Genomic DNA, 109,064 nt, shown 5'->3' on the forward strand with positions numbered 1-109,064 from the left:
ACATCGACACGGCGGCGGACTTCCACAGCGTGGTATCCGCGCTGAAAGGAGAGACAGCATGAGCATGGAGGGAAACGTGGCCCTGGTCACCGGCGGCAGCCGGGGGATCGGCCGGGCCATCTGCCTGGAGCTGGCCCGGCAGGGGGCGGCGGTGGCCGTCAACTACGCGGGCAGCAGGGAGGCGGCGGCGGAGACCGCAGAGCTGTGCCGGCAGCTGGGAGCGGAGGCGGAGGTCTTTCAGGCCGACGTAGCCAGCCCCGACGCCTGCGAGGCCCTGGCGGCGGCGGTGAAGGAGCGCTTCGGCCGGCTGGACATTCTGGTGAACAACGCCGGCATCAGCCGGGACGGCCTGCTCATGACCGCCAAAACGGAGGATTTTGAAAAGACCCTGGATACCAACCTGAAGGGGGCCTATTTCTGCACCAAGGCGGCGGCGAAGATGATGCTGCGGCAGAAGTACGGGCGGATCGTCTGCCTGTCCAGCGTGGTGGGCCTGCGGGGCAACCCGGGCCAGACCGCCTACGCCGCCAGCAAGGCGGGCCTTCTGGGCCTGGTCAAGGCCGCCGCCAAGGAGCTGGCCGGACGGGACATCACCGTCAACGCGGTGGCCCCCGGCTATATTGAGACCGACATGACCGCTGCGCTCCCCGGCAAGGCCAGGGAGGCCATGCTGGGGACCATCCCCAAGGGCCGCCCTGGAGCGCCCGAGGAGGTCGCCCGGGCGGTGGCGTTTTTTGCGGCCAAGGAGTCCGCCTACATCACCGGACAGGTGCTGTGCGTGGACGGCGGCATGGCAGTTTGACGAGGTGAGAGAGATGGAAAAGCGCAGAGTAGTCATCACCGGTATGGGCACCGTCAACCCCCTGGGGAACACGGTGTCTGACAGCTGGGCCGCCGTACAGGCCGGGACCTGCGGGATCGGCCCCATCACCCGGTACGACACATCGAGCATGAAGGTGAAGCTGGCCGGCGAGGTGAAGGACCTGGACATCGACGCCCTGCTGGGCCGTCGGGAGGCCAGGAAGATGGACCGCTTTACCCAGCTGGCCCTGATTGCGGCGGACGAGGCGATGAACGCCTCCGGCCTGGCGCGGGAGCTGGAGCGTCCCGACCGGTGCGGCGTGATCTTTTCCAGCGGCATCGGCGGCTTTGAGACGGTGGGTGATGCCCATCAGCGGGGGTGCAGCCGGGGCTGGGACTCGGTGTCCCCCTTTATGATCCCTATGATCATCTCCAACATGGCGGCGGGCCATATGGCCATCCGGTACGGCCTCCGGGGGATGTGTTCCTGTGTGGTCACCGCCTGCGCCGGGGGGACCAATGCCATCGGAGACGCCTTCCGCCACATCCGGGACGGCTACGCCGAGGTGATGCTGTGCGGCGGCGCGGAGGCGGCCGTCGTTCCCCTGGCCATGGGCGGCTTTACCGCTATGAAGGCCCTGTGCGAGAGCACCGATCCCCTGCGGGCCTCCATCCCCTTTGACGCGGAGCGTTCCGGCTTTGTCATGGGGGAGGGGGCGGGCGCCCTGGTGCTGGAGGAGTATGAGCACGCCAGAGCCCGAGGGGCGCGCATCTGCGCCGAGGTCGTGGGCTACGGCGCCAACTGCGACGCCCACCACATCACCGCTCCTGTCCCCGGCGGAGCGGGAGGGGCCGCCTGCATGGCCCTGGCCTTGGCCGACGCCGGACTGGAGCCGGAGGCGGTGGACTACATCAACGCCCACGGCACCTCCACCCCTCTGAACGACGCCTGCGAGACGGCGGCCATCCACACCGTCTTTAAGGACCACGTCCAAAGGCTGATGGTCAGCTCCACCAAGTCCATGACCGGCCACCTGCTGGGTGCGGCGGGGGCGGTGGAGGCCATTTTCACCGCCCTGGCCCTGGAGGAGGGCTTCGTCCCCGCCACCATCGGTTATCAGGTCCCCGACCCGGCCTGCGACCTGGACATCGTACCCAACCAGGGCCGGAGGTCGGAGATCAAAATTGCCCTGTCCAACTCCCTGGGATTTGGCGGACATAACGCGGCCATTGCACTGAAAAAGTGGGAGGGATAAGGAAATGGAGCTGAATATCGACCAGATCGAGAGGATTTTGCCCCACCGGTACCCCTTCCTGCTGGTGGACCGGATTGTGGAGTGCATCCCTGGCCAGAGCGCCAGGGGGATCAAGTGCGTTACCGCCAACGAGCCCTTCTTTCAGGGCCACTTCCCCGGCTTCAAGGTGATGCCTGGGGTGCTCATCATTGAGGCGCTGGCCCAGGTGGGGGCGGTGGCCATCCTGACGGAGGAGGAAAACAAGGGCCGGCTGGCCCTCTTCGGCGGGATCAAAAACGCCCGGTTCAAGCGGCAGGTCCGGCCCGGCGACGTGCTGGAGCTCTCCTGCGCGTTGACCGCCCGGAAGGGGCCGGTGGGCTTCGGCACGGCGGAGGCCAGGGTGGAGGGAGCGCTGGCCTGCAGGGCGGAGCTGACCTTTGCTCTCACAGAACGCCCCGAAACTTCTTGCTGAAGCCTTCGATTTCTGGTATACTATTGGGGAAATGAAGGGAGGGAATGCTGTGCTGGAGGAGAGCTTTGACCGGATCTATACCAAATTCAAGCTGCATTTTTACCAGGCCGTTTTCGCCCGGTTCCAGACCAAGCGGGCCAGCCTGACTGCGGTGGAGACCTTCTGCATGGAGATCATTCGGGCTTTGGATGAACCTACCATCAATGAGTTTGCCTCCTTTGCAAACATCTCCTCCCCCAACGCCGCTTACAAGGTGAACAGCCTGATCCGAAAGGGGTATCTGGAAAAGGTTCAGTCCCCCAGCGACCGGCGGGAGTATCATCTGCGGCCCACCCAGCAGTTTCACGACTATTACAACCTAAGCAGTGAGTATATCCAGCAGGTAATGGATCGTGTGCGGGAGCGGTTCACCCCGGAGGAGGTGGCCCAGATGGACCGTGTACTGAGCATCGTCGGCCAGGAGCTGATGCCGGAGGTCGAGCTGAAATGAAAAAACCGCCCAGACGGGCGGTTTTTTTGTTTGGTCCGGCGCTGCGGGAGGGTCAGAGCAGGATGACGTGCTCCGCCCGGCGGGTGAAGGTCTGCTCCAGCATGGCCACGTGGGAGAGGAAATCGGCGTCCTCGAAATACTTGGCCTGTACGGTGCAGCGGCGGACGCAGGCCTGGCACTTGATGCACAGGCCCACGGCCTCCATTGTGGCGGGATCGATGCTGCCCATGGGACAGGCCCGGGCGCAGGCTCCGCAGCGGGAGCACCGCTCCCAGCGGGTGAGGGGTTTGGCCTTCAGGAACTTGGCAGGGGAGCCGTCCTCCTTCCGGGGGACGTAGTAGGGACCGATCTCGCTGCGGTCCATCTCCAGGAGGGGGAGGGCGTCTCCAGCCAGCTTTTCCGCCGCATGGGCGGCAAAGGCGGCGATCTGGGCCAGGTCCTCCCCGTCGGGCCGTCCGCCGCCCACCCGGTCGGAGAAGGCATGCCGCCCGGCGAAGGCGGCTCCGGCGGCGATCTGGAAGCCGTTGTCCTCCAGCAGCAGGACCAGCTCCCGCAGGGCCTCGTCGGGGCTCCGGTTGCCGAAGACGCAGATGGGGATGGCGGGGGTGCGGCTGCCAAAGATCCGGGCCTTGTACTCGGGCATCAGCTTGTTGGGCAGGCGGCCGGCGTAGACGGGGGAGGCCATCACCAGCAGGTCGTCTGGGGCAAAGCGGTAATCGGCCTGCCGGGCCTCCGGCCGGGTGAAGTCAATGAACTCCGGCTCCAGGCCCAGCCGGCCGGCCAGCTCTCCGGCCGCAAAGCGGGCGATCCTCTCCGTGCCGCCGGTGGGGCTGAAATACAGAACACACAGTCGCTTCAAATTCATGGCAAACGCTCCTTACGATTCATGATCCCGGCCTGAGGGCCGGGGCGCGGTCTCTTGTTCAGCAGTATACTCTATTTTCCTCCGGGCCACAAGAGGGAGGACTGGTGTTTGGCGGGGAATGTTGAAAAAAGGGGAAGCTCCAGGCCCTGCTCGCCAGCGACGGCTGCGGCGAGGCGCTGCCCCGGCAGCTGGAGGAGCTGTTCAGCACCCAGAGCGACGGCGATTTGAGCCTTGCCATCGTGCGCTGGACAGAGGATTCTAACGGCGTTGTTGAAAAAACATAACAAAGGGGCTGTTCAAGCTGAAAAGATTGTGCTATAATACAAATGCCGCCAGGATTGGCGGCAATAGTAAAGAAGAGAGAGGGAACGATTATGTATGATGTGTTTGCCGGCCTGATCAGCGCCATTAGCGACTACATGTACAGCTGCATCCTAATCATCATGCTGCTGGGCGTCGGCCTGTACTTCACCTTCCGGGGAAAGCTGGTCCAGCTGCGGCTGCTGCCGGAATCCATCCGGGTGGTGGGCGAGAAGCCCAAGGGGGCGAATTCCGTGTCCGCCTTCCAGGCCCTGATGGTATCCACCGCCAGCCGTGTGGGCACCGGCAACATCGTGGGCGTGGCCAACGCCATTGCCATTGGCGGCTACGGCGCGGTGTTCTGGATGTGGATCATCGCCCTGGTGGGCGGCGCTTCCGCCTTTGTGGAGAGCACGCTGGCCCAGATTTACAAGAAGAAGGACCCCGAGGGCGGCAGCTACGGCGGCCCATCCTACTACATCGAGGCCGCCCTGCACAGCCGGACTCTGGGCGTGATTTTTGCAGGTGTTCTGATTGCCACCTACGCCGGCGGCTTCAATATGCTGGCCTCCTACAACCTGATCGACAGCCTGACCAGCTATAGCTTCTATGACGCTGCCGGGAAGATCGGCGACTTCAGCACTGTGGCCGTGGTGGGCGGCGCGATTCTGGCTGTCCTGGTGGGCATCTGTATCTTCGGCGGCGGCAAGCGCATCGTTAAGGTGACCGGTGTGATGGTTCCCGTCATGGGCATCATCTACATCATCATGGCGCTGGCCACCGTTGTGCTGAATATCGGTCAGGTCCCCGCCGTGCTGGGGCACATCTTTGTGGACGCCTTCAATTTCAAGGCGATTTTCGGCGGCTTTACCGGTTCCGCCCTGATGCAGGGCATCAAGCGCGGCCTGTACTCCAACGAGGCCGGCGTGGGTTCCGCCCCTAACGCAGCGGCGGCGGCGGATGTGTCCCACCCCGTGAAGCAGGGTCTGGTGCAGATGCTGTCCGTGTTTATTGACACCATCCTGATTTGTACCGCCACCGCTCTGATGGCGCTGTGCACCGGCATTACCCCCTCCAAGGATTTGACGGGCGCCCCCTTTGTGCAGGCGTCGCTGGCCAACACCTTTGGCGCGATTGGCCCATACTTTATCACCTTCGCCCTGCTGTTGTTCGCCTTTACCACTCTGCTGGGCAACCTGTTCTACTGCGACGGCTGCATGAACTACATCGCCGGCCATAAGGTGAGCAAGAGCGGCAAGACCATCTTCAACATCATCGCGATTGTGTTGATTTTTGTCGGCCCCTTGCTGAACTTCGACCTGGTTTGGGATCTGGCAGATGTGCTCATGGGCATTATGGCGATTATCAACCTGCCTGTTATCATCATCCTGGGCGGTACCGCCATGAGGGCGATGAAGGACTACACCGACCAGCGCGCCGCTGGCAAGGACCCTGCGTTCAAGGCGTCCTCCATCGGCCTGATGGAAAAGACCGACTTCTGGAACTGATTTGGAAGGCTTGAAAAAGGCCGCTGTTTCATTGGGAAACAGCGGCCTCTTTTTTTAAGAATCGGAGGGCCCGAAAATCTCCTGCTTCAGGCGTCTGCCGGTTGGGGTGGCGGCCAGGCCGCCCAGGGCGGTCTCCCGCAGGGAGGCGGGCATGGAACAGCCCACCTCATACATGGCGGAGACGCACTCGTCCGCCGGGATTTTGCTCTCCACTCCGGCCAAGGCCATTTCAGCGGCGGCGAGGGCGATCATCACCCCCGCCGCGTTCCGCTTGATGCAGGGGACCTCCACCAGCCCGGCCACCGGGTCGCACACCAGTCCCAGCTGGTTCTTCAGGGCGATGGCGCAGGCGTGGGCCGACTGGGCGGGGGAGCCGCCCCGCAGCTCCGCCAGGGCGGCGGCCGCCATGGCGGCCGCCGCGCCGCACTCCGCCTGACAGCCACCCTCCGCTCCAGCCAGGGTGGCCCGGTTGCTGATGACGGCGCCGATGCCTCCGGCGGTGAACAGGGCCATGACGGCCTGCTCCTCCGAGCACTGGCCCGCCTCCAGCACGGACAGAACGGCCCCCGGCAGGATGCCGCAGGACCCGGCGGTGGGGGCGGCTACGATTTTGCCCATGGCGGCGTTGCACTCCGAAGTGGCCACCGCCCGGGCAATGGCCTCGCTGACAAAGCTGCCGCAGATGCCGCCGGTCCGGGCGTAGGCCAGCAGCTTGGCGGCGTCTCCCCCGGACAGGCCGGAGGCGGAGCGCAGCGCCGGGTCCAGCCCGGTCTGGACCGACTCCTTCATCACCTGAAGGCGCTGGGCCATCCGGTCGTAGACCTCCCGCTCCTCCAGCCCCAGCTGCTGGGCCTGGCCGGCGAGGATGACCTGGGAAATGGTGGAGCCAGCCGCCTCTGCGGCCTGGCAAAGCTCTTGGATGGTCTGATAGGTCAGCATTTCGTCCCTCCTCACACGGCCCGGATGAGGACCACATGGATGATGTTGGGCAGGATAGACAGGGTCTCAATCAGCAGGTTGGAGATCTCGCCGTCCACCTCAATGGTCATGACGGCGGTGCCCCCCTTCTGGGGGCGGGCCAGCCGGAAGCTGCCGATATTCACCCCGGAGTAGGCCATAAAATTGGTCACCGCCGCGATGGCCCCCGGCTTGTCCTGGTGGAGGACCACCAGGGTGTTGTTCTGCCCGGTGACGTGGACCGCCATGCCGTTGAGCTCATCCACCAGGATGTTTCCGCCCCCTACCGACGCGCCCTGCACGGTGACCGTCTCCCTGTCCGCGCTGGTCAGGGTGATCCGGGCGGTGTTCGGGTGGGCGTTGGGGATGTTTTCACACACAAATTGGCAGTCCAGCCCCGCCTGGGCCGCGTGGTCAAAGGAGTCCCGGATGCGGACGTCGTCAGGCGGGAAGCCCAGGATGCCGGCGATCAGGGCCTTGTCCGTCCCGTGGCCCCGGTAGGTCTGGGCAAAGGAGCCGCTGAGCTGGATGACCGCCTTTACCGGCTCCTTTCCCAGGATGGTCCGGGCCACGTAGCCCAGCCGTGCCGCCCCGGCGGTGTGGGAGCTGGAGGGGCCGATCATTACCGGCCCGATGATGTCAAAAATGTTCACCCCAGCAGCTTCTCCACGGCGGCCAGCTTAGCGGCGGTGCAGAAGACCTCCATGGCCTGGGCCAGCTCGGCGGGGGAGGGGAAGGAGGGAGCCAGACGGATATAGCTGTCGTCGGGGTCCTTGTGGTAGGGGTGGGTGGCGCCCGCGTCGGTGAGGACCACCCCCGCCTCCCTGCACAGCTGGACGATCCGCTTGGCGCAGCCGGGCATGGCGATATAGGTGACAAAGTAGCCCCCCTTGGGCTTAACCCAGGTCCCGGCCCCGGTGCCGCCCAGCTGGGCCTCCAGAGTGGAGAGCACCGCGTCAAACTTGGGCCGCAGGATGGCGGCGTGTTTGTCCATCTGGGCCTGGATGCCCGCTTGGTCCTTGAAGAAGCGGACGTGCCGCAGCATGTTCATCTTGTCCCAGCTGATGGACTGGGCGTCCAGCTGCTTGGCGGTGAAATCCACGTTGGCCTTGGAGGCGGCGAAGAAGGCCACTCCTGCGCCGGGGAAGGTGATTTTAGAGGTGGAACCAAACATATATACCATGTCCGGGTTCCCGGCCTTCTTGCACTCCTCCAGGATGTTGAGGACGGGGGTGTCCTCATAGACATAGTGGGCGGCGTAGGCGTTGTCCCAGAAGATGCGGAAGTCCTTGGCGGCGGGCTTCAGACAGGCCAGACGGCGCACCGCCTCGTCGGAGTAGGAGCCGCCCAGGGGGTTGGTGTACTTGGGCACGCACCAGATGCCCTTGACGGTTTCGTCTTCAGCCGCCAGCTTCTCCACCAGATCCATATCCGGCCCCCACTCGGTGAGGGGGATGTTGATCATCTCGATGCCCAGGGTCTCGCAGATGGTAAAGTGCCGGTCGTAGCCGGGGACGGGGCAGAGGAACTTCACCTTGCTGTATTTGCACCAGGGCTTGCCGCCCCCCAGTACGCCCAGCAACATGGCGCGGGCCATACAGTCATACATAAAGGTGAGGGAGGCGGAGCCCACCACGATGGTCTCCTCGGGGGTGACGCCCATATAGTCCCCAAAGAGCTTCCGGGCGTCCGGGATGCCCAGCAGCTCGCCGTAGTTGCGGCAGTCCAGGCCACTGGCGTCGCGGCAGTCGCTCTGAGAGTTGAGCACATCCAGCAGAGGGAGGGACAGCTCCAGCTGATCGGCTCCCGGCTTGCCGCGGGCCATGTTCAGCTTCAGCCCCTTGGCCTGGAGCTGGGAGCAGCTCTGCTCCAGCTGCTCCCGCTGGGCCTGGAGCTCCTCACGGGTCATTTCCTGATACTGTTTCATGAATTTGTCTCCTTATCCTACAAAATTCGTCCTGTTTGCGCTGGAGTTCTGATAGGCTATTATACTGGACGGCGGCCAGGAAAGCAATAGATTTTACGAGAATTCGCGGATGAAATCCGCAAAAATGTCCCCGTCTCAAGGACATCCTTGGGGCGGGGACCGATTATCTTCCAGCGGAGGGGATCAGGACAGGCCGTTCAGCTTTTTGTACAGCTCTTCCACGGTGGCGTTGTCCACCAGAGCGTCGGTGTCCTCCTCGCTCTCGCAGACCTCCACAATGCGGTTGAGGATGTCCAGATGCTCCTCGCCCTTGGAGGCGATGCCGATGACCAGACGGACCAGCTCCTCGTCCTCCCCCCAGACGATACCCTTGGGGTAGGTCATGACCACCAGGCCGGTTTTCTGGATAAACTCCCGGGCCTCGTTGGTGCCGTGGGGGATGGCCACATGGCTGCCGATGGCCACGGGGAAGCCCTCGTTGCGCTCGATCATGCCCTGGACGTAGCCCTCGGTGCAGTAGCCGCTTTCCACCATCAGCCTGCCGCAGGCGCGGATGGCCTCCTCGGGGGTGACGGTTTCACAGTTGAGCACGATGTTCTTCCGGTCCAGCAGAATGGGTCCGGCGACGGCAGGGGCCTCAGCGGACTTGGGGGCGGCGGGGGCGGGAGCAGCCTTGCCGCTGCGGGCGGCCACCAGCTCGTCGACCAGCATGGCGTACTCGGGTGCGCCCATAAAGTTCTGGATGGGGATGACCCGGGCTCTTGGGTTGCTGGCCACCGCCCGGTGGGCCAGCTCGTGGTGGGTGACAACGATCTGGCAGTCGCCGGGGATTTCGGACACGGGATGGTGGATGACCTCAATGTCGGTGATACCGGCGTCCTTCAGCTTGTTGCGCAGCATGGTGGCCCCCATGGCGGAGGAGCCCATGCCCGCGTCGCAGGCGAAGACGATCTTCTTCACGGAGTGGATGTCCACCTGAGCGCCGGTAGGAGCGTCGGAGGGAGCGGCCTGCCCCTTGGAAGCGGCCTTGGAGGCGGCCACCTGGGCCTGGGCTTCAGCCAGGCTGGAATCCTTGCCGAAGAACTTCAGCAGGAAGACGGAGATGGCGAAGCTGACCGCACCGGCCACGGCGATGCCGGCGATGTTGGCGAAGTAGCAGCCCTTGGGGGTGAGCATCAGCTCGGCAATGACGCTGCCGGGGGAGGCGGGGCCGGACAGGCCGCCGCCCAGCAGATTCAGAGTGAAAATGCCGCAGACATTGCCGATCATGGGACCCAGGATGACGATGGGGTTCATCAGGACGTAGGGGAAGTAGATTTCGTGGATGCCGCCCACGAACTGGATGATGGCGGCGGCGCCGGCGGAGGAGCGGGTCTCGCCCTTGCCGGCCACGCAGTAGGCCAGCAGCAGGCCCAGGCCGGGGCCGGGGTTGGACTCGATCATATACAGGATGGACTTGCCGATCTCGCCGGCGGCCCGGAGGGCCTCCACCTGCTCGGTGCCGATGGGGGTGAAGACGCCGTGGTTGATGGCGTTGTTCAGGAAAAGCACCTTGGCGGGCTCCACCAGCACGGCAGTGAGGGGCAGCAGGCTGTGATCCACCAGCCAGCCCACGCCATTGCCCAGGATGTCGGTGAGGACCACGCAGGTGGGACCGATGGCAAAGATGGACAGGATGGCCAGCAGGCCGCCGATGATGCCCACGGAGAAGTTGTTGACCACCATTTCAAAACCAGCGGGGATGTGGCCCTCCATCTTCTCGTCAAACTTCTTAATGCACCAGCCGCCCAGCGGGCCGCAGATCATGGCTCCGATGAACATGGTGCTCTCGGTGGAGGCGATGGCGCCCAGGGCGGCCAGCGAGCCGGCTACCGCGCCCTTCTGTCCGCCCACCATCTTGCCGCCGGTGTAGGCGATGAGGATGGGGAGCAGATAGGAGAGCATGGGGCTGACCATCTGGGCGATGGTGGCGTTGGGGAACCAGCCGGCCTCAATGAACAGGGCGGCGATCAGGCCCCAGGCGATGAAGGCCCCGATGTTGGGCATGACCATTCCGCTGAGGAACCGGCCGAATTTTTGTACACGTTCTTTCAATGGTATCTTCCTTTCCTTCCTGAATGATGCGGGTGAGTTGGAGGCGCGGGGGTCAGACTGCGATGATGTCGGTGCTGTCCAGGTATTTGCGGTCGGGCAGCCGGTCGGTGATGATTTGGGCGGCGTCCAGGGGCAGGATGGTGGCGGCGGTAACCCGGCCGAACTTGCTGGAGTCGGCCAGCATGTAGACCGACTGGGCCCGGGAGGCGGCCAGAGCCTTCAGGGCGGCGGCCTCCGGATCGGGGGTGGTGAAGCCCTGGCTGACGCTGACCCCGCTGGTGCCCAAAAAGACCTTGGTGAAGTTGTACCGCCGCAGAGCGTCCAGGGCCTCGGCCCCCACGATGTCCACGGTGCCCAGCTTCAGCGCGCCGCCCAGCACGTAGACGTGAAGGCTGTGGGCGGTGAGCCGTCCGGCCAGATCAATGCTGCTGGTGACGAACAGGGCCTTGGAGCCCTTCAGGTGGTCGGCCAGGTGGAGCATGGTGGTGCCGGTGTCCAGAAAGACCACGTCGTCCTCCCCCACCAGGCCGGCGGCGTAGCGGGCGATGCGCTCCTTCTCCCGGGAGTACCGCTGCTTGGTGGCCAGATCGGGCTCCCGGGCCAGGAATTCCTCCTCCTCCAGGCTGGTGGCCCCTCCGTGGATCTTGACCAGCTTGCCTTGACGGGCCAGAGCGTTCAGGTCCCGGCGGATGGTGGCCTCGGAGGCTCCAGTGGCCTGACACAGCTCGGTCACGCTGACGGTCTGGTGCTGGGAAAGCTGCTGTAAAATGGCTCTTGCGCGCTGTTCAGCCAGCATGATAGTTCACTCCTTTCTGATTGAATTTGAATTTGTGATTGATTTTGACTAAAACTATCCTAGCACAGGAAAACGGGAAAGTCAACCAATTTGAAGCCATTTATCCCACAAAAAAGGGAGCGATAATTTGTGCATAGTGCAATAAAACACTTGGAATTTCTGAAAGCAGAGTGCGGAGAGCAAATGCGTCCAAGCAAGGAACGGGCCGAAGCGAGAGGGCCTGAGGTCCTCCGGAAGCAAAACAATCAAAAACGTGCAAAATCACTTTTTTGGGTCGAGGCAGGCGGGGATATTTCGGCGCTTTACCGCTTGTTATCCCCAGGGGGATGGGCTATACTCATAGGCAAGGAAGCACCGGAGCGCACCACATTTCAATACAATTACAAAAGGAAGGATTAACATGAAACAAGCGATCATGATCGGCGCGGGCAACATCGGACGGGGCTTTATCGGAGCTCTGCTGGAAAAAAGCGGCTACCACGTGACCTTTGCCGACGTGGCAGAAAACCTGATCACCGCCATCAACGAGCGGAAGAGCTACACCGTCCACATCCAGGACCGGGAGTGCGCGGAGTGGACCGTCACCAACATCAGCGGCATCTCCTCCGCCGGGCCGGAGCTGGCGGAGGCCATCGCCGGAGACTGCCAGCTGATCACCACTGCCGTGGGCCTGCGAATCCTGCCCATCGTGGCCAAGCCCATCGCCGCCGGCATCCAGGCCCGGAAGGCCGCCGGGAGCACCCAGATCCTCAACGTGGTGGCCTGCGAGAACGCAATCCGGGGCACCAGCCAGCTGCGGGACGCCGTCTACAGCAACCTGAGCGAGGAGGAACTCGCTTACGCCAAGGAGTATGTGGGCTTTGCCGACTGCGCCGTGGACCGCATCGTCCCCAAGGCCAGCTTTGAGAACCCCCTGGACGTAGCGGTAGAGCAGTATACCGAGTGGGACGTGGAGAAAGGCGGCTGGAAGGGCCAGCGGCCCGAGATCGAGGGCCTGGGCTGGGTGGACGACCTGGACGCCTATCTGGAGCGCAAGCTGTTCACCCTGAACAGCGGCCACGCCATCTGCGCCTATTTGGGCGCCCTCAGGGGGCATAAGACCATCGTGGAGAGCATCGCTGACCCCGCCATCGGCCCGCTGGTCCACCAGGCCATGTGGGAGAGCGGCGAGGGCCTCATCCAAAAGTTCGGCTTCGACCCCGAAGCCCACCACGCCTATATTGAGCGCATCTTTGCCCGGTTCCAGAACCCCTTCCTGGAGGACGAGACTGCCCGGGTGGCCCGGGAGCCCATCCGCAAGCTGGCCCCCACCGACCGGCTGATGAAGCCTCTCATGACCGCCTACGGCTACGGCCTGCCGGTGGACCATCTGATCTTTGGCGCGGCGGCCGCCCTCCACTTCAACTGCCCCGAGGACGAGCAGAGCGTGGAGCTGCAGAAGGCCATCCAGGACGGCGGCGTGGAGCGGGCTCTGGAGAAGTACACCGGCCTGAAGCCTGGAGACGCCCTGTTTACCCGCATCTTGGACGTGTACCGCGCCCTGAGTATCGCCAAGCAGTAAGCAAATCAAAAACACGCCGCGCCGGGGACCGGACAGGTCCTTGGCGCGGCGTTCGTGTTTTGTGGGGGCGGTCAGAGGCGCTCCTGCTTCTGTTTCGGCTGTGAGGCGCGGTGGGCGGACAGGGCGTCCAGCACCAGGAGCAGCTCCTGCTGCTGCTCCTTGGATAGGGCGCGGTAGAGGACGAGGAGATGCTCCTCATCCTCTGGGAGGGCGGGGGCGCTCAGACGCAGAAGCTGGTCCGCCGACACCCGGTACAGCCGCAGCAGTGTGGACAGCGTTTGCAGGTCGGGCTCCGCTACGCCGTTTTCGTAGCCGGACAGTGTTTTGTTGTTGATCCCGGTCAGCGCCATAACCTTGGTCTGGCTCAGCTCCCGGCGCTCCCGCGCCATCCGCAGAGCCTGCCCCAATTCCGTCATACGACACGCCCCTCTCGTTTTCTCATATTTTAAGACACAGACAGGAGGTTCTTACATTTTTCTTAAATTTAATGATTTGCTCCTTGATTTCTTTAAAAATAAGACTTATAATGGCGAAGTACCCTTGACCTTCCAGCGGCGGGAGGGTATATAGTGGTGGCTCAGGGGGAGAAAATCTTTCCCAAATCTTTACCTTTTTCTTTACCGCTGGCTTTCCGATTGGCGGCTAGGATAGGGGCTGAAAAAATTTAATGAAAATTTTAACTGTTCTTTGGAAAAATGTAAGGAACGCCCAGTACAATATCCCATGTGAAACTCACCGCTCAAGCGGTGCAAATAGAGGAGGTCCGTTATGGAAACAACAACTGTCGTGACGCCGGAAGCGCCCCAGGCGCCAGAGAAAAAACGGAAGCTGCCCGTTCCCCGTCTGCCCAAAAGCAAGAAGGGGAGGAAGTGGCTGAGACGGGGCTTAATCGCCGCTGCAGTGCTGCTGGCGGTATACTGGTTCTTTCTGAGGTCCTCCGGGGGCGGAGGAGCCGGACTGACCGGGCAGTATATGCCGGACACGGTCCAGCGGAGGGACCTGACCGCCTCGGTCTCCGGCACGGGGACTGTCACCCCCATCGAGTCCTATTACCTGAAGACCCTGGTCACCGGCGAGGTGCTGGAGGCCCCCTTTGAGGTGGGCGACCGGGTGGAGAAGGGCCAGCTGCTCTACCGTCTGGACGCCAAGGATGCTGAGATGAGCATCGCCCAGGCGGAGCTGGCCCTCCGTCAGGCCCAGAAGAGCTACGACGACCTGGCCGCCAACCTGACCGTCCGGGCGGGCGGAGCCGGGGTGGTGCAGGAGGTGCTGGTCCAGCGGGGTGACCTGGTGGGGCCGGGCACGCCCATTGCGGAGGTGGCGGATACCTCCACCCTGCATGTGACTCTGCCCTTCCACTCCGCCGACGCCCAGCAGATCTACGCTGGCCAGAGCGCCCAGGTGACCATTGCCGGCACCATGGAGACCCTGTCCGGCACGGTGGAATCCGTTTCCTCCGCCGAGCTGGTGGGGGCGGGAGGCGCGCTGGTACGCCAGGTGAAGATCCGGGTGAGCAACCCGGGGGCGCTGACCGCCGCCAATTCCGCCACCGCCCAGGTGGGGGACGTCGCCTGCGCCGGGAGCGCCAGCTTTGAGGAGAACCTGCGTCAGACCGTGACGGCCCAGGCCAGCGGCGAGGTCACCGAGGCGTTCGTCACCGCCGGGAGCCGGGTGTCCGCCGGGTCCGCTCTGGTGAGCCTGGGCGGGACCACCGCCCAGAGCTCGCTGGAGGACTTGTCCATCGCAGTGGAGAACGCCCGGCTCGCCCTCCAGCGGGCCCAGGATATGCTGGAAAACTACACCATCACCGCCCCCATCTCGGGTACCGTCATTGAGAAGAACGTGAAGGCCGGGGACAACGTGAACAACATCGAGGCCGGTTCTCTGGCTGTCATCTATGACCTGAGCTACTTAAAGCTGGAGATGAACATCAGCGAGCTGGACCTGAGCATCCTCCAGAAGGGGCAGACGGTGGAGATCACCGCCGACGCCATTCCCGGCGAGGTATTTCAGGGGGTGGTAGACCGGGTGAGCATCAACGGCACCACCACCAACGGCTTTACCACCTACCCGGCTACTATCCTTCTGGAGGACTACGGCGGACTGAATCCAGGCATGAATGTCTCCGCCGACATCATTGTGGAGGAAATCTCCAATGCCCTGTCCATTCCGGCGGAGGCGGTTCAGCGGGGAGACACCGTGCTGGTGCCCCTGGAGGGATGCCTGTCTCCCGACGGGGCCGCAGTGCTGGACCCCACCAAGACGGAGGAACGCACCGTCGTCCTGGGCGGCGGCGACGGAGATTATGTGGAGATCACCTCCGGCCTGAACGAGGGGGACACCGTTCTGGTGCCCCTCCAGGTCCAGGGCGGCATGGGCGGCGGAGTCATGGCCGCTGTGCCTGCGGGAGGTTGATGAACGGTGGAACACCTCATTGAACTGAAAAACGTCTATAAAATCTACCAAATGGGCTCGGAGACGGTCCACGCCCTGGACGGGGTGGATCTGACCATCGACCAGGGGGAGTTTGTGGCCATCGTGGGTTCCTCCGGGTCAGGCAAGTCCACCGCTATGAACATCATCGGCTGTCTGGACGTGCCCACCTCGGGCACCTACCACCTGGGGGGTGTGGACGTGTCCACAATGGACGACGACCAGCAGGCGGAAATCCGCAACAAGATGCTGGGCTTCATCTTCCAGCAGTACAACCTGATCCCCAAGCTCACCGTGCTGGAGAACGTGGAGCTGCCCCTGCTCTATGCCGGGGTGGACAGCGGCGAACGCCGGGAGCGGGCTCTGGCCTCGTTGGAGCGGGTGGGCCTGCGGGACAAGGGGAAGAACCTGCCCTCCCAGCTGTCCGGCGGACAGCAGCAGCGGGTGTCCATCGCCCGGGCGCTGGCGGGGGACCCCAGCCTGATCCTGGCCGACGAGCCTACCGGCGCCCTGGACTCCCGCACCGGGCGGGAGGTGCTGAAATTCCTCAAGCAGCTGCACCAGGAGGGAAATACGGTGGTCCTCATCACCCACGACAACTCCATCGCCGTGAAGGCCGAGCGGATTGTCCGCCTTCAGGACGGCAAAATCATCTACGACGGGGACTCCCGCGATCCCCGGGCGGTGGTCCAACCCCACGGGGAGGACGAGGCAGAGGAGGTGGGCGCATGAACTTCACCCAGTCCTTCCGCCTGGCCATCAAGTCCCTCACCACCAGCAAAATGCGGGCTCTGCTCACCATGCTGGGTATTATCATCGGCGTGGGGGCGGTCATCGTCATCCTGTCCCTGGGCAACGGCCTCACCGGCATGGTCCAGCAGCAGGTGGATAAACTGGGCATCAACATGATCCAGGCCCAGTTCTTCGGCGGCACAGCGGATAGGCTGCCCGACCCGGAGGATATGTATGACATGGTGGAGGCAAACGCGGACATTCTCACCGGCGTATCCCCCTATCTGGGGGTCAATGCTGTGGTCCGCCACGGCAGCGATAAATTTGACCGTACCAACCTCTACGGCGTCAGCGAGATTATGTACAACGCCGCCACCGGCTACACCATCGATGGCGAGCAGCTGGCCAAGGGCCGCTTCGTCAGCTACATGGACGTGGAGCGGCGGGAAAACATCTGCATCATCGGGGCCTATCTGGAACAGGAAGCCTTTGACGGAGACGCCCTGGGGAAACAGCTTTCCATCAACGGCCGGCCCCTCACGGTGGTGGGGGTGCTCAAGCGCAACGCCGAGCTGGAGATGCTCCCTGGCAGCCAGGACGATCAGATCTACATCCCCTACACCACTGCCCTGGAGATCATGGGCAGCCGGTGGGTCAATTTGTACATCTTCACCAGCACCTCCGGCGAGACCGCCGACGCCGGCAAAAGGATTATCGAGGCCTATCTCAACGACTTTTTCCGTACCGACGACGGCATGTGGGATTACTTCTACATCACCACCATGGCGGAGCAGGCCAACCAGATCAACGCCATGATGGGGGTGGCCATGGGGGTGCTGGTGGCCATCGCCGCCATCTCCCTGCTGGTGGGCGGCATCGGCATTATGAACATCATGCTGGTGTCCGTCACCGAGCGCACCCGGGAGATTGGCGTGCGCAAGTCCCTGGGGGCCAAGCGGAAGGACATCCGTAGCCAGTTTGTCATCGAGGCGGGCACCACCTCCGCCATCGGCGGGCTGCTGGGCATCGGCTTCGGCTGTCTGCTGGCCAAGGCCCTGGAGGCACTGCTGGGCGGGATGCTGGTGGCCAGCCTGGGGGCCAGCGGCATCACCTTCAACGCCACCCCCACCCTGGGAGCCATTGGACTGAGCTTTGGCGTGTCGGTGGGCATCGGAGTGCTGTTCGGCTACCTGCCCGCCAACAAGGCGGCCAAGCTCAACCCCATTGACGCCCTGCGGTACGATTAGGGACCCCCGTCCCACGCGGGGAAAGGGCCTCCCTCTGCGAAGGGGGGCCTCCCTGCGGGGCGATGGGAGAGATTTTTTGAAAGGAATGGGAACTATGAAAACCAAACGCCTTTTTGCCGCCCTTCTGGCGGCCTGCCTCACGCTGGCGCTGGTCCTGCCCGCCTCGGCGGCGGGAACGGCGGCCTCTTTAGAAGAGGCGTCCCAGGCGGTGACTGCCCTGGGCATTGTGTCCGGGGACGGCAGCGGGAACCTGAATCTGACGGCCAAGGTGAGCCGGGCGGAGTTTGTCACCATGGTGGTAAAGGCCACCCCCGGCGGGGACGGCGTGGGCCAGGCGGCCACCTCCCCCTATCCGGACGTCCCCCGCAGCCATTGGGCCAGCGGCTATGTGGAGGCCGCGGTCGCCATGGGGCTGGTGTCCGGCTTCAGCGACGGTACTTTCCGCCCCGGTCAGGAGGTCAATCTGGCGGAGGCGGTGTCCATGGTGCTCGAGCTGCTGGGCTACGGTCCGGAGGATTTTTCCGGGGCCTACCCCACCGGCCAGTTGGCCATGTACCACAGCCTGAAGCTGAGCGCCGGCGTCTCTGCCCTGAACGCGGCCTCCTCGCTCACCCGGCAGGATGCGGTGTATCTCTTCTATAACCTCCTCTCCGCCAGGACCAAGGAGGGCGCGCCCTATATCCAGCGGCTGGGCCACAGCTTGGACGCCTCCGGAAAGCCTGACGTGGTCTCCCTGGTCAACGGCCAGATGGAGGGTCCGGTGGTGGCGCGGGGCAGCGGGTGGCAGTCCTCTCTGGGCTTCACCCCCTCCAAGGTCTACCGCAACGGCAGCGCCGCGTCGCTGGCCAACATTCAGGACTACGACGTGGTCTACTGGAACGCTTCCATGGGCACGGTGTGGGCCTATGCCAAGAAGGCCACCGGCCCCATCCAGGCGCTGGAGCCCTCCGGGGCCAATCCCAGCTCCGTCACGGTGGCGGGGCGGACCTACGCCGTTGAGAGCTCCGCCGCAGCCTTGGCCCTGTCCGACCTGGGCCAGTACCATCTGGGCGACACGGTGACCCTCCTGCTGGGCCGCAGCGGCGGCGTGGCTGCGGTGGAAGATGTTTCGGTCAGCGCCGGGGAGCGGGTGGGCATCGTGACCGCCATTGCCAGCGCCGGTTACCCCGACGGCTCCGGCGGCAGCTACACCAGCCAGACGGTCACCCTGCTGGCCACCGACGGCCAGACCTACCAGTATCAGACCCGGGGCGGCTACCGGGTGGGCAGCGTGGTCCGGGCCGTGGTGGCCGGACAGGGGGGCGAGGTCACCCTCCGGGGGCTGTCCAACGCCTCCCTCACCGGAAAGGTGAACCAGGAGGGCACCAAGCTGGACAAGTACACCTTTGCCCAGGGGGCGGAGGTTCTGGACGTGAGCGAAAACCGGGGCGCGGTGATTTACCCCGCCCGCCTGGCCGGGCTGAACCTGACCAGCGGCAAGGTGCGCTACTACTCCCTCAACCCCCAGGGGGAAATCGAGACGCTCATCCTCAACGACGTCACCGGCGACGCCTACCAGTACGGCGTCATCACCCGCTACGACGAGGAGGGGGAGGGCATGAGCCGTTACTCCACCTATCAGTATGACGTGGGCGGTGTGAGCTACACCATGGCCGGGAGCACCAAGTTCCAGGTCACCGCCGGAGGGGTCCGGATTCTGGGCGAGCCCTCCAACCCGGAGCGGCTGTACGGGCTTACCGCGGTGAAGGCGGGGCAGGTCACCGGCAATCAGCTTATCGCAGGCAGCCAGCGGTACACCCTGGCCGACGGCGTGGTGGTCTACGAGTACCGGGATGGCAGATACTACCTGTCCAGCCTGGCCCGGGCGGAGAGCGGCGGCGACGTCACCGGCTGGTACGACAAGGCCGAATCCGAAGGCGGGCGCATCCGGATCATTGTGGTAAAATAGGCAGCACAAGGGGAAAGGTCCTCCGGCTAAACAGCCGGAGGACCTTTTTAGCTGCTGCTGCGCTCCAGCAGCTCCCACTCCAGAGCCCTGGACTGCCGCTGCACACCGCCGAGGATGCGGATCATCTCCTCCGCCGCCACCCGGCCCATTTTTTCCCGGTGGCGCAGGGAGGTGATGGGGACAGGGCAGATCTGGCTGTAATAGCTGTTGTCAAAGCTGACCACAGCCACATCCTCCGGCACCCGTTTCCCCATGGACAGCAGCTCCTGGATCAGGAGGAAGGCGATCTCGTCGTTGTAGCAGATCACCGCCGTGGCCGGCTCCAGGCGCTCGGCCAGGAAGCGGCGCAGCAGGTCGAAGCGGCGCTTTTCCATCATTTCCAGCCGGTCCTCCGTATCGTACCAGCGGAAGCAGCGGTCGGAGATGGGCAGGCCGGCGTCCCGGATGGCAGAGATGCAGCCGTGGTAACGCTGGGGGCCCTGAACGTCGTCACTTTTGAAGATGCCGGCCAGATGGGTGTGCCCCCGCTCAATGAGATGGCGGGCCAGCAGGTAGCCGCCGCCGTAGTTGTCGTCACAGACGCAGGGGACCCCCGCCAGCTCTCCGTAGGCGCCGTGGAGAAAGAGCAGGGGGATCTCCGCCTCCTGCAGGCGGCGGTACAGGTCGGCGTTGGGGCTGGGGAGGGCGGTTTTGGAGCCCTCCACCAGAATGCCGCCCACCGGCTGTTCCAGCAGCCGCTGGAGGATGTCCCGCTCGGTCCCCACCTGGTTCTCGGTGGCGTAGACCAGGGTGGAGTAGCCCTCCTGGGCGAAGAGGCTCTGGGCGTCGTGGAGGACGGTGGGGAAGATGTAGTCGTCCAAAAAGGAGGTCACCACCGCGATCTGCCGGGAGGCGGACTCCTGGATGCGGCCGGTGGTGTAGGTGCCGCTGCCCTGGCGGCTCTGGACCAGCCCCTCGTCCGCCAGCAGCTGGAGGGCGTGGCGCACCGTCTGACGGCTCATGTGGTAGCGGCGGGTAAGCTCCGCCTCGGTGGGCAGCTTGGAGCCGCCGCGGTTCCCGTTCTTTGCCAGCTCTTCCCGCAGCAGGCCGGCCAGAAATTTGTACTTCATTGCCATGTTGTCATTCCGCCTTTTGGTGTGAGGTACACAGTTCGCCTCTCATTATAGCAGGGTCTGTGTGAAAACCAACGAATAAAGTGGTTGGCTATCTTATCGAATTTCACATTTTACACATACGTGCAGCGAAAATTTGTCTGCTTTTTCCCGAGAAAAACAGGACATTTGACCGGGAATTTTTGAACCTCCGGTGGAAGAAAATGAAGTTTTGAGGGGCGGATAGGCAAGTTCACCATCGGAGAAACATTCTGGACAGCAGAGAGGAGCGGAAAAAAACAAACTAAATACAGGTTCTTATCTCCAAAAAATAAACTTTTTCCAAAGGAAAAACAAGATCATTTGCCGAATTTGTATGACTTTATTAGAAAGTGATATAATTTGTATTATTTAATGGTACGAATCTGTTCAAACAGACAAAAAACGTATTGACTTTCTCCAATAAATGGAGTTAAATGCGAATGTAGCCCCGAGAGAGGACCGGCCAGTGGTTCCGGCAGACCTTGATCGGGAAACAGCAACGAATAGAAAGCGAGGAAGTAAAATGAAAAAGATTCTTGGTTTGGCGCTGGCTGCGGCAATGGCCCTGTCTCTGGCTGCCTGCGGCGGCGGCAACAGCAGCACTCCTGCCGGCAGCACCCCCGCCGGCAGCACCCCCGCCGGCAGCACTCCTGCCAGCAGTACTCCTGCCAGCAGCACCCCCTCCGCCACCGGTGACGGCACCATCTTGGTGGGCTTTGCCCAGGTGGGCCACGAGTCCGACTGGCGCACCGCCTCCACCAAGTCCGCTCAGGATGTGTTCTCCGCCGCCAACGGCTACGACCTGATGTTCGTGGACTGCGACAACGATCCCGCCGCGCAGCTGGAGGCGGTCCGCAACTTCATCCAGCAGGGTGTGGACTACATCATCATTGACCCCATCGTGGCCACCGGCTGGGACACTGTCCTGACTGAGTGCGACGAGGCCGGTATCCCTGTTATCGTCATTGACCGTACTGTGGACGACTCCGACAAGTATGTGGCCTGGGTCGGCTCTGACTTTAAGGTCGAGGGCTTGGCCTGCGGCGAGTGGCTGAAGGCCTACGCTGCCGACAAGGGCATTTCTGAGATCAACGCCCTGGTCATCGAGGGTTCCGTGGGCGCTTCCGCTACCATCGGCCGTACCGACGGCTTCAAGGAGATCGCGGACCGCGAGGGCTGGAACATTCTGGCTTCTCAGTCCGGCGACTTCACCGAGGCCGGCGGCCAGGAGGTTATGGAGTCCTACTGCCAGAGCTATAAGGGCCAGTTCAACGTGGTCATCTGCCAGAACGACAACGAGGCTGCCGGCGCCATGACTGCCATGGACAATGCTGGTGTCACCTACGGTGTGGGCGGCGATGTCATCATCGTGTCCTTTGACGCCAACAAGCCCTATGTCCAGATGGTCTGCGACGGCAAGCTCAACGCCAACTTCGAGTGCAACCCCCTGGCTGCTCCCACGGTCTCTGAGATCATCCAGCAGCTGGAGGCCGGCCAGACTCCTGAGAAGGAGATCTATGTGGCTGAGCACTGGTTCGCTGCGGAGGACAATGTCACCTCCATCACCGTGAACGGTGAGACCCAGGAGGTCATTCACGCCACCCAGGAGGTCGTGGACAACCGTCCCTACTAAAAAAGCAAGCCTAACCTGGTCATCGAGGGGAGGGCCCCCGGAAATTCGGGGGGCCTCCCCTGTTTTGTTGTAAAAATTGGAAAGGTGAGGTGAACATTGGATGGAAAACAACGTAGTTTTGACGATGCGGGGCATCTCCATGACCTTCCCTGGCGTCAAGGCGCTGGACAACGTGGACTTTACGCTGCGCAAGGGGGAGATCCACGCCCTGATGGGGGAGAACGGCGCGGGCAAGTCCACCCTGATCAAGTGCCTCACCGGCATCAACGATTTTGAGGCCGGTGAGATCCGCGTGGACGGCATTGAGGGCGCCGTGAAGAACCACTCCACCCAGGACGCCCAGAACGTGGGCATCTCCACCGTGTATCAGGAGGTCAACCTGTGCCCCAACCTGAGCGTGGCGGAGAACCTGTACATCGGCCGGGAGCCTATGACTCCCTTCCACACCATCGACCGCAGAACCATGATCCGCCAGGCGGACGAGCTGGTCAAGCGGCTGGACATCAAGGTGGATGTAGCCCAGAATCTGGAAAATTACTCCCTGGCCATCCAGCAGATGATTGCCATTGCCCGGGCCTCCGACATGGACTGCAAGGTGCTCATCCTGGACGAACCCACCTCCTCCCTGGACGACGGCGAGGTGGAAAAGCTGTTTAAGGTGATGCGCCAGCTGAAGAGCGAAGGTGTGGGCATTGTCTTCGTCACCCACTTTCTGGAGCAGGTGTACGCGCTGTGCGACCGGATCACCGTGCTGCGCAACGGCACCCTGGTGGGGGAGTATCCCATCGCTGACCTGCCCCGGGTAAAGCTGGTGGCCGCCATGATGGGCAAGGACTTTGACGACCTGGCCTCCATCAAGCCGGAGGGCTTCGAGGCCCAAAAGGACGCCCCCATGCAGATCGAGGCCCGGGGCCTGAGCCACAAGGGCACCATCAAGCCCTTCGACCTGGACATCCACAAGGGGGAGGTCATCGGCCTGACCGGCCTGCTGGGCTCCGGCCGCAGCGAGCTGGCCCGGTCCATCTACGGCGCGGACAAGGCCCAGACCGGCACCCTGAAGGTGGCCGGCAAGGAGGCCAAGATCGGCCAGCCCTTGGACGCCATGAACCTGGGCATGGGCCTGCTGCCCGACGACCGGAAGGCGGAGGGCATCATCGGGGAGCTGTCCGTCCGGGAGAACATCATCCTGGCCATGCAGGCCAAGCGGGGCATGTTCCGCCAGCTCTCCCGGGCCAAGCAGGAGGAGATTGCCGACGAGTACATCAAGCTCCTCCAGATCAAGACCGCCACCCGGGAGACCCCTATCAAGCAGCTGTCCGGCGGCAACCAGCAGAAGGCCATCCTGGCCCGCTGGCTGGCCACCGACCCGGACTTCCTCATCCTTGACGAGCCCACCCGCGGCATTGATATCGGGACCAAAACAGAGATCCAAAAGCTGATCATCCAGCTGTCCCAGCAGGGGAAGAGCATCATGTTCATTTCCTCGGAAATTGAGGAGATGCTCCGCACCTGCAACCGCATGGCAGTCCTGAGGGACGGCGCCAAGGTGGGGGAGCTGGACGGCGAGCTGACCCAGGAGCGGGTCATGGCCGCCATTGCGGGAGGTGCTGATCATGACTAAGAAAAAGCTGACCCAGAACCCCCTCTTCCTGCCCCTGATGTGCGTAGTGCTGGTGCTGGCTGTCAATGTGGTGTATGACATTGCACAGGGCAACGCCTTCTACGACTTTTTCCGCATTACGATGCAGAGCAGCTCCTCCGGCGAGCAGCTGCTTTCCGGCCGCCTGATCACCATTCTCAACCGGGGCAGTGAGGTGGCCATTCTGGCCATCGGCATGACCCTGGTGGTGTCCGCCTCCGCCGGGACCGATATTTCGGTGGGCTCTGTCATGTCCCTGTGCGCCTCCTTCTGCTGCATGCTTGTGGCCGGATTTGGGGTGTCCGCAGTCAACAGCGTGGAGGAGTTCGCGCGGCCCCTGGTTGTGGGACTGATCGGCGCACTGCTTATGGGCTGTCTGTGCGGGGCCTTCAACGGCACGCTGGTGGCCTATCTCAACATCCAGCCCATGGTGGCCACCCTGATCCTCTGGTCGGCGGCCCGGGCCATCGGCCTGCTTCTGTGCAATAACCTGATCGTTTACGTCCGTGTGGATGAGTTCGCTGTCTTCGGCGGCTATGTGGGCTTTATGCCCACTCCCATCATCATTGCCGCTGTCTGCGTTGCGGTGGTGTCGCTGGTGCTGAAGCATACAGCCATGGGGATGTATATTCAGTCTGTGGGCATCAATAAAAGGGCCAGCCGCATTGCCGGCCTGAACTCTAAGCGGATCATCTTTATGTGCTACATGCTGTGCGGTCTGTGCGCAGCCATCGCGGGCATCGTGGCGTCCTCCCGCATCACCAGTGCCGACTCCAACAACATCGGCAATAACTTTGAGCTGGACGCCATCCTGGCGGTGGCCCTGGGGGGCAACAGCCTGGGCGGCGGAAAGTTCAATCTGGCCGGCTCGATCATCGGCGCTTACACCATCCAGGCCATTACCACCACGATGTATAACCTCGGCGTGTCCAGCGCGGTAACGCCGGTGTTCAAGGCCATTGTCGTCATTGCCATTGTGGCGATCCAGGCTCCGCCTGTCAAGGCTTGGGTGCATAAGCACCTGACCAGCAAGTCCACCGGAAAGGAGGCGGCCCGCGCATGAAACCGGCAAACGCTGTGAAAGAGCGCAAACAGATGAACGGCAACACGCTGCTGCTGCTCATTACCATTGTGCTGTTCTTCGTTCTCTACGCAGGGGGCTGCGTCATTTATGGAAGTAAGGGCTTTACGAACCTGCAGACCTTCCTGAACATCCTGATCAGCAACGCGGGCCTGATCTGCGTGGCCTGCGGCATGACCTGTGTGATGCTCACCGGCGGCATCGACATCTCGGTGGGCTCGCTGGTGGCGCTGGACTGCATGCTGCTGGCCTACGGCATGGGAGAGTGGCATATGAGCGCCCCCGTGATGTGCCTGATCGTGCTGGTGGTGGGCCTTGTTTTCGGCATGGTCCAGGGCTTCTGTGTGGGCTATCTGGAGATCCAGCCCTTCATCGTGTCCATGGCGGGCATGTTCTTCGCCCGGGGCATGACGGCGGTGATCTCCACCAACCAGCTGTCCATCACCCAGGAGACCAACGCCACCTTCTACAGCTGGGCCAACTGGCGGCTCAACCTCCCCTTCGGCGGGGTGCCCAACCGGAAGGGCGTGCTCATCATGCCCTATCTGCGGGTGGGCGTGCTCATCGCGCTGGTGGTGCTGGTAGTCATCTTCCTGGTGCTGCGGTATACCAAGTTCGGCCGCTCCCTTTACGCCGTGGGCGGCAGCGAGCAGTCGGCGGCCATGATGGGCCTGAATGTGAAGCAGACCAAGATGAAAGCCTACATCCTGTCCTCCTTCCTGTGCTCCATCGGGGGCATCTGCTACTGCCTGAACACCCAGGCGGCCAGCGTTTCCCAGGCCACCGGACTGGAGATGTCTGCCATCGCCTCTTCCGTCATCGGCGGCACCCTGCTGACCGGCGGCGTGGGCAACGTGATCGGCTCCTTCTTCGGTGTGCTCATCAACGGCACCATCTCCTCCATCGTCCAGTTCAACGGCAAGCTGGCCTCCTCCTGGCCCAACATCCTCACCGCCGCTCTGCTGTGCTTCTTCATCGTGCTCCAGAGTGTGTTTGCCTTCCTGAAGGAAAAGAAAAAGTAAGGGAGAACGGGATATGTCTGAACATCGCACCTGCTTAGGGCTGGAGCTGGGCTCCACCCGCATCAAGGCCGTCACCATCGACGGCTCCTTCCGGCCTGTCTCCTCCGGGGACTACACCTGGGCCTCCACCTACGAAAACGGGGTATGGACCTACTCCATGGACGAGGTGTGGACCGGCCTGAAGTCCGCCCTGTCCAAGGTGGAACACCGGGAAGCCATTGCCGCCGCCGGGGTGTCCGCCATGATGCACGGCTACCTGGCCTTCGACAAGGACTGGAATCTGCTGGTTCCCTTCCGCACCTGGCAGAACACCATCACCGGCCCCGCTGCGGCGGAGCTGACCCGGCTCTTCGGCTTCAACATCCCCCAGCGGTGGTCCATCGCCCACCTGTATCAGGCCATCCTGAATCAGGAGGAGCACGTCCCCCAGGTGGCCCACATCACTACCCTGGCGGGGTACATCCACTATAGACTCACCGGCGTGAACGCGGTGGGCATCGGGGAAGCCAGCGGGATGTTCCCCATCGACAGCGGGGCGCTGGACTACGACGCGGCCATGATGGCCAAGTTCAACGCCCTCCCCGCCGTCCAGGCCCAGCCCTGGAAGCTGGAGGAGCTGTTGCCCAAGGTGCTGACGGCCGGAGAGGATGCGGGAACGCTCACCGAGGCCGGCTCCGCCCTGCTGGCCGGCCTGCTCCCCGCCGGAATCCCCTTCGCCCCCGCCGAGGGGGACGCAGGCACCGGCATGACCGCCACCAACGCCGTGGCCCCCCGGACGGGCAACGTGTCCGCCGGGACCTCCATCTTCTCCATGGTGGTGCTGGAGCGCCCTCTGGAGAAGGTCTACGAGGAAATTGACCTGGTGACCACCCCCACCGGGGCCCCGGTGGCCATGGTCCACTGCAACAACTGCACCAACGACACCAACGCCTGGGTGAATGTCCTGAACGAGACCGCCCAGCTCTTTGGAGCGGAGCCCGATGCAGGGACGCTGTATACCAGGCTCTATGAAAAAAGCCTGGAGGGCGACCTGGACTGCGGCGGCGTGCTGGTGTGCAACTATCTGGCAGGGGAGGGGGTCACCCACATGGACGCAGGCCGTCCTCTGGTGGTCCGCACCCCGGAGACCAAATTCACCCTGGCCAACTTCTTCCGCTCCCAACTCTACTCCACCATGGCCACGCTGAAGATCGGCATGGATATCCTGGCGGAGGAGGGGGTGGCCATCGACTCCCTCACCGGCCACGGCGGGCTGTTCAAGACCCCTGTGGTGGGCCAGAGCTACATGGCCGCCGCCTGCAGCGCCCCGGTCACCTGCATGGAGACCGCCGGGGAGGGCGGACCCTACGGCATGGCCCTGCTGGCCTCCTACCGGCTGAACCGGGCAGGCGGGGAGAGTCTGGAGAAATTCCTGTCCGGCAAGGTGTTTGCCGGAGCGTCCGGCTCCACCATCCAGCCCGACCCCGCCGCTGTGGAGGGCTTCAATACCTATATCCGGCGGTACAAGGCCCTGCTTGAGATGGAAAAAACCGCTGTGGAAAAACTGTAAGGAGGAACTTTTTATGAATTACTCGTTCTGGTTTGTGGTGGGCAGTCAGTTCCTGTACGGCCCCGAGGTGCTGGAGACGGTGGCCGCCCGGGCCCAGGAGATGGCGGATGAGCTGTCCAAGGCCCTGCCCTTCCCTCTGATCTACAAGGTGACCGCCAAGACCAACAAGGAGATCGCCAGCGTGGTCAAGGAGGCCAACTACGACGATTCCTGCGCCGGAATCATCACCTGGTGCCACACCTTCTCCCCCTCCAAGATGTGGATCAACGGCTTTGCCAATCTCCAGAAGCCCTACTGCCACTTTGTCACCCAGTACAACCGTGCCATCCCCAACGAGGAGATCGACATGGACTTCATGAACCTGAACCAGGCCGCCCACGGCGACCGGGAGCACGGCTTCATCGCCGCCCGGCTGCGGATGTCCCGAAAGGTCATCGCCGGCCACTGGCAGGACGAGGCCGTCCGGGAGCGCATCGGCAGCTGGATGAAGGCCGCCGTGGGGGTGGCCGTATCCAGGGGCTTGAAAGTGATGCGGTTTGGTGATAATATGAGAGAGGTGGCCGTCACCGAGGGCGACAAGGTGGAGGTCCAGACCAAGCTGGGCTGGCAGGTGAACACCTGGGCCGTGGGCGACCTGGTCAAGGTGATGGATCAGGTCACCGACGCCGAGATCGACGCCCTCATGGACACCTACAAGGCCAGTTACGACATTGCTACCGACAAGATCGACCACATCCGCTATCAGGCCCGGGAGGAGATTGCCATCAAGAAGATGATGGACGCCGAGGGCTGCAAAGCCTTCTCCAACACCTTCCAGGACCTGTACGGCATGGAACAGCTGCCCGGTCTGGCCAGCCAGCACCTGATGGCTCAGGGCTACGGCTACGGCGGCGAGGGCGACTGGAAGGTGGCTGCCATGACCGCCATTATGAAGGCTATGGGCGAGGGGGGCAACGGCTGCTCCCTGTTCATGGAGGACTACACCTATAACCTGGAGCCCGGCAAGGAGTATTCCCTGGGCGCCCATATGCTGGAGGTCTGCCCCTGCTGCGCCGCCGGAAAGCCCCGCATTGAGACCCACCACCTGGGCATCGGCATGAACGAGAAGGACCCTGCCCGCCTGGTCTTCGAGGGCAAGGAGGGGGACGCCATCGTGGTCAGCCTCATCGACATGGGGGGACGCCTGCGCCTGATCTGCCAGGATATCCACTGCGTCAAGCCCATCCTGCCCATGCCCAATCTGCCCGTGGCCCGGGTGATGTGGCAGGCGGAGCCCTCTCTCACCACCGGCGTGGAGTGCTGGATCACCGCCGGCGGCGCCCACCACACCGTCCTCAGCTACGACGTCACCGCCGAGCAGATGAAGGACTGGGCCAACATGCTGGACATCGAGTTTGTCCACATCACCAAGGATACCACCGTAGAGTCCCTGGAGCATGACCTGTTCCTGTCCGATCTGGCCTGGAAGCTGAAGTAAAAAGCCCCCGCTGAGGGGGCCTGAGAGGAGGAAGATCATGTTAGAAGCACTCAAGCAGGAGGTCCTGGAGGCCAACCTCCTTCTGCCCAAGTACGATCTGGTTACCTTCACCTGGGGCAACGTGTCCGGCGTGGACCGGGATCAGGGCCTGATGGTCATCAAGCCCTCCGGGGTGGAGTACGACGGCATGACCGCTGGAGACATGGTGGTGGTCAGCCTGGAGAGCGGCGAGCGGGTGGAGGGCAAATGGAAGCCCTCCAGCGACACCAAAACCCATCTGGAGCTTTACAGAGCCTTTCCCGGGGTGGGAGGCATCGTCCACACCCACAGCCCCCACGCGGTGGCCTGGGCCCAGGCCGGAGAGGACATCCCCTGCTTCGGCACCACCCACGCCGACTACTTCTACGGCTCCATCCCCTGCGCCCGCCATCTGACCCAGGGGGAGCTGGAGGAGGACTATGAGAAAAACACCGGCGTCATCATTGTGGACACCTTCCGGGAGCGGTGCATCGAGCCCAAGGCCGTCCCCGGCGTGATCTGCGCCAGCCACGGCCCCTTTACCTGGGGCAAGGACCCGGCCCAGGCGGTGTACCACGCGGTGGTGCTGGAGGAGGTAGCTAAGATGGCCATCCTCACCCGGCAGGTGCGGGCCGCCGCCGGCCCCGCCCCCCAGCGTTATCAGGATAAGCACTATTTCCGCAAGCACGGCCCCGGCGCCTACTACGGACAGGGCTGAACACAGAGCATCCCCCGGCCTTTGGCCGGGGGATGCTTCGTTTTGGTCAATAGGGCCGCTGGCTGATGAACTCCTGGGTCAGGTCCTCCGGCGTGAACAGGCGCTCCTGGGCGTAGTAGTGTTTGTCCGGTGTGCCGCCCGCCTGCAGGGTTTGAATGACCTTCTCCACCAGGGGACCGGCCAGAGGGTCGCACTCCACCTCCAGGGAAATCTTCCCCTCCAGGCAGTAGGTCAGCCCCTGACGGGTGGCGTCGAAGGAGACAATGAGCACCCCTCCCTCGCCGCAGCGGTAGCCGCGCTCCTCCAGCGCCTGGATGGCCCCAAAGGCGGCGTTGTCGTTCTCGCAGTAGACGGCGTGGATCTCTGGCCGCTCGCTTTGGCTGTCCAGCCACTGGCAGGTGACCTCGTAGGTCTTGGCCTGGGTGAAGTCGCCGTCCAGCTGAGCCAGGAGGGTCCAGTTTTCATGGGTCTGGACGGCCTGCTCCAGACCGGCGCTCCGGCCCAGCTGGGCGCTGGACCCTAAGGTGCCCTGGATGTGCAGGATGTTGACCGGTCCGTTCGCGTCCTGGAAGGTCTCCTCCAGCCAGGCCGCGGCCTGCTCTCCCTCCCAGCAGAAGTCGGAGCCCACGTGGGCGGCATAGAGGCTGTCGTCCGCCACCTCAATGGTGCGGTCCACCAAAATGACGGGAATCCCCGCCGCCTTGGCCTCCTGAAGCACCGAGTCCCAGCCGGTGACGCACAGGGGCATGAGGAGGATGCAGTCCACCTGCTGCTGGATGAACTTGCGGATGGCGGTGATCTGGTTCTCCTGCTTCTGGCGGGCGTCCTCAAAGAGGAGGTGATAGCCCGCCTCCTCAGAGAACACGGAGCGGATGGATTCGGTGTTGGCCACCCGGAAGCCGGACTCCGACCCTACCTGACTGACCCCGATGACCAGGAGCTCAGGGGGGATCTCCGACTCTGGCTGTCCGGACTGCCGGAGGCCGCAGGAGGCCAGCAGGAACAGGCACAGGAGCAGGGAAACAAGCTGTTTCATACCGGGTCCTCCTTTCTCCAGGGGATGCGGACGCTGATGGTGGTGCCGATCCCCTCCTGACTGGAGATGGAAAGGCCATAGGGCGGGCCGAAGAAGAGCCGCACCCGTTCGTGGACGGTGGACAGGCCGAACCCGACCCGCTCCCCCTGCTCCATGGCGCGGGTCAGCTCCTCCCGCCGCTCCGGGGACATGCCCACGCCGTCGTCGGTGACCTGGAGGAGAATGTCATCCCCCTCGGCCCGGCCCACCACGTAGATGTGGCCCAGTCCCCGCTTCAGCTTGATGCCGTGGTACAGGGCGTTCTCCACCAGGGGCTGGAGGGTGAGCTTGGGCAGGGAGACGTCCTTCAGCTCCGGCGCGATGTTGACGGTGTACCGCATGATGTCCCGGTATCGGGCCTGCTGGATCTGCAGGTAGCTGCATACGTGCTGCTCCTCCTCCCGGAGGGTGATGACGTCCTCCCCCCGGCTCAGGGAGTGGCGGAAAAAGGAGGACAGGTTGGACACCATCTCCACCGCCTCCTCCGTCTTCTCCGCCTCGATGAGCCAGATGATGGTGTCCATGGTGTTGTAGAGAAAGTGGGGGTTGATCTGGGCCTGGATCAAGGCCAGCTCGGCCCGGCGCAGGCTCTCCTGATTCCGGGAGGTCTCCTGGATCTGCCGGTTCAGGCGGCCTACCATCTGCTCAAAGCCCTCGCTGAGGGTGCGGATCTCATACTCCTCCGACCGGATGGGCTCCCGCTCCTCCAGGTCGCCGCTGCCGATGCCCGCCACCCGGGTGCACAGGGCGGCGATGGGCCGGGTGATGGACCGGCCCAGCCGGGCGGCCCTCCAGGAGAAGAACAGCACCAGCAGGGCGGTGCAGGCGGCGATCAGCAGAAAATCAGCCACCAGCTGGCGGCCGGTCTGGGCCTGGAGGGCGTTGAGATGCACCGCCTCGTAGTAGAGGTAGTTGTACATATACTCCTGGATGAGGGAGGTGAGGACGTAGATATTGTTTTCCAGCTGGTTCTGGCGCTCGTCGTAGCTGCCGGTGTCCCGGAGCTCGTAGATTTTCTCCTCCAGGTTCTGGCACAGGCTGAGCACGCTGGAGATGGCCATGCGGCTGTCCTTCTCCGTGGTGGAGGACAGCAGATCCCGGGCCAGCTGCTGGGCGGCCCGGACCTCCTCCAGCGGGAGGCCGTCGGAATACTGGCTCTCGATCAGGTAGTAGTACATTTTCAGGTCGATGGCCGCCTTAAAGTCCTGGTTGAATTCCGAGGCGGTGGTCACATTGTACAGCAGGTCCTTGTAGCGGCTGTTGTACCGGGCCATCATGGAGAAGGCGGCGGCCAGGATCAGGGCGGCCAGCAGCACAAAGGTGAGGATCAGCCCCCGGAGCCGGTGCTGGATGGAGGAGGGACGGTTCATGTGCGCCGTCCTCCTCCCGCCCGGTAGCCGCGGGGGGTGCAGCCCTGCGTCTTTTTGAAGAGGAAGGAGAAGTAGTGGGGGTCCCGGTACCCCACGGCGAAGGCGATCTCTCCGGAGCGTTTGTCGGTGGAGCGCAGCAGCTCGCGGGCCTTTTCCATGCGCTTGCCGGTGACATACTCGGTAAAGGTGACCCCCATCTCCTGGCTGAAGACGGCGGAGAGGTAGTTGGCGCTGATGTTGATCTCCCGGGCCACCAGGTTGAGGGAGAGGGTGTCGTCGGTGAAGTGGTTGTCGATGTAGTCCACCGCCTGGCCGATGAGGGAGCCGTACTGGTTGCTGGAGGCCCGGTCCCGCAGGGTGAGGGCCTGGAAGAGGACCTGGGTGAGGTAGTGCTTCAGGTCCGCCTGGGTGACGTTCTGGCCGGTGAGCTCCAGGCAGTCCAGCAGGGCGAGGAACTCCTCCTGGCTGACGCCCAGGCCGGCAACGTATTCGGTGGCGGTGAAGCGGACGCTGAGCATCAGAAACTGGCAGAAGGGCTGGGAGCCCAGAGCCTGGGCCACGCTGAGGAGGAACTCGTCCACACAGCTGGGGATCTCCTCGGCAGCGGCGGACTGGAGCAGACCCTGCCAGATGGAGGGGTTGACCTTAGCGGGGTCCAGGCCGGCCAGATTGTCCCCGCCGTCCTGCTGGGTGAGGAAGCCCACCGTCTCGGAGGACAAAATGTGCTGCCGGGGCAGGATGTACCGGCAGGACCACAGGCGGGAGACCTCCTCAAAGCAGACGGGCAGGGCGCTGAGCCGCTGGGTGGGGGCGCCGATGGCCAGCGACCAGTTCTGGTCGGGGGCGCAGGACTCGTATTGGTCCCGCACGGTGTCGACACACCGGCGGATGCAGCCATCCATCTTGTCCTTGTCCGCCTTGATCAGGACCACGTAGGTGTTCAGATTCCACCTCAGCAGTAAGTATTCCGGATACTTCATAAAATGCTCCAGCAGGGCGTCCCGGACCCGAGCGGCGGGCTCGGAGTAGACCTCGGACACGCCGGTCCCCTTGGGCAGGATGGAGAACAGGGCGATGGTGTAGCACTGGGCCCGCAGGTCCAGGTCCAGCTTGGCGGCCTCCTCGTAGATCTGCTGGACGGTGAGCTGTCCCCCCACCACCCGCTCGAAGAAGCGGCGGCGGGCGTACTGCTCATACTCCTGAGCCTCCTGGTGGAATTGGGCCAGATAATTGTGCTGCTCCCCCTCAATCTTCTCCTTTACCTCGGCCAGCACGCCCATCAGGCTGTTTTTGGTGATGGGCTTCAGCAAAAAACGCTCCACCCCGATGTCGATGGCCTGTCGGGCGTACTCGAAGTCGTCATAGCCGGAGATGATGATGATTTTCACGTTGGGAAACTCCCGCAGGACCAGACGGCTCAGGTCCAGGCCGTCCATAAAGGGCATGCGGATGTCGGTGATCAGCACATCCGGCTTGGCCTGGCGGATGAGGGGCAGGGCCATCTCCCCGTCCCCCGCCTCTCCGGCGAACTCGTAGCCGCACTGCGCCCAGGGGACCGTGTCCCGAAGCGTCTCGCGGATGGTGCTCTCGTCTTCCACTAAAAATACACGCAGCATGGGGGCACCTCCCTATCTATAGTGTGTCCCATTATACCGCAGAACCCTTGAAACAGCAAGGAAAATCGAAGGCTTGCAATTCTTTCCCGGACCGCTATAATACAGATAGACAGGGATCTGGAAGGAGTGTGTGTATGAGCAGATTTTTAAATGTGCTGATCTGTCCGCACCAGCGGCGCAAGCATGTCCAGGCGGAGCTGGAGCGGCTGAAGCCCGGCGTGGTCTATCTGGGCGAGCTGGACATGTCCCGGCTGGAGGTGCCCGAAATGGAGTGGGCGGAGCGGCGGGAGGGGGTGTTTGTCCGGTGGAGGCGGAGCATTTTGGATACCAGCGTGCCCCGCATCCTGTCCGGACGGCTGAACTGCGCCGTTCTGCTGGCCTACGTCCGCGATGACGCCATGTGGGGCTACGTCCTGTGCTACAAGGGCAGTCTGACGGATCAGTTTCAGACGGTCCCCGACGGTCTGCAGGACGGCTTTGGGGACAACGCCTCGCCGGAGCAGAGGGCGGCCCGTCTGGCCCAATACTTCCCCGCCGGCCGGGAGGATATTGTGGGGTACCTGACTCCCTGGACAGAGGCGGAGCGGGCGGGCGGCGGCCTGCCGGCCCACCCCGGCGACCGCCATCCCCGGGGGGACTGCTGGCAGCTGGAGGATTTTTTGAACAATCTGGTCCCCTGGGCCTATGACATGCTCACCTCCCGCCAGCTTGCCCCCACGAAGACGGCCCCGGTCCCGGACGCCTCCTCCCCGAAGGAGAACGCCCCGGACCGGGAGGGCGGACAGCGTCCGCCGGAGCGGGAGCCGGGACCGGAGACCTGCCTGCCCTTCCTCACCGGCGTCAAGGCGCTCTGTCGGGCTCCCTCCCGGCCCTGGGTGTACGGGCTGTTTCCCCAAAAGCGCCCCGCCCCGGAGACCATCCCCTGGGAGGGCTGGACCGTCCGGGAGCTGGAGGGGACGCTGGACCGGTTCTGCGGCGGAGAGCTGGACCGGCTGGAGCTGCATTTCGTCCTCCGGGGCGAGGGGGCCTATGTCCGCCGCCTCCGGAAGACGGTGTACCAGACCTTCCCCTTTACCCTGGCGCTGCTCCGAGAGCAGGACCGGTGCATGTGCATGGCCTTTGACGGGCAGGAGTCCGCCGTCTACCGGCTCATCGCGGACGTGAGGAGCTACATGGAGGTGGATACCAAGCTGCTGGCCAAGACGGTGTTCTGCGGCCAGACGGTGGAGGAGTATGTGGTCTTTCAGGAACCCTGCGCCGGGATTATCCGCCGGGAGGTCCTGTTTCTGCTGAGCCGCATCGACCATCGGGACGACGTTCTCAGCGCCATCCGCCGCAATGGAGTGTGGAGCTGTGAGGGCAACCTGGCCAACACCGACGCCGCCAGACGGCGGCACGAGGAGATCCGAGCCCTGTGGTGCATGGAATAAGGGAAACCCGCCTGGAGTATGCTCCAGGCGGGTTTTGTTACTCCAGATTCAGCTTATTTTCCAGAATCCAGCACACCACAGCCAGAAAGGCGGCGGCGGGAATGAGCATAATGGCGCTGGCGGTGAGCATGGAGCCGTAGGCGTTGACGGTAGCCATGTTCATCAGAGCCTGTACGAAGCGGACGGAGAACACCCGCCCATATATATTCACAATCAAGATATACAGTCCGATGAATACGGCCACGCTGATGAGCCGCCGGTGGCGGGAGAACAGGTGCCCCACGGCCATAGCCAGATACATGGACGCGATAAAGAGCACCAGCAGGGAGAGGATTACCAGGCAGAATTCCGCCAACAGGACCAGCACGCCGGGGTGCTTCATGACTCCATGGAAAATTCCCCGAAAAGCCTCCGACCAGAAGGAGAATTGTATCAGCTCAAGCCAGTTCACAGGGGCCATGATGAAGGGGGACAAAAGGGCCACCACCCCGCAACCTATCCAGGTGACGGTTCCGCAGATCAGCTTGGACAGCACCAGTTCCCAGGGCCGGACGGGGAGAGTATGCATCAAATAGCCCTCATTGCCCAGCAGTCCCTTGGAGAAGCGGTTGACCACAAAGATGACAGCGATGACGAACATGGCAGCCAGAACGGCTATAAAGGCGAAAATCGTAATGCCTGAGGCGGTGGTATCGCTGAGGCCGATAACGTGATCGTCCACATCCCAAAAAATACTAAACCGATTCACTAGGGCCAGCACCAGTGCCGCCCCCCAGATGAGGGAAAACTGCTTCCACATGGCCCGGAAGTCGTATTTTAACAGCTTAAACAGCATCAGAACTCCCCTCCTTCCATAGGCTCCGCCCGGAACATCTCCCGGAAAAGAGCGTCCACACTTTTGCCCTCCCGTTCCCGGATGTTATCCACCGTGTCGTGGAGGATGATTTTGCCCTCCTTCAGGAAGATGGCCTCGTCCAGCACCTTCTCCACGTCGGAGATCAGGTGGGTGGAGATCAGGACGGTGCCCTCCTCGTTGTAATTGGTGAGGATGGTGCGCAGGATGAAATCCCGGGCCGCCGGGTCCACCCCGGCGATGGGCTCATCCAGCAGGTAGAGCTTGGCCTTCCGGGCCATGACCAGCACCAGCTGCACCTTCTCCTTGGTGCCCTTGGACATGGCCTTCAGCCGGTCCCGGGGTTCCACTCCCAGGCTCTGGCACATGGCGAGGGCCTTCTCGTACTCAAAGTCGCTGTAAAAATCCTGAAACAGGTCGAACAGGTCGGTGGCCTTCATCCAATCGGCAAAGTACATCCGGTCGGGCAGGTAGCTGATGACCGATTTGGTGTAGGGCCCGATGGCGGAGCCGTCCACCGTCAACCAGCCGGTGGTGGGCTGGAGCAGGCCGCACAGCAGCTTGATGAGGGTGGTCTTGCCGCTGCCGTTGGGGCCCAGCAGGCCCACGATGCAACCCGGCCCCACCTCCAGGTCCACCCCCCGCAGAGCGGCCCGCAGGCCGTAGGACTTGTACAGTCCATGACATTCCATCAGATAGTCGCTCACTGAAATTCCTCCTTTAACAACTGGACCGCCTGCTCGCCGGTATAGCCCAGGGCGGCCATCGCCTCAAAATAGTCTCGGATCACCGCTTCCGCCTCCCGCAGGCGGGCCGCCTCCAGGGCCGCAACGTCCTGGGTGACCAGCCGGCCAGCGGTGCGGTCGGCCTTAGCCAGGTTCTCCTGCTCCAGCTGGACCAGGGCCCGCTGCATGGTGTTGGGGTTGACCCCTGCTTCCGCCGCCAGCTCCCGCACGGAGGGCAGCCGGCTCCCCGGCGGATAGACTCCGGCGATGATCTGCCGGGCCAGCTGCTGGCTGAGCTGGGGCCAAATGGGACGGCTGTCGTCCAGCGTCCAGGCCATGGTGGCGTCCCTCCCTTGTATTACTGTATTATGTATCTAATACAATAATACATCCTCAGCCCGTTGTCAACCCCCCTGGGCGAATTTTCTCCTGCCTGGAAACAGCATAAATACTATGTAGGCTATATCGTATTGTTTTTTCCAAAAAACCATGCTATACTGAGACCATATTCGTGCACCGAATGGATCGAAAGGAGAATGTTTCAGGATGAAAAAGAAAGCGGTATCCCTCATGCTGGCCCTAGCGGTGTGCCTGGGCCTGACTGTTTCTGCCTCAGCCTATGACATGGGTAAGGCGGGTGAAAGCATTATCCTCAGTACGGGGCAGTGGTGCACCGCTGCCGTTGATGCGAACGGTTCCCTGTGGATATGGGGACGAAATTATAGCGGCTACTTGGTCAACGGCTCCAAGGAGGATTCCCTTGTTCCAGTGAAGGTAATGGACAGCGTGGCGTCGGTCAGCTACGTAGGTTCCAACGCTGTTGTCCTCAAGACCGACGGCTCCATCTGGATGTGGGGGAACAACCAATCCGGCCAGCTGGGCAATGGCACCAAGACGGATTCCAGCACTCCGGTGAAGGTGATGGACGGCGTGACGACAGTGAGTGGCGGAGGCGGGTACACCGCCGCCATTAAGAGCGACGGCTCTCTATGGACGTGGGGATGGAACGGCACCGGCGCGCTGGGCAACGGCGGCAAGGGGAATGATCAGGGGGTCGGCATCGGTATCTCAACGGGTTCGGGGAGTTCGGAGGCCTTGTTTGGGCCGCCCCCCATCCAGACTGTCCCGATGAAGGTGATGGACAACGTGGTGGCAGTTGGTAGCGGGGGTTACCACACCGCCGCCATTAAGAGCGACGGCTCCCTGTGGACGTGGGGAGCAAATCACTGCGGTCATCTGGGCAACGGCTCCGTGGAACCTTCCGACATCCCAGTGAAGGTGATGGACAATATGGCGGCAGTTAGCTGCGGGACTGGTCACACTGCCGCCATCAAGAACGACGGCTCCCTGTGGATGTGGGGAGACAACCAATTTGGCCAGCTGGGTAATGGCGGTACAGGGAATGCAGAAGATAAAGATGGCCACACCATCCAGACTGTCCCGGTGAAAGTGATGGACAGCGTGGCGGCGGTGAGTTGCGGGTACAACCACACCGCCGTTGTCAAGAGCGATGGCTCCCTTTGGATGTGGGGGGACAATCATTACGGCCAGTTGGGCAACGGCTCCACGGAACGTTCCAACATCCCAGTGAAGGTGATGGACAACATAGCGGCGGTCAGCTGCGGGAACGACCACACCGTCGCTATCAAGACCGATGGCTCCCTCTGGGCATGGGGGTCAAACAAATTCGGCCAGCTGGGCAACGGCGGACAGGGAAATGCAATGCGAGGTGGGGGACCCGCTCAGACCGTTCCCGACCAAGTCACGGGGCTGGCCGCTTCTGTGTCTACCACTGCGCCTGAGCAACCGACAGGTGGCCTTCAAGTGAGTGACTGGGCCAAGGATCAGGTGAACGAGGCAATTTCCGCTGGGCTGGTGTCCGACAAGCTGGGGGCCGACTACCGGGTGAACATCACCCGGGCCCAGTTCGCCGCCACGGCGGTCAAGCTGTATGAGGCTATGAGCGGCCAGCGGGTCCCCGCCGCGGTGGCGAATCCCTTTGCCGACACCAATGACGCCGCCGTCCTCCAGGCCGCGGAGCTGGGCTTTGTCTACGGCGTCACCGAGGACACCTTTGCCCCCGAAGCCCTGGTGACCCGGGAGCAGGCGGCCTCCATGCTGTCCCGTGTGTACACCAAGCTGGGCGGCGAGATCCCCGCTGCCGGAGCGACCACCTTCGCGGACGACAGCGCCATCGGCGGCTGGGCCAGAGACGCGGTGGCCTTCATGTCCGGCAAGGGCATCGTCAGCGGCAGCGGCGGCAGCTTTGATCCCCAGGGCTCCGCCACCATCGAGCAGGCCCTGTCCATCGCCCTGCGGATGTACAAAAATTTGAAGTAATGGCAAAACAGGAGGGCCGCCCAGCCGGGCGGCCCTTTTTGCGTTTGTTCAGCTCAGCGGGATCTCATAGTCCCCCATGCGGATGGCGGTATAGCTGCCAATGTCGGTAATCAGCAGGAAGTGGAGGATGGTCGAGACCTCCTGCGGCTGCCCCTCGGGGCCGAAGCTGCCGCCGCCGCCGGTGACGCCCATCAGGCTGACGGCTTTCTCCGTGCCGTCCCGGGTGACCAGGCGGGTGTCCTTCACCATGTCCTCATAGTAGGGATAGCCCATGCCCTCCGCCTCCAGTGCCAGGGAGAAGGGGGACAGGGTGGCGGAAATTGTTACATCTCCCTCCTCCAGCCGGGCGGTGAGGGCCTGAGGCCCGTCGTAGGCGGGCTGGAAGGTGACAATGGCCGGGTGGCCGGTGACGGCGCTCCTGGTCCCGTCCTCGCGCTCCAGGATAGGCGGGGTGACCAAAACGGTGAGGGGCTGCTCATTCAGGCTCCAGCCGGTGTTGAAATCGTGGGTGTACAGCCAGGTAATGGTGTTGGTTGACTGGTCGTAGCCCTTTGTGCTGGCGCTGCCGCTGGAATTTCCGTTTCCGTCCTTGCTGTGGGTGAGGTCATAGGGGGCCAGAACGAAGTCCTCCCGGTCAAAGTAGTCGCCATAGGAGAGGTTCGTTGACCAGTCGTAGTCCTGCCAGAGGTGTTCCTCCACCGCCTTGAGCTCCTCCCAGGTATAGTCCCCGGTGCCGTAATATTTTACGGCGCCAGGGTAACTCAGCCGCTCCCCCTCCCCCGGAGAGAAGCCCTCGGGCAGCTGGTACTCCAGCAGGAGGTAGATGGTCCTGTCACTGCTCAGGGCCTGGGTGACGGTGAGGGACACATCGTCGCACACCGAGGTGACGTTTACCTCCTGGAACACCGCCCCGCCCAGGGCGGACAGGGCTGCGCCGGGCCCGAAGCGGCGGATGAACAGGGGGTCCCAGGTGGTGGTGGCGCCGGTTCCCAGCAGCAGGGCTGCCGCCAGCAGGACCGCCGCCGTCTTTTTTCGGAAGCCCCTGGGCTTGAAGGTCTTGCTCCGTTTTGGCCGGCCTGCCAGGACGTTTTCTTCCATCCGCTCCCGCAGCCCCTCCGGGGGGGTGCAGCGGTCCATTGCGTCGTGATACGGGTTCGTCATTCTGACCACTCCTTCCGCAGGGCCTCACGGCCCCGCTTCAGTCTCATTTTGATGGTGGGGACCGTCACGCCCAGCAGCCGCGCGATCTCCCGGACGGTGTACCCTTCGTAGTAGTAGAGATGGAGGGCGGTGCGCTGCTTTTCCGACAGGCAGGCGGCCTGCTCCAGCAGGGACAGATCCGCCGGGGGCAGCGGTACGTTGGCCGCCGCCTCCAGGGGCAGCTCCGACCGGCGACGGTGCCGCCATTCGTCCCGGCACAGGTTGATGGCCACCTGGAACAGCCAGTTCCGCTCGTGCTCCGGGGACTTGAATTGGGGCGCCTGGTACAGCCGCTTGATGAGGACGTCCTGCAGTACGTCCTCCGCATCCGCCTGATTTTTCATCTGCAGCAGGCAGAAGCGGTACAGTCTGGGGCCATATGCCTCCCAAACCTGAGCGAACAGCTCCTCGGCCTGAGTCATGGGACCATCTCCTTGTCTCTCTGTTTGTATTACGGCTGAGCGGGGCAAAAGGTAACGCGGGCGGCGAAAATTCTTTAAGGAATTTTAAGTTGTTTTCCTGGGAAATTGTGCTATACTATGACCGGATAAAAGCTGACCAGGAAAGGATGGACATCAGATTGGAGACATATGACGTTTTGGTGGCTGGAGCGGGCTACGCCGGCGCGGTATCCGCCCGGGCCCTGGCGGAGAAGGGGAAAAAGGTGCGGGTCTTTGAGCGCCGGGACCACATCGGCGGCAACGCCTACGACTGCCTGGACGGCCACGGGGTGCTGATTCACAAATACGGCCCCCACATCTTCCATACCAACGATAAAAAGGTTTTTGACTTCCTGTCCAGATTTACAGAGTGGCGGGACTATCAGCATCGGGTGGTGGCCAACATCCCCGACCCGGCTGGCGGCGGAAGGCCCGGCTGGCGGCTGCAATACCCCGTCCCCTTCAACCTCACCTCTCTGGAGACCGCTTTCGGTCCCGAGGAGGGCAAAAAGCTGGGGGATAAGCTCATCGCCGCCTACGGCGCGGAGAAAAAGGTCACCATTCTGGAGCTGCGGCAGAACCCGGACCCGGAGATTTCCGCCCTGGCGGATTACGTCTATGAGCACGTCTTCGTCCACTACACCATGAAGCAGTGGGGCCAGAAGCCGGAGGAGATCGACCCCAACACCACCGCCCGGGTGCCGGTGTTCCTCTCCCGGGACGACCGCTACTTCCAGGACAAGTACCAGGGTATGCCCCTGGAGGGCTACACCAAAATGTTCCAGCGGATGCTGGACCACCCCAACATCGAGGTTTTGCTGAACACCGACGTGCGGCAGTACCTGTCCCTGGAGGAGTACGACATTTTCCTCCGGGGCGCGGGGATGCCCCTGTCCGTCCCCCTGATCTATACCGGCCCTCTGGACGAGTTCTTTGGCCTGTGCTACGGCCGTCTGCCCTACCGGACCCTGGACTTTGTTTTCGAGACCTGGCAGGACCGGGACCACCGCGCCCCCGGCATGCCCTACCCCGATCCGGACCACCCCCTCCGGGGAGGCGGCTTCTACCAGACCCACGGCACCGTTAACTACACGGTGGACGAGGACTTCACCCGCATTACCGAGTTTAAGCGCCTCACCGGCCAGGACCTGCCCGGCGTGACTACCATCGTGAAGGAGTACTCCCGCCCCTACATCGGTGCCCCCCAGGAGACCCCCTACTACGCCATCATCAACCCCGAGAACAACGCCCTGTACGCCAAATACAAGGCGGAGGCGGACAAAAAACAGCAGCTTTACCTGCTGGGCCGTCTGGCCGAATATAAGTACTACAACATGGACGCCATCGCCGCTCGGGCTCTGGAGTTGGCGGAGCGGCTGGCGTAAAGGAGAGAACGACCAATGGAAAAGCTGATTACTTTCGCCGTCCCCTGCTACAACTCGGCGGCCTACATGGAGCACTGCGTAGACACCTTGCTCCAGGGCGGGGACGACATCGAGATTATCCTGGTGGACGACGGCTCCACCAAGGACGACACCCCCGCCATCTGCGACCGCTACGCCGAGCAGTACCCGGAGATCGTCCGGGCCATCCACCAGGAGAACGGCGGCCACGGCGAGGGGGTGAACCAGGGCATCCGCAACGCCCAGGGCATTTATTATAAGGTGGTGGACTCCGACGACTGGCTGGATGTGGACGCGCTGCACCAGGTGCTGGACAAGCTGCGCCAGTTTGTCCGGGACGGCAAGCCGGTGGACCTGATGATTGCCAACTACGTCTACGAGCACGTGGAGGACAACACCCAGCGGGCGGTGCACTACCGAAATGTGTTCCCGGTGGGCCGGGTGTTCAACTGGAAGCACATCGGCCGCTTTAAGCCGGGGCAGTATCTGCTGATGCACAGCGTCATCTACCGCACTCAGATTCTGAGGGACTGCCAGCTGGAGCTGCCAAAGCACACCTTCTATGTGGATAACATCTTTGTGTATGAGCCTCTGCCCCTGGTGCGCAACCTCTACTATATGGATGTGGACCTGTACCGCTACTTCATCGGCCGGGCGGACCAGAGCGTGAACGAGAGCGTGATGATGGGCCGGGTGGACCAGCAGCTCCGGGTGAACTACCATATGATCGACTGCTGGAATCTCCGCTTTGTGGCCAAACAGAACAAAAAGCTGGCCCGGTATATGTACAACTATCTGGCCATTATGATGACCATTTCCTCCATTTTCCTCACCATGGAGGGCAGCCCCGAGTCGTTGGGCAAGCGGACCCAGCTGTGGGAGTATCTGCGGACGGTGGACAAGGGGCTTTACACCAGGATGCGCTACTTTGCCGTCCCCGCCGCCACCAATCTGCCCACCGCGCCGGGACGGAGGTTGTCCGTGGCCCTGTACCGGATTGCGCAGAAGATTTATAAGTTCAACTGACGGAGGCGGGGGAATATGAAAAAGTTTCAGCTCAAATGGCCCTGGAACTGGCTGCTGTACGGCGTTGCCTTTTTGATCGCGGGGAGGATGATCGGCTATCTGTGGGCCGCGCTGATTCTGGTGGCCTGTGGAGCGACAAGAAAGGCCAAAAGCGCCCCGGAGGGCAGCTACTGTCTGGACCGGACCCGGAAGGGGCTGGCTAAGCTGTTCTGGGCGCTGCTGTATCTGTTCTTCGGTTTTGCCGGGGGCGTGTGCTTCTATATGCAGATGCAGGAGGACCGCTCCTTATGGGAGCTGAAAGACTGGGCTTTTACCATATTCACCGCAGTGTTGTGCCTGGGCGGTACGGCCCTGGGCCTTGCCGAGGCCTATACCGATCTGCGGGATGCCTTCTGCCCGGCAAAGAGCAAGCTGGCCAAATCCATCCGTTCCCAGCTGCCCTACCCGGAGGAGGCTCCTCCGGTGGAGGAGCTGTTTGCCATGGTGGACAAGGATATCCGGGAGAACGGCCAGTGGTTTGACCGGGTGGCCATTGGGAAGGAGTGGGTCTTCGGTGACGAGGTCACCTCCATTGCCCGCATCCGGGGGGTATTCCTCCGGGACGAGATCAGGACCCACTACAGCAACAACCGCCGGCGCACCACCCGCATCCTGGAGCTATGGATTGTGGACGACCGCCGGCAGATTCAGGTGACCACCCTCCACAAGCCTGCCGAGCTGAAGGCGGCGGTGGACTGTCTGCGCCTGCGGATGCCCGAGGCTTTCTTTGACGATTACAAAAATATGTCCAGCTTTACCGACCAGACGGAGGAGGAGTGGCAGGCTACCAACCGCTCTGTGCTCCGCCGTCAGGATCAGCGGCTGTCCCGGCAGGAGGAGCAGGCCCGGAGCCGCGCCGGGAACAACCCCGATTTTGTGCTCATCGATCTGAACGGCCAGCGGACCTCCCGCTTTGACCGGCGGACGGTGGAGGATCAGCTCACCGGCCTGAAGCGTCCGGGCCAGCGCTTCGAGCTGGAGCCGGTGGACCTGCTCCCGATGCCGGGGCTGAACGGAGCCAGCTTCTCCCGCCTGTCCGCAGGGATCTCCAACACGGGGCTGACCCTGGTGGTCACCCTGAAGCTGGCCGGCGGCGCCTATCAGGCCCTGGCCAAGCCGGTGGGGGAGCCGGAGGCGTGGGAAGCCTTCGCCGGTCTGCTGGAGCGGAAGCGGGTCCCGGACGTGGCGGGCTGGCAGCTCCTCCAGGGGGCGGAGACGCCCCGGTCCCAGGCCCGGGCCAGACTGTCCATCAGCGACCGCACCGGCGCCACCCGGGATTACGACAGTTTCACCCGCCGGGATGTGGAGCTGGCCGGGGAGGGTCTGGCCAGCGGAAAATATACGGTGGTGGCCCTGTTCGCCGGGCCCCGGTACCTCTACTTAAAGGCAGGAGACAAGCTGGACGGGCGGGTCACCGTCAACGCCAGCCGTCCCGACCCGGATCTGCTCCGGGTCTTTGAGACCAAGTGTACCAGCCGGCAGGCCCAGGAGTGGCTGCTCCAGATGTCGGAGGGCACCTTTGACCCCGATTTTTCCCAGTGGAAGGACATTACCAAACAGCTGGAGAAGAAACAATAAGAATGGAAAGGAATGGAGATCCAGTATGGGCAAGTATTTCAGCGACACAGTAGACAACGCCATCGAGGCCATTTACTATACGTATGACAAGGAGCGGGCGGCAGCGTGCCTCCAGTCTCTGGCCGATGCCTCCAACGCCGGGGACGGCGACGCCAGCTACATATTGTCCCGATGCACCTCGGGACCGCAGTACAGCTGGAAGTACCACCCCTTCCAGGAGAACGATGAGGTGACGGAGCAGCTGATCCGCAAGAGCATCCTCCAGGGCAGCGCCATGGGGGTGCTGGGCGCCATGCGGTGCGGGATGCTCACGCCGGAGATGGAGGAGGCCATGCCCTTCGCTACGCTGAAGGAGGCGTGGAACACGGTGTACGAGAAGGCCCAGGCGGGCTGCCTGTTCGCCATGAATATGATCGGCAACACCTACTTCTGGCTGGACGTGGTGCGCATCGAGGGGAAGGGCCCCAACGATTTTCCCAGCAAGGAGGCCTTTGGCCAGTGGCTGCGGGAAAGCGAGCTGAAGTGCATTCCCTGGTTTGAGAAGGCCTTCCGGGGCGGCATGGGCTTCGCCGGCCGGAACCTGTATAACCTGTACAACGACGGGGATGACGGCACCTTTCCGCCGGACAAGGCCAAGGCGCTGGAGCTGGCCAAGCTGGGGGCCGAGCTGGGCTACCCCAACTGGCAGGAGCAGTACGCGATCCTCATCGAAAAGGAGGACGGGCGGGCCCAGGAGGCGCTGGACCTGTATTTTGCCGCCGCCAAGCAGGGGCAGCTGAACGCCTGGTACAACGTGGGCAAGGCGTTTATGGAGGGCAAGATCGTGCCCAAGGACTGCCCCCGGGCGATGGAGTGCTTTGAGCTGGGCCTGGAGGACCCCAACGCCATTGGCTGCGCCAATCTGGCAGGGAAGCTGCTGTACCTGGGGCAGGACGGCGTCCCGCAGGACTATGGCCGGGCGGTTCAGCTGTTTGAGCGGGCCCACGCCCTGAAGAACACCTGGGGCAACGATATGCTGGGCAGCTGCTACCTTTTTGGGTACGGCTGCCAGAAGGACCCCGCCCGGGCCCTCCAGCTGTTCCAGGAGGTGGACTACAGCACGAACCTGCTCAACTACGGCCTGGGCACCATCTATACCCAGGGCCTGAGCGTCCCGGAGGACATCAAGAAGGGCGTGGAGTATTTTCAGAAATGCAGGAATTACGCGCCCGCCCAGGAGGCTTTGCTGAACTTTAAAAAGACCCTCTTTGGCAAGTGGGTCCGGAGATGAACCCGCGGCCCCTCCCTTTAGGGGGAGGGGCTTTTGCACGGCTGTTTAAAAAGTCCACAAAGGGCCCCCTCCGAACTGGGGAAAAACTGCCGGATTTTTTCAAAAAAAGGCTTGACACACACGGGCGGGTGTAGTATGATAACGGAGCGTCTGACAGGGCGCAGTCTGCGATGATGCGGGAGATTGCTCCAAAAAGGAGGTAACTTCCGCGGAGTATGTCCGACAGATCGGGCGGCTGAGCGAGGTCCGTACAGGGGCGTATATCGCCTGGTACGGGGAGAACCGGCCCTTTTGCGCCGGTTTTTTCGTGGCCGGGAGTGATACGCACGAAAGCGTGTACAAACGTCGCTCACCGTACGGAGGACGAGCAAGCCCCTGAAAAACACTCAACTTCGTATGAATCAAGGAGGAAACAACCAATGGCAGCTCAGAAAGAAATGATCCGCATCCGCCTCAAGGCCTATGACCACCAGCTCATCGACCAGAGCGCCGAGAAGATCGTGGAGACCGCCAAGCGCACCGGCGCCAACGTCTCCGGCCCCATTCCCCTGCCCACCAAGAAGGAAGTGGTCACCATCCTGCGGGCCGTCCACAAGTATAAGGACAGCCGCGAGCAGTTTGAGCGCCGCATCCACAAGCGCCTCATCGACGTAGTCAAGCCCTCCTCCAAGACGGTGGAGGCCCTGATGAGCCTGGAGCTCCCCGCCGGTGTAGAGATCGAGATCAAGCTGTAAGCCCCCCCACGCATTTCCCTTTGTTGTACCCGCGGTCCGTCGCGTTTTGAGACGGACGGGTCAAGTCGCCGGAGCAATGGCCCCAGCCCAATGGGAGCCAACTACGCCGACCAATAACCTTTAATTAGGAGGAAAATCCCCAATGGAGAAAGCGATCATCGGCAAAAAGATCGGCATGACCCAGATCTTCGATGAAGCCGGCCGGGTGGTGCCCGTCACCCTGATCCAGGCCGGCCCCTGCACCGTAGTGCAGAAGAAGACCGCCGAGAAGGATGGCTACGAGGCCATCCAGCTGGGTTTCCAGGAGATCCCCGAGCGCAAGCTCACCAAGCCGGAGCTGGGCCATCAGAAGAAGGCCGGCCTCACCGAGTACAAGCGGGTCCTGAAGGAGTTCCCTCTGAAGGACTGCTCCAAGTATGAGGTGGGCGACGTGCTCACCGCCAACGTCTTCGCCGCCGGCGATTACGTGGACGTGACCGGCACCAGCAAGGGCCACGGCTTCCAGGGCGTGGTCAAGCGCCACGGAGCGGCCGTCAAGCGCAACACCCACGGCGGCGGCCCCGTTCACCGCCATCAGGGTTCCCTGGGCGCCGGCACCACCCCCGGCCACATCGCCAAGGGCCGCGACGGCGCCGGCCAGATGGGCAACGTGCAGGTCACCGTCGTCAAGCTGGACGTGGTCCAGGTGGACGAGGAGCTGGGCCTGATCGCGGTCCGGGGCGCCATCCCCGGCCCCAAGGGCGGCATCGTGTATCTGAAGAACACCGTCAAGACCATTGTCGAGAAGCACGCCGCCGAGGGTGGCCGCGTCAACCCGCAGAAGGCTTCTGCCCGCGTCAATCCGCAGAAGGCCTCCGCCCGCAACAAGTAAGGAAAGGAGAGATTGAGTTATGCCTAAAGCGAACCTTTATGATATGGCTGGTAAGCAGATCGGCGAGATCGAGCTCTCCGAGGCCATCTTCGGCATCGAGCCCAACCAGGCTGTGGTCCACGAGGCGGTCAAGAACCACCTGGCCAACTGCCGTCAGGGCACCCAGAGCGCCCTCACCCGGGCGGAAGTGTCCGGCGGCGGCAAGAAGCCCTGGCGTCAGAAGGGCACCGGCCACGCCCGCCAGGGCAGCACCCGAGCCCCCCAGTGGACCCATGGCGGCATTGTGTTCGCCCCCAAGCCCCGCAGCTACCGCGCCAGCCTGAACAAGAAAGCCCGCCGGCTGGCCCTCAAGTCCGCTCTGTCCGCCAAAGCCGCCGAGAACGCCGTTCTGGTGGTGGACGGCCTGGAGCTGGCCGAGGTGAAGACCAAGACCATGAAGACCTTCCTGGACGCCATCGGCGCGTCCAAGTCGGTGGTTATCACCCCCGAGGTCAATGAGAAGGTGGTCCTGTCCGCCCGGAATATCCCCGGCGCGGTCACCACCACCGCCAAGATCCTCAGCGTCTACGACATCGTCAACGCCAAGCAGCTGGTCATCGACAAGGCTGCCCTGGCTATCATCGAGGAGGTGTATGCGTAATGGCTGCTACTGCCTATGATATCATCAAGCGCCCCATCATCACCGAGCAGTCCATGGAGCAGACTGAGATGAAGCGCTACACCTTTGAGGTCGACAAGCGCGCCAACAAGATCGAGATCGCCAAGGCGGTGGAGGAGATCTTTGGCGTGAAGGTGGCCAAGGTGAACACCCTGAACATGCAGGGGAAGGAGAAGCGCATGGGTGCCCGTCCCGCCGGCCGTCGGCCCAGCTGGAAGAAGGCCATGGTCACCCTGACCGCCGACTCCAAGTCCATCGAGTTCTTCGAGGGTATGGTGTAAGGAGGAATTGAGAAATGGCTATTAAGACTTATAAGCCCACAACCCCCTCCCGCCGTCACATGACTGTGTCTGCCTTCGAGGGGATCGACAAGAAGGCCAAGCCCGAGCGCGCCCTTACCGAGGTGCTGAAGAAGCACGCGGGCCGCAACAGCTACGGCCGCATCACCGTCCGCCACCACGGCGGCGGCAACAAGCAGAAGTACCGCATCATCGACTTCAAGCGGGACAAGGAGGGGAGCGCCAAGGTCATCAACCTCCAGTACGACCCCAACCGCTCCGCCAACATTGCCCTCATCGAGTATGAGGACGGCGAGCGCCGCTATATCCTGGCCCCCAACGGCCTGAAGGCCGGCCACGTGATCATGACCGGTCCCGAGGCCGACATCCTGCCCGGCAACTGCCTGCCGATCGCCAACATCCCCGTGGGCGAGATGATTCACAACATCGAGCTCTACCCCGGCAAGGGCGGCCAGCTGGTCCGCGCCGCCGGTGTGGCCGCCCAGCTGATGGCCAAGGAGAACGGCATGGCTCAGGTCCGTCTCCCCTCCGGCGAGGTGCGCCTGGTCCGGGAGAGCTGCAAGGCCACCATCGGCCAGGTGGGCAACACCGACCACGCTAACATCCAGATCGGCAAGGCCGGCCGCAAGCGTCACATGGGCTGGCGGCCCACCGTCCGCGGCTCGGTTATGAACCCCTGCGACCACCCCCACGGCGGCGGCGAGGGCAAGAGCCCCGTTGGCCGTCCCGGCCCGGTCACCCCTTGGGGCAAGCCGGCCCTGGGCTACAAGACCCGCAAGACCAAGAACCGCACGGACAAGTTTATTGTCAAGCGCCGCGGCAGCAAATAAGGAGGGAGTGTAAAAGATGAGCAGAAGCGTTAAGAAAGGCCCCTTTTGCGCCCCCGAGCTGCTGAAGCGGGTTGATGAGCTGAACAAAAAGAATGAGAAGAAGGTTCTGAAGACCTGGAGCCGTGCCTCCACCATCTTCCCCTCCTTCGTGGGACACACCTTTGCTGTGCACGATGGCCGCAAGCACGTGCCCGTCTATGTCACCGAGGACATGGTGGGCCACAAGCTGGGCGAGTTCGTGCCCACCCGCACCTTCCGGGGTCACGCGGGCAGCAAGACCGGTAAGTAAGGAGGAGAGACGAAGATGGAAGCTAAAGCGAATCTGAAATATCTGCGGATCTCCCCCCGTAAGGTGAAGATCGTCCTGGACCTGATCCGGGGCAAGGATGTGGGTGTGGCCACCGCCATCCTGATGCAGACCCCCAAGGCCGCCTCTGAGCCTGTGCTCAAGCTGCTGAAGAGCGCCGCCGCCAACGCGGAGAACAACCACCAGATGGACCCTGAGAAGCTGTACGTGTCCGCCTGCTACGCCAACCCCGGCCCCATCATCAAGCGCATCATGCCCCGGGCCCAGGGCCGCGCGTACCGGATCAACAAGCGTACCTCTCACGTCACCATCGCCGTGAGCGAGCGCTAAGGGAGGAGGAACGATATGGGACAGAAAGTGAATCCCCACGGCCTGCGCGTGGGTGTGATTAAGGATTGGGACTCCCGCTGGTACGCCCGCAACGAGCTGGTGGGCGATCTGCTGGTGGAGGACCAGAAGATCCGCAAGTATCTGAAAAAGACCCTCTACGGCGCCGGTATCCCCAAGATCGAGATCGAGCGGGACAATAACGCCAAGGTCCGCATCTACCTGCATTGCGCCCGTCCCGGCGTGGTCATTGGCAAGGGCGGCGAGGACATCAAGAAGATCGAGGCCCAGCTGGTGAAGCTCACCGGCAAGGCCGTGGACCTGAAGATCGTGGAGGTCCGGGACGTGGACACCAACGCTCAGCTGGTGGCCGAGAACATCGCCCAGCAGCTGGAGAAGCGCATCGCCTTCCGCCGGGCCATGAAGAACTCTATGGGCCGCGCCATGCGCGCCGGCGCCAAGGGGATCAAGACCTCCTGCTCCGGCCGTCTGGGCGGCGCTGAGATCGCCCGCACCGAGCACTATCACGACGGCACCATCCCCCTGCAGACCCTCCGGGCCGACATCGACTACGGCTTTGCGGAGGCCGCCACCACCTATGGCCGCATCGGCATCAAGGTGTGGATCTACAAGGGCGAGGTGCTGACCCAGGCCCTGCGCACCACCCCCCGCACCCTGGACACCAGCAAGCCCTATCAGGAGCGCCGTGACCGGCCCCGCCGCCGGGACGACCGCCGGGGCGGCTTTAACCGTGACCGCCAGGGCGGCGGCTTCAACCGTGACCGCGGTCCCCGTCCCGCCGGTCAGGGCAGCTTCAACAACAACCGTGGCCCCCGTCCTGCCGGGGACAACACTCCGAAGGAAGGAGGCGCTCAGTAATGCTGCTCCCTAAGCGCGTAAAATACCGCCGCGTCCACCGCGGCCGCCTGAAGGGCAAGGCCAGCCGGGGCAACTTTGTCAGCTACGGCGAGTACGGCCTGCAGGCCGTTGAGCCCGCGTGGATCACCAGCAACCAGATCGAGGCGGCCCGTGTCGCCATGACCCGCCACACCAAGCGTGGAGGTAAGGTCTGGATCAAGATTTTCCCCGATAAGCCCGTCACTGAGAAGCCCGCCGAGACCCGCATGGGTTCCGGTAAGGGTTCCCCCGAGTATTGGGTGGCCGTGGTCAAGCCCGGCCGGGTCATGTTCGAGATCGCCGGCGTCACTGAGGAGACCGCTAAGGAGGCTCTCCGCCTGGCCAGCCACAAGCTGCCTGTCAAGTGCAAGATCATCAAGCGCGAGGAGACTGAGAAGGGTGGTGAAGCGTAATGCAGGCTAAGGAAGTTCGGAAAATGTCCGCCGCAGAGCTGGAGACCAAGCTGGTGGACCTGAAGAAGGACCTGTTTAATCTCCGCCTTCAGCACGCCACCAACCAGCTGGACAACCCCCTGCGCATCGCTGAAGTGAAAAAGGATATCGCCCGGGTCAAGACCATCATCCGCGAGCAGCAGCTCGCAGGCCGCTAAGAGGAGGAATAGAAGATGGAAAACAGAACTTCTTCCAGAAAAACCAGAGTCGGCCTGGTGGTTTCGGACAAGATGGATAAGACCGTTGTGGTCGCCATCGCCGACCGCGTGGCCCATCCTCTGTACAAGAAGATCGTAAAGAGAACCTATAAGCTGAAGGCTCATGATGAGAACAACCAGTGCGGCGTGGGTGACCGCGTCAAGGTTATGGAGACCCGTCCCCTGTCCAAGGACAAGCGGTGGCGCGTGGTTGAGATCATCGAGAAGGCGAAATAAGGAGGTGTCGGCAGCATGATTCAGCAGGAAACTTATTTGAAGGTGGCCGACAACACCGGCGCCAAGGAGATCAAGACCATCCTGGTGCTGGGCGGCTCCAAGCGGAAGTTCGGCAATATCGGCGACGTGATCGTGGCCTCCGTCCGCAAGGCTCAGCCCGGCGGCACCGTGAAGAAGGGCGAAGTGGTTAAGGCCGTCATCGTCCGCTCCTCCAAGGGCGTGCGCCGTCCCGACGGCTCCTATGTCCGTTTTGACGACAACGCCGCTGTGCTCATCCGCGACGACAAGAACCCCCGCGGCACCCGTATCTTTGGCCCAGTGGCCCGCGAGCTGCGTGACAAGGACTATATGAAGATCCTGTCTCTGGCTCCCGAAGTGCTGTAAGGGAGGGTAAGCTATGAACAAACTGAGTATCAAGAGCGGCGACACCGTCGTCGTCCTGTCCGGCAAGGACAAGGGCAAGCAGGGCAAGGTCATGTCCGTCATGCCTGAGCAGCGCAAGGTGATCGTGGAGAAGGTCAACATGGTCTCCCGCCACACCAAGCCCCGCCAGCAGGGCGAGCAGGGGGGCATCCTCCAGAAGGAGGCTCCCATCTACGCCTGCAAGGTGCAGCATGTCTGCCCCAAGTGCGGCAAGCCCACCCGTCCCGCCCACAGGGTGGAGAAGAAGACGGTCAACGGCAAAGAGAAGAATGTCAGCATCCGCATCTGCAAGAAGTGCGGCGCTGAAATCTGAGAGAGGAGGAGTGAATCGAAATGGCAGAGGAAAAGAAAGTGCCTAACCTGAAGAAGCTGTATCAGGACGAGGTCGCTCCTGCTCTGATGCAGAAGTTCGGCTACAAGTCCACCATGCAGATCCCCCGCCTGGAGAAGATCGTGGTCAACGTGGGCTGCAGCGAGGCCCGGGAGAACGCCAAGGTGCTGGACGCTGTGGTCAACGACCTGACCACCATCACCGGCCAGAAGGCCATCATCACCAAGGCCAAGAAGTCTGTGGCCAACTTTAAGCTCCGTGAGGGCATGCCCATCGGCGCCAAGGTCACTCTGCGGGGCAACAAGATGTGGGAGTTTCTGGACCGCCTGTTCAACGTGGCCCTGCCCCGCGTCCGCGACTTCCGGGGCATCTCCGCTGACGCCTTTGACGGCCGCGGCAACTACGCCCTGGGCGTGAAGGAGCAGCTGATCTTCCCCGAGATCGAGTATGACAAGATCGACAAGATCCGCGGCATGGACATCGTGGTTTGCACCACCGCCCAGACCGATGAGGAGGCCCGTGAGCTGCTGAAGCTGGTGGGCGCTCCCTTCGCCGGCCGCTAAGGAGGAGGAGAATTATGGCTAAGAAATCGATGATTCTGAAGCAGCAGAAGGAGCCCAAGTTCTCCTCCCGCCGCTACAACCGCTGCAAGCTGTGCGGCCGCCCCCACGCCTACCTCCGGGACTACGGTATCTGCCGTATCTGCTTCCGTGAGCTGGCCTACAAGGGCCAGATCCCCGGCGTGCGCAAGGCGTCCTGGTAAAGAGAGTGTTATGTGTCCGGAACGGCGCTGAAGAGTGCTGTTCCGGCACATCTCTATCCACGCACTCGTGTGTTCCTGCGAAATTTTCCTTGCAAAACTGATTTTGTGGGAGTATAATCAATCGTTGTGTCCCAATGGGCAAAATGCTTTACACGCAGCCGTGCGTTTCCGCCCGCGCCCATGAAAACTCCCGGTATTCCGGGAAAGTGCCGTGGCCGCGGGATTTGGACTGCCCGTGCCTTGTAACATATAAAGGTGCGGCCGCGGGCTGCCATGATCCCAGGGGGGACAAACCCCGGTCAACTCCGCTCCGGCGGTTTTGATAGGAAGCGTATGCTCCGGCCTACGTGTACAGGCTCCAGCAAGGCTTCCGTATGAACAATGCGCCTGCCCCAACCAGGCGCGAAGGCGGTCAACAGGTCGCAGGAAGGACCTAACCTGCGATACCTTGCCGTCTATACCGGCCAAAACCGGTAATCTTTATAGGAGGTAAACACGCATGCAAATCACCGACCCGATCGCGGATATGCTGACCCGCATCCGCAACGCGAACAACGCCAAGCATGACACCGTGGATGTGCCCGCGTCCAACATGAAGAAGTCCATCGCGCAGATCCTGCTGGACGAGGGGTATATCAAGAACTTCCAGCTCATCGACGACGGCACCCAGGGCGTCATCCGCATCGCCCTGAAGTACAACGCCGGCAAGGAGAAGGTCATCTCCGGCCTGAAGCGGGTGTCCAAGCCCGGTCTGCGGGTGTACGCCGGCGCCGACGAGCTGCCCAAGGTCCTGCGCGGCCTGGGTATCGCCATTGTTTCCACGTCCAAGGGCGTCATGACCGACAAGAAGGCCCGCGAGGCCCATGTCGGCGGCGAAGTCCTGGCATTTATCTGGTAAGGAGGGTTATAGGATATGTCCAGAATTGGTAGAGCTCCTATCGCCATTCCCGCCGGAGTGGAGATCAAGGTAGAGGACAACAACGTTGTCACCGTCAAGGGCCCCAAAGGCGCCCTGACACAGCAGTTCAGCTCCAACATGACCATCGCGGTCGAGGGCGCTGAGCTGAAGGTCACCCGTCCCAACGACGCCAAGGAGAACCGTTCCCTGCACGGCCTGACCCGCACTCTGCTGCACAACATGGTAGTGGGCGTGACCGACGGCTTCAAGAAGGAGCTGGACGTGAACGGCGTGGGCTACCGTGTGGCCAAGGAGGGCAATAAGCTGGTCATGAACCTGGGGTATTCCCACCAGGTGATCGTGGAGGAGAAGGACGGCATCACCATCGAGGTCCCCTCCCCCAACAAGATCATTATCCACGGCTGCGACAAGCAGAAGGTGGGCCAGTTTGCCGCCGAAGTGCGCGAGAAGCGTCCCCCCGAACCCTACAAGGGCAAGGGCATCAAGTATACTGACGAGGTCATCCGCCGCAAGGCTGGTAAGACCGGCGCCAAGAAGTAAAAGGAGGTGTGCCACTTATGATCAACCGACCCGATACCCGCTCTCAGCGGCTTAAGCGCCATAAGCGCGTGCGTGCTAAGATTTCCGGCACGCCCGAGCGTCCCCGCCTCAACGTGTTCCGCAGCGAGACGAACATCTATGCCCAGATCATTGACGATGTGAACGGCGTCACCCTGGTCTCCGCCTCTTCCCTGGAGAAGGACTTCAAGGTGGAGGGCACCAAGTCCGACGCCGCCAAGCAGGTGGGCGTCAACGTGGCCCAGCGGGCCAAGGCCAAGGGCATCGAGACCGTGGTGTTCGACCGCGGCGGCTATGTATACCACGGCCGCGTGAAGGCTCTGGCCGAGGGCGCCCGCGAGGGCGGCCTGCAGTTCTAAGGGAGGAGGAAGTAACAAATGGCTAGATTTGAGAGAGAGCCCAGCGAGTTTGTCGAAAAGCTGGTCTATCTGAACCGCGTATCCAAGACCGTCAAGGGCGGCCGTGTGGCCAAGTTCTCCGCCCTGATGGTGGTGGGCGACGAGAAGGGCCGCGTGGGCTTCGGCCTGGGCAAGGCCGCTGAGGTCCCCGAGGCCATCCGCAAGGGCATCGAGGATGCCAAGAAGAACATGATCAACGTGTCCCTGTCCGGCACCACCATCCCCCACGAGGTGATTGGCGAGTTCGGCGCCGGCCGGGTGCTGATGAAGCCTGCCGCCCCCGGTACCGGCGTCATCGCCGGCGGCCCTGTCCGTGCCGTGATGGAAGCCATCGGCATCAAGGACATCCGTACCAAGTGCCTGCGCTCCAACAATCCGCAGAACGTGGTCTCCGCCACCTTCGAGGGCCTGAAGTCCCTGCGCACCCCCGAGGAAGTGGCCCGCGTCCGCGGCAAGAGCGTGGAAGAGATCTTGGGTTAAGGAGGGTCAAAAATGGCTAATCTGAACATTAAGCTGGTCAAGAGCCTGAACGGCCGCATCGCCAAGCACAAGGCGACCGCCGAGGCCCTGGGCCTCCGCAAGATCGGCGATACCACCGTGCAGCCCGACAACCAGGCTACCCGCGGCAAGATCGCCCACATCGGCTACCTGCTCCAGGTGTCCGAGGAAAACTAACGAGGAGGCGCACGACATGAATCTGCATGAACTTTCCCCCGCCCCCGGCTCCAACACCAAGCCCTACCGCAAGGGCCGGGGCGCCGGTTCCGGCAACGGCAAGACCGCCGGCCGGGGCCACAAGGGCCAGTGGGCCCGTTCCGGCGGCGGCGTCCGCGTAGGCTTTGAGGGCGGCCAGATGCCTCTGGCCCGCCGCCTGCCCAAGCGGGGCTTCCACAACATTTTTGCCAAGCCTCTGGAGACCGTCAATGTCTCCGCCCTGGAGAAATTCGAGGACGGCGCCACGGTGGATGTCGATATGCTGCGGGCAAAGGGCATTCTGACCAAGTGCCAGTACGGCGTAAAGATCCTGGGCAATGGCGAACTGTCCAAGAAACTGATTGTAAAGGCTTCCGCTTTCTCCGCCTCCGCCAAGGAAAAAATCGTGGCTGCCGGCGGTAAGTGGGAGGTGGTCTGACCATGATTCAGACCATCCGCAACGCCTGGCGGGTGCCCGAGCTGAAGAAGAAGATGCTGTTCACCATTATGGCGCTGCTCATCTTCCGCCTCGGCTCCGCTATCCCGGTGCCCTATATTGACGGCAATGCCCTCCAGCAGTATCTGGACAGCCAGAGCGGCACCATCCTGAGCCTGATGAACGCCATGAACGGTTCCGCCTTCTCCATGGCTACGGTATTTGCCCTGTCCATCCAGCCCTATATCAACAGCTCCATCATCATCCAGCTGCTGACCGTGGCCATTCCTGCCTTGGAGCGCATGGCCCGTGACGGCGGCGAGGAGGGCCGCAAGAAGATCGCCTCCATCACCCGGTACACCACCGTGGCCATCGCTCTGCTCCAGGGCTTCGGCTACTACAGCCTGGTCAACGGCTACGGCCTGGTCAACGGCGGCGCGCTGCCCGGCGTTTGGGTGGGACTGGTGATCGTGCTGTCCTTCACCGCCGGCTCCGCCTTCCTGATGTGGCTGGGTGAGCAGATCACCGAGTTCGGTATCGGCAACGGCATCTCCATCATCCTGTTCGCCGGCATCGTCTCCCGGTTCCCCCGGATGTGCATCGACGGCATCAACGGCCTGCAGCGCTGGATCACCGTCCAGGGCATGAGCACCGAGTCCCTGATGGCCGAGAACGAGGGGATGACCGAGGAGGTCGCCCGGAGCTATATCGACGCCCTCAGCCAGGGCGCGCTGGCTCCCTGGATCATCGCTCTGGTGGTGATCGGCATGCTGGCTCTGGTGGTCTTCATCGTCTATATCAACAACGCCGAGCGCCGCATCCCGGTGCAGTACGCCAAGCGGGTCGTCGGCCGAAAGATGTATGGCGGCCAGTCCACCCACATCCCCATGAAGGTGAGCATGGCGGGCGTTATGCCCATCATCTTCGCCCAGGCCATCGCTTCCCTGCCCGCCACGGTGTGCGGCTTTATGGGGATTACCTCGGAGAGCGAGGGCTTCGGCGGCGGCATGATGCGGCTGTTCGACACCACCAAGCCCTTCTACAGCATCCTGTATTTCCTGCTGATCGTGGGCTTCAGCTACTTCTACTCCACCATGGCCTTCAACCCCGTTGAGGTGGCCAACAACCTGAAGAAGAATGGCGGCTTTATTCCCGGCCTGCGGCCCGGCAAGCCCACCATCGACTTCCTCATGCGCGTGCTCAACAAGATCACCATGTTCGGTGCCCTGTACCTGTCCGTGATTGCCATCGCCCCCATCATCACCGGCAATCTGGTGAGGTACAGCTCCCTGGCCATCGGCGGCACCTCGGTGATCATTGTGGTGGGCGTTGCCCTGGAGACTGTGAAACAGATGGAGGCCCAGATGCTCATGCGGCATTACAAGGGCTTCCTGGAGTAAGGAGTGGCGGCTATGGGTATGAAACTGATCCTGCTGGGCGCCCCCGGCGCCGGCAAAGGGACCCAGGCCGAGATCCTCAGCGCCAAGCTGGGAATCCCTACCATTTCCACGGGAAACATCCTTCGGGCCGCCATCAAGGAGGGCACTCCCACCGGTTTGGAGGCCAAGCGCTATATGGATGCCGGCAAGCTGGTGCCCGACGCCGTGATCATCGGCATCGTGGCCCAGCGGCTGGCGCAGCCTGACTGCGAAAAAGGCTTCATCCTGGACGGCGTGCCCCGCACCATCGGCCAGGCCGAGGCCCTCGATCAGGCCGGTGTGACCTTTGACCATGTGCTGTCCATTGAGATCTCCGACGGGGAGATCGAGGAGCGCATGTCCGGACGGCGGGTGTGCCAGAGCTGCGGCGCCCCCTACCACGTGAAGGCTAAGCCCCCCAAGGCGGAGGGCGTGTGCGACTCCTGCGGCGGACCCCTGGTCCAGCGGGAGGATGACCGGGCGGAGACCGTCCGGGAGCGCCTGGCGGTCTACCACGAGGAGACGGAGCCCCTGAAGGGCTTCTACGAGGGGAAAGGAATCCTGGCTCCGGTGGCCAATCAAGACACCATCGAAGGGACCAACCAGGTGATCATGGAGGCGCTGGGACTCTGATGGCGCTGGAAATGATATCACTGAAATCCCCGCGGGAAATTGAGGCCATGCGCCGGGCCGGGCGGCTGACCGCCCAGGCCCGGGCGCTGGCCGGTTCTATGGTCCGTCCCGGGGTCACCACCCACGAGATCGACCGGGCAGTCCGCCGCTTTATTGAGAGCCATGGGGCAAAACCCTCCTTTTTGGGCTATGGCGGCTTTCCCGCCTCCGCCTGCATCTCCGTCAACGAGGAGGTCATCCATGGCATTCCCGGCCCCCGGAAGCTGAAGGAGGGCGACATCGTCAGTGTGGACGTAGGCGCCTACATCGGCGGCTTCCACGGGGACTGTGCCGCCACCTACCCCTGCGGCCAGGTGAGCGAAGAGGCCATGAGGCTTGTTCAGGTCACCCAGCAGAGCTTCTGGGAGGGCATTCAAATGGCCCGCCGGGGTTGCAGGGTGAGCGACATCGGGCAGGCAGTCCAGGATTATGTGGAGTCCTTCGGCTACTCTGTGGTCCGGGACTTTGTGGGCCATGGAGTGGGCGCGAAGATACACGAGCCCCCTGAGGTGCGCAACTTCGGCCCTGCCGGCCACGGCCCCCGGCTTCAGCCAGGGATGACCATCGCCGTGGAACCCATGGTGTGCGCCGGGGACTGGCATGTGAAGGTGCTGCCCGACAAGTGGACCACCGTGTCCCAGGACGGTTCCCTCACCGCCCACTATGAGAACACCATCCTCATTACCGAGGATGGCCCCGAGGTGCTCACCGTCACGGAGGACGGGGCCTATGTATGACTACACAGGCTGGATCGTCCGGGCCAATGCCGGACGGGACAAGAACGGGATCTTCTGCGTAGTGGGTGTGGATCAGGAAGGACAGAGGCTGCTGCTGGCCGACGGGAAGCGCCGCAAGGTGTTCCGCCCCAAGGCCAAAAAGCTGGGCCATGTCTGGCGCCTGACTGACCAGCTGCACATGTATGACCACCCCGTGGTCCACAGTCTGCGAGAGGGAGAACCGGTCTCCGACCGGGCATTGAGACGGGCGCTGGCCGCCTTCAAGGAGGGATCTACGCTTGGCTAAAGACGATATGATCGAATTGGAGGGCGTCGTCACCGAGGCCCTGCCCAACACCACGTTCCACGTGGATATTGGAAACGGACACATCATCCTGGCACATATTTCCGGCAAGCTGCGGATGAACTTTATCCGCATCCTGCCCGGCGACAAGGTGACCATTCAGATGTCACCCTACGACCTGACCAGGGGAAGAATCACCTGGCGTTCCAAGTAACTATCAACGACCGGATGGACGGGGCCTTGCCTCCGATCCACCGGGGCCGTTCAGGCATTCAGGAGGTTTTAACAATGAAAGTCAGACCGTCCGTGAAGCCCATGTGCGAGAAGTGCAAAGTCATCAAGCGCAAGGGCAAAGTCATGGTAATTTGCGAAAACCCCAAGCATAAGCAGAGACAAGGATAATGGAGGTGCTGTAAAAAATGGCTCGTTTAGCCGGTATTGACCTGCCGAGAGAGAAGAGAATCGAGATCGGCCTCACTTATATCTACGGCATTGGGCGCACCAGCGCCAACAAGATCCTGGCCAAGGCTGGGGTAAATCCCGACACCCGCGTAAAGGACCTCACCGAGGAGGACGAGGCCAAGCTGCGCGAGGTGCTCCACGACTACACTGTGGAGGGCGACCTGCGCCGCAACGTGGCGATGGACATCAAGCGGCTGACCGAAATCGGCTGCTACCGGGGCATCCGCCACCGCAAGGGGCTGCCCGTCCGGGGCCAGCGGTCCAAGACCAACGCCCGTACCCGCAAGGGTCCCAAGCGTACCGTCGCCAATAAGAAGAAGTAAGGAGGGATACACATGGCTGCGAACAAAGGTAAGAAAGTGGTGCGCAAGCGCCGCGAACGCAAGAACGTAGAGAGGGGCCAGGTGCATATCCGCTCCTCCTTCAACAACACCATGGTCACCGTCACCGACGCGCAGGGCAACGCCCTGTCCTGGGCCTCCTCCGGCGGCCTGGGCTTCCGTGGTTCCCGGAAATCCACCCCCTACGCCGCTCAGACTGCCGCCGAGACGGCCGCCAAGGCTGCGATGGAGTATGGCCTGAAGACCGTCGAGGTCTATGTAAAGGGCCCCGGTCAGGGCCGTGAGGCTGCCATCCGGGCGCTGCAGGCCGTGGGCCTGGAGGTCACCCTCATCAAGGACGTAACCCCCGTTCCCCACAACGGCTGCCGGCCCCCGAAGCGCCGCCGCGTCTGATCAAGTGAAGGAGGTTTTGACAGATGGCTAGAAATATGCAGCCCATCGCCAAGCGGTGCAAGGCGCTGAACCTGTCCCCCGCCGCCATGGGCTATGCCAAGAAAACGACCAACCGCAACCCCAAGGGCCAGATGCGCAAGAAGCAGTCTGAGTACGCCATGCAGCTGACCGAGAAGCAGAAGGTCAAGTTTGTCTACGGCATCATGGAGAAGCAGTTCCATATGTACTATGAGAAGGCTTCCCGGATGCAGGGCAAGACGGGCGAGAACCTGCTCACCCTCATTGAGCGCCGCCTGGACAACGTGGTGTACCGCCTGGGCTTCGCCATGACCCGGCGTGAGGCCCGCCAGCTCACCACCCACGGCCACTTCACCGTCAACGGCCAGCGGGTGGACATCCCCTCCTACCTGGTCAAGGTGGGCGACGTGATCGAGGTCCGGGAGAAGAGCCGTTCCTCCGTCAAGTTTAAGCGCCTGACCGGCGAGGACGCCCCTGTGGTCAACGTACCCAAGTGGCTGGACCGCACCAAGAATACCCTCCAGGGCACCGTCACTGCCATGCCCACCCGGGATGACATCGACTTCCCCGTGGAAGAGCACCTCATCGTCGAGCTGTATTCTAAGTAATTTCCGGTCCTCCGGCTTCGGCCGGAGCGGCTTGAGCGCACAAACTTAGAGAACCCTCATATATTGGTGAGCTGAATGAAGCGGCGCGCCAGCGCCGCCGAGAAAAGGAGGGTATTCCAGCATATGATAGAAATTGAAAAGCCCCGCATTGATTGCATTGAAAATCCAGGCGACGCCTCCTACGGCAAATACGTGGTGGAGCCGCTGGAGCGGGGTTACGGCACGACCTTGGGGAACTCCCTGCGGCGGATTCTGCTGTCCTCCCTGCCCGGCACTGCGGTGACCAACATCAAGATCTCCGGGGTGCAGCACGAGTTTACCACCATCCCCGGCGTGAAGGAGGATGTGACAGAGATTGTCCTCAATGTGAAGGGCATCATTGCCAAGCTCTACAGCGAGGGCACCAAGACGGTCCATATCGAGGCCGCCGGCGAGTGCAAGGTGACCGCCGGCGACATTAAGGCGGACGCCGATGTGGAGATCCTCAATCCGGATCTGCATATCGCCACCCTGGGTCCGGACGCTGCCCTGTCTATGGAGCTGACTCTGTCCCACGGCCGGGGCTACGTCTCTGCCGACAAGAATAAGCCTGCCCAGGCCATCATTGGGGTCATCCCGGTGGATTCCATCTACACCCCGGTCCGCAAGGTCAACTACACGGTGGAGAATACCCGTGTAGGCGACGCCACGGACTACGACAAGCTGACGCTGGAGGTGTGGACCAACGGCACCATCGACGCCCGGGACGCCGTCTCTCTGGGGGCCCGGATTCTGTGCGACCACTTCACCCTGTTCACCGATCTGTCTGAGACCATGGGCAGCCGCTCCACCGTGGTGGAGAAGGCGGAGGCCCAGCGGGACAAGGTGATGGAGATGACCATCGACGATATGGACCTGTCCGTCCGCTCCTACAACTGCCTGAAGCGGGCCAACATCAACACGGTGGAGGACCTGATCTCCAAGACCGAGGAAGAGATGATGAAGGTCCGGAACCTGGGCCGCAAGTCCTTGGAGGAGGTCATCAACAAGCTGTCCATGATGGGCCTGTCCCTGGCCAGCGAGGAGAACAACTAAAGGGCAGACGTATGTAACGTTCCGCCTGCCCTGCGGCTTTGGCCGTTGAACCTGAACGAATTCAGACGGATCTCGCCACGCGAGGTCAAAGGAGTGTTTACCATGTCTCAGAAGAACCGTAAACTGGGCCGTACCAGCGACCAGCGCCGGGCTATGCTCCGCGCTATGGTCACCTATCTGCTGGAGAACGGCCAGATCAAGACCACTGTCACCCGTGCCAAGGAGGTCGCTCCCGTGGCTGAGAAGATGATCACCCTGGCCAAGACCAACACCCTGGCCTCCTACCGCCAGGCGCTGTCCTATATCACCAAGGAGGACGTGGCCAACAAGCTGTTTAAGGAGCTGGGTCCCAAGTACGCTGAGCGCAGCGGCGGCTATACCCGCATCGTCCGCATCGGTCCCCGCCGCGGCGACGCGGCCGAGATGGCCATCATCCAGCTGGTGTAAGAAACAAAAATCCCGTTCGTCTGGAACGGGATTTTTTATTGGCTGAAGGAGGGCTGTTTTGTGCGGAATCAGCGAATGGATCTGTTTCAGTGTGCTGCCATCTACAGCGTGGTCCCTCTGCACATCAAAACCGGCCTTCTGGACGGACAGACGGTGGCGCTGCCCCGGTTTGCAACTGCTGGGCGCCTGGGCGCATTTTGGTGAGGAGCGCCATACCTCTTCTTTGGGTGGGGCGTGGAGCGCCGTTTGGCCGCGGTACCGGTCATTGCGGTCCCGTCCACCGGGATCGCGGTGCTGATCCGGACTGGACAAGAGCGGCTGCGTGAACATCACTGACACCCGTCTGCGTCCAATGGAGGAAAAGCGCGGTTTTTCTATTCCCTTTTTCAAACGAATCGGCTATAATATCTGCAGACGCTGTGCATCACAGAGGAGGAACTGGAAATGGGTGAGTTTAAAGGAAGCGAACGCTATGTGGCCTCAGAGGAGCTGCTCCGTGCGGCCAACATCGCTATGGTGCTGCAAAAACCCCTGCTGATCAAGGGGGAGCCTGGCACCGGGAAGACCATGCTGGCGGAGGCCATCTCTCAGGGGCTGGGCAAGAAGCTGATCATCTGGAACATCAAGTCCACCACCAAGGCCCAGGACGGCCTGTACGTCTACGACGTGGTCCAGCGCCTGTACGACAGTCAATTCGGCGGCCAGGGGGTGGACGACATTGAGAAGTATGTTAAGCTGGGCAAGTTGGGGGAGGCCTTTACCGATGACGAGCAGGTGATCCTCCTGATCGACGAGATCGATAAAGCGGACCTGGAATTCCCCAATGACCTGCTGTGGGAGCTGGACCGGATGGAGTTCCACATCCCGGAGACCGGCCGGACGGTCCGGGCCAAACACCGACCGGTGGTGATCATCACCTCCAACGCGGAGAAAGAGCTGCCGGATGCGTTCCTGCGCCGGTGCGTGTTCCACTACATCGAATTCCCAGACCGGGAGCTGATGGCGGAGATCGTCCGCGTCCACTATCCCGACATTGACGAGCGTCTGCTCACCCAGGTGCTGGAGGCGTTTTATAAGATCCGGAACCTGCCGCAGATCAAGAAAAAGCCCTCCACCAGCGAGATCATCGACTGGATTCAGGCCCTTCAGCACGGCGGGGTGGATGTGCGCCGCATCGTGAAGGAGGTCCCCTATCTGGGGGTACTGCTGAAGAAAAACGAGGACATCGACGCCCTGCGTCGGCAGTGGCGGTAAAGGAGCGGCCGGCATGAGGATCATTGACGCACATCTGCACCTGTTTCCCGCCGCGCCCGATACGGACGCGATGGCGGAGGCGGTGGGCCACCAGAACTCCACGGAGCATCTGCGGCAGGTCTATGGGAAGCTGGGTATAGTCCATGGGGTGGTGATGGGCAACCACAGCCTGGAACCCTCCTACCACGACTACCCCGCCGGTCTGTTCCACTACTGCATCGGACTGGACAGCGCCCTGATGGGGCGGGGAGAGCGGCCTGTCCCCGATTTGGCGGACCGGGTGGAGGAAAATCTGAAGCGGGAGACATGCTGCGGCGTGAAGCTGTATCCGGGCTATAACCGCCTTTGGCTGTCCGACCCCATCTACGAGCCGGTGTATGAGCTGGCCGCCCGGTATGACAAGCCGGTGGCCGTTCATATGGGCCTCACCGCCTTTCCCCGGGCCCATCTGAAGTATGCCCACCCCCTGACGCTGGACGAGGTGGCGGCGGACCACCGGCGCACCCGGTTTGTCATGTGTCACTTTGGAAACCCCTTCCTGGAGAGCGCCGCGGCGGTGGTGGAGAAAAACCCCAACGTGGCCGCCGACCTGTCCGGCCTGCTGGAGGGCCGGGTGGACGTTGACCGCTATTTTCAGACCCAGGTGGGCTATGCGGGACTGCTTACCACCTGGCTCACCGCAATCGGCCAGTGGGACGACATCCTGTATGGAACCGACTGGCCCATCGTCAACCTGGAGGAGTACATTCGATTTATCCAGCGCCTGGTGCCGGAGGAGCATTGGGAGCAGGTGTTCTTTCAGAACGCCAACCGGATTTATGGTCTGGGGCAGTAAAAAAACGGACCCCCGGAGCGAGTGAAGCTCTGGGGGTCCGGTTGTTTGTTTACAACGGCCGGGAGGAGGCCCGGCCGTCGGCGCAAGGACAAATATGCACAGGCGGTCTTACGACCGAATTCAGTATAGCATACCATTCAGAGGTTGGCAAGAGGAAATGGAAAATTTTTGGACTTTTTCTGACAAAAAGGATGGATTCGGAAGAAAATAGGACAAAAAAATAAACATAGATTCTAACATGGATTTAAACATAGCCGCGGTGCCGCGATTGTTGTAGAATGAAGACGAAACGAGGTGGTTCCGTGGCAAATGACGCATTGATCGTAACAATTAAGCGGCCCAAGGGGGAAGATGGATACCGGACCTTCTCAGTCCGGCTTCGGGAATCCATGGTCAACCAGATGGACCATATTTCCAAGGAGACCGGACGCAGCCGCAATGAGCTGATCGGACTGTTTTTGGAATACGCTCTGGAACATTACACACTGGAGCGGGAGAGCAGCGAGGTTTGATCGCAGGAGGGTCCGTCACTTTCCCCAAAAGAAAACGCGAGAAAAAGACGCCGTTTTGCAAAAAAACGCTGTCTTTTTTTCGTTGTCTATGGTATGATGGTCCACGCACAGTTCAAGCATGAAAGGAGAAGCGACTATGATCACTGTTACCGATCTGAGCCTGAATTACAGCGGCACGCCGCTGTTTTCCCATGTGGACCTGCAGTTCCTTCGGGGGAACTGCTACGGCATCATTGGCGCCAACGGCGCCGGGAAATCCACCTTCCTGCGGATCCTGTCCGGAGACCTGGAGTCCACCTCCGGCGAGGTGAACATACTCCCCAATATCCGCATGTCTGTCCTGAAGCAGGACCAGAACGCCTATGACGCCTACAATGTGATGGACACCGTCATCATGGGCAACCAGCGGCTGTACGACATCGGCAAGGAGAAGGAGGCCCTCTACGCCAAGGAGGAGATGACCGACGAGGACGGTATGCTGGCCTGCCAGCTGGAGGAGGAGTACACCGAGCTGGGGGGCTGGGAGGCGGAGAGCGACGCCAGCCGCATCCTCCAGGGTCTTGGCATCGGCACCGAGCTGCACGGCAGCGACATGGCCACCCTGGACGCCCGTCTGAAGGTGAAGGTCCTGCTGGCCCAGGCGCTGTTCGGCAACCCCGACCTGCTGATGATGGACGAGCCCACCAACAACCTGGACATCGACGCCGTCAACTGGCTGGAGGACTTTCTGCTGGACTTTGAGGGCACCGTGATCGTGGTCTCCCACGACCGGCACTTCCTGAACACGGTATGCACCCACATCGTGGACATCGACTACGGCAAAATCAAGATGTATGTGGGCAACTACGACTTCTGGTATGAGTCCTCTCAGCTGGTGCAGCAGCTGATCAAGAGCCAGAACAAGCGCAACGAGGAGAAGATCAAGGAGCTGCAGGACTTCATCTCCCGCTTCTCCGCCAACAAGTCCAAGAGCAAGCAGGCCACCGCCCGGCGCAAGTTGCTGGATAAGCTCACCGTGGAGGAGATGCCCGCCTCCTCCCGCCGCTACCCCTGGGTGGGCTTCTCCCCCGACCGGGAGGTGGGCAAGGACATCCTCTTCGTCACCGACGTGTCCAAGACCATCGACGGGGTGAAGGTGCTGGACAAGGTGAGCTTCATTGTGGGCCACGACGAGAAAATCGCCTTTGTGGGGGACAACGAGAACGCCCACACCGCCCTGTTCAAAATTCTGGCCGGGGAGCTGGAGCCCGACGAGGGCACTGTCAAGTGGGGCCAGACGGCCACCTTCTCCTACTTCCCCAAGGACAACACCCCCTATTTCCAGGAGAATGACGACGACCTGGTCCAGTGGCTGCGCCAGTTCTCCCCCGACCCCCAGGAGCAGTACCTCCGGGGCTTTCTGGGCCGTATGCTTTTCTCCGGGGACGAGGTCCACAAGCCGGTGAAGGTCCTGTCCGGCGGGGAGAAGGTACGGTGCATGCTGTCCCGGATGATGCTCTCCGGGGCCAACGTCCTGATGCTGGACCAGCCCACCAACCATCTGGACCTGGAGTCCATCGCCGCCCTGAACAAGGGGCTGGAGGCTGTCAAGTGCAACGTACTGATCGCTTCTCACGACCACCAGCTGATCCAGACCGTGTGCAACCGGGTCTTCGACTTCACCGCGGACGGCAAACTCATCGACCGGAAGATGACCTACGATGAGTATCTGGAGAGCCAAAAGGAGCAGTAAAAAAGGACCCGCTTCCATATCGGAAGCGGGTCCTTTCTCTGGTTATCCGATGGAGACGTAGTCCTTGGATACGTATCCGACGTTGTCCCCGGAGTAGTTGATTTTGTAGAAGCCGTTCTCCTCACCCAGGATCGTAATGGTGGCGCCGTTTTGGGCGCTGGCCACCACGCTGTAGCTGGTGCCCGGACCGGAACGGATGTTCAGACCCTTCTCGGCGTTGACAATCCGGCCTCTGGACCCGACGGCTGCCGTTCCGGTGCCGCCGGAGGACCTCGCCTTGCAGGTGACCGAGGTCTCGGTGGTGACGCCGCTGCAGGTGGCGCTGATGGTAACGGTTGCGTCGGCGCTGCCGGTGTTGACATTGGTCACCAAGCCGGTGGCGTCCACGGTGGCCAGGGTGACGTCGCTGCTGGACCAGGATACCTCTCCGATTGCTCCAACCGGGAGCAGGCTCGCCATCAGCTGGAAGGTGCCGCCATTCTCCAGGGTGAAGTCGCTGTTGTTCAGGGTAATGGCCTGCACCGATTGAGGCGCGGTGGAGGAGTGGCTGCCGGAGGTGCTGATCTGACCGCTCTGACTGCTCTGGTTGGTGGAGCTTCCAGCCCCGGAGCTGTTGGCGCCGGGTTTGCCCGAGCCGCCAAAAATAGGCGCGCCCACAAAGCGGATCACAATGAACAGCGCGCTGGCGATGAGGGCCAGGGAGATCACCAGCCCGGCGATCTGGATGGGATTGACAGGCCGTCCATAGCCGCCGCCCCGGGTGTTGGACACACGCCGGCCCGAGACTCCGCCCCGTCCGGGGCGCTCGTCGCAGAAGGGGCACCGCTTATAGGTGGTGGAGTAGTCCTCGCCGCAGTTTTCACAGCGGATCACATCGATGCGCCGGGGAGAGGTCTGCCGTCCGGCGGAGCTGCCCGGGCTGCGGGGGGCGGCGGGGCGGCGCTCGCCATAGGCGGAGCTGCTGCGGGAGGTCTGGGGGCGGTCGCTGTAGCCGCCGGAGCTGCGGGCGGCGGATGAGGGCCGCTGTCCGGAGCTGCTGGGGACCCGGGGGGGCTGGGACCGGGGAGGATAGGCGCTGGAGCCGCCCGAGCTGCGGGAGGTCTGAGGGCGGTCCTCAAAGGCGCTGGACGTGCGGGCAGGCTGGGGGGGGCGCTCACTATAACCGCCGGAGCTGCGGGGAGTCTGGGGACGGTCGCTGTAGCCGCCGGTGGGACGGGGAGCCGCCGGACGAGGCTCGCCGCTGTCGCCGCTGGGCGGGGGTGTTACTCGATCTGCCATGGTTGTTTCCTCCAAGCTAATGTATAAAGACTGATTTGAAGACGAGTTCTATTTTACAGGGAATTTTCCTTCCCGTCAACCAGTATCGGTCGAAATAATAAAAAATTCACGATTTTATGTCAATCGTCCCGGAAGACTCCGGTCCCCACTTGACCCGCCGGCCCCTTTTTACTATAATGGAACCACCAAAACTTAGGAGATGTGTCCGCCATGCCTACCACTATGACCGCCAGTGAGGTCCACAAGCAGTACACCGAGGTGGCCGCCGCCTTCCGCAAGCTGATCCCCGATCCCTCCCTGCGGCTGGCCTTCAGCCGCCAGGTGGACGGCTATATCCGCCAGTACGTCCTGGGGGTGTGGCAGGCGGACAACGCCAGCTCCATCACCCCCCGGCACGTGGAGTTCTACAACGCCATCTGGACCCCCGGCAACCCAGTGCCCTCCGCCCTGTACTGGGAGGTGGCCTCCGGGGTGGCCAACTTCGATCTGTTCCAGCCCCCGGCCTTTTTTGAGGACCTGCGCCGGTACGACCGGATGAAGGGCACCTCCCTGGCCCGGCGGTTCGCCGACCAACTGACCCTCCTCCTGCTCCTCTTCGCGGCGGTGGACGGGGTGGTCAGCGAGAGCGAGGCGGGCTTTGTCAACGCCTGCAGCGATCTTCTGCTGGAGCTGTGCAACAAGGACGGCCTGCGCTCCGACCGGCCTGCGATCCGGGTGGACGAGTTCGTGGCGCCCAAGCCCGGCCAACCCGCCGCCCCCGCCGTCAAAGCGGAGACGGCCCCGGCCAAGCAGGAGGAGCCTCCCGCGCAGGAGCCCGAGCCCACATTGGACGAGCTGCTGGCCCAGCTGGACGCCCTGTGCGGCCTGGAGCGGGTGAAGAAGGATGTGAAAAGCCTCATCAATCTGGTAAAGGTGCGCCGTCTGCGGGAGGAGGCGGGCCTGCCGGTGCCGCCCATGTCCCTGCATCTGGTGTTCATGGGCAACCCTGGCACCGGCAAGACCACCGTGGCCCGTCTGCTGGCGAACATCTACCACGCCGTGGGAGTGCTGTCCAAGGGCCAGCTGGTGGAGGTGGACCGGTCCGGCCTGGTGGCCGGCTTTGTGGGTCAGACCGCCCTGAAGGCCCAGGAGGCGGTCCAGAAAGCCGTTGGCGGGGTGCTGTTCATCGACGAAGCCTACGCCCTGGTCAATGCCGACAGCCCCAACGACTTCGGCCACGAGGCCATTGAGGTCATCCTCAAGAACATGGAGGACCACCGGAAGGACCTGATCGTCATTGTGGCGGGGTACACCGACCGGATGGAGCAGTTCATCCACTCCAATCCCGGTTTGGAGTCCCGGTTTAACAAATACTTCTTCTTTGAGGACTACGACGGCAAACAGCTGATGGAAATTTTCCGGTCCATGTGCCAAAAGAACGGCTACACGCTCTCGGAGGAGGGGGAGAAGTTCCTGGAAAAGGACCTCCAGGAGCTGTACGAGGAGAGGGACGAAAACTTCGGCAACGCCCGGGACGTGCGCAACCGCTTTGAGCAGGCGGTAGCCCGGCAGGCCGACCGGGTGTCCCAGCTGGAGGAACCCACCAAGGAGCAGCTCATGGAGCTGCTGCCCGGAGATTTGGAGGAACCGGTATGATCTATCCCTATGATGAAGCAGCATTCCAGAAGCACCTGGCCATTATGCGCCACGAAAAATATGAGCAGTTTGAAAAGTACCGTGTGCGGATCAAATTGAAGTGGGACGGCCCATATTCCGGGCGCTCCAAAGCGATTTTGTGTGCGATTGGCTTCCAGGAGGGCCGGGAGGAGCTGCTGAAAAACACCCTGGGCTTTGTCACCGGACACATCCGGACCCTCTATGAGACCTCGCTGGAGGCCATGCTTCCGGTGTTCGGCCCCGCCGGGGTGGGGAGCGAAACCGAACACGGTGTGGTGAAAACATTGGCGGACCTCCACAAGGCCAGGTCGGAGCAGGATTTCATCCGTACGATTCAAATCAATCTGAACGATGTAAAGGACGATATCGCGGTGTTTTCCTTTATTTCCCAGCTGGAATATGAGTATGAAGCTCCGGAGGACGGCTGTGAGTTCGTCTTCGACCACGATCGGCTGCTCTTCTGGGGGGACGGCAATACGGGGGACCACATTTTTGACTACGCCGACAAATTTTGGAACGGCAGCCGCTGCGAGTTCACCGGGCCGTTGCCTGCCGGGGAGGAACCCACATGATAATGCTGTGGGGCTGGGAGAAAAAGCCGCGGACCATGCTGCGGTACATCAAATTCGGGGATATTTTCTGCTTCCGGTACGACCACCGCACCTACCGCTTCGGGCGGGTTATGGCCAAGGTGATCTTCCATATCGTGGAGATTTTTGATTATACCTCCGAGCAGCCGGTGATAACCGAGGAGGATATCCTCCGCGCGGGCCGTCTCCTGGTGACCCCGCTGGACACCTACAGCCTGTTCGACCGGAAAAGCGAGGGGGAGTGGCGGATCATCGGCCATCAGGAGGACTACACCCTGCCGGAGGACGCCAGGGACATCTGGTTCTCCTGGGGAGACATCGACTGCGGCAGAAAGTCCAACGTCTTTGACCAGACAGAGCCCATCAGCAAAGCGGAGTGGCGCGCCCTGCCGCCCCTCTCCCCCGGCGGAGATTACAGAGTAAAGTGTGCCGTGGCGAAGCGGCTGATCGAGGCGGTGGACTGGTCCCAATATGAGACCGCCTACGGCAATGCCGCCCAGGATATCCCCCATTTCCAGTGCGGGCAGACCCCCAGCGTCCCCCGCTCCCTGGGGGAGCTGTTCTCCGGAGACTGGAACAGGTCCATGCAGGCCGCCAGCGACCTGTGGGCCGGTCTGTGCCACCAGCACGCCTATGTGTCCTCCGCCGCCCTGCCTGCCTGCGACGTTCTGATGCTCGACTTGCAGGAGCTGGACGACGAACTGAAGGTGGAGCTGCTGGACATTTTCCTGGGCTTTGCCGCCTGCACCGGGAGAAGCGCGGAGACGGATTGGGAGAAGCAGCTGCGGGAGAAGCTGACCAACCACCTGCCGGTGTTTGCCGGGCTTGTCTCCTCAGAACATGAGGATATTTCCTACTTTTCCCAGCGCATTGTGGAAGAATTGACCGGGAAGGAGAGGTAAGCAAATGGATACCTTCTATTCCATCTTGGGGGATGAGGAGTGCCGCCAGATTTGGGACCGGATCAACACAGAGCTGCAATTCCAGCCCAGCATCCGGGTCAGCCAGGCGCCCTTCCGGCTCCCTGAACCCTGGGTGGTCCACGATTTGATCTATTTCCCTGTGGACCAGCGGTATGAGGACTTCAGCGCCGCCGTGGTCCAGGCCCTGGCGGACTGCCTGGGGGAGGACGACTGGATTTACGCTCTGGATTGGCACCACAGCTGTTTCCGCTATGATCCCCGGCGGCCTATTTCAAAGCATGTCCAGTGGGTGGAGGACGCCCGATACAACGGCGGGGGCTACAACGCCTATTTTCCCGACTTCTACCCCGATGGCGATTACTACTTTTTTGTCCAGCGGGACCTGAACTGGGGTTACCTGGGCCACCCCTGGCGGCGGGAGCTCTGGCTGTTCGGCGCACCCCTGATCGAAGCTCTGTCCTCCAGGCTGGAGGCGCTGGGCTTTCCCACAAAAGACATACAAGCTTAAATGAGGAGGAAAACAATATGTTGATCAACTTTGACCAGATCCCGGAGACCGTCATCCCCAACATGCGGGGAGGTGAGGGACAGGTGGCGTCCCACATGCATGTGGACGAGCACAACAAGATCATGAAGGGCCTGCTGGCCCCCGGCTGCACCATCGGCCTGCACACCCACGACACCAGCAGCGAGATCATCTGCATCCTGTCCGGTACGGGCAAGGTGCTGTGCGACGGGGCGTACGAGCCCCTGTCCGCCGGGTCGGTCCACTACTGTCCCAAGGGCCACGAGCACAGCCTCATCAACGACAGCGACTCTGACCTGACCTTTTTCGCTGTGGTCCCGGAGCACGGCGCATGACTGTCGCCTTTTATACCCTGGGCTGCAAGGTCAACCAGTACGAGACCCAGGCCCTGGAGCAGCTGTTCACCGGGCGGGGGCACACCCTGGTCCCCTTCGAGGGGGAGGCGGACGTCTACATCATCAACACCTGCACCGTCACGGCGGTGAGCGATAAAAAATCCCGGCAGGCCGTCCGGCAGGCCAGGAAGCGGTCACCAGAGGCTCTGGTGGCTGTGTGCGGCTGTTACCCCCAGACCCACCGGTCGGACATGGCGGACCTGCCCGTGGACCTGGTGGCGGGCACCGGAGACCGTCTCGGCTTTGCGGAGCTGGTGGAGCGGACCTGGGCGGAGCGCCGGCCGGTTACCGCCCTGGACGACGCCATGAAGCGCCGTGTCTTCGAGGCCCTCCCCGCCGGGGGGCTGGAGGGCCGCACCCGCGCCATGCTCAAGGTGGAGGACGGCTGCGTCAACTTCTGCACCTACTGCATTATCCCGTACGCCCGGGGCCCGGTCCGCTCGCTGCCCCTGGCGAGCGCGGCGGCGGAGGCGGAACGCCTGGCGGCGGAGGGCTATAAGGAGCTGGTCCTTACCGGCATCGAAATATCCTCCTGGGGCCGGGACCTGGAGGGAAGGCCGGAGCTCATCGACCTGATCGAGGCGGTGTGCGCCGCCGCCCCGGACTGCCGTATCCGCCTGGGCTCCCTGGAGCCCCGGACCATCACCGAGGAATTCTGCCGGCGGGCGGCGGAGCTTCCCAACCTGTGTCCCCACTTCCACCTGTCCCTCCAGTCGGGCTGTGACGCCACTCTGAAGCGGATGAACCGGAAGTATGACGCCGGCCGGTTTATGGAGAGCGTGGGCCTGATCTGGAACTATTTTCAGAATCCTGTTCCCGCCATCACCGCTGACATGATCGTGGGCTTCCCCGGAGAGACCGATGAGGAGTTTTATGAGTCGCTGGACTTTGCCGAGCGGTGCGCCTTTGCCTCCATGCACATCTTCCCCTACTCCAAGCGCCCCGGAACCCCGGCGGCCTCCATGCCTGGCCAAGTGCCGAAGGCCGTTAAGGAGGAGCGGGCCCGGGTGGCTGCGGAGGCGGCCGCAAGGATGGAGCACAGCTATCTGGAGCAGTGGGACAGGGTGACCGTCCTCTTTGAGGAGGAGCGGGACGGCCTGTGGTGGGGCCACACCCGTCAGTACTGCAGGGTGGGGGTCCGCAGCGAAGAAAACCTCCACAACCAGCTGCGGAAGGTCCAGGTCACCGCCGTGAAGGAGAACTCTCTGTTGGGCGAATTGTTAAATTTGGAAAATGAGTAGCCTTTGGGGAAGAATGGTGGTATAATAACCCAGGAAATTTTTGAACCAATGAGAGGAGTCCTGCTCCATGGAACAGTACAACGCTAATCCCGGAAAACAGCTGATCCGTACCGTGGACGGCGTGGATTATCTGCGCATCCCCGTAAAAACCCACCTGATCACCAAGGACGACGACATGGTGAACGTCATCAACCAGTACCCCAAGGACAAGCTGCAGGCGGGAGATATTTTGTTCATCTCCGAAAAGGCGGTGGCCTGTACCCAGAGCCGGGCCATCCCCATGGAGGACATCAAGCCCCGGAAGCTGGCCGTCACCCTGAGCCGCTACGTCACCAAGACCCCTGCCGGCATTGGCCTGGGCATCCCGGAGACCATGGAGATGGCCCTCCAGGAGTGCGGCACCCTGCGGATCCTGTTCGCCGCCTTCTGCTCGGTGATCGGTAAAATCCTGGGCAAGAAGGGCTGGTTCTACCACGTGGCCGGTCCCAAGGCCCGGGGCATCGACGGCCCCACCGAGGGCACCATCCCGCCCTATGACCACTACGTGGTCCTCACCCCCGCCGACCCCATGGGGACGGCCAAGCGCCTGGCACAGGCGCTTGGATATCCCGTCGCCATTGTGGACATCAACGATCTGGGGGCCAACATCCTGGGCTTCTCCGAAAAGCAGCCCACCATGGACTGGCTGGCTCGGGCGCTTGGGGACAACCCCCTGGGCCAGGGGGAGGAGTGCACCCCCATGGGCATCCTGCGCAAGGCGTAAGAAACAGCACCGGCTTTCCAGAAAAGCCGGTGCTGTTGTGTCAGATCTGAATGGTCCCGTCCATGAGGCGCTCCAAAAATTCTGCAAAGGAAGGGGCGGCCGTTTCGCACGCTTCAAATTCCGGCCCGCAGCCGTATACCACCGAGCCGTCCGTCATGGAGATGGCGTAGTAGGCGTAGCCGTTCCGCACCGACAGGACAATGGGCAGATGTTGGTCCCAAAAGGCGCTGATCTGGCCGGTCCACTCCCGGTCGCCCTCCGCGTTTTCCAGGCTGAGCTGTTCCCACTCGTTCCAGCGCCAGGCGTGGTCCAGGCGTGTGTCGTAGTCCTCCGCGCATAGAAACCAGACCGTCTCATCGGGGGTGAACAGCTCCCGGACCTCGCCAATGAATTGGAGCCACAGCTCCGGAAGGCTGTGATACCGGTCCGTAATCCATTCCGGGAGCGGAGGGGCTGGTCCGGTCTCCACCTGACAGCCCTGGGTCCGCATGTGATCCAAAAAACGCCGAAGCATTTGTGCGCCTCCTTTCCCGGACGGTCATGGCAGCAGTGCCACCGGGAAGTTAAAATATGTGTCCGGATATGGTTCGTTCCTTAAGGTAAAATGCCACCACTCGGTGTTGATCCCCTTGAAGCCGTGAGCGAGCATGGCCTCCCGCAGGAGCGCGCGGTTTGCGATCTGCTCATCGGTCAGTCCGTCGGTGTAATTGGGGTGGGAGCGTGTTCCAAAATAGTCGAAGACGCCGCCCATGTCCACCTCTTTGCCTGTCTTCATGTCGAACAGGGTCAGATCCACAGTGGAACCCCGGCTGTGGCCGGACTTGGAGGAGATGTAGCCCTGGGAGAACAGCGCGGACTTGTCCAGTGAGGGGTAGAAATACTCCTTCATGCGGGCGTCCTCCAGGTCCGCAGCCCACCGCTGAAAGTGGTCCACTGCCAGCTGGGGGCGGTAGGCGTCGTAGACCTTGAGCCGGTAGCCCTGCTCCGCCAGCTCGGCGCTCACCTCCCGCAGGGCGGAGGCGGCCTCCTGGGTGAGGAGGGCCACAGGAGCCTCATAGCCGTCGATCCGTTCCCCCACAAAGTTGTAGGTGGAGTAGTAGCGAAGCTCCAGGATGGCGTCGGGGACGGCCTGGGAAAGCTCTACAAAGCCGGAAGGGTCCAGCTCGGGCGGGAGCTCTTCCGGTTCGGAGGAGCCGCCCTCCTCCGGGAGGGGCCGCTTGGCCTCTCCCTGCCGGTAACCCTCCTGATACCCCGCCGTGTAACCGCTGGAATAGACCTCCTGCTCCCACTCCGGGTCCGGCGCGCTGTGCTCCGGCGGCTGAGCCGTCCCGCAGGCGGAGAGGAGGGCAAAACACAGCGCCAGCGCTGCAAGCTTCCCTCTGTCCATGGGGTCAGACCTCCTCTTTCCGGGGGTCGGGCAGGTCGATATAGATGGGGGAGTGGCCGGTGGACTCCACGAACTGGAGAAGGTCCTCCCGCTTCAGGCGGAGGGTGGAGGTCGAGATGCCGGGGTGGCCGCTGATGTACTCGTCGGTCAACAGGTCCCGGTCGATGACCAGCTGAACGTGATGTCCGGTGTCAAACAGCAGCTCCAGAGCGGAGACGGAGCCGGGAATGGTTTGGAGGTAGTCCCGCATATGGCCGTCATCGGCGAAGGACAGCCGGGAGCAGCCCAGCTGGGCGGAGAGAAACTTGGTCTTGAAGGGCTTGTCCCCCGGCATCATCAGCAGATAAAACTCAGTCTGCTGCCGGTTGCAGAGAAACAGGTTTTTGCAGATCTGGGAGCCCAGCACCTTCTCCACCTCGTGGCAGATCTCAATGGTGTCGGCGTGGTCGTGGTCCACCCGGACGTAGGGGATGGACAGCTCCTCCAGCCGGTCATAGATGGCGAACTCCTGAGGGATGCGGCCGCCGGTGGGGCGGGTGGTGTATTTGGTCTGGTCGATGTACATACGATCGCTCCTTAATGGCTTCGTTGAAATCCGAACAGCCTTTGGGCGCAGCCGCCCAGAATGCCGTCCTTCTCCTCCCGGGTGAGGGGCAGCTCCTCAATGAGAGCAATGCCCTCGGTCTGGTCCCGCCAGGGGCTGTCGGTGCCGAAGAGGACCCGGCCGGGGAATTTGCGCACCATGCGGACAAACTGCTCCACCTCCATCAGGGGCAGGTCGGAGGGGCCGTAGTAGCCGTCTCCCAGGGGGGCGATGCGGCCCAGGGCGAAGGCGGTGTCCAGATAGACGCCGGTGTCCGGCAGCAGCTCCTCCACCCGGTCCCACTCCCGCCAGCCCCCCATGTGGGCCAGGATCAGAGTCACCGGCCCCACCTGACGCAGGGCGCTTCGGGTCATTTCGGGCGTGCAGTGGTCCCGGTCGGGGAAGCCGATGTCCCGCCCCGCGTGGGTGAGGACGGCCAGCCCCAGCTCGCCGCAGCGGTCCAGGATGCGCAGGTAGCGGAGGTCGTCAAAGTCGATGCCCTGATAGATGGGGTGGAGCTTGACCCCCTTCATCCCCAGGTCTGCGATCCGGGCCAGCTCGGCCTTCCAGTCCGAAAAATCGGGGTGCATGCAGCCGAAGGACCACAGGCCGGTTTCCGGGCCGGTGTCGTTAAGGCGGGCGGAGGCGTCGTTGACATGGACCACCTGCCGGGCGTTGGTGGCCACGGGGAGGACCAGACAGCCCTCCACCCCGGCGGCGGCCATGGAGGCAGTCAGCCCTGCCTCGGTGCCGTCGGAAAAGGCCGCGGTGTGGCACATGGATTGGAGCTTTTCAATGGTGGCCCTGGCAATTTTGTCGGGGAAGGTATGCGTGTGGATGTCGAAAATCATGGGGACAGGATTCCTTTCTGGAAAAGTTGGCAGAACCTGCGATAGACCTAAGCATACCACAGGTTCTGCCAATTTAAAAGAGGAAAAGGGGATTTTTTGTCAGGAGGGGTCGCCCAGGGTCTGGCTCTTGCGGACGGTGACCCTCTCGTCGTAGCAGGAGAAGGCGTCGTCCACCAGCCTCTTCTCGGGCTTGGCGGTGACGAGGGAGACCACCGGCACGATGATCAGCCCGGCGATCATGCAGAACGCGCCGCAGTTAATGGGGGAGACCAGCAGGGTGGGGAAGTGGACCTTCAGAGGGGAGATATCCGCCAGCATGACCGCTGTGGAGAAGATGAAGCTGACCCAGCAGGCGGTTTTGGTGGCGCCCTTCCAGTACAGACCGTAGAGGAAGGGGGCCAGGAAGGCGCCCGCCAGTGCGCCCCAGGACACGCCCATCAGCTGGGCGATGAAGGTGACGGTGGATTTGTACTGGATGATGGCCAGCACCACCGAGATGGCGATAAACACCACGATGAGGCACCGCATGATGGACACCTGCTGTTTCTCGTCCATCTTCTTGATGACGTGGCCCTTCAGCAGGTCCAGGGTGAGGGTGGAGCTGGAGGTGAGCACCAGGGAGCTGAGGGTGGACATGGATGCGGACAGCACCAGGATCACCACCACGGCCAGCAGGATCTCCGGCAGGCCGGAGAGCATGGTGGGCACGACGGAGTCGTAGCCATTGGCGGCGATGTCGATCTTGTCGGAGAACAGCCGGCCAAAGCCGCCCAGGAAGTAGCAGCCGCCCGCCACCACCAGCGCGAAGACGGTGGAGACCACCGTGCCGGTGTTAATGGATTTTTCGCTCTTGATGGCGTAGAATTTCTGGACCATCTGGGGCAGGCCCCAGGTGCCCAGGGAGGTGAGGATCACCACGCCCAGCAGGTTCACCGGGTCGGGGCCGAAGAAGGAGGCGAAGATACCGGGCGCGCCCGCCACCGGACCGGCGGTCTCCTCAGCGGGGATCTTGGCCAGCCCCTCCAGAGCGGCCAGGAAGCCGCCCTGGCTGTGGAGCACCGCGAAGATGACGGCGCAAATGCCGAAGAGCATGATGATGCCCTGGATAAAGTCGTTGATGGCGGTGGCCATATAGCCGCCGGCGATGACGTAGACGCCGGTCAGGATCGCCATGACAACGACGCACACGGAGTAGTCGATGTCAAAGGCCATGCCGAACAGCCGGGACAGACCGTTGTACAGGCTGGCGGTGTAGGGGATCAGGAAGATGAAGATGATCACCGAGGCGGTGATCTTCAAAGAGGTGGAGCCGAACCGCTTGCCAAAAAACTCAGGCATGGTGGCGGAGTCCAGATGCTGGGTCATAATGCGGGTGCGCCGGCCCAGCACCACCCAGGCCAGCAAAGACCCCAAAACCGCGTTGCCGATGCCCGCCCAGGTGGCGGCAATGCCGTACTTCCAGCCAAATTGACCGGCGTAGCCCACGAAGACCACGGCGGAGAAATAAGACGTGCCGTAGGCAAAGGCGGTGAGCCAGGGCCCCACGGAGCGTCCGCCCAGCACGAAGCCGTTGACGTCAGTGGCATTTTTCCGGCAGTACAGGCCAATGCCCACCATAACCCCGAAAAATACCAGCAGCAGAATCATTTTGATTGCCATAGGAAACAGTCCTCTCCTTTGTGCCTGCTTTGATACTTTGTACCGTTGAAGTGTAACGCAAAGAATTGTTAAAGTCAAGAGGTATTTTTTATTTTGTGAATATTTTTTGCAGAAGGGACAGGGCGCGCCAACCGGCGCGCCCTGTTCTACGGTTCCCCTATTATATGCTCCTCCGCTTTGATCTGGGCGTCCTGCAGCAGACGGGTGGCGGCAGGTACGTCCAAGCGCTCCAGCGCCTCCAGCGCGTCCGTGATCGCGTTGAAGAGAAGATGGTACGGTTTTTGATAGTCGGTCATAATATTCACCTCCATTACATATACCTATTTAAGAATATACCTAAAGGCGTTGCTTGTCAATTACCATATAGCTTTTGTATGATATATACCAAAGAGAGGGTATAGTGATGAAGGTTGTACGGTTTTGTCTAGCCGACTATTTAGACACCAACGGCATCAGCCGATATAGTCTTGCAAAGCGTACTGGTATTCAATATCACGTTATTGACAGTTACTACAAAAACAAGGTCTACCGTCTGGACGGCTACAATCTGGGCCGGATTATCCAGTCGCTGGACTGCCGGCTCACCGATATTCTTACCGTTGTGGAAGAGTAAAATATGTCCGCATCCGCCGGGGGGACCTGCTGTGGAAGCTGCTGCTGACGGCGGCGGAGGTCCCACGGGGAAAAAGCGTGCTGCAGATTTTATGTCTGCGGCACGCTCTTTTTTCGTGGTTACTCATTGAAAGGCTGCTTTTCATATGGTAAAATGAAGCAGAAATGCATACAGAGAGGAAGTTTTTTCCATGCGAACCATTTCTGCCGCTCTGATCCGCGATGCCGTGGCCCGGCTGTGCCTCCAGGCCAACACCCGCCTGCCCGCCGACGTGGCCGCCGCCCTGGACCGCTTCCGTCAGGCCGAGCCCTGGCCCTTGGCGGAGGAGACCCTCTCCCTGCTTCAGGACAACCTGGTCCAGGCCGGAGAACAGAGCCTGCCCATCTGTCAGGATACCGGCATGGCCTGCGTCTTTGTGGAACTGGGCCAGGAGGTCCACATCGAGGGGGAGTTTGAAGCGGCCATCCACGAGGGGGTCCGCTGGGGCTACGGCGAGGGCTTTTTGCGGAAATCCATCGTGGCCGACCCCCTGCGCCGGGTCAACACAGAGGATAACACCCCTGCTTCGATTACAGTGCGTATTGTTCCTGGAGACCGGTGTACCGTCACGGTGGTCCCCAAGGGCTTCGGCTCGGAGAACATGAGCCGCCTTGCCATGCTCAAGCCCGCCGACGGGGTGGAGGGCGTGAAGCGGTTCGTGGTGGAGACGGTCCGGCTGGCTGGGCCCAACCCCTGCCCGCCCACCGTGCTGGGCATCGGGATCGGCGGCTCCTTCGACAAGGTGGCCGCCCTGGCCAAGCACGCCCTGCTCCGCCCGCTGGACGAGCCCAACCCCGATCCCTTCTACAAGGCCCTGGAGGATGAGCTGCTGGAGGCGGTCAACGCCCTGGGCATCGGTCCCCAGGGCTTCGGCGGAAGGACCACCTGCCTGGGGCTGGCCATCGAGACCGCCCCCACCCACGTGGCCGGACTGCCCGTGGCGGTGAACGTGAGCTGTCACGTCACCAGAAGAGCGAAAGAGGTGCTGTAAGATGGCGGGGTATATGGTCTGCTGGCCCCAGGACCGGTGGAAGGAGATCCAAAGGGCGGAGGATACCGGCCCGATCAAGGTGGTCTATGGCAGCATTCATTCCCGGATGCCCACCATCGCCTCCATCCAGGTGGGGGACGTGGTCTTTCCCGTCACCCAGATGAACAAGCATCTGTATGTGCTGGCCCGCCTGCCGGTGACCCACAGGGAGCAAGCCTTCGACTACTGCATGCGGGAGCTGGGGACCCAGCACAGCGCGCTGATTCCGGAAGGCGTCGCCCTGGAACGTCGGTACGCGTTTGGCGCCAAGGCCCCATTTTATTGGACTTGGGACTGCAGACATTTTGACCGCCTGGAGGATGTGCCGGAAGGAATTCAGGTCATTCCTCTGTCGGGGCAGGTGGAAAAGCCCCATCTGGAGCACCAAAATCCCTTCAACTGCTGTTCCCAGTGGGCGGTGTGGGGGGAGGAGGGCAGCTCGATCGAGCTCCGCCAGCTCCCCGACGAGGTCGTGCCCCAGCTGCGCTTCGGCCATCCGAAAAGCAAGGAAAAGCCGCTGAAATTTGCCGCAAACGGCAGCGTGCTGTCCAGCAGTCTGACTGCCACCCGGCGGATGAGCGAGGAGACCTTTGCGGTGTTTGAACAGCTATTCCAATAATGGAGGCGTTTTTATGCAATACAAACTGACCACCCCCGTCACCCGGGAGGATCTGGCGCCTTTAAAGGCGGGGGACACGGTGCTGCTGTCCGGAACGGTGTACACCGCCCGTGACGCCGCCCACAAGCGGATGATGGAGCGGCTGGACGCCGGGGAGGCTCTGCCTTTCCCGGTGGAGGGCTCGGCGCTGTACTATGTGGGCCCCACCCCGGAGCGGCCCGGCGAGGTGATCGGCTCCGCCGGTCCCACCACCAGCGGGCGGATGGACGCCTACTCCCCACGGCTGCTGGACCTGGGCCAGGCCGTCATGATCGGCAAGGGCGCCCGGAATCAGGCCGTCAAAGAGGCGGTGGTGCGCAATGGGGCCGTCTACCTGGCCGCCCTGGGGGGCGCGGGGGCGCTGATGGCCGCCTGCGTCCGGGAGCTGGAGGTCATCTGCTGGGAGGACCTGGGCTGCGAGGCGGTCCGCCGCCTGGCGGTGGAGGAGATGCCCCTTACCGTCATTTTGGACGCCCACGGAGGCGATCTGTACGAGAGCGGCCCCGCAGCCTATCTGGCCAGCTTGAACGAGAAAGGATAGAAAGGAGTGTTCCTCCATGGATGAGGAGCGCGTAAGAGAATTATCCCTGCCCCTGGACCAGAAGCCCTTCCGGGTGCGGACGGAGGAGGGCTGGGCCTCCTTTCTGGCTGGCGAGCATGAGCTGCGGACCCTGATGGACCGGGAGTCCGTCAGCGAACAGCTGGTGGAGCGGTGCTCGGAGCTGCTGGCTCCCGCCTTCTCCGCCCCTGCCTTTGAGCTGGGCCGCAATGGGGAGAAGTATGAGCTGATTCTGGTCCCCGAGGGGGACCGGACCCGGCTGTTTCAGCTGGCCTATTTCCAGCGGCGGGCCCCGAAGGAACTGCTGGACCGGTGGAACATCCTGGTGGGCCGCACCCGCTCCCGGAGCTTCGGCCTGCGGATGTTCGGGCAGGAGGTCACCCTGAAGGACGTCCAGGTGTGGGCGGAGAAGCAGGAGGCCAACGGCCTGGGCCTGCAGCTGTACTGCGGCAAGCTGAGAGGCCAGCCCGGGGAGGAGCGGAGCTATATCCTGTACACCCTGCTGGACCAGGCGCTGGGGGAGCTGGCCGCCATGCGGTATGTGAACCAGTGCGCCATTCTGGACGCCCCCGCCCCAGGGGACAGCATCCCTCTGGACCAGCTGGCCGGTTATGTGGCGGCGGAGATCGATCCCGAGGGCTGGTCCCGCTGCGATGACCCGGAGGTCGCCTGCCAGCGGTACACCGCCTATGAGGGCCGGCCCAGCCAGGAGGAGGACTGGGCCCTGCGTCGGGACGTCTATGTGGGGGTGAGCTGCTGCGTCCCTCTGCTCAGCGGCTACCTTCAGGGGGACGATTACTATATGGACCGCCTGCACCAGGACGGGATTGTCCCCGGTTTTTTCTACTACCCCCTGGACGGCGTGCCGCAGAAGGAGATTCTGGACCTGCGGGACCAGCTGGAGGGGGCGATCCTGGGCCGGACGGGAGAGGGGGTAGTCACCTTCACCGGCGGAGCTACCGGGACTGCCTTCGGCTATCTGGACTTCATCGCCTGGGACCTGGAGCCTCTGCTGGACGCCGCTGTGGAGGTCTTTGCCGGGGCTCCGGTGGCCTGGGCCAGCTTCCACACCCTCCGGTTTGACGCCTGGGGCATCGGGTTGAAGCAGGAGGCGGAAGCATGAGCATCGGACTGCAGTTTACCGGCAGGATCGACCATCCGGAGGAGCTGTTGGAGGCGGCGGCGGCCCTGGCCAAGACGCAGGGCTGCCGTCTGACGGTGGGGAAGGGCGGCCTGAAGATCGTCCTGTGTCCACTGGGGGGTGAGCTGGACCTCCGCTGGCGGCCTGGGGAGGACCAGTCCTGGCAGGTGTGGGGGGGCTGTGTGTCCACCCCCGCCGGAGCGGGACTGCACCGGGCGGCGGTGGAGCTGCTGGACCGCCTGCCTATCCGCGCCCTGACGGTGGAGGACGAGACCGGTTTCTTTCAGCACCGGGACTTTTTGCGCATAAAAGAGGAGCACTTCTACCCCTGGCTCCACACCCTGGTGGACGTGTGCCGTCAGGAGAGCGGCAAGGGGGTATCCGGCATGCAGCTGTGCTGGGACCTGGAGCAGTACGCCCCTGAGAACATCCCCGATACGGTGGTCACCCCCATGGGCCGCTTCCGCCTGTCGGAGCTGGTGGATCTGGTGGAGGAGGGGGGAATTGAGGCTCTGGCCGGGCGTTTTTTTCTGTGGAACGGCCGCACCCAGGACGCCAGATTTTTCCGCAACCGGGCCATCAACGCCCTGTGGGAGCGGTGCTGGTTTGCCCCCTCCGCCCGCAGCCAGGAGGATGCCGCCATCAACAGCTCGATCCTGGACGACCTGGAGTGGGCTGCTAAGCTGGACCCCGCCCTCCCCCTGCCCCGGAGGGCCTACGCCGAGGTCTGTGCCCTGGCGGAGCGGGAACCCGCCCTGCCCGAGGGGCCGGAGCTGCGGGAGGAGTTTTCACCCGGCTACCGCAAGGGCCGCGTCACCCACGCGGTGGGCGTCCTGCGGCTCACCCTGCCCGGCTCCTGCCTCTACCACTGGGAGTCCTGGGAAAATGACGGCGGCGCACACCTGTGGAGCGACGGCTCGGATGAGGGCCCCGTGTGGCGGGTGAGCGCCTACCGCGCACGGGAGGGCGACGCCCAGTTTACCGACAACCTGAACACGCTCCACGGGTTGGAGGCCCGAAAGCTGAGCGGCGGCGCCCTGCGCTGGGGCTGGCGGGAGATCCGCGAGGAGGGGAAGCTCCTCTACCAGGCGGTGTGTGAGGTCATCTCTGGTCCGTCCCTCTTTCTCCTCACCGCCGCCTGCAGCGGTCCGGAAGACCTGGGGCAGGTGGCGCAGACCATCGCGCAGCTGTCTGTAGTCCACAACGCGGCCCGGATGGAGACGGTCCAGGCCAAAAAAGAATCAGGAGGTCAGAGCCATGGATGATCTGTTATCCCTGCTGGACCAGTGGAACCAGGAGGAGGCGTACCAAAGCATTATCGACACGTTAGAGGAGCGGAGCCGGACCCAGCCCCTGGACTACGCCCTCACCTGCCAGCTGGCCAGGGCCTACAACAACGTTGCCGATCTGGACCAGCCGGAGTTCCGGAGCCAGCTGGAGCGGGCGGAGGAGCTGCTGCGCTCGGTGGCGGAGGAGGGGGCGGACGACCCCCTGTGGCACTACCGCCTGGGCTACTCCCTGTTCTACCAGGACCGGGAGAAGGAGGCTCTGGCCTGCTTCGAACGGACGCTGGAGCTGGACCCGGAGGACCAGGACACGGAACAGTTCATCCAAATGTGCGAACAATACATCTCCGCCAAAACCTACCGCCCGGAGATGTATGAGCAGGAGGACTGGGACGCGGTGGAGGCCCACCTGGAGAAATACTTTGGCCCCTGCGGCAATGTGTTCCACGAGATCATCTCCCCGGACATCCACGTGGACATCTACATCATGAATCCCACCCCGGAGCGGAATTACTACGTTCTGTCCACCTTCGGCATGGGGGCCCACCGGATGAACGTACCCGAGGAGCTGGCCGGAATGAAGCTGGAGCGGGCGGAAATTATGGTCACCCTTCCTCCGGACTGGCAGGTGGAGAACGGCGATGAGCGCTGGTACTGGCCGCTCCGGTGGCTGAAGATCCTGGCCCGCCTGCCCATTCAGGAGGACGGCTGGCTGGGCTGGGGCCATACCATCGCCAACCCGGAGGACGCCCCCTTTGCGGACAACACCCGTCTGTGCGGCCTGATCCTCACCGAGCCCCAGGGCTTTGATAAGGAGGCGGTGTGCTGTCCCCTCCCCGGCGGGGATGAGGTGAATTTTTACCAGATGATCCCCCTCCACTTTGAGGAGATGCAGTTCAAGATGGCCCACGACGCCCAGTCCCTGCTGGCCCGGTTCACGCCGGAGCAGCTGACAGTGGTGGACCTCCAGCGGCCCAGCGTCTGCCCCGACAGGCCGGAAAAGGCCTTCGCCATCCCCCGGGAGGAGCTGAAGGAGCTCTATCAGGGGGACGGTCCCCAGGGCTGTATTGCCACCGACCGGATCGTGGTGGAGGGCAGCCCTGTGGGCTACTGCTGGCGGGAGGAGCCCGGCGACGGAGACGCGGCCTGGGACAGCGGCTGGCGCTTCGCCGCCGGGGACGAGGGCAGCGGCTGTATGGACGATCCGGACCGTTCCGGCGTCTATGCCCTGAACACCATCTGCAACTACGATCCGGACATCATCCCGCTGCTGGATTCCGAACCCGGCACCGCCTGGAGCCGGGGGGAGGACGGGGTATTCCGGCCGGAACTGTACGAGGACGAGTAAGCCTGCCGCTATATTCAAAACAGGAGGAAACAGACATGGACATCAAAAACACGAAAACTGCGGAAAATCTCCGCAAGGCCCTGGCGGGGGAATCCATCGCCCGCAACAAGTACACCTACTTTGCCATGGCCGCCCGGGCCAACGGGGACGAGGAGGCGGCCGCCGCCTTTGAGCAGATGGCAAAAAACGAGATGATGCACGCCAAGTTCTGGTTCGAGCTGCTCTACGGCAAGCCAACCGACACCGTCGGGTGCCTGACCCAGGCCGCCATGGGGGAGTACAGCGAGTGGCACGACATGTACCCCGGCTTCGCCGCCCAGGCCAGGGCCGAGGGGCTGGAGGACGTCGCCGTCATGTTCGAAAAGGTGGCCGACATTGAGCGCAGCCATGAGAACCGCTTTATGACCCTGCTGGCCAAACTGGCCCAGGCCGCTCCGGAGCAGGCTCCCGCCCCGGCCCAGGAGAAGCCCGCCCCCCGGCAGAAGAAGACCGGCTACCGCTGTCAGTTCTGCGGTGCGGTGTTTGAGGAACGGCCTGACCTGTGTGATGTGTGCCAGGCCATCGGCGCCTTTGAGCTGGTGGACTACTACGAATAGGAAACACAAAACCCCGGCAGTTTTTGGACTGCCGGGGTTGACTTTTTCCTGCTCCTCTTGTATAATCCAAACCGTCTCAAATAAGACAGTTTGGAGGCGACAGCCTTGCCGCTCACAGAGGAAGAGACTGCCCTGCTGTCCGCCTGCCCCCTGTTCCGGGGGACGGAGAAGGGTCTTCTGCGCCAGCTGGCGGAGGAGGCGGAGCGGACGGAGTTTTCGTCCGGACAGGTGGTGTATAGTCCCCGGCACTTCCGCCGTAGCCTGGGGGTGGTGCTGTCCGGGCAGCTCCAGGTGACCAAAGGGACGCTGGCGGTCAGCGCGCTGGAGCCGGGGGACCTGTTCGGTGCGGCCGCCCTGTACAGCGGCGAGCGGGAATTTGCCTCCACCATCACCGCCAAAGGGGCCAGCCGGTGCCTGATGCTGGACCAGCAGCTGATGGACCGGCTCCTGGCTGAACACAGCCAGATCCGGGAAAACTATCTGCGCTACCTGACTGGACGCATCCGCTTCCTCTCCGGACGGCTTCAGACCCTGGCCCAGCCGGGGGTGGAGGGCAAGCTGGCCCGCTACCTGCTGGCCGGCGGGGACAGCTCCTGCCCAGCCACCCAGCTGTGCCAGCGGCTGGGGGTGAGCCGGGCCTCCCTCTACCGGGCCTTCTCCGCCCTGGAGGACAGCGGCCTCATCCTCCGGCAGGGCAAGACCATCACCATTGTTGATCCTGCGGGACTGGAGACAGTCCTGTGAACAAGAAAGGAAGATTTGCCATGAAACGTACCTTGTCACTTTTGCTCACCGCCGCCCTGGCCCTGTCTCTGCTGGCGGGCTGCGGGCCCAAGACCCCTGCCGGGACCTCCAGCTCCGCCGCTCCCGGCTCCAGCTCCAGCCAGCCGGACGGCTCCGACCAGGACAGCAGCCAGTCCACCCCGGAGGTAGACGCCCCGGTCATCAAGTTTATGGCCCTCTCCGGCCCCACCGGGGTGGGGGCCTCCTGGCTGATGGAATACTACTCCGCCGAAAACGCCTTTACGGATATGCCCTTCATCCTGGACAGCACCATCGTCACGGACAACACCGAGGTCCAGGCCGCGCTGAACAACAAGACTGTGGATGTCGCCGCCATCGCCACCAATGCCGCCGCCGTTCTGTCCGCCAAGAACCCCGACTCCATCCAGGTGCTGGCTGTCAACACCCTGGGGGTGCTCTACATTCTGGAGAAGGGGGACACCGTCCACTCCATGGCCGACCTGAAGGGCAAGACCCTGTACTGCCCCTCCAACACCAAGGGGGCCAACCCGGAGCACATCCTGAACCACCTGCTGACCGGCAATGGGGTGGACCCCTCCGACGTAAATATTGAGTGGCTCACCCCCCAGGAGATCACCGCCAAGATCACCTCCTCTGACGCGGGGATCTGTATGCTCCCCGTTCCCGCCGCCACCGCCCTGATGGTTCAGGACAGCGCTGTGCGGGAGGCCGTTTCCCTGACCGACGCCTGGAGGGACCTGGAGGGCTCCGAGCTGCCCATGGGCTGTGTTGTGGCCCGCACCGAGTTCATTGAGAAGAGCGACCCTGCTTTGATTGCGGCCTTCATCGATCTGTACAGAGACTCCATTTCCTTCATGGAGGGTCCGGACGCGGGCTCTCTGGCGGTGGAGCTGGGCATCCTGCCCAACGAGAAGGTGGCAGAGAAGGCCATCCCCCAGTGCGCCCTCACCCTTATTATCGGGCAGGAGATGAAGGACATGCTGGAGGACTACTACTCCATCCTCTTCCAGGCGGCCCCGGAATCCATTGGCGGCGGCCTGCCCTACGACTCCTTCTACTATGGGGTGGGCTAAGCCCCTGAAAAAGCTGTTATACGCCCTGCCGGCCCCCGCCTTCTGGCTGGGGGTCTGGCAGGTCTGCGCCCTTTTGGTGGACCGCCGCGTGAACGGACGGGGCAACGAGCTGCTGCTCCCCTATCCCGCCTCCGTCTGGACCGCCCTGACCGCGATGGCGGGGACGGGGGAGTTCTGGGGGGCCGTGCTGACCTCCCTGGGCCGCATCGCCTTGGGCCTGGTCTGGGGAGCCGCCTTGGGAGCCCTGCTGGCGGTGCTGACCTGCGCCTCCCCCTGGGCGGACCGGCTGCTCTCCCCCGCCATCCGGGTGGTGCGGGCCGCGCCGGTGGCATCCTTCATTCTGCTGGTGCTGCTGTGGACGGGACGGAACAACGTCCCGGCGGTGATCTCCGCCCTGATGGTGATGCCTGTGGTGTGGGACCATCTGGCCCGAGGCATCCAGGCGGTCGACCAAAAGCTGCTGGAGCTGGCCAGAGTCTGCCGCTTCTCCCGCTGGAAAACGGTCCGTCTCCTGTATCTGCCCTCCCTGGGGCCTTACATCCTGTCCGCCCTCACCACCGCCACCGGTCTGGCCTGGAAGTCCGGGGTGGCCGCCGAGGTGCTCTGCCTGCCGGAGCCCTCCCTGGGCCAGCAGATCTATTACACCAAGTATTATCTGGACATCCCTGAGCTTTTCGCCTGGACGGCGGTGACCGTGGCCCTGAGCATGGTGCTGGAGCGCATCCTCCGCACCTGTCTGGCCCGATGGGGAAGGGGGTGGGGCGCGTGACCGTCTGCAGGAGCCTCACTGTCTCCTTCGGGGACAGGGCGGTCCTGGACCGCTTCTCCCTGACCCTGCCGGACAGCGGCGTCACCGCCCTCAGCGGACCCTCCGGCTGCGGGAAAACCACCCTGCTCCGGGTGCTGGCCGGACTTCAGCCCCTTCAGGGCGGCACAGTGGAGGGGCTCGCCCCCCAGGAGACCGCCCTCCTCTTTCAGGACGACCGCCTGCTCCCCTGGCGGACGGTGGAGCAGCACCTCACCGACGTCCTTCCCCAGGATCGCCGGGACGCGGTCCCCGGCCTTCTGGCGCTGGCCGAGCTGACCGGTGAGGAGAGGACCCGGCCCGCCGCCCTGTCCGGGGGCATGGGCCGCCGCTTGGCTTTGGCCCGCTGTCTGGCCCTCCCCGCCCGGCTCTATCTGCTGGATGAGCCCTTCGCCGGAGTGGACCTCCCCCGTGCCCTGCGCATCCTGGAGCGGCTGAAGACCCTTCCCGCCCCCGTCCTGCTGATCAGCCACGAGGAGGCCGTCCTGTCCTGCGCGGACCGGGTGATCCGGCTGGACGGTCCGCCGCTGCATCAGCAATAAAAGAGCGCAGATTCCCACGACGTGGAATCTGCGCTCTCTTTTTATTGCATATATTCCTCCGCCAGCCGGACCTCTCCAGCCTGGAGGGAGGCGGGCACGTCGATGATCCGCTGGTTGTGGGAGCCCCGGAACCGCAAGCCCAGGTCCTTCTTCGCCAGAACGAAGGGGCCGTCCACCAGCACGTCCAGCCCCTCCAGCAGGGTCCGGCTGTGGGTTCCCACCTGGTTGCCGGCCAGTTCCTCGAAGAGGTAACCGGTGTAGCACCAGACGGTTTTTCCGGGCAGCTCCCTGCGCGCCCGGCGGACCAGCTCCAGCACGGCCCGCTGGTTGTCCGGCTCAAAGGGCTCGCCCCCCAGCAGGGACAGCCCCCGGATGTGGTCTGGGGCCAGGAAGGTGAGGATCTGCTGGATCTCCGCCTCCCCAAAGGGGACGCCGTAGGAAAAATCCCAGGTCTCCGGGTTGAAGCACCCCTCGCACCGGTGGCTGCACCCGGACACAAACAGGGATACCCGCACCCCGGGTCCGTTGGCCACGTCTACCTTTTTAATATCGGCGTAGTTCATAATGCTCTCCTTAGCGCATGATTTTCAGCTTGGGGCATCTCTCTTTCAGAAAGGGCAAAAAGCTCTCCCGCTGTTCCGGGGTGAGGCAGTCCTTAAATACCAGGAAAAACTGCCGGGATTTGCTCATCACAAAAAAGAGATTAGGGGTGGAGGCCGCTACGGACAGGCTCTCATAGCGGAGGGAGGCCTCTCCGTGAATCGTCAGATTGCGCAGGACTACGCCGTCTGCTGTGAAAAAGCTCTCGTAGCGGGTGACCCCTTCCGGGGAATTCTCCCGCATCCGGGCGAGCTGATTCTTGATATACCGTCTTTGGATCAGGCGGGGGAACAGAAAAACGAATGCCGCTAAGAACAGATACAGCCCCCCGTCAAACCAGTCCCTCGCAATGAGGGCCAGCAAGGCGCATCCGGCAATGACCGCCACAGCAATCCATCTGACCCAGTCCAGCCGGGTGCGGAATAGATATTTCTGCACCTCTTGCAGGGCCACTTTGTCCATAACACCGGTTGTCCGGTATTGATCCATTTCAGGTCATCTCCTTGAATAAAGTAGGGGGCGGCCTCTGTGCCGCCCCTACAGAAAAACGATTACAGATGCAGCACCCGCGCCTTGATCTCCTTGGTCTTGCCCACATTCCAGAAGTTTTCTCCCAGATACCCGCAGGTCCGGCGGGTGACGTTCATCTTGGACTGGTCGGTGTTATGGCAGACAGGACACTCCCACTGGAACTCCTCGTTGATCTCGATCTCCCCGTCGAAGCCGCAGCACTGGCAGTAGTCGCTCTTGGTGTTGAACTCGGCGTACTGGATGTTGTCGTAAATGAACCGGACTACGTCCTTCAGCGCCTCCAGATTGTGGCGCAGATTGGGGATCTCCACATAGGAGATGCAGCCGCCGGTGGAGATTTTTTGGAACTGGCTCTCAAAGGTGAACTTGTCGAAGGCGTCGATCTTCTCCCGCACATCCACGTGGTAGCTGTTGGTGTAGTATCCCTTGTCGGTGACGTCAGGGATGGTCCCAAAGCGTTCCTTGTCAATGCGGGCGAAGCGGTAACACAGGCTCTCGGCAGGGGTGCCGTAGAGGGCGAAGCCGATGTTGGTCTCCGCCTTCCAGTCATCGCAGGCACGGCGCAGCCGGTTCATCACCGCCAGAGCGAACTCGCTGCCCCCCTCCTGGGTGTGACTGACCCCCTTCACCAGCTTGGTCACCTCATACAGGCCGATGTAGCCCAGCGAGATGGAGGAGTAGCCCCCGTAGAGCAGAGGCTCGATGGAGGCCCCCTTGGGCAGGCGGGCGATGGCGCCGTACTGCCAGTGGATGGGGGAGGAGTCGGAGCGCACCTGCTTCAGGGCGTTGTGGCGGCACATAATGGCCTCGAAGCACAGGTCCAGCCGCTCCTCCAGCAGCGCCCAGAATGCTTCCTCGTCGCCATTGGCGAGGATGCCGATCTGGGGCAGATTGAGGGAGACCACCCCCTGGTTGAACCGGCCCTCGAACTTGTAGTTTCCGTCCCCGTCCTTCCAGGGGGCCAGGAAGGACCGGCAGCCCATGGGGGAGAAGACGTTGCCCTGGTAGTTCTCCCGCATCTTCTTGGCGGAGATATAGTCGGGATACATCCGCTTGGCGGAGCACTTCACGGCCAGCTCGGTGAGGTAGTCGTAGGCGCCCCCCTTCAGGCAGTTGTGCTCGTCCAGCACGTAGACCAGCTTGGGGAAGGCGGGGGTGATGAACACGCCCTTCTCGTTCTTGATGCCCTCCAGCCGCTGGCGGAGGACCTCCTCAATGATCATGGCGTTCTCCTCGATGTAGGGGTCGCCTTCCTGAAGGTTGAGGAACAGGGTGACGAAGGGGGACTGGCCGTTGGTGGTCATCAGGGTGTTGATCTGGTACTGGAGGGTCTGCACCCCGTTTTTCAGCTCGCACTTGAGCTGGTCCATCACCAGCCGCTCCATGGTGGACTCGTCCACCTTTCCGGCGCACTCATAGGCGATATGGGCCCTGAATTTCTCCCGGCTGCGGCGCAGGTATTTGCCCAGGTGGCGCAGGTCCACCGACTGGCCGCCGTACTGGTTGGAGGCCACGCAGGCGATGATCTGGGTGGTGATGGTGCAGGCCACCTGGAAGGTCTTGGGGCTTTCGATGAGCTTGCCGTTCATCACGGTGCCGTTTTCCAGCATGTCCCCGATGTTGATCAGGCAGCAGTTGAAGATGGGCTGGATGAAGTAGTCGGCGTCGTGGAAGTGGATGGCTCCCTCGTCGTGGGCCTTGGAGATGTGCTCGGGCAAAAGAATACGCCGGGTCAGGTCCCGGCTCACCTCTCCGGCGATGTAATCCCGCTGGGTGGCGGCGATCATGGTGTTTTTATTGGAGTTCTCCTCGGCCAGCTCCTTGTTTTCGTTGCGCAGCAGGGCCAGGATGGATTCGTCGGTGGTATTGGCCTTCCGGACCAGCGCCCGGTTGTAGCGGTAGATGATATAGGTCTTGGCCAGGTGGAACTTGTTCCGGGCCACCAGCCCCTGCTCCACCAGGTCCTGGATGTCCTCCACCAGCATGCGGGGGCGCTTCTGGCCCTCGATGCCGTCGATGATGGCGTCGATGTCCGCCCGGCACATCCGCTCCGCTTCAGGGACTTCAGCGTTGGCCTTTTCAATCGCGGTGACAATTTTGCTGCGGTCGTAGTCCACACTGGAGCCGTCCCGTTTAATAACCTTCATTCCTGTTCTCCTCTCATTGGTGAGGACCTTCTGCGGACCTCCGTCCTCTTTCGCGGGGCCCCGATTCAAAAGTCCAAGTGCGATTATAGCACACCCCTCCCGCTTTGTCCACTACATGTTGTGGCGTTTTTCCGATGCCCGAGGGTGTGAATACAAGATGTATTAACACCCGACAATCCAGTCTTTCCAGGGGTTCCGGTTGCCATCAGGGGAAAAATGTGGTATACTTTGGGAGTAATTTCAGCAAAATGCCCATGGAGGTCTCTATGGATCAAAAGACTGCCGCCGCCATGAGCGGAGGCGTGGACAGCTCCGCCGCCGCCCTGCTCCTCCAGCGGGAGGGACATGATGTGGTGGGCGTTACCCTGAAGCTGGTGGACAACACCCTGGCCGGCCTGGAGGGGGAAAGCGCCTGCTGCTCCCTGGACGACGTGGAGGACGCCCGCTCCGCCGCCTGCCGCCTGGGGATTCCCCACTATGTATTCAATCTGACGGACTGCTTCCGGAGGGATGTGGTGGAGCCCTTTATCCGCGCTTACGAGCTGGGCCAGACCCCCAACCCCTGCATCGAGTGCAACCGGCGGCTGAAATTCGGCGCGCTGCTCCGCCGGGCGGACGAGCTGGGCTGGGGCAAAATCGCCACCGGCCACTACGCCCGCCTGGACCGGGACGCCGGGTCCGGCCGCTGGCTGCTGAAAAAGGCGGCCCACCTGGACAAGGACCAGAGCTACGTACTGGCCGTCCTTGACCAGGAGCAGCTGTCCCGGGCCCTGTTCCCTCTGGGGGAGCTGTCCAAGGAAGAGGTGCGGGAGATCGCCGCAGAGGCCGGCCTGCTCAACGCCCGCAAGGGGGACAGCCAGGACATCTGCTTTGTACCCGACGGGGACTACGGCGCCTTTATCCGCCGCCGAACCGGGACGGACTATCCGGCGGGTCCCTTCCTGTATGAGGACGGGACCCCGCTGGGCCGGCACAGGGGGATCGTACACTACACCGTGGGCCAGCGCCGGGGACTGGGGGTGTCCTCCGAGTGGGGACGGCTCTATGTGAAGGAGATCCGCCCCCGAGACAACACGGTGGTCCTGTCGGGCAGTGGCAGCCTCTTTGCCCGCACCCTCACCGCCGGCCGGCTGAACCTGATCCCCTGCGCCCGGCTGGACGGCCCTGTCCGGCTCCGGGCCAAGATTCGCTACCGCATGGCGGAGCAGCCCTGCACCGTGGAGCAGACCGGAGAGGATGCCATCCGCCTCACCTTCGACCAGCCCCAGCGGGCCATCACCCCCGGCCAGACCGTGGTCCTCTACGATGGCGATCTGGTGGTGGGGGCGGCAGTTATCACACAAGGAGGCCAACATGGCGGGTAAAAGGAACAAAAAGCGGCCGCACAGCCGCACAGTGGAGCTGAAACGACAGGTCGAACAGGAGAAGCTGGCCAGCGAGAAGGATCGGGCCAAAAAGCGGATGGACCCCACCGCCCGCCTGCTGCTGTACGGCGATCTGGTGTTTCTGGCCCTCTTCTCCTTTCTGGAGTATAAAGGACTGATTTCCGACCTGGCCAGCGGGCTGTGCACCATCATCGGCGTGATCCTGCTGGTGATCGCCCTGTGGCTGCAATTTGGGCGGAAACGGGATGAGAGCGGCTTTGGAAAAGGACCAAGGCGCCAGAAGTCAAGAATAAATTGCAGTAAATTGGAATAATCAGCACAGCGCACAAAATCCCCCTGCCTGTTTTATGCTATTTGACGGCAAAAAGCGCATAAAAACCTAAACGGGTGGGTCTTGCTCACTCGTTTAGAACGTTTGTATTCAGTTCCACGCGGTCAAGCCGCCTGTAGTTCTTCGTCAAATAGATCGGCTGCGGATTTCCAGCCCAGCAGCTTACGCGGGTATCTGTTCACCCATTCTTCCGCCGCCGCCACTTGTTCTTTTGTCACTTCGTCAAAGTTGGTTCCTTTGGGGAACCAGCGCCGGATCAGCCTGTTCATATTTTCGTTGCTTCCGCGTTCATACGCGGAATACGGGTGGCAGAAGAAAACGATCGTCCGCTTCCCCTTCCGGCGGTGTGCGATCTCTATCCCCTCAAAGTCCTGGAACTCGCTGCCGTTATCCACAGTAATACTTTTGAACAGGGTATAGAACAGCTTCCCGAATTTCCGTTCCAGGCGGTTTATAGCCTTTACCACGCTGGCCGCCGTGTGGTCTTCTACCAGTGTAATAATTCCCATGCGGGTTCTCCGTTCCGTCAGCACCAGCAGCGCTTGTTTTGATCCCTTGCACCCCATAACGCTGTCCATTTCCCAATGCCCAAACTTTTCCCGGCTCCCGATCTCTTTCGGGCGTTTCTCTATGCTTGTCCCGCGTGGCGCTCTTGCGGCCTGCTTTTTGCTTTTCTCCGCATAGTGCCGCCGCCCCTTTTCGTAAAGGTGCTTTTCGTTCAGAACAAGAAACACGTCCCCCCGGTAAATGTAGTTATATAGCGTCTTTTCGCTTATTTCCGTGCTGTATTCTTCCGTGCCGTTCTTTATGTACGCCAAGGCCGCGCCGGGGGAAAACTGCTGCTCCACGATCAGTTCTTCCAGCTTCTTTACCAGCGCGTGATCGTGTCCGATTTTCAGATCCGGCCCCTTTTCGGCCAGAAACTCCCTGTATTTCCTGTGCGCCACTTCCGGGCAGTAAATCACAACTTTTTCCAGGTCTGTTGTAAGCTGTTCGCATAACCCCCGGTTGATTTCATAGTAAATTGACCGTTCGCACTTCCCCAGGGCTTTTGCAATTTCCGGTTTCTTGAAGCCCTCTTTTATCATCCGCGCCAGTGTCAGCCTGTCATTCCAGGAAAAATGCGTTGCTCCTTCGTGATTCATAGAAGCGCCCCCTTTCCCGCAAATAATAAACTGGAATATATGATAAAGTCAATAGCCCAGACGTTGTAAAACGATAATTGCCGTAGGCCACAGCCTACGGCAACTTTATTTTTCTTCTTCCTCTGTTTCCCCTACCAGCCAATCCGTTGTAACCCCCAGCGCCCCGGCGATCGCCCGCAATTCAAAATCCTGCACCATTCGCAAGCCGTTTTCAATCCTGGATATGCAATCCCGTTCAATGATCACGCCGCTTACCTGCACCCGCGCCGCCAGATCGGATTGTGTACACCGCTGGCGCGTCCGGGCCTGCCTGATTCTTTCGCCTGATACGTTCCGCTGCCCGTTGTAATTAGGGCCTGCTTCGTAACCTCAAACTGCTTAGAAGACAAGCAATATGGGATGAAATATGGTAGAATAGGTGCAAGGGAATTGGGAAAAAGCAAGGAAAAAGCGTGCACTTATAGGGGGCGGAGTGGATGTATAAGGACAACAGTCAGCTTCGGATGGAAGATTTCATCTTTCCATATGGGAAACTGGACCCAGAAAACGATTGGGTGAAACTGGCGGCGCTGGTTCCGTGGGAGATAGCGGAGGAGCGGTATGCAGCGCGATTCGTGAACAATGGTCACCCGGCCCATCCGGCACGGATGGCATTAGGGGCGCTGCTGATTCAGCGGCGGCTGAAATGCAGCGACCAATGGCTGGTGAAGCACATTGGAGAAAACCCGTATCTGCAATATTTCATCGGCATGAAGGAGTACGGGCCGTGTCCGTTCGGGGCGTCCACGCTGGTGGCGTTCCGGAAACGGTTCAGCGAGGAGGACCTGGCAGCAATTCTGGAGGCGTCTGTCCCAAAAGCGGAGACAGGGAAACAGGATGACTCGGATGACGGGAACGATCCGCCTAACAGCGGGACACTGATTCTGGACGCCACATGCTGCCCCGCGGACATCGCCTATCCTCAGGACATCGATTTACTCAACCAAGTGCGGGAGAAAGCGGAGAAAACGGTGGACGAGCTGTGTAAAGCGGCAGGACAGAAGAAGCCCCGGATGTACCGCAAGCGCGCCCGGAAGGACTATCTCCGTCTGTCCAAAAGCAAGAAGCGCAGTGGGAACGCAATCCGTTCCGCGATACGCAAACAGCTGCAATACATCCGCCGGGATATCAGGTACATAGCTGAATTGGTTCAAAAAGGTGCAAAATTGTCTTCAAAGCAGGCGGACCGCCTGAATATCATGACTACTGTCTACGAGCAGCAGCGCCTCATGTTTGAATCCGGGACCCACAGCATTCCCCGGCGCATCGTCAGTCTGGCCCAGCCCTGGGTCCGGCCCATCGTTCGGGGAAAAGCCCACGCCAATACCGAGTTTGGCTCAAAACTGCATATCAGTCTGGTGGATGGCTATGCCAGGATCGAACGGCTGGACTTCGAGCCCTTCAACGAATCGGAAGACCTCTGGCGGGCGGTGGCTCGGTACCGGGAGCGCTATGGCTGTTACCCGGAACGTATCCTGGCGGACAAAATCTACCGCAGCCGCCAGACACTGGCTTTTTGCAAAGAGCTTGGTATTCGTCTGTCCGGTCCGGCCCTGGGAAAGCCGCCAAAAGCTCCCGGCCTGTCCCGTCAAGCAAAGAAACTGGAGTATCAGGACAACTGCGACCGCAATGCTGTGGAGGGTGTTTTTGGGACGGTCAAGACCGCTTACGGCCTGGACCGCGTCATGGCACGCCTACAGGAAACCGCTGTCTGTGTGATTGGCGTTGCACTGCTGCTCTCAAACCTTTCCTTATCCCTGAGGGCCGCTCTCGCTCTGTTTTGCCTTATGCTTCTGCTGTTTGTTTTGCTGACGTTGCGGAGCAGAGCCTAATTAAACGCTTTCACCCTTCCGCCCTCCAATTTTTTGTGGTGTATTCCAGTTTTTTGTTTGACATTACCACATTGATGCGTTATCATTGTGGCAATATCCCACTTGTGGGAATACCACACATATTTTAACCGGGATACTCCGAGTAAAGAAGGAAGGAAGATTATTTATGAAAAAGCGTATTCTGTCCCTTGTGGCCGTGCTGGCCCTGCTGCTGTCTGCCTGCGGCGGCTCCCCTGGTTCCGCAATGGCGGAAGAATTAAGCGGAAAATATGACTTTTACGAAAAATCCGCCGAAAACATCAAAAAGGGCTTTGACGTTTCGGCGGACGATGCGGATCAGATTTTCCTTGCTTTGGTTGAATGTGGCATTTCCTCTGAAATGGGCTACATTACCAAAAATTCCGATGGTTCTTTCAAGGTCTATGCTTCCGGGACTGATTACACCGTTTCCATAGACGGCAACGCCGTTTCTTCCGTCTTCCTGGGGAAAGATCAGCTTTACCCGGAATTTATCCCGCATAATGACTTGATGGACTATGAACTAACCGTAAAAGACGTTTTGAACGGCTCCGGCGATACCGTGATCGGCCAGTGTGCCTATATTCGCGCCAGCGCAAAGGAACTGGAAGAAATGACGGCGGATCACCTGCGGGAATTTGCCGAAAACCGCGTGGAAGGTTCCGGCTATAACTGGGTTTCCATCATCGTTACTGGTGGAAACGGTATCTGTTTCCCCGGCTCTGATACCACATTTGCGATATACGGAAAATTGGATGAAGAAGGTATGCTGGAAGAAACTATAGGCACTTGGACGCGGCAAAGTGACGGAAGTTATATTTATAGCGAAAACTAACAAAATCGGCCCCGGTTGCGCTTCACCGCGCCGCCGGGGCCTTTGCAGTAGTCTATTGCACCAGTTACAACAATCCCGCTGCGGCTCCATTGTAGCACACGCGGCGGGGAAATGGCGGGCAATCTTTGCCGATCGGCCCAGAAGAAGAAAACCACCAGCAGGCACGCCGCCTGCTGGTGGTTCGCTTATTTCCCTATCATAATTCCCGCCCGCTCAATTTCCAGTAGCTTTTCCATAACGCCCTGTGGCGTTATTTCTTCCGATTGAATGAAGTATGAAAGCCGCCCCGGTACAAACTCTTTTATTGTCAGTATTGCCGCGTCTTTCCCTTTGTATCTGAAATAATACCGTGTTTCCGGGCCGCCTGGCCCTTGTATGGTCAGTTCCCCATCTTCCTTTTTTGGTGTGTCGCTTCCCACGATTGCCCGCCACATCGCTTCAACGATCCTGTTTTCCTGTTTCTCCACGGCTTCCGCCAGTTTCAGCAGTTCTTCCGCCGTCTGTTCCATCACGCTTCCCCCTGTTCCAGTTTCATTTCCTCCCCCATATCCCGCGCATACTTTTCCCGAACGGCATCCGCCACATAGGCGTTAAAGGACGTATACCCGGCCCGCTCGATCGCTTCCCTCATACGTGCTTTCATGCCTTTAGGCAAGGCCAGTTCCATTCTGTCATACACCTTATCGCGGTATTTCTTCTTTGCGGCTGTAGCTGCCGCCCCCCTGGGCGTTGGATACTTCTTTTTTTCTTCTGCCATATAAAGGCCCCCTTTCCGCTGTCCCACATTATACCACATTTTTTCAAGCTACGGAAGTATAAATGTTGCACAAGTTTACGGAAGTATATTTGTGTATAATTGTATTGAAATTTGCTTGACTTTCTTTTCTTACGGAAGTATAATATAGACAGTTCAAGGGAAACACAGCGGCCCACCCGCCGGGGCGTTAAGAATACGGCGGGGGCCAACCTTACGGGCCGACACGAAAAGGGGGCCGACACGGCAAGCCATCCAAAATATTTTATAGGGGGTCTTCCTTATGTTGAATCTTGCTTCTGTCCGTACTCTTACCCGCCACGGCTACGATATGCCCGCCATCCTGGCCGCTATGAACGCCGCCGAAACTACCGGAAGTGCCGATCTGGACGGCTGGACAATCCGGTACAACGATCGCGGCGAAATGATCACCGTTCACCCCAGTTGGTGCGGGATCTATGTCGGGGACTACAGCGCCCACGTTATCTTTCAGAAGAACATTTCTTACACGTTCAGTCATTACGGCTTCATGAACGCCAAATACCGGGACTTGCCCGCCGTCCTGGAAAAGCTGGACGCGGCCAAAACAAACGGTTTTATTCTTTGTGAGTGCTGCGCCTGTGATTTCCCCCGCCGGAAGAAGCAGGTTGAAAAGCTGGGCTACACCGTCCACCGCTCCAATATTTCCGCCTGTGAAACTGATATTTCTACCTGCTGTTTCCTGATTGCCTGATCCCCGCCGCCCCGGCTCCCCGCCGGGGCTTTCTTCTTTCCTTACGGAAGTATACAAAATGCACAGAATCAGCGCCGCTTCTTTGTGCATCATTTCAGCAGAAAGCGCTTGACTTTTTATTCTTACGGAAGTATAATATAGACAGTTAAGGGAACCACACAAAAACAAACGGGGGTTACGAAAATGAAGGTAGCAGAAAAGATTCTTGAACAGCTGGGCGGGCAGAAGTTCCTTGCAATGACCGGGGCCAACCACCTTGTAGCGGACGGGAACACGCTGCGCATGGCGCTTCCCAAAAACGCCAGCAAGGCCAACCGCCTTTATATCACCCTGGACGCTACGGACACGTACACGATGCACTTTTTCAAGTACACCGCCGGGCATCTTAACAAGAAAACTTTCGCCTGGATTGAAGACAAAACGATTGAAGTTCGGACAGACAGCGGCGTTTTCTGTGATAGCTTGCAGGCCATCTTCACAGAAGTAACCGGAATGTATACGCACCTGTAAGAACCACCGCCGGGCGGCCCAGCCGCCGCCCGGCTCCATCAAAAGAAGGGAAGGGAAACACAATGAAGATCGCAGAAAATTTTGAACAGTTCATGGAGCGGGTCACAGATGCAGAAGCGGCCACGCTGAACAGCCCCGCCGGGCAGGCCCTTACAAAAGAACTTCTGCAAATGAAGCTGGCCCAGAATCCGAACATGACGGCGGAAGAATGGGCGCAAACCAAAAGTGAATTTATGGTGTTCCTGTTTTCCGCGCTGTTGAAGGAACAGCCGGAATTGATGAAGGAACTTGGCGGCCACGTCTGGAACGCCTTGCAGGAAGCCCCGTAAACCCCAGGAACGCAAAGAAGCCCGCAGAAGGTAATTACACCCCCTGCGGGCTTCCGTGCGTCCTGTCGCTGTCTATGGCCCGCCCTGCGGGCTTTTATCTGTTCGCGCCGTCCTGCTGTTCGTTCCGGGCCGCCTGGCCGCCCTCCACGATCACAACGTCAACGCCAGCCGCCGCCGCTTCCGCCGTGGCCGCGTCCACGGTTCCCACTTTCAGCCCGGCTTCATCATAGGCGTTTACGCTGCCGTCCGGGTTAGGTTCCGGCGCCCCTTCCGGCACGTTGTCCGTGGCAACCGCCACGCCGGGCGCACCCGCCACCGGGCCGGGCACGTTGATAACCACCGTGGACGCTTCCGCATACTTCCGCTGTCCGATCTCATAATAGCGGGCCGCGCTGGCCGCCTGGGCCGCTTCCTGCGTCTGCTGGGCTTCCTCCGCACCCTTCATCATGTTTTCATAGGCGGCCTGGGCAATGGCCCGCAGTTGGTCTTCTGTCACGTCCCACCCGGCTTCTTTGGCAACGGCTTTCAGCTGTTCCACAACCAGTTCCATTTTTGCCGGGCCGCTGTCCTGCTTGCGGAACTCCCGCGCCCAGACAACGAACTTGTCAGCCCACGCGGCCAGCTGCCGCAGTTTGTCCGCAACGCTTTTGGGCACGTTTGGGAAAACGAACTTGCCCAGCAGGAAGCCGCCGATCGAGATCAGCAGAAGCACCGCGTTAAAAATAATGTTTTCCATGATCTTTCCGTCCTTTCAAAAATCAGATTTTCTTACAGAAGTCCAGGGAGATCCAGCCCGCGCCGGACTTCAATTTTCCCCACGCGGAAGCGCCGGGGCCGCTGCGTACCTCCACAATGGTATAAACGCCCGGCTTTATGTACCCCTTGCGGGCCGTGTTCGTGCCCGGCCCCGTCCTGATATTCAGATCTGCCGCCGAAACGCGGACTTTGAACGGAACAGCCCACGCTTCCGGTGTCTGCGGTTTTGTGGCCGGGGTCTGCCCTGCATCAGCCGCGCCCAGCCGCTTGTTTACCTGGGCCGCAATGTCCCCCATTCGGCTATAGAGGTATTCTCCAGGGCACGCCTTGTTTGCATAGTCCCGGTGTACGGTCAGGTTGCACCCGTTCTTGTGGTTCACGCGGTCAGCCTTTTGGGTTGACCATACCAGTTTCCCGATCCCGTTCCGCCTGCAAATGTCCGCCACAAGGTCAATCAGGGCCGCATATGCCTGATCGGTCACGGCGTAAGGGTGTACGGTATCGCTGGCAACCTCGATCGTAACGGCGCGGTTGTCGTTCGCCGCGCTGGAACTGCACCAGCTGCGGTTTGCTTCCTCCACGCACAGCCCGATCTTTCCGTCCTTTGCCACAACGTAGTTGCAGGACGCTTGCCGCGCTGTGTTCTGGAATACCTCACAGCCCCTTTCCACGGTCACTTGCCCGACAAAGCAATGGATCGTGATCGTGTCGATCTTGTCCTTTCGCGGTTTATTGCAGTTTGGGGACAGCTTGGTATAGGCCACAAGGGCGCTGTTTGTGTATCCCACTTTGTTTCCCGCTCCCTTCTTTCCGTATTTGTCAAAGTATCCCTGCCCATAGGCGGCCCGGCGGGCCAGCGCTTCCGCACTTTGGTTTGCTGGGCGCTCAAATTTCAGCATGACGGCATCAGAAGCCGCCCGGACTGTCTGGGCCGTTTTCAGCGTGTTATACACCGCCGCAAAACTTTCCCGCAGTTCTTTGACCAAAAAGGCCAGCTGCGTTTCCAGATCGCCCACAGACTTCCCCGCCGCCCGCGCATAGGCCAGAAGGGCCGCTTTGCGCGTGCTGTACGTCCACTGGGCCAGCCCATACCCGGCCTTGTCCCCCGCAAAATTTGTATAAGCGCCGCTGTCCACCGCCGCCGTGTATGCGGCATCGGTATAGCCCAGCTTCTTTTCATAGGTATTTTGCAGGTTCTGCGGATTCAGCCCGCTTTCCGCATACAGATTGCCCATAAGCCCGGCAACGCCGCAAGCGTTGAAGCCTGCGGCGGTCAGGTAGTTCCAGATCCTTTCTTCATTGGTGTTCCCGGTCAGCATTGGTTGTTCTCCCTTTCTTCACGGGCCGCCCGTTCCGCTTCCCGTGCGTCCTGCCGCGCCCAGCGCCGATCCTGGCGGCGTTCCTTTGTGGTCTTGATCCAGCCCATTACCCCACCTTCCAGGCCGCACGCGCCGAAAACGCATTGTACCAGCGTATCCGGTATGCTGTCCTTTTTGATGAAGATAACCACCATTGCTACGATGAAGCACAGCAGGAACACGCCCAGCACGATCAGGATTTTATCCATAGCGCCCATGCGCTTCCCCACCGTGGCGGGCGGCTTGTCCTTCTTCTGCTGCTTCCTGCCGCCCGCCTGGGCCGCTTTCAGTTTTAGCGCCATACAAACCAGCAGGCACGCCATAACGCCGCCGAAAAAGCACAGCGCCGCCGTCATAGGGGCCGTAAGTTCCATTGCCGCCGCCCCCCTACGAAATGCCGATCCGGGACATGATGAAGACAACCACGCCGCCCAGCACGGCGGAAAGAACGTATTTTACAGCTGTGCGCCACATATCCCCGTCCCGGCTTTCTAGCTTCTTTACCCGTTCGCTGATTTCCGATTGCTCTTTCAGCGTGTTTTGCACGCTCAAATCCAACCTTTCAATCGTTGTTGTCAGGGTTGTAAGCTGCTGGACAACGATCCTGTTCACCGTGTCTTCCAGCTGTTCAATTCGCTTGTTCTGCCTGTTGTTTTCATCTTCCAGGCGTTTGTTTTCGGCTACCATGCGCCGGGCAAATTCTTCATGTTCTGCCCGTGTCAAGTTCCCTTCCATTCGGTTTTTGCCCTCCTTCCGGCGGTTCCGCCCGCAACGGGAAGCGCCGCTGCGGGCGGCTCCCGTTACTTTCCTTTGATGAAGTCAGAATAAATGCTTTTCAGCGAATAAAGCGCTGGCAATGGCGTTTTCACGTCCGGTTTCCCCGGAGGCATCAGTGACATTTCATAAAACCAGATGCACCAGCGGGCCGTATCTTCCGCCCAGATTGCAAAGGGCATCAGCATGAACCACAGCAGGCCGAACGCCGGGCAAATCTGCCCCAGCACATTCCCCGGAAGCCCGCTATAGTCCCACACGCCCAGGCCCAGCCACAGGTTAAGGACGCACCCGGAAGCAAACTCCACGGCCAGCACAACCGCCGCCCCGGCTGCCGCCTGTAGGGCAACCGGGGCGTTGTAGAATCGTGGGGCCTGGTTCAGCGCGCCCACAAGCACGCCGCACAGGCCCCCTACAATGAACATAGACGGGTGACTATAGCCGCGCCACAGCGTTTCCAGGGCCACGTAAGCGGCCCCCAGAAGTGCCCACAGGGTAATTACACGTTTCATACCGCGCCGCCCGCTTCCTGCATGATCCGGGCCATACTGGCGGCCAGATCGGCGGGCAGTTCCGCGCCGTACTCAATGGCGGCCAGTTCGTCCAGCCCGGCGCGTGCGATCCATGCGTTGACGTGGTTGCAGTATGTGCGGTGGTAGAAAACGTGGGCCGTGGCCGCTTGGGCCAGCGCCGAAAATTCCGCCGCCGTGTACATACGGCAGAGTTCCCCGTCCGCGTGGTACGGGACGGCCTGCGCCCCCGCCGCAATGGCGGCGTTCTGGGCCATCAGTTCCGTTTGATCGTGTTCGGTTAGGCTGTAGCGTGCGCCGCCCACTTCAACCCCGGCATAAATGGCGGCGGAACAGGCCGCGCCGATCTGCTGCTTCACTACGTCCCGCACCTGTTCCACATTGTTCCAGTCTTTCGGCGGCGTGATCCCCTGCTGTTTCAGCCGCAGTTCCCGCACGCTGTCTTTTCTGTGCTGCAAACTCATTATTGAAAACCTCCCTGGGCGGAAGAAATATAGCCGCCCTCACCGCTGGCCCCGCGTTCCACTTCGATCTTGAAGTTGAACGCAAAGCCGTTTTCTGCCGTGGTATTCGTGAAAACGTGGTTAGCACCCGCCCGAACTTCCGCCGTACAGTCTTCCCACACAGGGGCCGCGTCCTTTGCGTTGTTCGTCACCTTCACGCTGTATACGGCATCGGCGGGAATCTGCCCGATCACGGACATAACGCAAATTTCAATTTTCGCGTCCGCGTCCAGCGGTTCCGCCAGCGTGATAGAAGCCTTGTGGATCTCCTTGGTAAAGGTCAGCGTATGAACCGTGCTGCCCTTGCCGTCACTGGCCGTAATGGTCATGGTATGCCGTCCGTTCAGCAGGCACATAAAATATTCCCCGGTTACGGCAAAGCTGTTGTTTGCGCCTGGCTCCGGCGTAAACGTCCGCTTTGTCACCCCGTCAATGGCTTCCGTTACGGTCATGCTGTCCCCGTCCGGGTCTTCCACGCTGTAGGCAACGGAAAAGCCGCCGTCTTTCGTTCCCAGGTCAGCGCCGCTCCCCTGGGAACAGGTGATCACGGGCGCAATATTATTGTTCACGGGGCGGCTTTGGGACGTGGCATAGCCGCCGTAGGCGTTGTGGCTGTCATAGGCCCGCACCCGGTAGCACACGCTGGCCCAGCCCCGCGTTACCGTGTCCGTGTAACTCAAATTGCTGCCCCGGTATACTTCCGTCCAGGTGTCCCCGCCGTCCACCTGGCGTTCCAGGCTGTACCCAGCAAGATCCCCGTCAACGTCCGTGGCCGCGCCCCATGTGATTGTCAGCTGCTTTCCGCCTAAAACCTCATTGGGGATCGTGATGCTGGCCGGGATACCGGGGGCGTTGTTGTTAATTACTGTGATCTGGCCGCTGGTTCTGTACCCGCTGTAAAGCCCTTCGCTGTCGTAAGCCTTTACCCGGTACATAACCGTTTCCGTCCCTGCCGGGACGGTATTTGTGGTGCTGGTTCCGCTGCCCTGGTATACCTGCGTCCACTGTCCGCCGCCGTTGGTGCTGCGTTCTACCACATACCCTTCCAGATTTTTTTCCGCGTCCGTGGACGCGCCCCAGCTTACCGTAATCGTGCTTCCGCCCTGGATATTCCCCGGTACGTTGATGCTTCCGGGCGTAGTCGGGGCCGTGTTCGTGTTGATCGTGCCATCGTCAGAGGTCAAGAGGTTAGAGGGCAGGATCAAAGCGGGCCGCAGATAAAACCCGGCATAGGAACAGTAGCTGTAGCTGGCATAGCCATTGGAACTGACGAGCCAGGCGTCGGTAGAGCCGTTCAGGTCCGGAGAGCGCAACCGCCAAAGCGCGGCGCTTCCGTTGAACTTTGCGATCTTCTCACTGGTTCCGTTTCCGTCCCGGAAGTAGGCCAGTTTTGCGCCATCGTCACAAATATAACTGTTGACGTTGGATTTTGTGTAGCCCACTTCCCGATCGGACAGCAGGAAAATTTTTGTGGAAAGCCCGTTGGCCCCGCTGTTCACTGTCCCGCTCGTTCCGCTGCCGGGCCGATAGGGGATCTTTACCTGCTTGATCTGGGCCTGTATGTCTTTGTCAAACTTGGAAAGAACCGTGCTGTTAAGATAGCTGTTTACCTCGCTGTTTGCGTAGTCGTTCACGTCCGAACTGTGCCAGCGCTTGGCTTCCAGGCAGTCTTTCATCAACAACCATACGCCGTCACAGCTTGCGTCATAGAGCGTGGACGGGCGGCCCTGGTTAACCACCAGAAATTCCCGCATAGCGCCGTTAAATTTCAGCTTAACAACGCTTCCCACAGCCTTTTGACCTAATGCCACGCTTGCCATAGGGTTTATTCCTCCTTTTTGCTCCTTTGGCCGGGCTTCTTCCGGCCCTGCCGCCGCAGTTTTTTAACCATCTTCCGGGCATCGTCATATTTTGACTTGCGGATCTTCCTGCGGGCGGTCAGCCGCACGCCGATTATGGCGGATACTTCCGCCGCCATCTTCTGCCGCAATGCGTAGGTGTCCCCGTGGGCCGCGTGTGCGTCCCACGCTTTCCAGCATACCACGATCTTTTCCCGGCTGATTTTCCCCGCCGGAAAGTCTTCTTTCCAGCCCTTGATCCGGTCTTTCATCCGCCGTATGCTGTCCCGGCGTAGCTTCATGACCACCGCGCCGCCGCTGTCCAAATATGTGTGGAAGCCCAGGAAGTTGATCCCGTTCTTCAATGGGAAAATGGCCGTTTTTCCGTTTAGTTCCAGCTTCAATTCGTCCATCTTTTCCCGGATCTCCACAAGGCATTTTTTCAGATATGCCTTGTCTTCATGGATAATATAAAAATCATCCATATAGCGCCCGTAATAGCGGGCGTGTAGTGTTTCTTTCACCCAATGATCAAATTCATCAAGGTACATAAGCGCCAGCAGTTGTGAAGTCTGATACCCCAGCGGCAACCCGTCCGTGCTGTCAATGTAGGTACACATAAGGGCAAATACCCGATCGTCCGCCACTTTCCGCCGCAACTTTTCTTTCAAAATGTTGTGGTCTATGCTGGCAAAGAAGTGATTCACGTCCGCTTTCAAGATCCAGCCGTCCGCGTAGTCCCACTGTTCCGGCGGGCGCGGCGGCAAGCCTGCGGCCCTGCGTGCGGCTTCGTCATGCCCCTTCCGCTTTTGGAAGTAGTCCTGCATTTGTTCTTTTAAGCGGTTCAAGCCTACGTGCATACCCTTCCATACCTGGGAAGCGTAGCTGTCCTGTATGAAGCTGCTGGTTATGGCTTCGTACAGAATGTTATCAACTATGGCGTGCTGTACCACTTTGTCAACGAACGCGGGCGCTTGTACAAGCCTTTTCTTTGGTTCGTATACCGTGAATACCTCAAATTTCCCCGGCTTATAGGCCCCGCTTAACAGCAGACGGGACAGCCTGGCGGTACAGGCCAGCGCGTTTGCTTCATACTGGGCGGCCCCTTGTTTTTCGCGTTTGCCCTGCCGGGCGGTCTTATAGGCTGCATATAGCACCTCAAATGAGCAAAGCTGTTCATAGTTCATTCGTTACCCCTGGTAATTCGGAAGCCCGGCGCTTTGCCCGCGCCGGGCTTCCCCTCATTCCTTCCGGCGCTGCTGATAGCTGACGGCTCCAACGGCGGCCAGCGTCAACGCCTTGTGTTTATCCGTCTTCCACGCGCAGAAGTTGGACGGGATACAGTCCCCTTTGAAGATGGGGCGCGGCGTTCGGCTTATGCCTACTTGGTCTGGCGTATCCATCAAAGCGGGCCGCAGATAATACCCGGTATAGGAACAGTTGTTGTTGTTGGCATTGCCATTGGAATTGACGTTCCAGGCGTTGGTAGAGTTGTTCAGGTTCGGAGAGCGCAACCACCAATTCACGGCGTTTCCGGGCTGTACCCCAATACTTCACGGCTGCCGCCGTGCTGTATCCATTTTTGTTTTTCCGGCTGCTTCCGCCGCCATAATGTCCCGCACAAGGGCAATTATGACGGTCATTTTCTCGCGGTCTTTTTCGGCAAGGATCTTCTTTGCCCGTTCGCCGTCCTTCTTCATCCAGGCCAGACACATACGCTTCACGTCAAGGATCTTGTTTGTCCAGGTTTCAACCCTCTTTATGTCTGCGTACTTTAGTTCTTCGCTCAATGCCACAAGCTGCAACATCAGGTTACATTCATCTATCACGGCTTTAATTTCTTTCAGCCGTTCTTCCGGGCGTTCCGTGAAGATTGTTTCATTTGCGGCGTGTACCCCGCGCACGATATTCCGCGCCGCGCCCCGCAGATCGGCGATCATGCCGAAACTTTCACTTTTGGGGAAGCGCGGGCGGCCCGGCTTCTTATCCAGGCGATCCGCCGTTTTCAGCAGAAGTTCCCGCATTTCCTCTATGGTATCCGCCCGTGCAATGGTCTTCATGACCTTTGCCGCGTCCTTCGCGTCTACCTTATCGTCCGCCACGGGCCGCGTTACCTGTAGCGTGTAGCGGTATAGTTCAACGGCCTTATTGCCCAGCTTAAATTCTGCCATTGCAACCCCTTTCCGGGCAGGCTCCGAAACGGGCCGTCTGGTAGTCTTCCAGGCGGCCCGTGAATGTACAGTGATCCGGGAAAATATGCAGTTCCCCGCGTTCCCCGCTTATCGTCCAGCCGTACAGCGTGATCCCGTCCGCTTCAAGCTGTCCCGCTCCACACGGCGCGTCTAAATGCCGGAATAGATTTCCGATCAGGCAAGACAGCTGCGGCGGCGTAAGATAAAAGCGGATCGTGTCCATTAAAATTCCAGCCGCCTTTGTTCCTTGTTCCACACGCCCGTTACAACCAGCTTCGAGAGATCGTCAAAGCTGATTACAAACGGGTTGCCCTTTACTTCCGTGTTATACATCAGTTCGATCAGGGCAAGCCGCCTGTTAATATCTGCGGCGGCGTTCTGGATCGCCTGGTGTGCGTTTTCGTCCGCGTTGTGTGCGTCAATCAGCCCTTGCGCTTCCGTCAGGAACATGGGAAGAATGGTGGTGGTGCAAAGGCCCTTCACGTCCTCGCTGGTCATAA

General features: G+C 61.6%; 128 protein-coding genes (2 of these 128 only partly in view). 87 read left to right on the plus strand and 41 right to left on the minus strand.

The window, feature by feature from the left end; translation table 11 throughout:
• The 5 genes in view from fabD to VV088_RS18420 are tightly spaced (at most 49 nt apart) and all read left to right on the plus strand, a layout consistent with a single transcriptional unit that may run on beyond the window.
• Positions 1–62 carry the end of an ACP S-malonyltransferase gene (gene fabD / locus VV088_RS18400; RefSeq protein WP_334602126.1) on the plus strand. It extends 871 nt beyond the left edge of the window, so 62 of the gene's 933 nt are visible here — the last part of the coding sequence; its start codon lies beyond the left edge, outside the window; it ends in the stop codon at positions 60–62.
• Positions 59–802, plus strand: coding sequence for a 3-oxoacyl-[acyl-carrier-protein] reductase (gene fabG, locus VV088_RS18405; protein ID WP_334602127.1), 744 nt, complete (start codon positions 59–61; stop codon positions 800–802). Before fabD ends, fabG begins: the two co-directional genes overlap by 4 nt.
• A 13-nt stretch (positions 803–815) precedes the next feature.
• Positions 816–2,057: a beta-ketoacyl-ACP synthase II gene (fabF, locus tag VV088_RS18410; RefSeq protein ID WP_334602128.1), complete on the plus strand. Its 1,242-nt coding sequence runs from the start codon at positions 816–818 to the stop codon at positions 2,055–2,057.
• 4 nt (positions 2,058–2,061) lie between these two features.
• Positions 2,062–2,508: a 3-hydroxyacyl-ACP dehydratase FabZ gene (gene fabZ, locus VV088_RS18415; protein WP_334602130.1), complete on the plus strand. Its 447-nt coding sequence runs from the start codon at positions 2,062–2,064 to the stop codon at positions 2,506–2,508.
• 49 nt (positions 2,509–2,557) lie between these two features.
• Complete coding sequence (locus tag VV088_RS18420) at positions 2,558–2,998, plus strand: MarR family transcriptional regulator (protein WP_334602131.1); 441 nt, start codon at positions 2,558–2,560, stop codon at positions 2,996–2,998.
• A gap of 52 nt (positions 2,999–3,050) precedes the next feature.
• Here VV088_RS18420 and VV088_RS18425 read toward each other — a convergent pair whose 3' ends face one another.
• Entirely contained in the window at positions 3,051–3,863 is an 813-nt protein-coding gene (locus VV088_RS18425) for a 4Fe-4S binding protein (RefSeq protein ID WP_334602132.1), read from the minus strand.
• 374 nt (positions 3,864–4,237) lie between these two features.
• Between VV088_RS18425 and VV088_RS18430 the strand changes: the two genes are divergently transcribed.
• The gene (locus VV088_RS18430) at positions 4,238–5,671 is read left to right on the plus strand and encodes an alanine/glycine:cation symporter family protein (RefSeq protein ID WP_334602133.1); all 1,434 of its coding nucleotides are present in this window, start codon (positions 4,238–4,240) and stop codon (positions 5,669–5,671) included.
• A 54-nt stretch (positions 5,672–5,725) separates the two neighbouring features.
• On the opposite strand, the gene sdaAA is transcribed toward VV088_RS18430, so the two are convergent.
• The 5 genes from sdaAA to VV088_RS18455 all read right to left on the minus strand — a co-directional run bounded on the left by sdaAA (position 5,726) and on the right by VV088_RS18455 (position 11,445).
• On the minus strand, positions 5,726–6,610 hold the full coding sequence (gene sdaAA, locus VV088_RS18435; protein WP_334602134.1) for an L-serine ammonia-lyase, iron-sulfur-dependent, subunit alpha: 885 nt from the start codon (positions 6,608–6,610) through the stop codon (positions 5,726–5,728).
• Positions 6,611–6,621: 11 nt separating this feature from the next.
• Positions 6,622–7,281: an L-serine ammonia-lyase, iron-sulfur-dependent subunit beta gene (gene sdaAB, locus VV088_RS18440; protein WP_334602135.1), complete on the minus strand. Its 660-nt coding sequence runs from the start codon at positions 7,279–7,281 to the stop codon at positions 6,622–6,624.
• Entirely contained in the window at positions 7,278–8,555 is a 1,278-nt protein-coding gene (locus VV088_RS18445; protein WP_334602136.1) for an aminotransferase class I/II-fold pyridoxal phosphate-dependent enzyme, read from the minus strand. The genes sdaAB and VV088_RS18445 overlap by 4 nt, the downstream gene beginning before the upstream one ends.
• A 183-nt stretch (positions 8,556–8,738) precedes the next feature.
• Entirely contained in the window at positions 8,739–10,649 is a 1,911-nt protein-coding gene (locus VV088_RS18450) for a PTS mannitol transporter subunit IICBA (protein ID WP_334602137.1), read from the minus strand.
• A 52-nt stretch (positions 10,650–10,701) separates the two neighbouring features.
• Positions 10,702–11,445 (minus strand): DeoR/GlpR family DNA-binding transcription regulator, encoded by a 744-nt coding sequence (locus tag VV088_RS18455; protein ID WP_334602138.1) that lies wholly within the window; start codon positions 11,443–11,445, stop codon positions 10,702–10,704.
• 400 nt (positions 11,446–11,845) lie between these two features.
• On the opposite strand from VV088_RS18455, the gene VV088_RS18460 reads away from it, so the two are divergent.
• Entirely contained in the window at positions 11,846–13,006 is a 1,161-nt protein-coding gene (locus VV088_RS18460; RefSeq protein WP_334602139.1) for a mannitol-1-phosphate 5-dehydrogenase, read from the plus strand.
• A 71-nt stretch (positions 13,007–13,077) separates the two neighbouring features.
• Here the strand turns inward: VV088_RS18460 and VV088_RS18465 are convergent, their stop codons facing one another.
• Complete coding sequence (locus VV088_RS18465; RefSeq protein WP_334602140.1) at positions 13,078–13,422, minus strand: helix-turn-helix domain-containing protein; 345 nt, start codon at positions 13,420–13,422, stop codon at positions 13,078–13,080.
• Between the two features lie 352 nt (positions 13,423–13,774).
• Between VV088_RS18465 and VV088_RS18470 the strand changes: the two genes are divergently transcribed.
• The 4 genes from VV088_RS18470 (at position 13,775) to VV088_RS18485 (ending at position 19,366) form a co-directional block, all read left to right on the plus strand.
• The gene (locus VV088_RS18470) at positions 13,775–15,421 is read left to right on the plus strand and encodes an efflux RND transporter periplasmic adaptor subunit (RefSeq protein WP_334602141.1); all 1,647 of its coding nucleotides are present in this window, start codon (positions 13,775–13,777) and stop codon (positions 15,419–15,421) included.
• 6 nt (positions 15,422–15,427) lie between these two features.
• A complete protein-coding gene (locus VV088_RS18475) occupies positions 15,428–16,171 on the plus strand; it encodes an ABC transporter ATP-binding protein (protein WP_334602142.1) in 744 nt (247 codons plus the stop codon).
• The gene (locus VV088_RS18480; RefSeq protein ID WP_334602143.1) at positions 16,168–17,418 is read left to right on the plus strand and encodes an ABC transporter permease; all 1,251 of its coding nucleotides are present in this window, start codon (positions 16,168–16,170) and stop codon (positions 17,416–17,418) included. The genes VV088_RS18475 and VV088_RS18480 overlap by 4 nt, the downstream gene beginning before the upstream one ends.
• Positions 17,419–17,512: 94 nt before the next feature.
• Positions 17,513–19,366: an S-layer homology domain-containing protein gene (locus VV088_RS18485; RefSeq protein WP_334602144.1), complete on the plus strand. Its 1,854-nt coding sequence runs from the start codon at positions 17,513–17,515 to the stop codon at positions 19,364–19,366.
• Positions 19,367–19,413: 47 nt separating this feature from the next.
• On the opposite strand, the gene VV088_RS18490 is transcribed toward VV088_RS18485, so the two are convergent.
• Positions 19,414–20,481: a GntR family transcriptional regulator gene (locus VV088_RS18490; protein ID WP_334602145.1), complete on the minus strand. Its 1,068-nt coding sequence runs from the start codon at positions 20,479–20,481 to the stop codon at positions 19,414–19,416.
• Positions 20,482–21,022: 541 nt separating this feature from the next.
• On the opposite strand from VV088_RS18490, the gene VV088_RS18495 reads away from it, so the two are divergent.
• From VV088_RS18495 to VV088_RS18525, 7 genes are all read left to right on the plus strand, one after another.
• Positions 21,023–22,132: an ABC transporter substrate-binding protein gene (locus VV088_RS18495; RefSeq protein WP_334602146.1), complete on the plus strand. Its 1,110-nt coding sequence runs from the start codon at positions 21,023–21,025 to the stop codon at positions 22,130–22,132.
• 100 nt (positions 22,133–22,232) lie between these two features.
• Positions 22,233–23,753 carry a sugar ABC transporter ATP-binding protein gene (locus tag VV088_RS18500; RefSeq protein ID WP_334602147.1) on the plus strand — a complete coding sequence of 507 codons (1,521 nt, stop codon included), beginning with the start codon at positions 22,233–22,235 and terminating at the stop codon, positions 23,751–23,753.
• Positions 23,746–24,834 (plus strand): ABC transporter permease, encoded by a 1,089-nt coding sequence (locus VV088_RS18505; protein ID WP_334602148.1) that lies wholly within the window; start codon positions 23,746–23,748, stop codon positions 24,832–24,834. The genes VV088_RS18500 and VV088_RS18505 overlap by 8 nt, the downstream gene beginning before the upstream one ends.
• A complete protein-coding gene (locus VV088_RS18510) occupies positions 24,831–25,874 on the plus strand; it encodes an ABC transporter permease subunit (RefSeq protein WP_334602149.1) in 1,044 nt (347 codons plus the stop codon). Before VV088_RS18505 ends, VV088_RS18510 begins: the two co-directional genes overlap by 4 nt.
• 13 nt (positions 25,875–25,887) lie before the next feature.
• Positions 25,888–27,423 carry a xylulokinase gene (locus VV088_RS18515; RefSeq protein ID WP_334602150.1) on the plus strand — a complete coding sequence of 512 codons (1,536 nt, stop codon included), beginning with the start codon at positions 25,888–25,890 and terminating at the stop codon, positions 27,421–27,423.
• A gap of 13 nt (positions 27,424–27,436) precedes the next feature.
• Positions 27,437–28,900, plus strand: a complete 1,464-nt coding sequence (gene araA, locus VV088_RS18520; protein WP_334602151.1) for an L-arabinose isomerase — start codon at positions 27,437–27,439, stop codon at positions 28,898–28,900.
• A gap of 37 nt (positions 28,901–28,937) precedes the next feature.
• A complete protein-coding gene (locus VV088_RS18525) occupies positions 28,938–29,636 on the plus strand; it encodes an L-ribulose-5-phosphate 4-epimerase (protein WP_334602152.1) in 699 nt (232 codons plus the stop codon).
• 46 nt (positions 29,637–29,682) lie between these two features.
• On the opposite strand, the gene VV088_RS18530 is transcribed toward VV088_RS18525, so the two are convergent.
• The 3 genes from VV088_RS18530 to VV088_RS18540 are packed head-to-tail and all read right to left on the minus strand — an operon-like array spanning position 29,683 to position 33,697.
• Positions 29,683–30,672: an ABC transporter substrate-binding protein gene (locus VV088_RS18530; protein WP_334602153.1), complete on the minus strand. Its 990-nt coding sequence runs from the start codon at positions 30,670–30,672 to the stop codon at positions 29,683–29,685.
• The gene (locus tag VV088_RS18535; RefSeq protein WP_334602154.1) at positions 30,669–32,081 is read right to left on the minus strand and encodes a sensor histidine kinase; all 1,413 of its coding nucleotides are present in this window, start codon (positions 32,079–32,081) and stop codon (positions 30,669–30,671) included. The genes VV088_RS18530 and VV088_RS18535 overlap by 4 nt, the downstream gene beginning before the upstream one ends.
• Positions 32,078–33,697, minus strand: a complete 1,620-nt coding sequence (locus tag VV088_RS18540) for a response regulator transcription factor (RefSeq protein ID WP_334602155.1) — start codon at positions 33,695–33,697, stop codon at positions 32,078–32,080. The genes VV088_RS18535 and VV088_RS18540 overlap by 4 nt, the downstream gene beginning before the upstream one ends.
• 134 nt (positions 33,698–33,831) lie before the next feature.
• Here VV088_RS18540 and VV088_RS18545 point away from each other — a divergent pair, with 134 nt between their 5' ends.
• A complete protein-coding gene (locus VV088_RS18545) occupies positions 33,832–35,127 on the plus strand; it encodes a hypothetical protein (RefSeq protein ID WP_334602156.1) in 1,296 nt (431 codons plus the stop codon).
• Between the two features lie 37 nt (positions 35,128–35,164).
• On the opposite strand, the gene VV088_RS18550 is transcribed toward VV088_RS18545, so the two are convergent.
• Genes VV088_RS18550 through VV088_RS18560 form a run of 3 tightly spaced genes read right to left on the minus strand, consistent with a single transcriptional unit; the run spans position 35,165 to position 37,043 of the window.
• Positions 35,165–35,962 (minus strand): hypothetical protein, encoded by a 798-nt coding sequence (locus VV088_RS18550; protein WP_334602157.1) that lies wholly within the window; start codon positions 35,960–35,962, stop codon positions 35,165–35,167.
• Positions 35,962–36,672, minus strand: coding sequence for an ABC transporter ATP-binding protein (locus tag VV088_RS18555; RefSeq protein WP_334602858.1), 711 nt, complete (start codon positions 36,670–36,672; stop codon positions 35,962–35,964). Before VV088_RS18555 ends, VV088_RS18550 begins: the two co-directional genes overlap by 1 nt.
• Positions 36,673–36,683: 11 nt before the next feature.
• Complete coding sequence (locus VV088_RS18560) at positions 36,684–37,043, minus strand: GntR family transcriptional regulator (RefSeq protein ID WP_334602158.1); 360 nt, start codon at positions 37,041–37,043, stop codon at positions 36,684–36,686.
• Between the two features lie 208 nt (positions 37,044–37,251).
• On the opposite strand from VV088_RS18560, the gene VV088_RS18565 reads away from it, so the two are divergent.
• Positions 37,252–39,045, plus strand: coding sequence for an RCC1 domain-containing protein (locus VV088_RS18565; protein ID WP_334602159.1), 1,794 nt, complete (start codon positions 37,252–37,254; stop codon positions 39,043–39,045).
• 48 nt (positions 39,046–39,093) lie between these two features.
• On the opposite strand, the gene VV088_RS18570 is transcribed toward VV088_RS18565, so the two are convergent.
• Positions 39,094–40,206 carry a hypothetical protein gene (locus VV088_RS18570; protein WP_334602160.1) on the minus strand — a complete coding sequence of 371 codons (1,113 nt, stop codon included), beginning with the start codon at positions 40,204–40,206 and terminating at the stop codon, positions 39,094–39,096.
• The gene (locus VV088_RS18575; protein ID WP_334602161.1) at positions 40,203–40,667 is read right to left on the minus strand and encodes an RNA polymerase sigma factor; all 465 of its coding nucleotides are present in this window, start codon (positions 40,665–40,667) and stop codon (positions 40,203–40,205) included. The genes VV088_RS18570 and VV088_RS18575 overlap by 4 nt, the downstream gene beginning before the upstream one ends.
• Before the next feature lie 146 nt (positions 40,668–40,813).
• On the opposite strand from VV088_RS18575, the gene glf reads away from it, so the two are divergent.
• The 41 genes from glf to VV088_RS18780 all read left to right on the plus strand — a co-directional run bounded on the left by glf (position 40,814) and on the right by VV088_RS18780 (position 67,117).
• Positions 40,814–42,070, plus strand: a complete 1,257-nt coding sequence (glf, locus tag VV088_RS18580; protein WP_334602162.1) for a UDP-galactopyranose mutase — start codon at positions 40,814–40,816, stop codon at positions 42,068–42,070.
• Positions 42,071–42,085: 15 nt separating this feature from the next.
• Positions 42,086–43,114, plus strand: a complete 1,029-nt coding sequence (locus VV088_RS18585) for a glycosyltransferase family 2 protein (RefSeq protein WP_334602163.1) — start codon at positions 42,086–42,088, stop codon at positions 43,112–43,114.
• 15 nt (positions 43,115–43,129) lie between these two features.
• On the plus strand, positions 43,130–44,731 hold the full coding sequence (locus tag VV088_RS18590; RefSeq protein ID WP_334602164.1) for a hypothetical protein: 1,602 nt from the start codon (positions 43,130–43,132) through the stop codon (positions 44,729–44,731).
• Between the two features lie 25 nt (positions 44,732–44,756).
• Positions 44,757–46,001 (plus strand): tetratricopeptide repeat protein, encoded by a 1,245-nt coding sequence (locus VV088_RS18595; RefSeq protein ID WP_334602165.1) that lies wholly within the window; start codon positions 44,757–44,759, stop codon positions 45,999–46,001.
• 419 nt (positions 46,002–46,420) lie between these two features.
• On the plus strand, positions 46,421–46,735 hold the full coding sequence (rpsJ, locus tag VV088_RS18600; RefSeq protein ID WP_334602166.1) for a 30S ribosomal protein S10: 315 nt from the start codon (positions 46,421–46,423) through the stop codon (positions 46,733–46,735).
• A 142-nt stretch (positions 46,736–46,877) separates the two neighbouring features.
• Positions 46,878–47,606, plus strand: a complete 729-nt coding sequence (gene rplC / locus VV088_RS18605) for a 50S ribosomal protein L3 (RefSeq protein ID WP_334602168.1) — start codon at positions 46,878–46,880, stop codon at positions 47,604–47,606.
• Between the two features lie 19 nt (positions 47,607–47,625).
• Positions 47,626–48,246 (plus strand): 50S ribosomal protein L4, encoded by a 621-nt coding sequence (gene rplD / locus VV088_RS18610; protein WP_334602170.1) that lies wholly within the window; start codon positions 47,626–47,628, stop codon positions 48,244–48,246.
• Complete coding sequence (rplW, locus tag VV088_RS18615; RefSeq protein WP_334602171.1) at positions 48,246–48,545, plus strand: 50S ribosomal protein L23; 300 nt, start codon at positions 48,246–48,248, stop codon at positions 48,543–48,545. The genes rplD and rplW overlap by 1 nt, the downstream gene beginning before the upstream one ends.
• 14 nt (positions 48,546–48,559) lie before the next feature.
• Positions 48,560–49,393: a 50S ribosomal protein L2 gene (gene rplB, locus VV088_RS18620; protein WP_334602173.1), complete on the plus strand. Its 834-nt coding sequence runs from the start codon at positions 48,560–48,562 to the stop codon at positions 49,391–49,393.
• 16 nt (positions 49,394–49,409) lie between these two features.
• Entirely contained in the window at positions 49,410–49,682 is a 273-nt protein-coding gene (rpsS, locus tag VV088_RS18625; protein ID WP_160663210.1) for a 30S ribosomal protein S19, read from the plus strand.
• A gap of 15 nt (positions 49,683–49,697) precedes the next feature.
• Positions 49,698–50,030, plus strand: coding sequence for a 50S ribosomal protein L22 (rplV, locus tag VV088_RS18630; RefSeq protein ID WP_334602174.1), 333 nt, complete (start codon positions 49,698–49,700; stop codon positions 50,028–50,030).
• A gap of 15 nt (positions 50,031–50,045) precedes the next feature.
• The gene (gene rpsC, locus VV088_RS18635) at positions 50,046–50,906 is read left to right on the plus strand and encodes a 30S ribosomal protein S3 (protein WP_334602175.1); all 861 of its coding nucleotides are present in this window, start codon (positions 50,046–50,048) and stop codon (positions 50,904–50,906) included.
• Complete coding sequence (rplP, locus tag VV088_RS18640) at positions 50,906–51,337, plus strand: 50S ribosomal protein L16 (RefSeq protein ID WP_334602176.1); 432 nt, start codon at positions 50,906–50,908, stop codon at positions 51,335–51,337. Before rpsC ends, rplP begins: the two co-directional genes overlap by 1 nt.
• Positions 51,337–51,534, plus strand: a complete 198-nt coding sequence (rpmC, locus tag VV088_RS18645; RefSeq protein ID WP_251317585.1) for a 50S ribosomal protein L29 — start codon at positions 51,337–51,339, stop codon at positions 51,532–51,534. The genes rplP and rpmC overlap by 1 nt, the downstream gene beginning before the upstream one ends.
• Before the next feature lie 15 nt (positions 51,535–51,549).
• Positions 51,550–51,810, plus strand: a complete 261-nt coding sequence (rpsQ, locus tag VV088_RS18650; RefSeq protein WP_023346506.1) for a 30S ribosomal protein S17 — start codon at positions 51,550–51,552, stop codon at positions 51,808–51,810.
• Between the two features lie 15 nt (positions 51,811–51,825).
• The gene (rplN, locus tag VV088_RS18655; RefSeq protein WP_023346505.1) at positions 51,826–52,194 is read left to right on the plus strand and encodes a 50S ribosomal protein L14; all 369 of its coding nucleotides are present in this window, start codon (positions 51,826–51,828) and stop codon (positions 52,192–52,194) included.
• 13 nt (positions 52,195–52,207) lie between these two features.
• Positions 52,208–52,546 carry a 50S ribosomal protein L24 gene (gene rplX / locus VV088_RS18660; RefSeq protein ID WP_334602177.1) on the plus strand — a complete coding sequence of 113 codons (339 nt, stop codon included), beginning with the start codon at positions 52,208–52,210 and terminating at the stop codon, positions 52,544–52,546.
• Positions 52,547–52,566: 20 nt separating this feature from the next.
• Positions 52,567–53,127 carry a 50S ribosomal protein L5 gene (gene rplE / locus VV088_RS18665; RefSeq protein WP_334602178.1) on the plus strand — a complete coding sequence of 187 codons (561 nt, stop codon included), beginning with the start codon at positions 52,567–52,569 and terminating at the stop codon, positions 53,125–53,127.
• A gap of 14 nt (positions 53,128–53,141) precedes the next feature.
• On the plus strand, positions 53,142–53,327 hold the full coding sequence (locus VV088_RS18670; protein ID WP_023346502.1) for a type Z 30S ribosomal protein S14: 186 nt from the start codon (positions 53,142–53,144) through the stop codon (positions 53,325–53,327).
• A gap of 499 nt (positions 53,328–53,826) precedes the next feature.
• Positions 53,827–54,225: a 30S ribosomal protein S8 gene (rpsH, locus tag VV088_RS18675; protein ID WP_023346501.1), complete on the plus strand. Its 399-nt coding sequence runs from the start codon at positions 53,827–53,829 to the stop codon at positions 54,223–54,225.
• Between the two features lie 15 nt (positions 54,226–54,240).
• Entirely contained in the window at positions 54,241–54,786 is a 546-nt protein-coding gene (gene rplF / locus VV088_RS18680) for a 50S ribosomal protein L6 (protein WP_334602179.1), read from the plus strand.
• Positions 54,787–54,803: 17 nt separating this feature from the next.
• Positions 54,804–55,163 (plus strand): 50S ribosomal protein L18, encoded by a 360-nt coding sequence (gene rplR, locus VV088_RS18685; RefSeq protein ID WP_334602180.1) that lies wholly within the window; start codon positions 54,804–54,806, stop codon positions 55,161–55,163.
• A gap of 18 nt (positions 55,164–55,181) precedes the next feature.
• Positions 55,182–55,682, plus strand: a complete 501-nt coding sequence (rpsE, locus tag VV088_RS18690; protein ID WP_300765201.1) for a 30S ribosomal protein S5 — start codon at positions 55,182–55,184, stop codon at positions 55,680–55,682.
• Between the two features lie 12 nt (positions 55,683–55,694).
• The gene (rpmD, locus tag VV088_RS18695; RefSeq protein ID WP_160637778.1) at positions 55,695–55,877 is read left to right on the plus strand and encodes a 50S ribosomal protein L30; all 183 of its coding nucleotides are present in this window, start codon (positions 55,695–55,697) and stop codon (positions 55,875–55,877) included.
• A 16-nt stretch (positions 55,878–55,893) separates the two neighbouring features.
• Positions 55,894–56,334 carry a 50S ribosomal protein L15 gene (gene rplO / locus VV088_RS18700; protein ID WP_334602181.1) on the plus strand — a complete coding sequence of 147 codons (441 nt, stop codon included), beginning with the start codon at positions 55,894–55,896 and terminating at the stop codon, positions 56,332–56,334.
• 2 nt (positions 56,335–56,336) lie between these two features.
• Positions 56,337–57,731, plus strand: coding sequence for a preprotein translocase subunit SecY (gene secY / locus VV088_RS18705; protein WP_334602182.1), 1,395 nt, complete (start codon positions 56,337–56,339; stop codon positions 57,729–57,731).
• Between the two features lie 18 nt (positions 57,732–57,749).
• Entirely contained in the window at positions 57,750–58,382 is a 633-nt protein-coding gene (locus VV088_RS18710; protein ID WP_334602859.1) for an adenylate kinase, read from the plus strand.
• Positions 58,383–58,393: 11 nt separating this feature from the next.
• On the plus strand, positions 58,394–59,158 hold the full coding sequence (gene map / locus VV088_RS18715; protein ID WP_334602860.1) for a type I methionyl aminopeptidase: 765 nt from the start codon (positions 58,394–58,396) through the stop codon (positions 59,156–59,158).
• Positions 59,151–59,444: a KOW domain-containing RNA-binding protein gene (locus VV088_RS18720; protein WP_334602183.1), complete on the plus strand. Its 294-nt coding sequence runs from the start codon at positions 59,151–59,153 to the stop codon at positions 59,442–59,444. Before map ends, VV088_RS18720 begins: the two co-directional genes overlap by 8 nt.
• Positions 59,437–59,655, plus strand: a complete 219-nt coding sequence (infA, locus tag VV088_RS18725; protein WP_023346491.1) for a translation initiation factor IF-1 — start codon at positions 59,437–59,439, stop codon at positions 59,653–59,655. Before VV088_RS18720 ends, infA begins: the two co-directional genes overlap by 8 nt.
• 74 nt (positions 59,656–59,729) lie before the next feature.
• Positions 59,730–59,843: a 50S ribosomal protein L36 gene (rpmJ, locus tag VV088_RS18730; RefSeq protein ID WP_008982609.1), complete on the plus strand. Its 114-nt coding sequence runs from the start codon at positions 59,730–59,732 to the stop codon at positions 59,841–59,843.
• A 17-nt stretch (positions 59,844–59,860) separates the two neighbouring features.
• Positions 59,861–60,226 carry a 30S ribosomal protein S13 gene (gene rpsM / locus VV088_RS18735; protein ID WP_251317595.1) on the plus strand — a complete coding sequence of 122 codons (366 nt, stop codon included), beginning with the start codon at positions 59,861–59,863 and terminating at the stop codon, positions 60,224–60,226.
• A gap of 12 nt (positions 60,227–60,238) precedes the next feature.
• Positions 60,239–60,637 carry a 30S ribosomal protein S11 gene (gene rpsK, locus VV088_RS18740; RefSeq protein ID WP_023346489.1) on the plus strand — a complete coding sequence of 133 codons (399 nt, stop codon included), beginning with the start codon at positions 60,239–60,241 and terminating at the stop codon, positions 60,635–60,637.
• A gap of 23 nt (positions 60,638–60,660) precedes the next feature.
• Complete coding sequence (gene rpsD, locus VV088_RS18745; RefSeq protein ID WP_334602184.1) at positions 60,661–61,263, plus strand: 30S ribosomal protein S4; 603 nt, start codon at positions 60,661–60,663, stop codon at positions 61,261–61,263.
• A 123-nt stretch (positions 61,264–61,386) separates the two neighbouring features.
• Positions 61,387–62,337 (plus strand): DNA-directed RNA polymerase subunit alpha, encoded by a 951-nt coding sequence (locus VV088_RS18750; RefSeq protein ID WP_334602185.1) that lies wholly within the window; start codon positions 61,387–61,389, stop codon positions 62,335–62,337.
• A 102-nt stretch (positions 62,338–62,439) separates the two neighbouring features.
• On the plus strand, positions 62,440–62,784 hold the full coding sequence (rplQ, locus tag VV088_RS18755; RefSeq protein ID WP_325229027.1) for a 50S ribosomal protein L17: 345 nt from the start codon (positions 62,440–62,442) through the stop codon (positions 62,782–62,784).
• 60 nt (positions 62,785–62,844) lie between these two features.
• Positions 62,845–62,988: a hypothetical protein gene (locus VV088_RS18760; RefSeq protein ID WP_334602186.1), complete on the plus strand. Its 144-nt coding sequence runs from the start codon at positions 62,845–62,847 to the stop codon at positions 62,986–62,988.
• Between the two features lie 240 nt (positions 62,989–63,228).
• On the plus strand, positions 63,229–64,038 hold the full coding sequence (locus VV088_RS18765; RefSeq protein ID WP_325229021.1) for an AAA family ATPase: 810 nt from the start codon (positions 63,229–63,231) through the stop codon (positions 64,036–64,038).
• 13 nt (positions 64,039–64,051) lie between these two features.
• The gene (locus VV088_RS18770) at positions 64,052–64,873 is read left to right on the plus strand and encodes an amidohydrolase family protein (protein WP_334602187.1); all 822 of its coding nucleotides are present in this window, start codon (positions 64,052–64,054) and stop codon (positions 64,871–64,873) included.
• Positions 64,874–65,175: 302 nt separating this feature from the next.
• Positions 65,176–65,385 carry a CopG family transcriptional regulator gene (locus VV088_RS18775; RefSeq protein WP_325229016.1) on the plus strand — a complete coding sequence of 70 codons (210 nt, stop codon included), beginning with the start codon at positions 65,176–65,178 and terminating at the stop codon, positions 65,383–65,385.
• A 136-nt stretch (positions 65,386–65,521) separates the two neighbouring features.
• Positions 65,522–67,117 (plus strand): ABC-F family ATP-binding cassette domain-containing protein, encoded by a 1,596-nt coding sequence (locus VV088_RS18780; protein WP_334602188.1) that lies wholly within the window; start codon positions 65,522–65,524, stop codon positions 67,115–67,117.
• A 42-nt stretch (positions 67,118–67,159) separates the two neighbouring features.
• On the opposite strand, the gene VV088_RS18785 is transcribed toward VV088_RS18780, so the two are convergent.
• On the minus strand, positions 67,160–68,395 hold the full coding sequence (locus VV088_RS18785) for an SH3 domain-containing protein (RefSeq protein WP_334602189.1): 1,236 nt from the start codon (positions 68,393–68,395) through the stop codon (positions 67,160–67,162).
• A gap of 210 nt (positions 68,396–68,605) precedes the next feature.
• Here VV088_RS18785 and VV088_RS18790 point away from each other — a divergent pair, with 210 nt between their 5' ends.
• From VV088_RS18790 to VV088_RS18820, 7 genes are all read left to right on the plus strand, one after another.
• Positions 68,606–70,030: an AAA family ATPase gene (locus tag VV088_RS18790; protein ID WP_334602190.1), complete on the plus strand. Its 1,425-nt coding sequence runs from the start codon at positions 68,606–68,608 to the stop codon at positions 70,028–70,030.
• A complete protein-coding gene (locus tag VV088_RS18795) occupies positions 70,027–70,623 on the plus strand; it encodes a hypothetical protein (RefSeq protein WP_334602191.1) in 597 nt (198 codons plus the stop codon). Before VV088_RS18790 ends, VV088_RS18795 begins: the two co-directional genes overlap by 4 nt.
• Positions 70,620–71,543: an immunity 26/phosphotriesterase HocA family protein gene (locus VV088_RS18800; protein WP_334602192.1), complete on the plus strand. Its 924-nt coding sequence runs from the start codon at positions 70,620–70,622 to the stop codon at positions 71,541–71,543. The genes VV088_RS18795 and VV088_RS18800 overlap by 4 nt, the downstream gene beginning before the upstream one ends.
• Positions 71,544–71,547: 4 nt before the next feature.
• The gene (locus tag VV088_RS18805) at positions 71,548–72,072 is read left to right on the plus strand and encodes a DUF2716 domain-containing protein (protein ID WP_334602193.1); all 525 of its coding nucleotides are present in this window, start codon (positions 71,548–71,550) and stop codon (positions 72,070–72,072) included.
• Positions 72,073–72,089: 17 nt separating this feature from the next.
• A complete protein-coding gene (locus VV088_RS18810) occupies positions 72,090–72,425 on the plus strand; it encodes a cupin domain-containing protein (protein WP_334602194.1) in 336 nt (111 codons plus the stop codon).
• A complete protein-coding gene (gene mtaB, locus VV088_RS18815) occupies positions 72,422–73,726 on the plus strand; it encodes a tRNA (N(6)-L-threonylcarbamoyladenosine(37)-C(2))-methylthiotransferase MtaB (protein ID WP_334602195.1) in 1,305 nt (434 codons plus the stop codon). The genes VV088_RS18810 and mtaB overlap by 4 nt, the downstream gene beginning before the upstream one ends.
• A gap of 67 nt (positions 73,727–73,793) precedes the next feature.
• Positions 73,794–74,489, plus strand: a complete 696-nt coding sequence (locus tag VV088_RS18820; protein ID WP_334602197.1) for a coenzyme F420-0:L-glutamate ligase — start codon at positions 73,794–73,796, stop codon at positions 74,487–74,489.
• 40 nt (positions 74,490–74,529) lie between these two features.
• On the opposite strand, the gene VV088_RS18825 is transcribed toward VV088_RS18820, so the two are convergent.
• The 6 genes from VV088_RS18825 to VV088_RS18850 all read right to left on the minus strand — a co-directional run bounded on the left by VV088_RS18825 (position 74,530) and on the right by VV088_RS18850 (position 79,265).
• Positions 74,530–75,003: an SMI1/KNR4 family protein gene (locus VV088_RS18825; protein WP_334602199.1), complete on the minus strand. Its 474-nt coding sequence runs from the start codon at positions 75,001–75,003 to the stop codon at positions 74,530–74,532.
• Between the two features lie 24 nt (positions 75,004–75,027).
• Positions 75,028–75,876 carry a M15 family metallopeptidase gene (locus tag VV088_RS18830; RefSeq protein WP_334602200.1) on the minus strand — a complete coding sequence of 283 codons (849 nt, stop codon included), beginning with the start codon at positions 75,874–75,876 and terminating at the stop codon, positions 75,028–75,030.
• A 4-nt stretch (positions 75,877–75,880) separates the two neighbouring features.
• A complete protein-coding gene (locus VV088_RS18835) occupies positions 75,881–76,441 on the minus strand; it encodes a prolyl-tRNA synthetase associated domain-containing protein (protein ID WP_334602201.1) in 561 nt (186 codons plus the stop codon).
• A gap of 11 nt (positions 76,442–76,452) precedes the next feature.
• On the minus strand, positions 76,453–77,310 hold the full coding sequence (locus VV088_RS18840; RefSeq protein ID WP_334602202.1) for an amidohydrolase family protein: 858 nt from the start codon (positions 77,308–77,310) through the stop codon (positions 76,453–76,455).
• Between the two features lie 99 nt (positions 77,311–77,409).
• Entirely contained in the window at positions 77,410–78,969 is a 1,560-nt protein-coding gene (locus tag VV088_RS18845) for a sodium:solute symporter family protein (RefSeq protein WP_334602203.1), read from the minus strand.
• Positions 78,970–79,115: 146 nt separating this feature from the next.
• Entirely contained in the window at positions 79,116–79,265 is a 150-nt protein-coding gene (locus VV088_RS18850; protein ID WP_334602204.1) for a hypothetical protein, read from the minus strand.
• Between the two features lie 107 nt (positions 79,266–79,372).
• Here VV088_RS18850 and VV088_RS18855 point away from each other — a divergent pair, with 107 nt between their 5' ends.
• From VV088_RS18855 to VV088_RS18910, 12 genes are all read left to right on the plus strand, one after another.
• Positions 79,373–79,582, plus strand: a complete 210-nt coding sequence (locus VV088_RS18855) for a helix-turn-helix domain-containing protein (RefSeq protein ID WP_334602205.1) — start codon at positions 79,373–79,375, stop codon at positions 79,580–79,582.
• A gap of 190 nt (positions 79,583–79,772) precedes the next feature.
• Positions 79,773–80,612, plus strand: a complete 840-nt coding sequence (locus VV088_RS18860; RefSeq protein WP_334602206.1) for a fumarate hydratase — start codon at positions 79,773–79,775, stop codon at positions 80,610–80,612.
• A gap of 1 nt (position 80,613) precedes the next feature.
• On the plus strand, positions 80,614–81,270 hold the full coding sequence (locus tag VV088_RS18865; RefSeq protein ID WP_334602207.1) for a hypothetical protein: 657 nt from the start codon (positions 80,614–80,616) through the stop codon (positions 81,268–81,270).
• A 13-nt stretch (positions 81,271–81,283) separates the two neighbouring features.
• Positions 81,284–81,850, plus strand: a complete 567-nt coding sequence (locus VV088_RS18870) for a Fe-S-containing hydro-lyase (protein ID WP_334602208.1) — start codon at positions 81,284–81,286, stop codon at positions 81,848–81,850.
• A gap of 16 nt (positions 81,851–81,866) precedes the next feature.
• Positions 81,867–82,991, plus strand: a complete 1,125-nt coding sequence (locus tag VV088_RS18875) for a hypothetical protein (RefSeq protein ID WP_334602209.1) — start codon at positions 81,867–81,869, stop codon at positions 82,989–82,991.
• Positions 82,988–84,274 carry a hypothetical protein gene (locus VV088_RS18880; protein ID WP_334602210.1) on the plus strand — a complete coding sequence of 429 codons (1,287 nt, stop codon included), beginning with the start codon at positions 82,988–82,990 and terminating at the stop codon, positions 84,272–84,274. The genes VV088_RS18875 and VV088_RS18880 overlap by 4 nt, the downstream gene beginning before the upstream one ends.
• Positions 84,267–85,643 (plus strand): immunity protein Imm33 domain-containing protein, encoded by a 1,377-nt coding sequence (locus tag VV088_RS18885; RefSeq protein ID WP_334602211.1) that lies wholly within the window; start codon positions 84,267–84,269, stop codon positions 85,641–85,643. The genes VV088_RS18880 and VV088_RS18885 overlap by 8 nt, the downstream gene beginning before the upstream one ends.
• 35 nt (positions 85,644–85,678) lie before the next feature.
• Positions 85,679–86,239 carry a rubrerythrin family protein gene (locus VV088_RS18890; RefSeq protein ID WP_334602212.1) on the plus strand — a complete coding sequence of 187 codons (561 nt, stop codon included), beginning with the start codon at positions 85,679–85,681 and terminating at the stop codon, positions 86,237–86,239.
• Positions 86,240–86,344: 105 nt separating this feature from the next.
• Positions 86,345–86,983, plus strand: a complete 639-nt coding sequence (locus VV088_RS18895) for a Crp/Fnr family transcriptional regulator (protein ID WP_334602213.1) — start codon at positions 86,345–86,347, stop codon at positions 86,981–86,983.
• A 20-nt stretch (positions 86,984–87,003) separates the two neighbouring features.
• Positions 87,004–88,077, plus strand: a complete 1,074-nt coding sequence (locus tag VV088_RS18900) for an ABC transporter substrate-binding protein (protein WP_334602214.1) — start codon at positions 87,004–87,006, stop codon at positions 88,075–88,077.
• Positions 88,064–88,846, plus strand: coding sequence for an ABC transporter permease (locus VV088_RS18905; RefSeq protein WP_334602215.1), 783 nt, complete (start codon positions 88,064–88,066; stop codon positions 88,844–88,846). The genes VV088_RS18900 and VV088_RS18905 overlap by 14 nt, the downstream gene beginning before the upstream one ends.
• On the plus strand, positions 88,843–89,424 hold the full coding sequence (locus VV088_RS18910) for an ATP-binding cassette domain-containing protein (RefSeq protein ID WP_334602216.1): 582 nt from the start codon (positions 88,843–88,845) through the stop codon (positions 89,422–89,424). Before VV088_RS18905 ends, VV088_RS18910 begins: the two co-directional genes overlap by 4 nt.
• Positions 89,425–89,465: 41 nt before the next feature.
• Here the strand turns inward: VV088_RS18910 and nrdG are convergent, their stop codons facing one another.
• The 3 genes from nrdG to nrdD form a co-directional block, all read right to left on the minus strand.
• Positions 89,466–89,987 (minus strand): anaerobic ribonucleoside-triphosphate reductase activating protein, encoded by a 522-nt coding sequence (nrdG, locus tag VV088_RS18915; RefSeq protein ID WP_334602217.1) that lies wholly within the window; start codon positions 89,985–89,987, stop codon positions 89,466–89,468.
• Positions 89,988–89,997: 10 nt separating this feature from the next.
• Positions 89,998–90,513 carry a YcxB family protein gene (locus tag VV088_RS18920; protein WP_334602218.1) on the minus strand — a complete coding sequence of 172 codons (516 nt, stop codon included), beginning with the start codon at positions 90,511–90,513 and terminating at the stop codon, positions 89,998–90,000.
• A 62-nt stretch (positions 90,514–90,575) separates the two neighbouring features.
• A complete protein-coding gene (gene nrdD / locus VV088_RS18925) occupies positions 90,576–92,702 on the minus strand; it encodes an anaerobic ribonucleoside-triphosphate reductase (RefSeq protein WP_334602220.1) in 2,127 nt (708 codons plus the stop codon).
• Positions 92,703–92,968: 266 nt separating this feature from the next.
• On the opposite strand from nrdD, the gene mnmA reads away from it, so the two are divergent.
• Positions 92,969–94,066, plus strand: coding sequence for a tRNA 2-thiouridine(34) synthase MnmA (gene mnmA, locus VV088_RS18930; RefSeq protein WP_334602221.1), 1,098 nt, complete (start codon positions 92,969–92,971; stop codon positions 94,064–94,066).
• Positions 94,056–94,400 carry a hypothetical protein gene (locus VV088_RS18935; RefSeq protein ID WP_334602222.1) on the plus strand — a complete coding sequence of 115 codons (345 nt, stop codon included), beginning with the start codon at positions 94,056–94,058 and terminating at the stop codon, positions 94,398–94,400. The genes mnmA and VV088_RS18935 overlap by 11 nt, the downstream gene beginning before the upstream one ends.
• A 122-nt stretch (positions 94,401–94,522) precedes the next feature.
• Here the strand turns inward: VV088_RS18935 and VV088_RS18940 are convergent, their stop codons facing one another.
• On the minus strand, positions 94,523–95,563 hold the full coding sequence (locus tag VV088_RS18940; RefSeq protein WP_334602224.1) for an IS30 family transposase: 1,041 nt from the start codon (positions 95,561–95,563) through the stop codon (positions 94,523–94,525).
• Between the two features lie 105 nt (positions 95,564–95,668).
• Positions 95,669–95,878: a helix-turn-helix domain-containing protein gene (locus tag VV088_RS18945; protein ID WP_334602861.1), complete on the minus strand. Its 210-nt coding sequence runs from the start codon at positions 95,876–95,878 to the stop codon at positions 95,669–95,671.
• A 161-nt stretch (positions 95,879–96,039) separates the two neighbouring features.
• On the opposite strand from VV088_RS18945, the gene VV088_RS18950 reads away from it, so the two are divergent.
• Entirely contained in the window at positions 96,040–97,434 is a 1,395-nt protein-coding gene (locus VV088_RS18950) for an IS5 family transposase (RefSeq protein WP_334599763.1), read from the plus strand.
• A 166-nt stretch (positions 97,435–97,600) separates the two neighbouring features.
• Positions 97,601–98,287: a hypothetical protein gene (locus VV088_RS18955; RefSeq protein WP_334602225.1), complete on the plus strand. Its 687-nt coding sequence runs from the start codon at positions 97,601–97,603 to the stop codon at positions 98,285–98,287.
• Between the two features lie 185 nt (positions 98,288–98,472).
• Here the strand turns inward: VV088_RS18955 and VV088_RS18960 are convergent, their stop codons facing one another.
• Complete coding sequence (locus tag VV088_RS18960; RefSeq protein ID WP_334602226.1) at positions 98,473–98,796, minus strand: hypothetical protein; 324 nt, start codon at positions 98,794–98,796, stop codon at positions 98,473–98,475.
• A complete protein-coding gene (locus VV088_RS18965) occupies positions 98,796–99,044 on the minus strand; it encodes a hypothetical protein (RefSeq protein ID WP_334602227.1) in 249 nt (82 codons plus the stop codon). The genes VV088_RS18960 and VV088_RS18965 overlap by 1 nt, the downstream gene beginning before the upstream one ends.
• 280 nt (positions 99,045–99,324) lie before the next feature.
• Between VV088_RS18965 and VV088_RS18970 the strand changes: the two genes are divergently transcribed.
• From VV088_RS18970 to VV088_RS18980, 3 genes are all read left to right on the plus strand, one after another.
• Positions 99,325–99,774 carry a hypothetical protein gene (locus VV088_RS18970; protein WP_325307807.1) on the plus strand — a complete coding sequence of 150 codons (450 nt, stop codon included), beginning with the start codon at positions 99,325–99,327 and terminating at the stop codon, positions 99,772–99,774.
• Between the two features lie 183 nt (positions 99,775–99,957).
• Positions 99,958–100,284 (plus strand): hypothetical protein, encoded by a 327-nt coding sequence (locus tag VV088_RS18975; protein WP_325307808.1) that lies wholly within the window; start codon positions 99,958–99,960, stop codon positions 100,282–100,284.
• A 62-nt stretch (positions 100,285–100,346) separates the two neighbouring features.
• Entirely contained in the window at positions 100,347–100,613 is a 267-nt protein-coding gene (locus VV088_RS18980; RefSeq protein ID WP_334602230.1) for a hypothetical protein, read from the plus strand.
• A gap of 94 nt (positions 100,614–100,707) precedes the next feature.
• On the opposite strand, the gene VV088_RS18985 is transcribed toward VV088_RS18980, so the two are convergent.
• The 11 genes from VV088_RS18985 to VV088_RS19035 form a co-directional block, all read right to left on the minus strand.
• The gene (locus VV088_RS18985; protein WP_334602231.1) at positions 100,708–101,349 is read right to left on the minus strand and encodes a phage holin, LLH family; all 642 of its coding nucleotides are present in this window, start codon (positions 101,347–101,349) and stop codon (positions 100,708–100,710) included.
• A 22-nt stretch (positions 101,350–101,371) separates the two neighbouring features.
• Positions 101,372–102,688: a phage tail tip lysozyme gene (locus VV088_RS18990; RefSeq protein ID WP_334602232.1), complete on the minus strand. Its 1,317-nt coding sequence runs from the start codon at positions 102,686–102,688 to the stop codon at positions 101,372–101,374.
• Positions 102,682–103,101, minus strand: coding sequence for a hypothetical protein (locus VV088_RS18995; RefSeq protein ID WP_160573300.1), 420 nt, complete (start codon positions 103,099–103,101; stop codon positions 102,682–102,684). The genes VV088_RS18990 and VV088_RS18995 overlap by 7 nt, the downstream gene beginning before the upstream one ends.
• 13 nt (positions 103,102–103,114) lie before the next feature.
• On the minus strand, positions 103,115–103,462 hold the full coding sequence (locus VV088_RS19000) for a hypothetical protein (RefSeq protein WP_325219818.1): 348 nt from the start codon (positions 103,460–103,462) through the stop codon (positions 103,115–103,117).
• 65 nt (positions 103,463–103,527) lie between these two features.
• The gene (locus VV088_RS19005) at positions 103,528–104,013 is read right to left on the minus strand and encodes a putative ABC transporter permease (RefSeq protein WP_334602233.1); all 486 of its coding nucleotides are present in this window, start codon (positions 104,011–104,013) and stop codon (positions 103,528–103,530) included.
• Complete coding sequence (locus VV088_RS19010; protein ID WP_334602234.1) at positions 104,010–104,495, minus strand: DUF4376 domain-containing protein; 486 nt, start codon at positions 104,493–104,495, stop codon at positions 104,010–104,012. Before VV088_RS19010 ends, VV088_RS19005 begins: the two co-directional genes overlap by 4 nt.
• The gene (locus VV088_RS19015) at positions 104,495–106,354 is read right to left on the minus strand and encodes a DUF6273 domain-containing protein (RefSeq protein ID WP_334602235.1); all 1,860 of its coding nucleotides are present in this window, start codon (positions 106,352–106,354) and stop codon (positions 104,495–104,497) included. The genes VV088_RS19010 and VV088_RS19015 overlap by 1 nt, the downstream gene beginning before the upstream one ends.
• Before the next feature lie 5 nt (positions 106,355–106,359).
• Positions 106,360–107,559 carry a reverse transcriptase/maturase family protein gene (locus VV088_RS19020; RefSeq protein ID WP_334602236.1) on the minus strand — a complete coding sequence of 400 codons (1,200 nt, stop codon included), beginning with the start codon at positions 107,557–107,559 and terminating at the stop codon, positions 106,360–106,362.
• A 54-nt stretch (positions 107,560–107,613) separates the two neighbouring features.
• Complete coding sequence (locus tag VV088_RS19025; RefSeq protein ID WP_160573251.1) at positions 107,614–107,898, minus strand: DUF6273 domain-containing protein; 285 nt, start codon at positions 107,896–107,898, stop codon at positions 107,614–107,616.
• 27 nt (positions 107,899–107,925) lie between these two features.
• Positions 107,926–108,543 carry a four helix bundle protein gene (locus tag VV088_RS19030; RefSeq protein WP_334602237.1) on the minus strand — a complete coding sequence of 206 codons (618 nt, stop codon included), beginning with the start codon at positions 108,541–108,543 and terminating at the stop codon, positions 107,926–107,928.
• 243 nt (positions 108,544–108,786) lie between these two features.
• Positions 108,787–109,064, minus strand: the end of a protein-coding gene (locus VV088_RS19035; protein WP_334602238.1) for a hypothetical protein. The gene runs 454 nt beyond the window's last position; 278 of the gene's 732 nt are visible here — the last part of the coding sequence; its start codon lies beyond the right edge, outside the window — the gene reads right to left on this strand; it ends in the stop codon at positions 108,787–108,789.

The organism is Lawsonibacter sp. JLR.KK007, from assembly GCF_036941135.1.
Lineage (GTDB): Bacteria > Bacillota > Clostridia > Oscillospirales > Oscillospiraceae > Lawsonibacter.

Bases quoted from the DNA above. Each gene is read 5' to 3' on its own strand.
- fabG (WP_334602127.1), top strand. From the start codon at position 59: ATGAGCATGGAGGGAAACGTGGCCCTGGTCACCGGCGGCAGCCGGGGG.
- fabF (WP_334602128.1), top strand. From the start codon at position 816: ATGGAAAAGCGCAGAGTAGTCATCACCGGTATGGGCACCGTCAACCCC.
- fabZ (WP_334602130.1), top strand. From the start codon at position 2,062: ATGGAGCTGAATATCGACCAGATCGAGAGGATTTTGCCCCACCGGTAC.
- VV088_RS18425 (WP_334602132.1), bottom strand. From the start codon at position 3,863: ATGAATTTGAAGCGACTGTGTGTTCTGTATTTCAGCCCCACCGGCGGC.
- VV088_RS18430 (WP_334602133.1), top strand. From the start codon at position 4,238: ATGTATGATGTGTTTGCCGGCCTGATCAGCGCCATTAGCGACTACATG.
- sdaAA (WP_334602134.1), bottom strand. From the start codon at position 6,610: ATGCTGACCTATCAGACCATCCAAGAGCTTTGCCAGGCCGCAGAGGCG.
- VV088_RS18445 (WP_334602136.1), bottom strand. From the start codon at position 8,555: ATGAAACAGTATCAGGAAATGACCCGTGAGGAGCTCCAGGCCCAGCGG.
- VV088_RS18455 (WP_334602138.1), bottom strand. From the start codon at position 11,445: ATGCTGGCTGAACAGCGCGCAAGAGCCATTTTACAGCAGCTTTCCCAG.
- VV088_RS18460 (WP_334602139.1), top strand. From the start codon at position 11,846: ATGAAACAAGCGATCATGATCGGCGCGGGCAACATCGGACGGGGCTTT.
- VV088_RS18465 (WP_334602140.1), bottom strand. From the start codon at position 13,422: ATGACGGAATTGGGGCAGGCTCTGCGGATGGCGCGGGAGCGCCGGGAG.
- VV088_RS18470 (WP_334602141.1), top strand. From the start codon at position 13,775: ATGGAAACAACAACTGTCGTGACGCCGGAAGCGCCCCAGGCGCCAGAG.
- VV088_RS18480 (WP_334602143.1), top strand. From the start codon at position 16,168: ATGAACTTCACCCAGTCCTTCCGCCTGGCCATCAAGTCCCTCACCACC.
- VV088_RS18485 (WP_334602144.1), top strand. From the start codon at position 17,513: ATGAAAACCAAACGCCTTTTTGCCGCCCTTCTGGCGGCCTGCCTCACG.
- VV088_RS18490 (WP_334602145.1), bottom strand. From the start codon at position 20,481: ATGGCAATGAAGTACAAATTTCTGGCCGGCCTGCTGCGGGAAGAGCTG.
- VV088_RS18495 (WP_334602146.1), top strand. From the start codon at position 21,023: ATGAAAAAGATTCTTGGTTTGGCGCTGGCTGCGGCAATGGCCCTGTCT.
- VV088_RS18500 (WP_334602147.1), top strand. From the start codon at position 22,233: ATGGAAAACAACGTAGTTTTGACGATGCGGGGCATCTCCATGACCTTC.
- VV088_RS18505 (WP_334602148.1), top strand. From the start codon at position 23,746: ATGACTAAGAAAAAGCTGACCCAGAACCCCCTCTTCCTGCCCCTGATG.
- VV088_RS18510 (WP_334602149.1), top strand. From the start codon at position 24,831: ATGAAACCGGCAAACGCTGTGAAAGAGCGCAAACAGATGAACGGCAAC.
- VV088_RS18515 (WP_334602150.1), top strand. From the start codon at position 25,888: ATGTCTGAACATCGCACCTGCTTAGGGCTGGAGCTGGGCTCCACCCGC.
- araA (WP_334602151.1), top strand. From the start codon at position 27,437: ATGAATTACTCGTTCTGGTTTGTGGTGGGCAGTCAGTTCCTGTACGGC.
- VV088_RS18525 (WP_334602152.1), top strand. From the start codon at position 28,938: ATGTTAGAAGCACTCAAGCAGGAGGTCCTGGAGGCCAACCTCCTTCTG.
- VV088_RS18530 (WP_334602153.1), bottom strand. From the start codon at position 30,672: ATGAAACAGCTTGTTTCCCTGCTCCTGTGCCTGTTCCTGCTGGCCTCC.
- VV088_RS18535 (WP_334602154.1), bottom strand. From the start codon at position 32,081: ATGAACCGTCCCTCCTCCATCCAGCACCGGCTCCGGGGGCTGATCCTC.
- VV088_RS18540 (WP_334602155.1), bottom strand. From the start codon at position 33,697: ATGCTGCGTGTATTTTTAGTGGAAGACGAGAGCACCATCCGCGAGACG.
- VV088_RS18545 (WP_334602156.1), top strand. From the start codon at position 33,832: ATGAGCAGATTTTTAAATGTGCTGATCTGTCCGCACCAGCGGCGCAAG.
- VV088_RS18550 (WP_334602157.1), bottom strand. From the start codon at position 35,962: ATGCTGTTTAAGCTGTTAAAATACGACTTCCGGGCCATGTGGAAGCAG.
- VV088_RS18555 (WP_334602858.1), bottom strand. From the start codon at position 36,672: ATGGAATGTCATGGACTGTACAAGTCCTACGGCCTGCGGGCCGCTCTG.
- VV088_RS18560 (WP_334602158.1), bottom strand. From the start codon at position 37,043: ATGGCCTGGACGCTGGACGACAGCCGTCCCATTTGGCCCCAGCTCAGC.
- VV088_RS18565 (WP_334602159.1), top strand. From the start codon at position 37,252: ATGAAAAAGAAAGCGGTATCCCTCATGCTGGCCCTAGCGGTGTGCCTG.
- VV088_RS18570 (WP_334602160.1), bottom strand. From the start codon at position 40,206: ATGACGAACCCGTATCACGACGCAATGGACCGCTGCACCCCCCCGGAG.
- VV088_RS18575 (WP_334602161.1), bottom strand. From the start codon at position 40,667: ATGACTCAGGCCGAGGAGCTGTTCGCTCAGGTTTGGGAGGCATATGGC.
- glf (WP_334602162.1), top strand. From the start codon at position 40,814: ATGGACATCAGATTGGAGACATATGACGTTTTGGTGGCTGGAGCGGGC.
- VV088_RS18585 (WP_334602163.1), top strand. From the start codon at position 42,086: ATGGAAAAGCTGATTACTTTCGCCGTCCCCTGCTACAACTCGGCGGCC.
- VV088_RS18590 (WP_334602164.1), top strand. From the start codon at position 43,130: ATGAAAAAGTTTCAGCTCAAATGGCCCTGGAACTGGCTGCTGTACGGC.
- VV088_RS18595 (WP_334602165.1), top strand. From the start codon at position 44,757: ATGGGCAAGTATTTCAGCGACACAGTAGACAACGCCATCGAGGCCATT.
- rpsJ (WP_334602166.1), top strand. From the start codon at position 46,421: ATGGCAGCTCAGAAAGAAATGATCCGCATCCGCCTCAAGGCCTATGAC.
- rplC (WP_334602168.1), top strand. From the start codon at position 46,878: ATGGAGAAAGCGATCATCGGCAAAAAGATCGGCATGACCCAGATCTTC.
- rplD (WP_334602170.1), top strand. From the start codon at position 47,626: ATGCCTAAAGCGAACCTTTATGATATGGCTGGTAAGCAGATCGGCGAG.
- rplW (WP_334602171.1), top strand. From the start codon at position 48,246: ATGGCTGCTACTGCCTATGATATCATCAAGCGCCCCATCATCACCGAG.
- rplB (WP_334602173.1), top strand. From the start codon at position 48,560: ATGGCTATTAAGACTTATAAGCCCACAACCCCCTCCCGCCGTCACATG.
- rpsS (WP_160663210.1), top strand. From the start codon at position 49,410: ATGAGCAGAAGCGTTAAGAAAGGCCCCTTTTGCGCCCCCGAGCTGCTG.
- rplV (WP_334602174.1), top strand. From the start codon at position 49,698: ATGGAAGCTAAAGCGAATCTGAAATATCTGCGGATCTCCCCCCGTAAG.
- rpsC (WP_334602175.1), top strand. From the start codon at position 50,046: ATGGGACAGAAAGTGAATCCCCACGGCCTGCGCGTGGGTGTGATTAAG.
- rplP (WP_334602176.1), top strand. From the start codon at position 50,906: ATGCTGCTCCCTAAGCGCGTAAAATACCGCCGCGTCCACCGCGGCCGC.
- rpmC (WP_251317585.1), top strand. From the start codon at position 51,337: ATGCAGGCTAAGGAAGTTCGGAAAATGTCCGCCGCAGAGCTGGAGACC.
- rpsQ (WP_023346506.1), top strand. From the start codon at position 51,550: ATGGAAAACAGAACTTCTTCCAGAAAAACCAGAGTCGGCCTGGTGGTT.
- rplN (WP_023346505.1), top strand. From the start codon at position 51,826: ATGATTCAGCAGGAAACTTATTTGAAGGTGGCCGACAACACCGGCGCC.
- rplX (WP_334602177.1), top strand. From the start codon at position 52,208: ATGAACAAACTGAGTATCAAGAGCGGCGACACCGTCGTCGTCCTGTCC.
- rplE (WP_334602178.1), top strand. From the start codon at position 52,567: ATGGCAGAGGAAAAGAAAGTGCCTAACCTGAAGAAGCTGTATCAGGAC.
- VV088_RS18670 (WP_023346502.1), top strand. From the start codon at position 53,142: ATGGCTAAGAAATCGATGATTCTGAAGCAGCAGAAGGAGCCCAAGTTC.
- rpsH (WP_023346501.1), top strand. From the start codon at position 53,827: ATGCAAATCACCGACCCGATCGCGGATATGCTGACCCGCATCCGCAAC.
- rplF (WP_334602179.1), top strand. From the start codon at position 54,241: ATGTCCAGAATTGGTAGAGCTCCTATCGCCATTCCCGCCGGAGTGGAG.
- rplR (WP_334602180.1), top strand. From the start codon at position 54,804: ATGATCAACCGACCCGATACCCGCTCTCAGCGGCTTAAGCGCCATAAG.
- rpsE (WP_300765201.1), top strand. From the start codon at position 55,182: ATGGCTAGATTTGAGAGAGAGCCCAGCGAGTTTGTCGAAAAGCTGGTC.
- rpmD (WP_160637778.1), top strand. From the start codon at position 55,695: ATGGCTAATCTGAACATTAAGCTGGTCAAGAGCCTGAACGGCCGCATC.
- rplO (WP_334602181.1), top strand. From the start codon at position 55,894: ATGAATCTGCATGAACTTTCCCCCGCCCCCGGCTCCAACACCAAGCCC.
- secY (WP_334602182.1), top strand. From the start codon at position 56,337: ATGATTCAGACCATCCGCAACGCCTGGCGGGTGCCCGAGCTGAAGAAG.
- VV088_RS18710 (WP_334602859.1), top strand. From the start codon at position 57,750: ATGAAACTGATCCTGCTGGGCGCCCCCGGCGCCGGCAAAGGGACCCAG.
- map (WP_334602860.1), top strand. From the start codon at position 58,394: ATGATATCACTGAAATCCCCGCGGGAAATTGAGGCCATGCGCCGGGCC.
- VV088_RS18720 (WP_334602183.1), top strand. From the start codon at position 59,151: ATGTATGACTACACAGGCTGGATCGTCCGGGCCAATGCCGGACGGGAC.
- rpmJ (WP_008982609.1), top strand. From the start codon at position 59,730: ATGAAAGTCAGACCGTCCGTGAAGCCCATGTGCGAGAAGTGCAAAGTC.
- rpsM (WP_251317595.1), top strand. From the start codon at position 59,861: ATGGCTCGTTTAGCCGGTATTGACCTGCCGAGAGAGAAGAGAATCGAG.
- rpsK (WP_023346489.1), top strand. From the start codon at position 60,239: ATGGCTGCGAACAAAGGTAAGAAAGTGGTGCGCAAGCGCCGCGAACGC.
- rpsD (WP_334602184.1), top strand. From the start codon at position 60,661: ATGGCTAGAAATATGCAGCCCATCGCCAAGCGGTGCAAGGCGCTGAAC.
- VV088_RS18750 (WP_334602185.1), top strand. From the start codon at position 61,387: ATGATAGAAATTGAAAAGCCCCGCATTGATTGCATTGAAAATCCAGGC.
- rplQ (WP_325229027.1), top strand. From the start codon at position 62,440: ATGTCTCAGAAGAACCGTAAACTGGGCCGTACCAGCGACCAGCGCCGG.
- VV088_RS18765 (WP_325229021.1), top strand. From the start codon at position 63,229: ATGGGTGAGTTTAAAGGAAGCGAACGCTATGTGGCCTCAGAGGAGCTG.
- VV088_RS18770 (WP_334602187.1), top strand. From the start codon at position 64,052: ATGAGGATCATTGACGCACATCTGCACCTGTTTCCCGCCGCGCCCGAT.
- VV088_RS18780 (WP_334602188.1), top strand. From the start codon at position 65,522: ATGATCACTGTTACCGATCTGAGCCTGAATTACAGCGGCACGCCGCTG.
- VV088_RS18785 (WP_334602189.1), bottom strand. From the start codon at position 68,395: ATGGCAGATCGAGTAACACCCCCGCCCAGCGGCGACAGCGGCGAGCCT.
- VV088_RS18790 (WP_334602190.1), top strand. From the start codon at position 68,606: ATGCCTACCACTATGACCGCCAGTGAGGTCCACAAGCAGTACACCGAG.
- VV088_RS18795 (WP_334602191.1), top strand. From the start codon at position 70,027: ATGATCTATCCCTATGATGAAGCAGCATTCCAGAAGCACCTGGCCATT.
- VV088_RS18800 (WP_334602192.1), top strand. From the start codon at position 70,620: ATGATAATGCTGTGGGGCTGGGAGAAAAAGCCGCGGACCATGCTGCGG.
- VV088_RS18805 (WP_334602193.1), top strand. From the start codon at position 71,548: ATGGATACCTTCTATTCCATCTTGGGGGATGAGGAGTGCCGCCAGATT.
- VV088_RS18810 (WP_334602194.1), top strand. From the start codon at position 72,090: ATGTTGATCAACTTTGACCAGATCCCGGAGACCGTCATCCCCAACATG.
- mtaB (WP_334602195.1), top strand. From the start codon at position 72,422: ATGACTGTCGCCTTTTATACCCTGGGCTGCAAGGTCAACCAGTACGAG.
- VV088_RS18820 (WP_334602197.1), top strand. From the start codon at position 73,794: ATGGAACAGTACAACGCTAATCCCGGAAAACAGCTGATCCGTACCGTG.
- VV088_RS18825 (WP_334602199.1), bottom strand. From the start codon at position 75,003: ATGCTTCGGCGTTTTTTGGATCACATGCGGACCCAGGGCTGTCAGGTG.
- VV088_RS18830 (WP_334602200.1), bottom strand. From the start codon at position 75,876: ATGGACAGAGGGAAGCTTGCAGCGCTGGCGCTGTGTTTTGCCCTCCTC.
- VV088_RS18835 (WP_334602201.1), bottom strand. From the start codon at position 76,441: ATGTACATCGACCAGACCAAATACACCACCCGCCCCACCGGCGGCCGC.
- VV088_RS18840 (WP_334602202.1), bottom strand. From the start codon at position 77,310: ATGATTTTCGACATCCACACGCATACCTTCCCCGACAAAATTGCCAGG.
- VV088_RS18845 (WP_334602203.1), bottom strand. From the start codon at position 78,969: ATGGCAATCAAAATGATTCTGCTGCTGGTATTTTTCGGGGTTATGGTG.
- VV088_RS18850 (WP_334602204.1), bottom strand. From the start codon at position 79,265: ATGACCGACTATCAAAAACCGTACCATCTTCTCTTCAACGCGATCACG.
- VV088_RS18855 (WP_334602205.1), top strand. From the start codon at position 79,373: ATGAAGGTTGTACGGTTTTGTCTAGCCGACTATTTAGACACCAACGGC.
- VV088_RS18860 (WP_334602206.1), top strand. From the start codon at position 79,773: ATGCGAACCATTTCTGCCGCTCTGATCCGCGATGCCGTGGCCCGGCTG.
- VV088_RS18865 (WP_334602207.1), top strand. From the start codon at position 80,614: ATGGCGGGGTATATGGTCTGCTGGCCCCAGGACCGGTGGAAGGAGATC.
- VV088_RS18870 (WP_334602208.1), top strand. From the start codon at position 81,284: ATGCAATACAAACTGACCACCCCCGTCACCCGGGAGGATCTGGCGCCT.
- VV088_RS18875 (WP_334602209.1), top strand. From the start codon at position 81,867: ATGGATGAGGAGCGCGTAAGAGAATTATCCCTGCCCCTGGACCAGAAG.
- VV088_RS18880 (WP_334602210.1), top strand. From the start codon at position 82,988: ATGAGCATCGGACTGCAGTTTACCGGCAGGATCGACCATCCGGAGGAG.
- VV088_RS18885 (WP_334602211.1), top strand. From the start codon at position 84,267: ATGGATGATCTGTTATCCCTGCTGGACCAGTGGAACCAGGAGGAGGCG.
- VV088_RS18890 (WP_334602212.1), top strand. From the start codon at position 85,679: ATGGACATCAAAAACACGAAAACTGCGGAAAATCTCCGCAAGGCCCTG.
- VV088_RS18900 (WP_334602214.1), top strand. From the start codon at position 87,004: ATGAAACGTACCTTGTCACTTTTGCTCACCGCCGCCCTGGCCCTGTCT.
- VV088_RS18905 (WP_334602215.1), top strand. From the start codon at position 88,064: ATGGGGTGGGCTAAGCCCCTGAAAAAGCTGTTATACGCCCTGCCGGCC.
- nrdG (WP_334602217.1), bottom strand. From the start codon at position 89,987: ATGAACTACGCCGATATTAAAAAGGTAGACGTGGCCAACGGACCCGGG.
- VV088_RS18920 (WP_334602218.1), bottom strand. From the start codon at position 90,513: ATGGATCAATACCGGACAACCGGTGTTATGGACAAAGTGGCCCTGCAA.
- nrdD (WP_334602220.1), bottom strand. From the start codon at position 92,702: ATGAAGGTTATTAAACGGGACGGCTCCAGTGTGGACTACGACCGCAGC.
- mnmA (WP_334602221.1), top strand. From the start codon at position 92,969: ATGGATCAAAAGACTGCCGCCGCCATGAGCGGAGGCGTGGACAGCTCC.
- VV088_RS18935 (WP_334602222.1), top strand. From the start codon at position 94,056: ATGGCGGGTAAAAGGAACAAAAAGCGGCCGCACAGCCGCACAGTGGAG.
- VV088_RS18940 (WP_334602224.1), bottom strand. From the start codon at position 95,563: ATGAATCACGAAGGAGCAACGCATTTTTCCTGGAATGACAGGCTGACA.
- VV088_RS18950 (WP_334599763.1), top strand. From the start codon at position 96,040: ATGTATAAGGACAACAGTCAGCTTCGGATGGAAGATTTCATCTTTCCA.
- VV088_RS18955 (WP_334602225.1), top strand. From the start codon at position 97,601: ATGAAAAAGCGTATTCTGTCCCTTGTGGCCGTGCTGGCCCTGCTGCTG.
- VV088_RS18960 (WP_334602226.1), bottom strand. From the start codon at position 98,796: ATGGAACAGACGGCGGAAGAACTGCTGAAACTGGCGGAAGCCGTGGAG.
- VV088_RS18965 (WP_334602227.1), bottom strand. From the start codon at position 99,044: ATGGCAGAAGAAAAAAAGAAGTATCCAACGCCCAGGGGGGCGGCAGCT.
- VV088_RS18970 (WP_325307807.1), top strand. From the start codon at position 99,325: ATGTTGAATCTTGCTTCTGTCCGTACTCTTACCCGCCACGGCTACGAT.
- VV088_RS18975 (WP_325307808.1), top strand. From the start codon at position 99,958: ATGAAGGTAGCAGAAAAGATTCTTGAACAGCTGGGCGGGCAGAAGTTC.
- VV088_RS18980 (WP_334602230.1), top strand. From the start codon at position 100,347: ATGAAGATCGCAGAAAATTTTGAACAGTTCATGGAGCGGGTCACAGAT.
- VV088_RS18985 (WP_334602231.1), bottom strand. From the start codon at position 101,349: ATGGAAAACATTATTTTTAACGCGGTGCTTCTGCTGATCTCGATCGGC.
- VV088_RS18990 (WP_334602232.1), bottom strand. From the start codon at position 102,688: ATGCTGACCGGGAACACCAATGAAGAAAGGATCTGGAACTACCTGACC.
- VV088_RS18995 (WP_160573300.1), bottom strand. From the start codon at position 103,101: ATGGAACTTACGGCCCCTATGACGGCGGCGCTGTGCTTTTTCGGCGGC.
- VV088_RS19000 (WP_325219818.1), bottom strand. From the start codon at position 103,462: ATGGAAGGGAACTTGACACGGGCAGAACATGAAGAATTTGCCCGGCGC.
- VV088_RS19005 (WP_334602233.1), bottom strand. From the start codon at position 104,013: ATGAAACGTGTAATTACCCTGTGGGCACTTCTGGGGGCCGCTTACGTG.
- VV088_RS19010 (WP_334602234.1), bottom strand. From the start codon at position 104,495: ATGAGTTTGCAGCACAGAAAAGACAGCGTGCGGGAACTGCGGCTGAAA.
- VV088_RS19015 (WP_334602235.1), bottom strand. From the start codon at position 106,354: ATGGCAAGCGTGGCATTAGGTCAAAAGGCTGTGGGAAGCGTTGTTAAG.
- VV088_RS19020 (WP_334602236.1), bottom strand. From the start codon at position 107,559: ATGAACTATGAACAGCTTTGCTCATTTGAGGTGCTATATGCAGCCTAT.
- VV088_RS19030 (WP_334602237.1), bottom strand. From the start codon at position 108,543: ATGGCAGAATTTAAGCTGGGCAATAAGGCCGTTGAACTATACCGCTAC.